This is a genomic window from Streptomyces brasiliensis (assembly GCF_014647875.1).
Lineage (GTDB): Bacteria > Actinomycetota > Actinomycetes > Streptomycetales > Streptomycetaceae > Streptomyces > Streptomyces brasiliensis.
Genome location: NZ_BMQA01000005.1, coordinates 1 through 114,626, shown reverse-complemented (window position 1 = coordinate 114,626; position 114,626 = coordinate 1). Strand labels below are relative to the sequence as shown.

General features: G+C 70.2%; 103 protein-coding genes and 4 pseudogenes (1 of these 107 running past the window's edge). 52 read left to right on the top strand and 55 right to left on the bottom strand.

The annotated features are described in order from the left end of the window. The 4 genes and pseudogenes from IEZ19_RS09935 to IEZ19_RS09920 form a co-directional block, all read right to left on the bottom strand. A protein-coding gene (locus tag IEZ19_RS09935; RefSeq protein ID WP_189310747.1) for a DUF4190 domain-containing protein crosses the window boundary here: on the bottom strand, nt 1-1,180 show its 5' portion. Its footprint begins 59 nt before the window's first position; 1,180 of the gene's 1,239 nt are visible here — the first part of the coding sequence; it begins with the start codon at nt 1,178-1,180; its stop codon lies off the left edge, out of view. Between the two features lie 212 nt (nt 1,181-1,392). Further along, nucleotides 1,393-2,041, bottom strand: a pseudogene (locus IEZ19_RS09930) (IS3 family transposase); the annotation flags it as partial. 276 nt (nt 2,042-2,317) lie between these two features. Next, complete coding sequence (locus IEZ19_RS09925; RefSeq protein WP_189310745.1) at nt 2,318-3,046, bottom strand: SDR family oxidoreductase; 729 nt, start codon at nt 3,044-3,046, stop codon at nt 2,318-2,320. Further along, nucleotides 3,039-3,674 (bottom strand): TetR/AcrR family transcriptional regulator, encoded by a 636-nt coding sequence (locus IEZ19_RS09920; RefSeq protein ID WP_189310744.1) that lies wholly within the window; start codon nt 3,672-3,674, stop codon nt 3,039-3,041. The genes IEZ19_RS09925 and IEZ19_RS09920 overlap by 8 nt, the downstream gene beginning before the upstream one ends. A 212-nt stretch (nt 3,675-3,886) precedes the next feature. On the opposite strand from IEZ19_RS09920, the gene IEZ19_RS09915 reads away from it, so the two are divergent. Genes IEZ19_RS09915 through IEZ19_RS09870 form a run of 10 tightly spaced genes read left to right on the top strand, consistent with a single transcriptional unit; the run spans nt 3,887 to nt 15,264 of the window. After that, a complete protein-coding gene (locus IEZ19_RS09915; protein ID WP_189310743.1) occupies nt 3,887-5,245 on the top strand; it encodes an MFS transporter in 1,359 nt (452 codons plus the stop codon). A gap of 53 nt (nt 5,246-5,298) precedes the next feature. Then, entirely contained in the window at nt 5,299-6,234 is a 936-nt protein-coding gene (locus IEZ19_RS09910) for a 3-carboxyethylcatechol 2,3-dioxygenase (protein WP_189310742.1), read from the top strand. Beyond that, nucleotides 6,231-7,115: an alpha/beta fold hydrolase gene (locus IEZ19_RS09905; RefSeq protein ID WP_189310741.1), complete on the top strand. Its 885-nt coding sequence runs from the start codon at nt 6,231-6,233 to the stop codon at nt 7,113-7,115. The genes IEZ19_RS09910 and IEZ19_RS09905 overlap by 4 nt, the downstream gene beginning before the upstream one ends. A 13-nt stretch (nt 7,116-7,128) precedes the next feature. Next, the gene (locus tag IEZ19_RS09900; protein ID WP_189310740.1) at nt 7,129-7,923 is read left to right on the top strand and encodes a 2-keto-4-pentenoate hydratase; all 795 of its coding nucleotides are present in this window, start codon (nt 7,129-7,131) and stop codon (nt 7,921-7,923) included. Between the two features lie 2 nt (nt 7,924-7,925). Beyond that, nucleotides 7,926-8,390: a nuclear transport factor 2 family protein gene (locus IEZ19_RS09895; protein WP_189310739.1), complete on the top strand. Its 465-nt coding sequence runs from the start codon at nt 7,926-7,928 to the stop codon at nt 8,388-8,390. Then, nucleotides 8,387-9,157 (top strand): HpcH/HpaI aldolase family protein, encoded by a 771-nt coding sequence (locus tag IEZ19_RS09890; RefSeq protein ID WP_189310738.1) that lies wholly within the window; start codon nt 8,387-8,389, stop codon nt 9,155-9,157. The genes IEZ19_RS09895 and IEZ19_RS09890 overlap by 4 nt, the downstream gene beginning before the upstream one ends. Then, on the top strand, nt 9,154-10,767 hold the full coding sequence (mhpA, locus tag IEZ19_RS09885) for a bifunctional 3-(3-hydroxy-phenyl)propionate/3-hydroxycinnamic acid hydroxylase MhpA (protein WP_189310737.1): 1,614 nt from the start codon (nt 9,154-9,156) through the stop codon (nt 10,765-10,767). The genes IEZ19_RS09890 and mhpA overlap by 4 nt, the downstream gene beginning before the upstream one ends. A 44-nt stretch (nt 10,768-10,811) precedes the next feature. Next, nucleotides 10,812-12,800, top strand: a complete 1,989-nt coding sequence (locus tag IEZ19_RS09880) for a flavin-containing monooxygenase (RefSeq protein ID WP_189310736.1) — start codon at nt 10,812-10,814, stop codon at nt 12,798-12,800. Then, nucleotides 12,797-14,431 (top strand): FAD-dependent monooxygenase, encoded by a 1,635-nt coding sequence (locus IEZ19_RS09875; RefSeq protein ID WP_189310735.1) that lies wholly within the window; start codon nt 12,797-12,799, stop codon nt 14,429-14,431. The genes IEZ19_RS09880 and IEZ19_RS09875 overlap by 4 nt, the downstream gene beginning before the upstream one ends. Beyond that, on the top strand, nt 14,428-15,264 hold the full coding sequence (locus IEZ19_RS09870) for a fumarylacetoacetate hydrolase family protein (protein WP_189310734.1): 837 nt from the start codon (nt 14,428-14,430) through the stop codon (nt 15,262-15,264). The genes IEZ19_RS09875 and IEZ19_RS09870 overlap by 4 nt, the downstream gene beginning before the upstream one ends. A gap of 390 nt (nt 15,265-15,654) precedes the next feature. Here IEZ19_RS09870 and IEZ19_RS09865 read toward each other — a convergent pair. Beyond that, a pseudogene (locus tag IEZ19_RS09865) lies at nt 15,655-15,987 on the bottom strand (transposase); the annotation flags it as partial. A 109-nt stretch (nt 15,988-16,096) separates the two neighbouring features. Further along, a complete protein-coding gene (ychF, locus tag IEZ19_RS09860) occupies nt 16,097-17,185 on the bottom strand; it encodes a redox-regulated ATPase YchF (RefSeq protein ID WP_189310733.1) in 1,089 nt (362 codons plus the stop codon). 171 nt (nt 17,186-17,356) lie between these two features. Between ychF and IEZ19_RS09855 the strand changes: the two genes are divergently transcribed. Further along, nucleotides 17,357-17,896: a DUF6542 domain-containing protein gene (locus IEZ19_RS09855; RefSeq protein WP_189310732.1), complete on the top strand. Its 540-nt coding sequence runs from the start codon at nt 17,357-17,359 to the stop codon at nt 17,894-17,896. Here the strand turns inward: IEZ19_RS09855 and ppgK are convergent. Both ppgK and IEZ19_RS09845 read right to left on the bottom strand, forming a co-directional pair. Next, entirely contained in the window at nt 17,893-18,648 is a 756-nt protein-coding gene (gene ppgK, locus IEZ19_RS09850; RefSeq protein WP_189310731.1) for a polyphosphate--glucose phosphotransferase, read from the bottom strand. The genes IEZ19_RS09855 and ppgK overlap by 4 nt on opposite strands. A 52-nt stretch (nt 18,649-18,700) precedes the next feature. Beyond that, nucleotides 18,701-19,708: a 4-hydroxy-3-methylbut-2-enyl diphosphate reductase gene (locus tag IEZ19_RS09845; protein ID WP_189310730.1), complete on the bottom strand. Its 1,008-nt coding sequence runs from the start codon at nt 19,706-19,708 to the stop codon at nt 18,701-18,703. A gap of 218 nt (nt 19,709-19,926) precedes the next feature. Between IEZ19_RS09845 and xseA the strand changes: the two genes are divergently transcribed. From xseA to IEZ19_RS09830, 3 genes are all read left to right on the top strand, one after another. Then, entirely contained in the window at nt 19,927-21,135 is a 1,209-nt protein-coding gene (gene xseA / locus IEZ19_RS09840; protein ID WP_189310729.1) for an exodeoxyribonuclease VII large subunit, read from the top strand. 91 nt (nt 21,136-21,226) lie between these two features. After that, a complete protein-coding gene (locus IEZ19_RS09835; protein WP_189310728.1) occupies nt 21,227-21,478 on the top strand; it encodes an exodeoxyribonuclease VII small subunit in 252 nt (83 codons plus the stop codon). Between the two features lie 134 nt (nt 21,479-21,612). Next, complete coding sequence (locus IEZ19_RS09830) at nt 21,613-22,203, top strand: malonic semialdehyde reductase (protein WP_189310727.1); 591 nt, start codon at nt 21,613-21,615, stop codon at nt 22,201-22,203. An 84-nt stretch (nt 22,204-22,287) separates the two neighbouring features. Here IEZ19_RS09830 and IEZ19_RS09825 read toward each other — a convergent pair whose 3' ends face one another. Continuing rightward, nucleotides 22,288-22,812 (bottom strand): DUF4245 domain-containing protein, encoded by a 525-nt coding sequence (locus IEZ19_RS09825; protein ID WP_189310726.1) that lies wholly within the window; start codon nt 22,810-22,812, stop codon nt 22,288-22,290. 126 nt (nt 22,813-22,938) lie between these two features. On the opposite strand from IEZ19_RS09825, the gene glpX reads away from it, so the two are divergent. Continuing rightward, on the top strand, nt 22,939-23,973 hold the full coding sequence (gene glpX, locus IEZ19_RS09820; protein ID WP_189310725.1) for a class II fructose-bisphosphatase: 1,035 nt from the start codon (nt 22,939-22,941) through the stop codon (nt 23,971-23,973). Nucleotides 23,974-24,051: 78 nt separating this feature from the next. Here the strand turns inward: glpX and IEZ19_RS09815 are convergent, their stop codons facing one another. Then, nucleotides 24,052-24,429 (bottom strand): WhiB family transcriptional regulator, encoded by a 378-nt coding sequence (locus IEZ19_RS09815; RefSeq protein WP_189310724.1) that lies wholly within the window; start codon nt 24,427-24,429, stop codon nt 24,052-24,054. A gap of 162 nt (nt 24,430-24,591) precedes the next feature. Then, nucleotides 24,592-25,293: a DUF1707 SHOCT-like domain-containing protein gene (locus tag IEZ19_RS09810; RefSeq protein WP_189310723.1), complete on the bottom strand. Its 702-nt coding sequence runs from the start codon at nt 25,291-25,293 to the stop codon at nt 24,592-24,594. A gap of 157 nt (nt 25,294-25,450) precedes the next feature. Here IEZ19_RS09810 and IEZ19_RS09805 point away from each other — a divergent pair, with 157 nt between their 5' ends. From IEZ19_RS09805 to IEZ19_RS09785, 5 genes are all read left to right on the top strand, one after another. Beyond that, complete coding sequence (locus IEZ19_RS09805) at nt 25,451-27,130, top strand: fumarate hydratase (RefSeq protein ID WP_189310722.1); 1,680 nt, start codon at nt 25,451-25,453, stop codon at nt 27,128-27,130. A gap of 175 nt (nt 27,131-27,305) precedes the next feature. Beyond that, nucleotides 27,306-28,709, top strand: coding sequence for a class II fumarate hydratase (locus IEZ19_RS09800; RefSeq protein ID WP_189310721.1), 1,404 nt, complete (start codon nt 27,306-27,308; stop codon nt 28,707-28,709). Between the two features lie 82 nt (nt 28,710-28,791). Next, nucleotides 28,792-29,496, top strand: coding sequence for a cytidylyl-2-hydroxypropylphosphonate hydrolase (gene fomD / locus IEZ19_RS09795; protein ID WP_189310720.1), 705 nt, complete (start codon nt 28,792-28,794; stop codon nt 29,494-29,496). Nucleotides 29,497-29,789: 293 nt separating this feature from the next. Then, a complete protein-coding gene (locus IEZ19_RS09790; protein WP_189310719.1) occupies nt 29,790-31,865 on the top strand; it encodes an ATP-binding SpoIIE family protein phosphatase in 2,076 nt (691 codons plus the stop codon). Nucleotides 31,866-31,952: 87 nt separating this feature from the next. Further along, entirely contained in the window at nt 31,953-33,416 is a 1,464-nt protein-coding gene (locus IEZ19_RS09785; RefSeq protein ID WP_189310718.1) for a catalase, read from the top strand. Between the two features lie 102 nt (nt 33,417-33,518). On the opposite strand, the gene IEZ19_RS09780 is transcribed toward IEZ19_RS09785, so the two are convergent. Continuing rightward, nucleotides 33,519-35,819: a transglycosylase domain-containing protein gene (locus tag IEZ19_RS09780; protein WP_189310717.1), complete on the bottom strand. Its 2,301-nt coding sequence runs from the start codon at nt 35,817-35,819 to the stop codon at nt 33,519-33,521. 285 nt (nt 35,820-36,104) lie between these two features. On the opposite strand from IEZ19_RS09780, the gene IEZ19_RS09775 reads away from it, so the two are divergent. From IEZ19_RS09775 to IEZ19_RS09765, 3 genes are read left to right on the top strand one after another with little or no spacing between them, the layout of a single operon-like run. Beyond that, the gene (locus IEZ19_RS09775) at nt 36,105-36,629 is read left to right on the top strand and encodes a PadR family transcriptional regulator (protein WP_189310716.1); all 525 of its coding nucleotides are present in this window, start codon (nt 36,105-36,107) and stop codon (nt 36,627-36,629) included. Next, nucleotides 36,626-37,315 carry an ABC transporter ATP-binding protein gene (locus IEZ19_RS09770; protein WP_189310715.1) on the top strand — a complete coding sequence of 230 codons (690 nt, stop codon included), beginning with the start codon at nt 36,626-36,628 and terminating at the stop codon, nt 37,313-37,315. The genes IEZ19_RS09775 and IEZ19_RS09770 overlap by 4 nt, the downstream gene beginning before the upstream one ends. After that, nucleotides 37,312-39,639 (top strand): ABC transporter permease, encoded by a 2,328-nt coding sequence (locus tag IEZ19_RS09765; RefSeq protein WP_189310714.1) that lies wholly within the window; start codon nt 37,312-37,314, stop codon nt 39,637-39,639. The genes IEZ19_RS09770 and IEZ19_RS09765 overlap by 4 nt, the downstream gene beginning before the upstream one ends. Nucleotides 39,640-39,722: 83 nt before the next feature. Here the strand turns inward: IEZ19_RS09765 and IEZ19_RS50540 are convergent. Then, nucleotides 39,723-39,959: pseudogene (locus IEZ19_RS50540) on the bottom strand (roadblock/LC7 domain-containing protein); the annotation flags it as partial. A gap of 2 nt (nt 39,960-39,961) precedes the next feature. Further along, nucleotides 39,962-40,972 carry a LysR substrate-binding domain-containing protein gene (locus tag IEZ19_RS09760; RefSeq protein WP_189310713.1) on the bottom strand — a complete coding sequence of 337 codons (1,011 nt, stop codon included), beginning with the start codon at nt 40,970-40,972 and terminating at the stop codon, nt 39,962-39,964. A gap of 133 nt (nt 40,973-41,105) precedes the next feature. Between IEZ19_RS09760 and IEZ19_RS09755 the strand changes: the two genes are divergently transcribed. Together IEZ19_RS09755 and IEZ19_RS09750 are read left to right on the top strand one after the other, a co-directional pair. Beyond that, nucleotides 41,106-41,660, top strand: a complete 555-nt coding sequence (locus tag IEZ19_RS09755) for a peroxiredoxin (RefSeq protein WP_189310712.1) — start codon at nt 41,106-41,108, stop codon at nt 41,658-41,660. A 5-nt stretch (nt 41,661-41,665) separates the two neighbouring features. Continuing rightward, nucleotides 41,666-42,205 carry an alkyl hydroperoxide reductase gene (locus tag IEZ19_RS09750; protein WP_189310711.1) on the top strand — a complete coding sequence of 180 codons (540 nt, stop codon included), beginning with the start codon at nt 41,666-41,668 and terminating at the stop codon, nt 42,203-42,205. A gap of 23 nt (nt 42,206-42,228) precedes the next feature. On the opposite strand, the gene IEZ19_RS09745 is transcribed toward IEZ19_RS09750, so the two are convergent. From IEZ19_RS09745 to IEZ19_RS09725, 5 genes are all read right to left on the bottom strand, one after another. Further along, nucleotides 42,229-43,632: an AI-2E family transporter gene (locus IEZ19_RS09745; RefSeq protein WP_189310710.1), complete on the bottom strand. Its 1,404-nt coding sequence runs from the start codon at nt 43,630-43,632 to the stop codon at nt 42,229-42,231. A 145-nt stretch (nt 43,633-43,777) separates the two neighbouring features. Further along, nucleotides 43,778-44,491 (bottom strand): aggregation-promoting factor C-terminal-like domain-containing protein, encoded by a 714-nt coding sequence (locus IEZ19_RS09740; RefSeq protein ID WP_189310709.1) that lies wholly within the window; start codon nt 44,489-44,491, stop codon nt 43,778-43,780. A gap of 419 nt (nt 44,492-44,910) precedes the next feature. Continuing rightward, nucleotides 44,911-46,236, bottom strand: coding sequence for an RNA 5'-3' helicase PhoH2 (gene phoH2, locus IEZ19_RS09735; protein ID WP_189310708.1), 1,326 nt, complete (start codon nt 46,234-46,236; stop codon nt 44,911-44,913). Between the two features lie 346 nt (nt 46,237-46,582). Continuing rightward, nucleotides 46,583-47,356: an isoprenyl transferase gene (locus tag IEZ19_RS09730; RefSeq protein WP_189310707.1), complete on the bottom strand. Its 774-nt coding sequence runs from the start codon at nt 47,354-47,356 to the stop codon at nt 46,583-46,585. Nucleotides 47,357-47,955: 599 nt separating this feature from the next. Then, nucleotides 47,956-48,747 carry a class I SAM-dependent methyltransferase gene (locus tag IEZ19_RS09725; RefSeq protein WP_189310706.1) on the bottom strand — a complete coding sequence of 264 codons (792 nt, stop codon included), beginning with the start codon at nt 48,745-48,747 and terminating at the stop codon, nt 47,956-47,958. A gap of 51 nt (nt 48,748-48,798) precedes the next feature. On the opposite strand from IEZ19_RS09725, the gene IEZ19_RS09720 reads away from it, so the two are divergent. Beyond that, complete coding sequence (locus IEZ19_RS09720) at nt 48,799-49,308, top strand: DinB family protein (protein WP_189310705.1); 510 nt, start codon at nt 48,799-48,801, stop codon at nt 49,306-49,308. On the opposite strand, the gene IEZ19_RS09715 is transcribed toward IEZ19_RS09720, so the two are convergent. Both IEZ19_RS09715 and IEZ19_RS09710 read right to left on the bottom strand, forming a co-directional pair. Next, a complete protein-coding gene (locus tag IEZ19_RS09715; protein ID WP_189310704.1) occupies nt 49,305-49,799 on the bottom strand; it encodes a GNAT family N-acetyltransferase in 495 nt (164 codons plus the stop codon). The genes IEZ19_RS09720 and IEZ19_RS09715 overlap by 4 nt on opposite strands. A gap of 57 nt (nt 49,800-49,856) precedes the next feature. After that, nucleotides 49,857-50,729 carry an LLM class flavin-dependent oxidoreductase gene (locus tag IEZ19_RS09710; protein WP_189310703.1) on the bottom strand — a complete coding sequence of 291 codons (873 nt, stop codon included), beginning with the start codon at nt 50,727-50,729 and terminating at the stop codon, nt 49,857-49,859. Nucleotides 50,730-50,789: 60 nt separating this feature from the next. Here IEZ19_RS09710 and IEZ19_RS09705 point away from each other — a divergent pair, with 60 nt between their 5' ends. Further along, nucleotides 50,790-51,140, top strand: coding sequence for a DUF192 domain-containing protein (locus tag IEZ19_RS09705; RefSeq protein ID WP_189310702.1), 351 nt, complete (start codon nt 50,790-50,792; stop codon nt 51,138-51,140). A gap of 3 nt (nt 51,141-51,143) precedes the next feature. On the opposite strand, the gene IEZ19_RS09700 is transcribed toward IEZ19_RS09705, so the two are convergent. From IEZ19_RS09700 to IEZ19_RS09635, 14 genes are all read right to left on the bottom strand, one after another. After that, on the bottom strand, nt 51,144-51,770 hold the full coding sequence (locus IEZ19_RS09700) for an OmpA family protein (RefSeq protein ID WP_189310701.1): 627 nt from the start codon (nt 51,768-51,770) through the stop codon (nt 51,144-51,146). Between the two features lie 6 nt (nt 51,771-51,776). Further along, nucleotides 51,777-52,358, bottom strand: coding sequence for a hypothetical protein (locus IEZ19_RS09695; RefSeq protein WP_189310700.1), 582 nt, complete (start codon nt 52,356-52,358; stop codon nt 51,777-51,779). A 34-nt stretch (nt 52,359-52,392) separates the two neighbouring features. Then, entirely contained in the window at nt 52,393-52,983 is a 591-nt protein-coding gene (locus tag IEZ19_RS09690; RefSeq protein ID WP_189310949.1) for a pilus assembly protein TadG-related protein, read from the bottom strand. Next, nucleotides 52,980-53,177 carry a Flp family type IVb pilin gene (locus IEZ19_RS09685; RefSeq protein WP_189310699.1) on the bottom strand — a complete coding sequence of 66 codons (198 nt, stop codon included), beginning with the start codon at nt 53,175-53,177 and terminating at the stop codon, nt 52,980-52,982. The genes IEZ19_RS09690 and IEZ19_RS09685 overlap by 4 nt, the downstream gene beginning before the upstream one ends. A 113-nt stretch (nt 53,178-53,290) precedes the next feature. Next, nucleotides 53,291-54,067, bottom strand: coding sequence for a response regulator (locus tag IEZ19_RS09680; RefSeq protein ID WP_189310698.1), 777 nt, complete (start codon nt 54,065-54,067; stop codon nt 53,291-53,293). A 14-nt stretch (nt 54,068-54,081) separates the two neighbouring features. Beyond that, nucleotides 54,082-55,572, bottom strand: coding sequence for a sensor histidine kinase (locus IEZ19_RS09675; protein ID WP_308428942.1), 1,491 nt, complete (start codon nt 55,570-55,572; stop codon nt 54,082-54,084). A 97-nt stretch (nt 55,573-55,669) separates the two neighbouring features. Further along, on the bottom strand, nt 55,670-56,557 hold the full coding sequence (locus tag IEZ19_RS09670; protein WP_189310697.1) for a DUF5936 domain-containing protein: 888 nt from the start codon (nt 56,555-56,557) through the stop codon (nt 55,670-55,672). Between the two features lie 14 nt (nt 56,558-56,571). After that, nucleotides 56,572-57,516, bottom strand: a complete 945-nt coding sequence (locus tag IEZ19_RS09665; protein WP_189310696.1) for a type II secretion system F family protein — start codon at nt 57,514-57,516, stop codon at nt 56,572-56,574. Nucleotides 57,517-57,528: 12 nt separating this feature from the next. Then, nucleotides 57,529-58,866, bottom strand: coding sequence for a TadA family conjugal transfer-associated ATPase (locus tag IEZ19_RS09660; RefSeq protein WP_189310695.1), 1,338 nt, complete (start codon nt 58,864-58,866; stop codon nt 57,529-57,531). Nucleotides 58,867-58,947: 81 nt separating this feature from the next. After that, nucleotides 58,948-59,313 (bottom strand): TadE/TadG family type IV pilus assembly protein, encoded by a 366-nt coding sequence (locus IEZ19_RS09655; protein WP_189310694.1) that lies wholly within the window; start codon nt 59,311-59,313, stop codon nt 58,948-58,950. A gap of 1 nt (nt 59,314) precedes the next feature. Continuing rightward, entirely contained in the window at nt 59,315-59,701 is a 387-nt protein-coding gene (locus IEZ19_RS09650) for a TadE/TadG family type IV pilus assembly protein (protein WP_189310693.1), read from the bottom strand. A 4-nt stretch (nt 59,702-59,705) separates the two neighbouring features. Next, the gene (locus IEZ19_RS09645; protein ID WP_189310692.1) at nt 59,706-60,935 is read right to left on the bottom strand and encodes a CpaE/TadZ family protein; all 1,230 of its coding nucleotides are present in this window, start codon (nt 60,933-60,935) and stop codon (nt 59,706-59,708) included. A 12-nt stretch (nt 60,936-60,947) separates the two neighbouring features. Beyond that, nucleotides 60,948-61,649, bottom strand: a complete 702-nt coding sequence (cpaB, locus tag IEZ19_RS09640; RefSeq protein WP_189310691.1) for a Flp pilus assembly protein CpaB — start codon at nt 61,647-61,649, stop codon at nt 60,948-60,950. A 67-nt stretch (nt 61,650-61,716) separates the two neighbouring features. Next, nucleotides 61,717-62,598 (bottom strand): hypothetical protein, encoded by an 882-nt coding sequence (locus IEZ19_RS09635; RefSeq protein ID WP_189310690.1) that lies wholly within the window; start codon nt 62,596-62,598, stop codon nt 61,717-61,719. Between the two features lie 285 nt (nt 62,599-62,883). On the opposite strand from IEZ19_RS09635, the gene IEZ19_RS09630 reads away from it, so the two are divergent. Continuing rightward, entirely contained in the window at nt 62,884-64,593 is a 1,710-nt protein-coding gene (locus IEZ19_RS09630) for a chitinase (protein ID WP_189310689.1), read from the top strand. A gap of 91 nt (nt 64,594-64,684) precedes the next feature. Here the strand turns inward: IEZ19_RS09630 and IEZ19_RS09625 are convergent, their stop codons facing one another. The 5 genes and pseudogenes from IEZ19_RS09625 to IEZ19_RS09605 all read right to left on the bottom strand — a co-directional run bounded on the left by IEZ19_RS09625 (nt 64,685) and on the right by IEZ19_RS09605 (nt 67,914). Beyond that, nucleotides 64,685-65,188, bottom strand: coding sequence for a hypothetical protein (locus tag IEZ19_RS09625; RefSeq protein ID WP_189310688.1), 504 nt, complete (start codon nt 65,186-65,188; stop codon nt 64,685-64,687). 136 nt (nt 65,189-65,324) lie between these two features. Then, nucleotides 65,325-65,537 (bottom strand): annotated as a pseudogene (locus IEZ19_RS09620) (GntT/GntP/DsdX family permease); the annotation flags it as partial. A gap of 127 nt (nt 65,538-65,664) precedes the next feature. After that, a complete protein-coding gene (locus IEZ19_RS09615; RefSeq protein ID WP_189310687.1) occupies nt 65,665-66,075 on the bottom strand; it encodes a RidA family protein in 411 nt (136 codons plus the stop codon). Nucleotides 66,076-66,091: 16 nt separating this feature from the next. Continuing rightward, complete coding sequence (locus tag IEZ19_RS09610) at nt 66,092-66,850, bottom strand: IclR family transcriptional regulator (protein ID WP_189310686.1); 759 nt, start codon at nt 66,848-66,850, stop codon at nt 66,092-66,094. Then, nucleotides 66,847-67,914 (bottom strand): sugar kinase, encoded by a 1,068-nt coding sequence (locus IEZ19_RS09605; protein WP_189310685.1) that lies wholly within the window; start codon nt 67,912-67,914, stop codon nt 66,847-66,849. The genes IEZ19_RS09610 and IEZ19_RS09605 overlap by 4 nt, the downstream gene beginning before the upstream one ends. Before the next feature lie 134 nt (nt 67,915-68,048). Here IEZ19_RS09605 and IEZ19_RS09600 point away from each other — a divergent pair, with 134 nt between their 5' ends. Together IEZ19_RS09600 and IEZ19_RS09595 are read left to right on the top strand one after the other, a co-directional pair. Beyond that, complete coding sequence (locus IEZ19_RS09600; protein WP_189310684.1) at nt 68,049-69,317, top strand: amino acid deaminase; 1,269 nt, start codon at nt 68,049-68,051, stop codon at nt 69,315-69,317. A gap of 10 nt (nt 69,318-69,327) precedes the next feature. After that, on the top strand, nt 69,328-70,938 hold the full coding sequence (locus IEZ19_RS09595; protein ID WP_189310683.1) for an N-acyl-D-amino-acid deacylase family protein: 1,611 nt from the start codon (nt 69,328-69,330) through the stop codon (nt 70,936-70,938). Between the two features lie 6 nt (nt 70,939-70,944). Here the strand turns inward: IEZ19_RS09595 and IEZ19_RS09590 are convergent, their stop codons facing one another. Together IEZ19_RS09590 and IEZ19_RS09585 are read right to left on the bottom strand one after the other, a co-directional pair. Then, entirely contained in the window at nt 70,945-71,784 is an 840-nt protein-coding gene (locus IEZ19_RS09590; protein ID WP_189310682.1) for a S1 family peptidase, read from the bottom strand. 130 nt (nt 71,785-71,914) lie between these two features. Further along, entirely contained in the window at nt 71,915-72,613 is a 699-nt protein-coding gene (locus tag IEZ19_RS09585; RefSeq protein WP_189310681.1) for a hypothetical protein, read from the bottom strand. A 126-nt stretch (nt 72,614-72,739) separates the two neighbouring features. Between IEZ19_RS09585 and IEZ19_RS09580 the strand changes: the two genes are divergently transcribed. The 6 genes from IEZ19_RS09580 (at nt 72,740) to IEZ19_RS09555 (ending at nt 79,099) form a co-directional block, all read left to right on the top strand. Further along, the gene (locus tag IEZ19_RS09580) at nt 72,740-73,951 is read left to right on the top strand and encodes a pyridoxal phosphate-dependent aminotransferase (protein ID WP_189310680.1); all 1,212 of its coding nucleotides are present in this window, start codon (nt 72,740-72,742) and stop codon (nt 73,949-73,951) included. 89 nt (nt 73,952-74,040) lie between these two features. Continuing rightward, nucleotides 74,041-74,463, top strand: a complete 423-nt coding sequence (locus IEZ19_RS09575) for an SCO4983 family protein (protein ID WP_189310679.1) — start codon at nt 74,041-74,043, stop codon at nt 74,461-74,463. Between the two features lie 186 nt (nt 74,464-74,649). Next, complete coding sequence (locus IEZ19_RS09570; protein ID WP_229840143.1) at nt 74,650-75,723, top strand: substrate-binding domain-containing protein; 1,074 nt, start codon at nt 74,650-74,652, stop codon at nt 75,721-75,723. A gap of 16 nt (nt 75,724-75,739) precedes the next feature. After that, a complete protein-coding gene (locus tag IEZ19_RS09565; RefSeq protein WP_189310677.1) occupies nt 75,740-76,954 on the top strand; it encodes a toxic anion resistance protein in 1,215 nt (404 codons plus the stop codon). Continuing rightward, entirely contained in the window at nt 76,951-78,492 is a 1,542-nt protein-coding gene (locus IEZ19_RS09560; RefSeq protein WP_189310676.1) for a substrate-binding and vWA domain-containing protein, read from the top strand. Before IEZ19_RS09565 ends, IEZ19_RS09560 begins: the two co-directional genes overlap by 4 nt. Continuing rightward, entirely contained in the window at nt 78,479-79,099 is a 621-nt protein-coding gene (locus IEZ19_RS09555; RefSeq protein ID WP_189310675.1) for a hypothetical protein, read from the top strand. The genes IEZ19_RS09560 and IEZ19_RS09555 overlap by 14 nt, the downstream gene beginning before the upstream one ends. A 248-nt stretch (nt 79,100-79,347) precedes the next feature. Here the strand turns inward: IEZ19_RS09555 and IEZ19_RS09550 are convergent, their stop codons facing one another. Then, the gene (locus IEZ19_RS09550; protein WP_189310674.1) at nt 79,348-81,171 is read right to left on the bottom strand and encodes a phosphoenolpyruvate carboxykinase (GTP); all 1,824 of its coding nucleotides are present in this window, start codon (nt 81,169-81,171) and stop codon (nt 79,348-79,350) included. 323 nt (nt 81,172-81,494) lie between these two features. Between IEZ19_RS09550 and trhA the strand changes: the two genes are divergently transcribed. The 4 genes from trhA (at nt 81,495) to IEZ19_RS09530 (ending at nt 85,290) form a co-directional block, all read left to right on the top strand. Further along, entirely contained in the window at nt 81,495-82,208 is a 714-nt protein-coding gene (gene trhA, locus IEZ19_RS09545) for a PAQR family membrane homeostasis protein TrhA (RefSeq protein ID WP_189310673.1), read from the top strand. A 112-nt stretch (nt 82,209-82,320) separates the two neighbouring features. Next, the gene (locus tag IEZ19_RS09540) at nt 82,321-83,886 is read left to right on the top strand and encodes an MFS transporter (RefSeq protein WP_189310672.1); all 1,566 of its coding nucleotides are present in this window, start codon (nt 82,321-82,323) and stop codon (nt 83,884-83,886) included. 5 nt (nt 83,887-83,891) lie between these two features. After that, nucleotides 83,892-84,524 carry a TetR/AcrR family transcriptional regulator gene (locus IEZ19_RS09535; protein WP_444545189.1) on the top strand — a complete coding sequence of 211 codons (633 nt, stop codon included), beginning with the start codon at nt 83,892-83,894 and terminating at the stop codon, nt 84,522-84,524. A 34-nt stretch (nt 84,525-84,558) separates the two neighbouring features. Beyond that, nucleotides 84,559-85,290, top strand: coding sequence for a Mut7-C RNAse domain-containing protein (locus IEZ19_RS09530; protein WP_189310670.1), 732 nt, complete (start codon nt 84,559-84,561; stop codon nt 85,288-85,290). Here IEZ19_RS09530 and IEZ19_RS09525 read toward each other — a convergent pair. The 5 genes from IEZ19_RS09525 to IEZ19_RS09505 form a co-directional block, all read right to left on the bottom strand. Beyond that, nucleotides 85,287-87,692, bottom strand: coding sequence for a galactose oxidase family protein (locus IEZ19_RS09525; RefSeq protein ID WP_189310669.1), 2,406 nt, complete (start codon nt 87,690-87,692; stop codon nt 85,287-85,289). The genes IEZ19_RS09530 and IEZ19_RS09525 overlap by 4 nt on opposite strands. A 9-nt stretch (nt 87,693-87,701) precedes the next feature. Next, on the bottom strand, nt 87,702-89,018 hold the full coding sequence (locus tag IEZ19_RS09520; RefSeq protein WP_229840141.1) for a glycosyltransferase: 1,317 nt from the start codon (nt 89,016-89,018) through the stop codon (nt 87,702-87,704). Next, nucleotides 89,015-90,667 (bottom strand): ArnT family glycosyltransferase, encoded by a 1,653-nt coding sequence (locus IEZ19_RS09515; protein ID WP_189310668.1) that lies wholly within the window; start codon nt 90,665-90,667, stop codon nt 89,015-89,017. The genes IEZ19_RS09520 and IEZ19_RS09515 overlap by 4 nt, the downstream gene beginning before the upstream one ends. After that, nucleotides 90,664-91,932, bottom strand: a complete 1,269-nt coding sequence (locus IEZ19_RS09510) for a glycosyltransferase (protein ID WP_189310667.1) — start codon at nt 91,930-91,932, stop codon at nt 90,664-90,666. Before IEZ19_RS09510 ends, IEZ19_RS09515 begins: the two co-directional genes overlap by 4 nt. Before the next feature lie 207 nt (nt 91,933-92,139). Continuing rightward, complete coding sequence (locus tag IEZ19_RS09505) at nt 92,140-94,170, bottom strand: thioredoxin domain-containing protein (RefSeq protein ID WP_189310666.1); 2,031 nt, start codon at nt 94,168-94,170, stop codon at nt 92,140-92,142. A 142-nt stretch (nt 94,171-94,312) separates the two neighbouring features. Here IEZ19_RS09505 and IEZ19_RS09500 point away from each other — a divergent pair, with 142 nt between their 5' ends. Further along, nucleotides 94,313-95,623 carry a GH25 family lysozyme gene (locus IEZ19_RS09500; protein ID WP_189310665.1) on the top strand — a complete coding sequence of 437 codons (1,311 nt, stop codon included), beginning with the start codon at nt 94,313-94,315 and terminating at the stop codon, nt 95,621-95,623. 135 nt (nt 95,624-95,758) lie between these two features. Then, nucleotides 95,759-98,959, top strand: coding sequence for a tetratricopeptide repeat protein (locus tag IEZ19_RS09495; protein ID WP_189310664.1), 3,201 nt, complete (start codon nt 95,759-95,761; stop codon nt 98,957-98,959). Nucleotides 98,960-99,110: 151 nt separating this feature from the next. Here the strand turns inward: IEZ19_RS09495 and IEZ19_RS09490 are convergent, their stop codons facing one another. Next, nucleotides 99,111-99,350, bottom strand: coding sequence for a hypothetical protein (locus IEZ19_RS09490; RefSeq protein WP_189310663.1), 240 nt, complete (start codon nt 99,348-99,350; stop codon nt 99,111-99,113). Further along, nucleotides 99,343-100,203 carry a mycothiol conjugate amidase Mca gene (mca, locus tag IEZ19_RS09485; RefSeq protein ID WP_189310946.1) on the bottom strand — a complete coding sequence of 287 codons (861 nt, stop codon included), beginning with the start codon at nt 100,201-100,203 and terminating at the stop codon, nt 99,343-99,345. The genes IEZ19_RS09490 and mca overlap by 8 nt, the downstream gene beginning before the upstream one ends. 169 nt (nt 100,204-100,372) lie before the next feature. On the opposite strand from mca, the gene IEZ19_RS09480 reads away from it, so the two are divergent. Then, nucleotides 100,373-100,771, top strand: a complete 399-nt coding sequence (locus IEZ19_RS09480; RefSeq protein ID WP_189310662.1) for a DUF4307 domain-containing protein — start codon at nt 100,373-100,375, stop codon at nt 100,769-100,771. A gap of 168 nt (nt 100,772-100,939) precedes the next feature. Then, nucleotides 100,940-101,440: a transcription elongation factor GreA gene (gene greA / locus IEZ19_RS09475; RefSeq protein ID WP_189310661.1), complete on the top strand. Its 501-nt coding sequence runs from the start codon at nt 100,940-100,942 to the stop codon at nt 101,438-101,440. A 90-nt stretch (nt 101,441-101,530) separates the two neighbouring features. Here greA and IEZ19_RS09470 read toward each other — a convergent pair whose 3' ends face one another. From IEZ19_RS09470 to ilvA, 3 genes are all read right to left on the bottom strand, one after another. Beyond that, nucleotides 101,531-102,388: an ABC transporter permease gene (locus tag IEZ19_RS09470; RefSeq protein ID WP_189310660.1), complete on the bottom strand. Its 858-nt coding sequence runs from the start codon at nt 102,386-102,388 to the stop codon at nt 101,531-101,533. Then, nucleotides 102,385-103,398, bottom strand: a complete 1,014-nt coding sequence (locus IEZ19_RS09465; protein ID WP_189310659.1) for an ATP-binding cassette domain-containing protein — start codon at nt 103,396-103,398, stop codon at nt 102,385-102,387. The genes IEZ19_RS09470 and IEZ19_RS09465 overlap by 4 nt, the downstream gene beginning before the upstream one ends. A 158-nt stretch (nt 103,399-103,556) precedes the next feature. Then, complete coding sequence (gene ilvA / locus IEZ19_RS09460; protein WP_189310658.1) at nt 103,557-104,786, bottom strand: threonine ammonia-lyase; 1,230 nt, start codon at nt 104,784-104,786, stop codon at nt 103,557-103,559. Nucleotides 104,787-104,946: 160 nt separating this feature from the next. Here ilvA and IEZ19_RS09455 point away from each other — a divergent pair, with 160 nt between their 5' ends. The 3 genes from IEZ19_RS09455 to IEZ19_RS09445 all read left to right on the top strand — a co-directional run bounded on the left by IEZ19_RS09455 (nt 104,947) and on the right by IEZ19_RS09445 (nt 106,456). Then, on the top strand, nt 104,947-105,453 hold the full coding sequence (locus tag IEZ19_RS09455) for a MarR family winged helix-turn-helix transcriptional regulator (protein WP_189310945.1): 507 nt from the start codon (nt 104,947-104,949) through the stop codon (nt 105,451-105,453). Between the two features lie 104 nt (nt 105,454-105,557). After that, a complete protein-coding gene (locus IEZ19_RS09450) occupies nt 105,558-106,058 on the top strand; it encodes a sigma factor-like helix-turn-helix DNA-binding protein (protein WP_189310657.1) in 501 nt (166 codons plus the stop codon). A gap of 149 nt (nt 106,059-106,207) precedes the next feature. Beyond that, the gene (locus IEZ19_RS09445; RefSeq protein ID WP_189310656.1) at nt 106,208-106,456 is read left to right on the top strand and encodes a hypothetical protein; all 249 of its coding nucleotides are present in this window, start codon (nt 106,208-106,210) and stop codon (nt 106,454-106,456) included. Between the two features lie 13 nt (nt 106,457-106,469). On the opposite strand, the gene IEZ19_RS09440 is transcribed toward IEZ19_RS09445, so the two are convergent. Then, nucleotides 106,470-107,624 carry a cystathionine gamma-synthase gene (locus tag IEZ19_RS09440; RefSeq protein ID WP_189310655.1) on the bottom strand — a complete coding sequence of 385 codons (1,155 nt, stop codon included), beginning with the start codon at nt 107,622-107,624 and terminating at the stop codon, nt 106,470-106,472. 162 nt (nt 107,625-107,786) lie between these two features. Between IEZ19_RS09440 and IEZ19_RS09435 the strand changes: the two genes are divergently transcribed. Then, complete coding sequence (locus IEZ19_RS09435; RefSeq protein WP_189310654.1) at nt 107,787-108,905, top strand: hypothetical protein; 1,119 nt, start codon at nt 107,787-107,789, stop codon at nt 108,903-108,905. A gap of 589 nt (nt 108,906-109,494) precedes the next feature. Here IEZ19_RS09435 and IEZ19_RS09430 read toward each other — a convergent pair. Next, on the bottom strand, nt 109,495-110,163 hold the full coding sequence (locus tag IEZ19_RS09430) for a nitroreductase (protein WP_189310653.1): 669 nt from the start codon (nt 110,161-110,163) through the stop codon (nt 109,495-109,497). Between the two features lie 406 nt (nt 110,164-110,569). On the opposite strand from IEZ19_RS09430, the gene IEZ19_RS09425 reads away from it, so the two are divergent. The 4 genes from IEZ19_RS09425 (at nt 110,570) to IEZ19_RS09415 (ending at nt 114,458) form a co-directional block, all read left to right on the top strand. Continuing rightward, complete coding sequence (locus IEZ19_RS09425; RefSeq protein ID WP_189310652.1) at nt 110,570-111,238, top strand: hypothetical protein; 669 nt, start codon at nt 110,570-110,572, stop codon at nt 111,236-111,238. Nucleotides 111,239-111,349: 111 nt separating this feature from the next. Beyond that, nucleotides 111,350-111,778, top strand: a complete 429-nt coding sequence (locus IEZ19_RS54145; RefSeq protein WP_444545188.1) for a DUF3885 domain-containing protein — start codon at nt 111,350-111,352, stop codon at nt 111,776-111,778. Between the two features lie 374 nt (nt 111,779-112,152). After that, the gene (locus tag IEZ19_RS09420) at nt 112,153-113,091 is read left to right on the top strand and encodes an ABC transporter ATP-binding protein (RefSeq protein ID WP_189310651.1); all 939 of its coding nucleotides are present in this window, start codon (nt 112,153-112,155) and stop codon (nt 113,089-113,091) included. After that, on the top strand, nt 113,088-114,458 hold the full coding sequence (locus tag IEZ19_RS09415; RefSeq protein ID WP_189310650.1) for an ABC transporter permease: 1,371 nt from the start codon (nt 113,088-113,090) through the stop codon (nt 114,456-114,458). The genes IEZ19_RS09420 and IEZ19_RS09415 overlap by 4 nt, the downstream gene beginning before the upstream one ends. Nucleotides 114,459-114,626: the final 168 nt, after the last annotated feature.

Below are 114,626 nucleotides of genomic sequence, written 5' to 3'. Positions count from 1 at the left end.
GGTCCGGCGGTGTCGTGGCGAGGCCCAGAGCCTTGCGTGCGGTGACCGTTTTCGCGGGGTCGAGGAGATCGAAGCCCTTCTCGTAGTGCGCGTAGAACGTGTCGACGTCCTTGGCCGCGGCGGCCTTCGCCCACTCGGCGCGGGCCGAGCCGAGGACCGGGATCAGGGCCGTGACCGGCTTCTTCGCGTCCGCGGGCCAGTCGTGCGCGCCCAGCATCCCGGACTGCTTCGCGAGGGCCGCAGACACGCGCCCCGCCCAGGCCTTGTGCCCCGGCAGGTCGTCCTCGACGTACTCGGCGTCGGGCGCGCTGTCCATCGCGGTGTTCAGGACGTGCGCGGCCTTCAGATAGGCGACCTGGTCGGCGTCGAGGACGGTCTCGTCGTTGCGCAACGAGCCGGTCAGCCCCGCGCCCTCGTCGGTGTTGCCGAAGACGCAGGTGACCTCGCGGTCGCCGGCGTTCCAGCTCTCGCGGGTGGGGGTGAGGTAGAAGACGTCGACGTCGTCCGGGACGGCCCAGCCGTCCATGGCGTAGCTGTCCTGGAGCCCGTAGCAGCGGGCGTCGGCGGTGTCGGTGACCGGGCCGAGGCCCGGATAGTCGCCGTCGGGGAGCCGGAAGGACGCGAACACCTCGCCGTCGTGCTCGCCGCCGCAGGACACCTTGTCGACGTCGTACGTCTCGCCCTCCAGCGTGCCGCCGGGCGCGTCGAAGCACTCACCCTTGGCCAGTGAGATGCTCGCACCGCCGCGCGCGCCCTCCTTGAACCCCTCCCAGATGTCGGACGCCGCGCCGGTGGCCAGCGCCGACACCCACAGCGCGAGCCCGAGCGCGGACAGCACCGAACCGACGATCGCCAGCGCCCTGCCGCGCTCGCCGCGCTTCCTGATCTGCCTGAGCGCGATCACGCCGAAGACCAGCCCCACACCCGGCAGACAGCACAGGACACCGAGGACGAGCGAGGTGATGGCGAGCCCGTTGACGGGTGCCGGGCGGTTGTACGGGCTGTAGCCCTGCGCCCAGGGCTGGTACTGCGGCTGACCGTACGGGCCCTGCGGGTACGGCTGCTGACCGTACGGCCCCTGCTGGTACGGCTGCTGACCGTACGGGCCCTGCGGGTAGGGGCCCGGCTGGGGGTACTGCCCCTCGGGCTGCTGGGGGCCGGGGGGCGGGGGTATGGACACGGGTGCCGTGCTCCTGGACTCGGGGCCGGTGCGGTGCTGTACCGGCGTACTGGCGTACGACTCGGCATGGTAAGCGCGTAACCGGGGGCGGCGGAACGCGAGTCGTGCGTACGGCGGTCGGTGCATCACCTGGTCGGCCTGGCCGGGCGAGGCTCTTGGTCACACCCGGCGGGACGGCGACAACTGCGGGCATGAAAGTGAAAGGGGGCCAGGGAGTCAACCGACCAGTCCACGATCTTGCGGCTGAACGCGTCCAGGACCGCGGCGCAGTAGACCCACCCTTCCCTGGTGCGGTGTTGCGTGATGTCGGTGACCCACAGCTCGTTGGGGCGCAGCCGATGGAACTTCCGGTTGACCAGGTCATCGGCGGTGACGACGCCATGCAGGCGCTTCACCCGCACCGGTCGGGCAGTCCGTAGATCCCCGCGCCCGTGTCATCAATATCGACACAGTCCTCGAACACACCTGGATTCCCATTCCCAGGGTGAGCTCGGCGTGGACGCGACGGTAGCCGTAGGTGCCGCGTGAGGCGACGTGGACCCCCCGGATCAGCCCGGTCAGCCACTCCAGCCGCAGCTGCCGCGGTGTGGTGGGGGTGCGCTTGTGTTTGTAGTAGTTCTGGCGGGCGACCCCAAGGATCCGGCAGCATCGGTCGACCGGTGCCGAGACCCTGCCAGGCCGTCGGCCGTTGTCGATGTCGATGTCGTCCTGGCGCAACCACTTCGACAACGTGACCGGATGGATGCCAAGGTCAACGGCGGTCTGCTTCTGTTCTTTCCCTGCCCGCACCAGCGCGATGGCGCGGGCACGGAACTCAGCGGGCTCGGGGCATGTCCGGCAGCCTTTCGTGAAGGCCGTCAGTCAGCCACCACAACCGGAACCTGAGAGGTGGGGCAGGTCAAACCTGTCACCCGAACCTGCAGCAGGCCCGAGTGCCCGCACGGCGGAGTCCAGCAGGTCAGGGACGAACAACTCGCCCATATCCGCCGCATCTACAGCATGGACAAGGGGGGTACGGTGCCTGCCCGGGCGGTCGCCTCCCCGCTCTGCACACCGAGCCGCGCACCGCCCCGTCGAAACCCGCCGCCCAGCCCAGACGGCATACAGGTACGGTGGCGGAAAGCCTGCCGATGCGCCTCAGATCGACTTGGTCTCTCCACCGTCAACGCGGATGTTCTGTCCGGTCATATAGGCCGACTCCTCGCCGGCCAGGAAGCGTACGATCCGAGCGGCCTCTGCGGTACTCTGCGCTCGGCGCAGCGGGATGCCGCTCGTCCACTCGGCCGGAACTACGCTGGGGTCGTCCTTGGTCAGCCCGGTGAGTACGTTGTTCATCCGGATGCCCTGCGGGCCGTACTCGTTGGCGTACAGCTTGGTGAAGGAGGCCAGCGCCGCTCGCATCGTCACTGACACGGGGAACATCGGGCCGGGCTCGAAGGCGCCTGCGGTGGAGATGTTCACGATCGCGCCGCCGCCGGAGGCGACCAGGTGGGGCGTCACGAGGCGGGCCATGCGTACGACGTTCAGCAGGTAGAGGTCGGCGCCCTCGGACCATTGCTCATCCGTGATCTCAAGCACCGGGCCGCGTGCCGCGTGACCGCTGCTGTTGACGACCGCGTCGACCCGGCCGTACCGCGACACCGCGAGGTCGACGCACGCCCGAAGGTTCTCGATGCTGGTGTTCGAGCCGTCCAGACCAGCACCACCGAGCGATTCGGCCAGGGCTCGGGCCCGACCCGACGGCGACATCGCGACCACCCGGTAGCCGTTCGCGGCGAACTCCCGCACACACGCGGCGCCGATTCCGGATCCGCCACCGACCACGATCGCGACCTTCTCGGATGCGGACGAGGGGGTCTCAGGCATGCGTGTACTCCTTCAGGCGGGTGGCGACCAGGGACTCGAGCGCGTCGGCAGCCAGCTCGGCATACCGGGGGAAGTCGGTGTCGTCGCCCGCGGCCGCGGCCACGCGGAAGCCGTCGGTGAGCGCGCGCCCCATGACGGCCATGTCGTGCGCCAGCTCTGCCGCGACATCCTCCGGCACCTCCGGGTACGAGGCCCGCAGCCGGGAGGTGACGAACTGGAACATCTCCTTGCGGATGGCGAGGTACCGCTGCCGTGCGAGGTTGTCCTCCAGGCGCCGCTCGAACGCGAAGACGAGGCCGATGCTCCAGAACGCAGCGGCCGGCTCGGCCAGGCTCGCGGAGGCTGCCGCCGACTCGCTGATGCTGTGTCGTAGCAGGTCGCGCATGCCACCGACGGACGCGTTGGCCTGCTTCCAGACCTCGAAGCAGTAGTCGAGCAGCTCGACGAAGAGTTGCTCCTTGTTCTGGAAGTGCCAGTAGACCGATCCGATCGGCAGACCGGACGCGCGTGCGACATCGGCCATGGTGGTGCCCTCGTACCCGGCCTCGACCGCTCGCGAGAGCACGGCCTCGAGAATCGCCCGCTTGGACCCCTCGGAAGCCCGGTGGGCCTTCCGTTTGGCGGCCATCAATCCCCCTCGCTGCTCCGGACTGCAGTTCTACCAAATCTCACATCGACTCTTGACGCCGACCGTGCTCGCCGGTCACTGTAACCCCCAGCCTAGAACCTAGAACCTAGATTCTAGGTTCTCGTGGTGGCCGCGGCCCAGGATGCGGTCCCCCGACTCCGCGGGCGGCAACGACGCCGGTCCGCGCGATCCTCGACGCAGAGAGGCCGCCCATGAAGGTCACCGACCAAGTCGTCCAAGGGAAGATGAGCGGACTGCAGATCCGCGCCGTCGTCGTCACGGTCGCCCTTGTCGTGCTCGATGGCTATGACGTCTCCCTGACCTCGTTCGCCGCCCCGTACCTCGAGCAAGGCTTCGGGGTGTCGAAGGCCCAGCTCGGACTCGTCATGTCCGGAGCCCTGATCGGCATGCTCGTCGGCTCGGTCATCGTCGCGCCACTCGCCGACCGCATCGGCCGACGCAAGATGGGCGTCATCTCCACGGTCACCATCGCCATCGGCATGCTCATCGGCCCGTTCGCCACGCCGGAGACCGGGACCGGCCCCCTCGTCGTCAGTCGCATCATCACCGGCATCGGCCTCGGCTCCCTGGTGGCCGTGGCCGGCGTCATCCTCGCCGAGTACACGGGCAAGCGCGTGTACTCACTGGTCATGGCCGTCTACGCCGCCGCGATCAACATCGGCGGGCTGCTCGGCTCCATGATCGTGGGCCCGATGCTGGGTGCGCACGGCTGGCAGCTGGGCTGGTGGGTCGGATTCGCCCTGAGCGCCATCGCCGCGGCCGCCACCTTCGCCTTCCTCCCCGAATCGCTCGCCTGGCTCTCCGAGGGCCGTCGCACGGACTCACTGCAGCGGCTCAACGCGCTCCTGACGAAGATGCACCGCCCCGCACTCGAAGCGCTCCCGGAGTCGGACTCGACGAGCGTCAAGGCGAAGGGCTCGCTGCGCACCGTGTTCACCGGCCGGACCGGCTTCTTCACGCTGCTGATGATCGTCGGGTACGTCGCGTACATGCTCAGCTTCTACTTCATGACGAACTGGGCGCCGAGCACCGTCGCGGACGCCCATCACAACCCGGCGCTCGCCTCGCAGCTCGTCACCGCCTTCAGCGTCGGCGGCATCCTCGGCAACGTGCTCTTCGGCTACCTCGGCGGCAAGTTCAACGTCCGCTTCCTCACCCCGGTCTTCCTGGTCCTGGCCACCGCCACCCTGTCGCTGTTCGGCATCGCCGGCCCGGGGATGCCGACCGCCTGGTGGACCCTGTTCCTGGCGTCGTTCTTCGTCTGCGCGGGCACCGCCGCCTTCTACGCGATCGTCCCGACGCTGTACCCGACGCTGGCCCGCTCGACCGGTTTCGGTGTCGTCATCGGCGCCGGCCGGTTCGGCGGCATCGCGGCGCCGATCGTCGGCGGCGCGGCCTTCGACGCGGGCATGGGGATGGGGGCGGCCTTCACCGTCTTCGCGTTGCCCATGCTCGTCGCCGGCCTCTGCGTCCTGGCCCTGCACCTGGGCCTGCGCCGCTCCGACGCACCGGATGCCGCTCAGCCCGTGCTCGCCGGTACGTCCGCGTAGCAGCCGTTCACCACTCCGCGAAATCCGCAGCTTTCGAGAAAGAGAGCCACTCCATGCCGCTGGCCGTCGCAGCACTCTCCCATGCGCCGTCCTTCGGCAATGTCGACCCGGGCGGGGAGACATTCGCCGAGATCAATGCCGCCATCGACGAGGTCAGGGGGTTCGTCGCCGAGTACGACCCCGACCTGGTCGTGGTGTTCGGGCCCGACCACTTCAACGGCCAGCTCTACTCCCTGATCACACCGTGGGTGATCGGTGCGGTCGCCGAGGGCATCGGTGACTACGACACCACCGCGGGGCCGCTCCCCGTCGACGGCGACGCCGCCCGGGCCTTCCACGCGGCAGTGCTGGGTGAGGGCATCGACATCGGGCGCAGCGAGCAGATGAAGGTCGACCACGGCGTGGTCCAGCCGCTCGACTTCGTGTTCGGGAAGGGCTTCACTCAGCCGATCGTGCCGGTGTTCGTGAACTCGATCGGCCTGCCGCTCTCCCCCATGCAGCGAGTGCGCCTGATGGGCGAGGCGTTCGGCCGGGCCGCCCAGGCTATGGACAAGAAGGTGCTGTTCCTCGCCTCGGGAGGCATCTCCCACAGCCCGCCGATCCCGCGCTGGGACGGTGCCCCCGGCACCGTGCACGAGCGCCTGGTCTCGTACGCGCCCTCACCCGAGGAGCGGCACGAGCGTGAGCAGATGATCGTCAAGGGCATCCAGGCGATCGCCGACGGCAAGGCGCCGAGCGACCCGCTGAACGAGGAGTGGGACACGCTCGTACTCGATGTGCTCCGCTCCGGCGACCTGAGCCCGGTCGACGGCTGGGAGAACGGCTGGTTCATGGCGGAGGGCGGCTCGGCCGCGCACGAGATGCGCAGCTGGATCGCCGCCTACGCGGCGCTGTCGACCGCCGGCCCCTACCGCTTCGCCGTCGACCACTACTGGGCGGTCGAGAAGTGGGGCGCCGGCTTCGCGATCCAGGCGGCGGTGACCGCATGAGCCAGGCGGGAAAGACGCACTTCGCGACCTTGTGGGAAGAGATCGCGGACCTGGAGCACACGCTGCGGTACGTGGACGCGGGCGGCTACCGCACCCGGGTGCTCGACTTCGCCGGAGCGGGCCCCGAGGCGCAGACGGTCGTGCTCGCCAACGGCACCAGCGGCCACATCGAGGCGTGGACGCAGAACATCCGCGCGTTCGTCGAGGCGGGCTTCCGGGTGGTCGGCTACGACTACCCGGGCCACGGGTACACCTCGCTGTCCGACCATCCCCTGGAGATCCGCGACTACGAGGAGCACCTGCTCGCGCTGCTGGACGCGCTGGCACTTCAGCGCGTGCACCTCGCCGGTGAGTCGCTCGGCGGCTGGCTCGCGCTGAAGCTCGCGCCGAAGCACCCTGACCGGCTGCACACGGTGATCCTGTCCGCACCGGGCGGGCGGATGATCGGCGAACCGCAGCTGGACAGGACGCAGTCGGTGAGCACCCAGGCGGTGAGCGAGCCGACCTTCGACAACGTGAAGAAGCGCCTGCAGGTCGTCATCCACGATCCGGAGAAGATCACCGACGAGCTCGTCCGCGTCCGCCAGGCGATCTATGCCCGCGACGGGTTCAGCATGGCGCACGTGTCCGCCCTGCGGGAGCCGGAGCGGCGCTGGCGCAACCGGGTCACGGACGACGACTTCGCGGCGGTCCCGGTCCCGGCCCTGATGGTCTGGACCGACAACGAGCCGACCGGCGACGAGGCCGAGGGCAAGCGCCTGTGCGGACTGATCCCGGACGGCGAGTACCTGCTGATCCGCGGCGCCGCGCACTGGCCGCAGTGGGAGGGAGCCACGGAGTTCAACGCCGCGGCGGTCGCCTTCCTGAAGAAGCATGCCTGAGGAAAGGACCGGAGTGAGCGTCACCCAGGACACCATCAACCGGATCGCGCGCGAGCTGTTCGAAGCGAAGCGCGACGTGTACACCGTGCCGTACGTGAGCCCCCGGCTCCCCGAGCGCGATCTCGACGCGGCCTACGCGATCTCCGCCGAGTTCGCCGCCCTCCGCGAACGCGAGCTGGGCGTGAAGCGGGTGGGCCGCAAGGTCGGCCTGACCAACCCCCTCGTACAGCAGCGCGTGGGCATCGACGAGCCCGACTACGGCATCATCCACGACGACATGGTGCACGCCTCGGGAACGCACCTTCCGCTGTCCAGGTACAACCACCTGCTGATCGAGGCCGAGGTCGCGTTCGTGCTGAAGAGCGACATCCTCGAGGCCAGCCGCGAGGCCGTCGAGGCCGCGATCGACTACGTGACCCCCGCGTTCGAGGTCGTCGACTTCCGCTACGACGGATCGGTCGGGCAGATCGTCGACACCATCGCCGACAACGCCGGCTGCAGCGGCATCGTCCTCGGCGAGGAGCAGCACCCGTACGGCGAAGTCGACCTGACCAAGGTGGAGATGGTCATCACGGGCGGCGACACCGAGATCACCCGGGGCGTCGGCAGCAACGTGCTCGAGGACCCGGTCAACGCGGTGATCTGGCTGGCCGAGACCGCGATCCGTACGGGCGAGCCGCTGCGTGCCGGCGAGGTGCTGCTGTCCGGGTCCATCGGCTACATCGAGCCGTGGCCCGCCGACGTCGAGTGCGTCGCCACCATCACCGGACTCGGTCGCGTGGTCGCGACTGCGGATTCGAAAGGCTGAACATGAGCGACTACCGTCCCGTCGACGCGACCACTCGCGTCGAGATCGAGCAGCTCATCGCGGAGATGCTCTACCGCCTGGACCACAACCAGGCGGACACCACCTGGGAGCTGTACACCGAGGACGGCGTCTCGGTCGGCCCGATGGGTGACATGGACCGCGAGGCCATGAAGGTCTGGGGTGCCAAGCGCGCCAAGCAGACCGACATCGTCGGCCGGCACTTCATCGGCGGGATCCGCCTCGTATGGGACGGCGAGGAGGTCGAGGGAACGGTTCAGTACCTCACCTTCCGCGACACGAACGAGCCACAGACGCAGCCCGCCTCGGTCGGTGAGTTCCGCGAGCGTTACCGCAGGGTCGACGGCCGGTGGCTGTTCTCCCGCCGCGAGATCGTGCCGGTCTTCGGCGGCCAGGCGGCCGCGGCGCACGCCGCGCGGCTGGCCGGGCGAGAGGGTTCGGCGCAGTGAAGCAGGCAGCTCTCGGCGGCAGGAACCCTGTCCTGTACCACCAGTCGGTCCCCTCGTTCTCGATGCCCGAGTGGGCAGCGGCCGCCGGCTACGACGGGGTGATCCTCGACCTTCAGCATGGCGAGCTGGGGCTCGAGGCGGCATGCGGGATCCTGCGCTCGATTCCGCGGGACAACGCGTACGCGTACGCGCGCGTGGGCTCGCTGGATCCCGCCCCAATCCTGCGGCTGCTCGACAGCGGTGCCCGCGGCATCGTCGCGCCCACCGTCGAGTCCCGGTCCCAGACCGAGGCTCTGGTCGCCGCCACCAAATACCCGCCGGTCGGGAACCGCAGCCTGGGTCCGTCCAGGCCTGCGCTGTACCCGGGTGACTCGTACACCGAGGCCGGCAACCGCGCGGTGTCCGCCATCGCCCAGATCGAGACGAAGGCCGGCGTCGACCGTGCCGAAGAGATCGTCTCGACCCCGGGCCTCGACTCGGTCTACATCGGGCCGGCCGACCTGGCCGTCTCCTACGGTCTGCCCGGACGCGGCGACTGGGAGGACGGCCCCGTGCGCGAGGCGATCGCGCACCTGCGCGAGGTGACGACCGCGCACGGCGTCACCCTTGGCATCTACTCCGGCCAACCGGAGTACGCGGCCGGTCTGTTCGCCGACGGCCTCGTCGACTACGTGGGCCTCGGCATCGATCTCGTCCTGCTGAACCGTGCGTTCGGCGACACCATCGCCGCGCTGGACTCGGCACGATCCACTGGGAGCAACTCATGACCACCGCTTGCGACGTCCTCGTCGTCGGTGCGGGCCCCGTCGGCCTGACCCTGGCCAACCTGCTCGGGCAGCAGGGCATCGACGTCCTGGTCGTCGAGCGGGAGCACGAGCTCATCGACTACCCGCGGGCCGTGGGCATCGACGACGAGGCACTGCGCGCGATGCAGACCGCGGGCCTGGTCGACGAGGTGCTTCCCCACACCATCCCCGACCAGAAGATCTACATGGTCAACGGGGACCGGATGATCCTCTCCGAAGTGAACCCGACGACGCGCGAGTTCGGCTGGCCGCGCCGCAACGGCTTCGTGCAGCCGCTGGTCGACCAGGTGCTGCTCGCCGGCCTGGACCGCTTCCCGAACGCCGCCGTACGCTTCGGCGCCGAGGTCACCGACCTGGCCGAGGACGCGGATGGCGTGGTCGCCACCCTCGCGAACGGCGAGACGGTGCGCGCGCTGTACGTCGTCGCCGCCGAGGGCGGAGCCTCGCCCACCCGCAAGCGCCTGGGCATCTCGTTCGAGGGCGAGACCCGGCCGACCGACGGCATCGTGATCGATGTCGCCAACGACCCGATCGGAACGCCGCACGCCGTCTTCGGCGGGGATCCGGCCCGCAGCTACGCCTCCATCGCGCTGCCCCACGGCATCCGGCGCTGGGAGTTCACGCTCTTCGAAAACGAGACCGAGGCCGACGTCGACAACGACGAGTTCGTCTTCGGCCTGCTGGCACCGCACGTACCGGACCCGTCCAAGCTCGACATCATCCGCCGCCGCGTCTACCGGCACCACGCCCGCATCGCCGGTCGGTTCCGCCACGGGCGGATCTTCCTCGCCGGCGACGCCGCCCATGTCATGCCGGTCGTCGGCGGCCAGGGCTGGAACTCGGGGATCCGCGACGCCTTCAACCTCGGCTGGAAGCTGGCCGCCGTCGTCAAGGGCCTCTCGACCGACGGTCTGCTGGACACGTACGAGACCGAACGGCTGGGCCACGTCACGCAGATGGTGGCCGTCTCCCTCGGGATGGCGAAGGAGATGACCGACCACGATCCGCAGAAGGCCGCCGAGCGCGACCGGATCGCCGCCAACCGCACCCCCGAGGAGCGGGAGGCCCAGAAGCGGCAGGCGTTCAAGCCGCAGCCGCAGTTCGACCAGGGCGTGGTGGTTCACACGCCGCTGCCGACGTTCAAGACGCTGCCCGACCGCGACGTGCCCCGCCTGGCCGGGTCGATCTTCCCCCAGCCGACGGCCACCGATGCCGACGGCGTCGAGATGCTGCTCGACGACGCGACCGGGCAGGGCTGGCGGATCCTCACCTGGAACAACGACCCGACGGCGTTCCTGTCGGACCGGCAGCGCGCCGCGCTCGACCGGCTCGGCGCCCGCCTCGTGCAGGTGGTGCCGAAAGCGCAGTTGCCGTGGGCGCGCAAGCAGGCCACGGCCGGCGTCACCGTCATCGGCGACCTCGGCGGCGAGTCGGGCCTGCAGGCCTGGTTCGACGCGCGCCCGGTCGGCGCCGTCATCGTCCGCCCCGACCATGTGATCGCCGCCGAGTGCCTCGCCCAAGAACTCGACGACGTACTCGGCAAGGTCTTCGAGGCCGCCTGCATCGCGTGATCCCGGCATATCCCCGAGAGAACCCCGAACACGACGGAGGGCTCATGACCGACCCGAGCGAGGTCGCCCAGATCGACGACGTGTACTGGCGCGACGAGTACACGCCCATCACGGAGGACGACGCCTTCCTCGAACGCATCGTCGCAGAGGCCGACCTGCCGTCGCTGCTCACGGCGCTGGCAGCTCTGACCGGAGAGCACACGCTGATCCCGGCGGAGCTGCGCCCCCCGCTTCCTCCCGTCGACACGACCCCGCCTGCGCACGGCGGAATGAGCGGGGCCGCGCAGGCGCATGCGCGTGAACTCGCGCTGTCCGCGCTCAAGCGCGTCCGCGATGAGGGGCTCACCCGGCCCCGCCTGCTGGAGCCCGAGGAAGCACGCACCATTGTCGACTTCATCACGGGCGGGGCAAGTGCCGAGGATGCGGCACTGATGATGCACGAGCTCGACCTGGTCGCGCAGCGTCCGGGAGCACCGGCCTGGCACATCGACGAGGTCGCACCCGACCGCGACTTCGAAGTCGCGGTCATCGGCACCGGGATGAGCGGCATCGCGGCGATGTACCGGCTCAAGCAGGCGGGCGTACCGTTCGTCGCGTTCGAGAAGCACCCCGACGTCGGCGGCACCTGGTTGGCCAACACCTACCCCGGCGTACGTCTCGACACCCCGACCTTCGGCTACAGCTTCTCCTTCGCGCAGCGGGCCGACTGGCCCAACGCGTACGCCGAGGGCGCGGAGATCGAGGCGTACGCCGTCGAGATCGTCGATCGCGCCAAGCTGCGCGAGCACATCGAGTTCAACACCGAGGTCATCTCGATGACCTGGGACGAGACATCGGCCACCTGGGTGGTCGTCGTACGGCGCGACGGCGTCGAGCAGTACCGGCGGTTCCACGCCGTCGTGGCCGCGACCGGGCAGCTGGAGAAGCCGAACATCCCGGAGATCCCCGGACAGGACGACTTCGGCGGCGTGCAGATGCACTCCGCGCGGTGGGACCACGACGTGGACCTGACCGGGAAGCGCGTCGCGGTGGTCGGCACCGGCGCCAGCGCCTACCAAATCGTCCCGGGCATCATCGACCGCGTCGCCCACCTCGAAGTCTTCCAGCGGTCCGGACCGTGGACGGTTCCGGCCCCGAACTACCACGACCCGACACCGCCGGCCCTGGCCTGGCTCAGCGAGCACGTCCCGTACTACGGGCAGTGGTTCCGCTTCCAGGCGTTCTGGGGTGCGCGCACGGGACGGCTGCACACCGTCAAGGTCGATCCGGAGTGGGACCGCACCGACTCCGTATCGGCAACCAACCTGCGGGTGCGTGAGGCACTCACCGCAATCATGCGCGAGCAGTGGGCGGACCGTCCCGACATGCTCGATGTCGTCGTGCCCGCGTATCCCCCCGGCGGCAAGCGCATGCTCCGCGACAACGGCGTGTGGGCGCGCGCACTGCGCCGGGAGCACGCCGAGCTCGTCACCTCCCCGATCGAGCGGTTCACGTCCGACGGCATCGTCACTGTCGACGGCGAGCAGCACCCGGTCGACGCCGTGGTCTACGCGACCGGGTTCAAGGCGTCCGATTACCTAGACCCGATCGTGGTCACCGGGCCGTCCGGGCAGACACTCAAGGAGCACTGGAACGGTGATGCGACGGCCTGGGCCGGTGTCTCCGTGCCCGGCTTCCCGAATCTCTTCCTCATCCAGGGGCCCAACACGAACTACGTGGTGCACGGCCAGTTCCACTTCATGATCGAGTGCGGGGTCGAGTTCACCACCGGGGCGATCCACCAGATACTGCGCCGCGGGGCGGCGTCGCTCGAGGTCAAGCAGGAGACCCTGGACCGCTTCCTCGCGTGGATCGACCAGGGCAATGCCGAGCGTGCATGGGGGCAGCCGCAGGTACGCACCTGGTACAAGAACTCCCGCGGCCGGGTCTCGCAGGTATGGCCGTACAGCCATCTCGAGTACTGGCAGCTGACACGGGGCGCCGACTTCGACACCGACTTCACGCTCCGCCCACGACCGGACGCGACGTCGTGACCGCGCAGCGTGACGTGCTTGTGGTGGGTGCCGGTCCGATCGGGCTCGTCGCCGCTCTCCTGCTCGCCGATGCGGGGGTACGTACGACGCTCGTGGAGAAGGAGACCGAGCCGGGCGACCTGCCTCGCGCGATCAGCCTCCAGGACGAGTCGTTCCGCACCCTTGAGCAGCTCGGTGTGGCCGACGCGCTCAAGGCCGAGTCCCTGCTTGACACCGGCAGTCGCTACTTCGGGCTCGGGGACCGCCTTCTGCTCGAGGCGAGGCCGGTCGCGTCGCGGCTGGGGCATCCCGCCAAGACCCAGTTCGACCAGCCGATCCTGGAGCGGCTGCTGTGGGAGCGAGCAGTCGCGCACGAGGGGCTCGAGTTCCTGCGCGACGCCGAGGCGACCGCGATCACGCAGGACAGCGACGGGATCAGCGTGACCGTGACGATCGGAGAGAAGACGCAGACTCTGACCGCCGACTGGCTGATCGGCGCCGACGGCGGACGCAGCTTCACCCGCCGGGCGGTCGGGATCGATCTGGCCGGTACCACCCAACCGCAGCGGTGGATCGTCGTCGATCTGCACAACGAGCCGCGCGCGCGGGACCCGTTCGCCGAATTCCACGGCGACGGGGAGCGGCCGTACGTGCTCGTGCCCGGCATCAAGGGACGCCTGCGGATCGAGTTCATGCTCTTCGACGACGAGGACCCCGATGAGATGACGACGCCGGAGCGGATCCGCGAGCTGGTCGTGCCGCGCTTCCGGGCCGAGCTGACGCCGGATGACGTGCGCCGCGCGGTCGTGTACATCGCGCACCAGCGTGTCGCACGGACGTACCGTGCGGGGCGCACGTTCCTCGTCGGTGACGCCGCGCACCTGATGCCGCCGTTCGCGGGCCAGGGCCTGAACGCCGGTATCCGCGACGCGACCAACCTCACCTGGAAGCTGATCGAGGCGATCACCGGCGGCGCGACCGAGCGGCTGCTGGACTCGTACGAGGTCGAGCGCCGCACCCACGGAGCCGCGATGGTGACGGTCTCGCGCCGCATCGGCGCAGTCGTCATGGCGACCCACCCGGTGGTCACGCGCGTACGCGACACCGTCGTCCGCACGGTCAGCCTGATCCCCCGCGTACGCGAATTCCTCGCCAACATGCGCTTCATCGCACCACCCGACTACACCGCCGGAGTCGCCGTTGCGGCCCACGGCGTCACCCTCGACACCGTGACCGTCGGCCGCGCCCTGAGCCAACCGGTCGTACGCGACGCCACCGGTGCCGAACGCGGACTCGACGCCCACCTCGGGCGCGGGTGGGCGCTGCTGCAGATCGGAGGTCCGCCCGACGCGGCGGTCGATGCGTACTGGGACGCAATCGGCGCGAACCGGCTGTGCGTCCGCGCACCGGGCGGCGAGCCGATCGACGGCATGGTCACCGAGACCACCGCAGTGCTCACCTCCGGCGCCGGTACCCTTCCGGTCTTCGTCGCCGTACGTCCCGACCGCTACGTCGCGGCGGTATTCGACTCCGCCGGCGAGCAACGTGTCATCGAGCGCCTCCGCGCCTTCATCGGTGATCGCTCCCGACGGACTGATCCGTACTCCGGAGTCCCGCACTCTCGCCCGCCACTGAACAGGAGCACCCGATGAGCAAATTCGTCAGCTACTACCGTGCCGACCACAGCATCGCCTGGGGGCGTCTCGACGCCGAGACCGTCTATGACGCGACCCCGACAGCACCTTCGCTCGCTGAGGCCATCGCAGCTGACGCCCTCGATTCCTTGGCGCACTACACCGATCGCCCAGTGGCGCTCAGTGATGTGCGGCTCGCTCCGGTCATCCCGGAGCCCGGCAAGATTATCTGCATCGGGGTCAACTACCGCACCCACCAGGAAGAGATCGGCAAGGCGGCTCCTCAGGCCCCGGTCGTCTTCGCCCGCTACGCCGACAGCCAGATGGGGCATGGCGAGGACGCCCTCAAGCCGGCGGACTCCGCGCAGTTCGACTACGAGGGCGAGATGGCTCTGGTCATCTCCAAGCCCGCGCATCAGGTCTCCAAGGCCGAGGCCTACGACCACGTCGCCGGCTATGCCGTGTACAACGACTTCTCGGTGCGCGATTGGCAGCGTGCCGCCAGTCAGTGGCTGCCTGGCAAGACCTGGCCGGGGACCGGTGGCTTCGGTCCTTGTCTGGTAACAGCCGACGAGGTCGGCGATGTCACCGAACTTGAGCTTACGACCCGGGTCAACGGTGAGGTACGCCAGCGCGGCAAGGTCGCCGACCTGATCAACGATATTCCGTCGATCATCGAGTACGTCACCGCGTTCACGCCGCTCTCCCCCGGCGACGTCATCGTCACCGGCACGCCGGGCGGTGTCGGACTCTTCATGGAGCCGCCGGGATTCATCGTCGACGGTGACGTCGTCGAAGTCGAAGTCAGCAAACTCGGGACGCTTCGCAACACCGTCCGCGACGTCTCCTGACCGGCGTAGAGCGGCAGCCCCAAGCATCAGAGCGGCTACCAGCAGGTCAAAGGGCGGGGCCGGTCCAGTGCCGTGCGTGTCGGGGTTTTCTCTGATGAATCCGGTGTGAGGCCGTGTTGAATCATGGAGCGGGGTAGTCCCCGTTCCTGGGTGGTGTGCTGTGGCCCCGCCGGGCGGGTGTTGTGGGGTGTGCTCTTCACCACGTGTGATGCTGAGTTGGCGGCGCTCCGGCTGCCGTTCATCCCTTCGCCGCGCCCGTGTTGGTGATGCTCGGTGCGGCATGGTGTCGTTCGGCACACGACCGACGGAATCAATCAGAGAAACGGCCTTGCCGCAGTGCGGAGGCCAGAACTAACGGCGATCGCACGTCGGTCGTGGTCCGGCTGCTGTTCACGCCTCGTCCGCGCGGGTCAGGCAGCGGACTTCGCCGTCGCGCAGTCCGTAGTAGACCAGGGTGAGCAGCTTGCGGGCCGCGGCGGCTTTGGCGAGGTTGCGTGCCTGACTGCCGCGGCGCGCCTCGATGCGGTCCTTGTGGGCGCGCATCGGGGTGTTCTCGGGGGCGTGCTGGATGGCTTCGACGGCCGCCCAGCGCACCAGTTTAGAGCCCTGCTTGGTCAGCCGGCCGCGGGTGACCTTCAGGTCGGACTCGCGGTGGCGCGGAGTGAGTCCGGCCCACGAACACAGGTACTTCGGGGCGGGGAAGCGGGTCACGTCGCCCACGACACCCCAGACAGCCGAGCCATGACCGTTATGTCACAACGTACAGGTTCCCGACAGCCAAAAGCCCACTGACCTGCAGAAATCCAGGTCAGTGGGCCATCCGGATCGGGCACTAGACGTTGAAGCGGAACTCCACCACGTCGCCGTCCTGCATCACGTAGTCCTTGCCCTCCATGCGGGCCTTGCCCTTCGCGCGGGCCTCCGGCACCGAGCCTGTTTCGACCAGGTCCGTGAAGGAGATGACCTCCGCCTTGATGAAGCCCTTCTGGAAGTCCGTGTGGATGACTCCGGCGGCCTCGGGGGCGGTCGCGCCCTTCTTGATCGTCCAGGCGCGGGCCTCCTTGGGGCCGGCCGTGAGGTACGTCTGGAGGCCGAGGGTGTCGAAGCCGACGCGGGCGAGGGTGGCGAGGCCCGGCTCCTCGGCGCCGACCGACTCCAGGAGCTCCATGGCGTCCTCCTCGTCCAGCTCGGCGAGGTCCGCCTCGAGCTTGGCGTTGAGGAAGATCGCCTCGGCGGGGGCGACCAGGGCGCGCTGTTCGTCCTTGAAGGTGTCGTCCGTCAGCTCGTCCTCGTCGACGTTGAAGACGTAGAGGAAAGGCTTCGTGGTGAGCAGGTGGAGGTCGTGCAGGAGCTCCGCGCGCTCGCTGCCCTGGACGATGCCGTGCGTGAAGAGTGTGTCGCCCTTCTCCAGGATCTCCTTCGCCGCCTCGACCGCGGTGACCTTGGGAGCGACGTCCTTCTTGATGCGCGACTCCTTCTGGAGGCGCGGCAGGACCTTCTCGATGGTCTGCAGGTCGGCGAGGATCAGCTCGGTGTTGATCGTCTCGATGTCGTCCTTCGGCGAGACCTTGCCGTCGACGTGCACGACGTTCTCGTCCTTGAAGGCCCGGATGACCTGGCAGATCGCGTCGGACTCGCGGATGTTCGCGAGGAACTTGTTGCCCAGACCCTCGCCCTCGGAGGCGCCGCGCACGATGCCCGCGATGTCGACGAAGTCGACCGTCGCCGGGAGAACGCGCTGCGAGCCGAAGATCTCGGACAGCTTGGTCAGCCGCGCGTCGGGGACGCCCACCACGCCGACATTGGGCTCGATCGTGGCGAACGGGTAGTTGGCCGCCAGCACGTCGTTCTTGGTCAGGGCGTTGAACAGGGTCGACTTGCCGACATTCGGCAGACCGACGATTCCGATCGTGAGCGACACGTTGCGACTTCCCGTATGTGGAGTGGGCCAGGGGGCCAGAGGACCGGCCGATCCACCAGTTTACGGCGTGCCGGGCCCCGCCCGGGCGGCCGCGTCGAACCCTTGCCCAGGCTCCGCCCAACGGCGTGTCTGAAGGCCGATTCGGCACATAAGCCGACCTAAGTTGGTCCAGTGGAGCAACCCAGGACCCGCCCCCCGCACCCCGGACCGCGCCGCGGCACCCCGTCCGCACCCCTGCCTCCGCAGGCGAGACGCCGTCCGGCGGGAGTACGGCCGCCAACAACGGCTCCGGTGGTACGTCTCGTGCCGGCGGAGCGCCGGTTGCCGAACCCCCGGCTCACCGGGCTCGGCGCGGGTCTGTTCTGCGCGGTGGGGATGTCGTTGCTGGGCCTGCTCGACGCACTGCTGTTCGGGGCGTCCCTGACGATGTACGGCGTGCTGTTCGTGCCGGTGTGCGTGCTGACCGCACTGTGGGTGCGCGGGAGCGACCTGATGACCGCACCGATCATCGTGCCGATCGCCTTCGCCGTGGGTCTGCTCCCCGTCGCCGACGCCGGCGGTGGCACCGCCGGCCGGCTGATGGGTCTGGTGACAGCGCTCGCCACACAGGCCGTGTGGCTCTACGGCGGGACACTCGTCGCCGGCGTGATCGTGCTCGTCCGCCGGATCCGGCTCGTGAAGCGCCGTAATCGACGCCTCACCGCCTCCTAGACCGCCCTACCGTCCCCGGACGCGTGCATCGCCGCACCCACGATCCCCGCGTTGTTCTGCAGCTGCGCCGGGACCATCTCGGCTCTGATGCCCTCGATGAGGGGCAGGAACTTGTCCGCCTTGCGGCTGACCCCGCCGCCGATGATGAACAACTCGGGGGAGAACAGCTTCTCGACGTGGGCGAGGTACTTCTGGACGCGACGCGCCCAGTGCTCCCACGACAGGCCGTCGTCCTCCTTGACCTTGCTGGAGGCCCGCTTCTCCGCGTCGTGGCCGCCCAGCTCCAGATGGCCCAGCTCGGTGTTCGGAACGAGGACGCCGTCGACGAAGAGGGCGCTGCCGATGCCCGTGCCGAACGTCAGCAGGATGACCGTGCCCTTGCGGCCGCGGCCCGCGCCGAAACTCATCTCGGCGACGCCGGCCGCGTCCGCGTCGTTGACGACCGTCACCTCGTGTCCGCCGAGCCGCTCCCTGAACAACGCGCGCGCGTCCAGGTCGATCCAGCTCTTGTCCACGTTGGCGGCCGTACGGATGGTGGATCCGCCCGTCACCACGCCCGGGAAGGTGAGGCCGACCTTGCCCGTCCAGCCGAAGTGCTCGACGACCTCCTTCACGCCGTCGGCCACTCCGTCCGGCGTCGCAGGGTGCGGAGTGAGCACTTTGAAGCGCTCCTCCGCGAGGTCTCCCCGCTCCAGGTCCACGGGCGCGCCCTTGATCCCGGATCCGCCGATGTCCACGCCGAAGATCTGCATGGCTCTACGTTACGTCGTACGACTGACAGTCACGCATCGGGCGTACGGACACTCATGCGTCCGACGTACCCGAGCCGCCGCGCTCGGCCGCCAGGGCGGCCGCCTCCTCGCGCAGGTCGCGGCGGAGCTCCTTGGGCAGCGAGAAGGTGATGGACTCCTCGGCCGCCTTGACGATCTCGACGTCGCCGTAGCCACGCTCGGCCAGCCATTCCAGGACCTGCTCGACCAGGACCTCCGGGACGGAGGCGCCGGAGGTGACGCCGACCGTGGTCACGCCCTCCAGCCAGGCCTCGTCGATCTCGGCGGCGAAGTCCACCAGGTACGCCTCGCGGGCGCCGGCGAGCTTGGCGACCTCGACGAGCCGCTTGGAATTGGAGGAGTTGCGGGAGCCGACCACGATGACCAGGTCCGCCTCCTCGCCCATCTGCTTCACGGCGAGCTGGCGGTTCTGCGTGGCGTAGCAGATGTCGTCGCTGGGCGGGGAGATCAGCTGCGGGAACTTGTCCTTGAGCGCGTCGACGGTCTCCATCGTCTCGTCGACGGACAGGGTGGTCTGCGACAGCCAGACGACCTTGGCGGGGTCGCGGACCTCGACCTCGGCGACGTCCGAGGGGCCGTCGACCAGTTGGATGTGGTCGGGGGCCTCGCCGGAGGTGCCGATGACCTCCTCGTGGCCCTCGTGCCCGATCAGGAGGATGTCGTAGTCCTCCTTGGCGAAGCGGACGGCTTCCTTGTGGACCTTGGTGACCAGCGGGCAGGTGGCGTCGATGGTGGCGAGGCGGCCGCGCTCGGCCTCCTCGTGGACCACAGGGGCCACGCCGTGTGCCGAGAACATCACGATGTTGCCCGGCGGCACCTCCTCCGTCCGCTCGACGAAGACGGCGCCCTTCTTCTCCAGGGTCTGCACGACGTACTTGTTGTGGACGATCTCGTGCCGGACATAGATCGGGGCCCCGTACTGCTCGAGGGCCTTCTCGACGGCGATCACGGCGCGGTCCACACCCGCGCAGTAGCCCCGGGGGGCGGCGAGCAGGACGCGGCGGCCAGGCGAAGCGGTCATGGGACCCATCGTAAGGCCGCGTTCGGGGGGCCGAAGATCGCGTCCGCGTGACGATCCCGGGAAGACCGGGGCGCGGGCCGGTACCGGTGCCGGGGGTCTCGCTCACCCGCGCCGGCCGGGTGCAGGTATGCGGCTGCCCGCAGCTGTGCAGACATGCGGCTGGCGGCATCCGCTGCGGGAGAGCGGTGGTGTCGGTGGTTGCCGTTAGTCTCGCCGGCATGGCTGTCAATAACTCGCCCGAGGCTCCACTGCCCGTCGGGGAGGTCTCTCGGCTGATCGGGGGGTGGATCGATCGGCTCGGGGCCGTGTGGGTCGAGGGGCAGATCACTCAGTTGTCGCGGCGGCCGGGTGCGGGGGTCGTGTTCCTGACGTTGCGCGATCCGTCGTACGACATCTCGGTGAGCGTGACCTGCTACCGGCAGGTCTTCGATGCCGTCGCCGACGTCGTCGGTGAGGGCGCGCGCGTCGTCGTGCTCGCGAAGCCCGAGTGGTACGCCCCGCGCGGCCAGCTGTCGCTGCGGGCCGCCGAGATAAGGCCGGTCGGCGTCGGTGAACTGCTCGCCCGGCTCGAGCAGTTGAAGAAGTCGCTGGCGGCGGAGGGGCTGTTCGCGGCCGAGCGGAAGAAGCCCCTGCCGTTCCTGCCCCAGCTCATCGGCCTCGTCTGCGGACGCGCCTCCGCCGCGGAGCGGGACGTGCTGGAGAACGCCCGGCACCGCTGGCCCGCCGTCCGCTTCGAGGTGCGCAACGTGCCCGTGCAGGGCGTGCACGCCGTGCCGCAGGTCGTACAGGCCGTGAAGGAGCTGGACGAGCTGGAAGACGTGGACGTGATCATCGTCGCGCGCGGTGGCGGCAGCGTCGAAGACCTGCTGCCGTTCTCGGACGAGCAGCTCGTCCGCGCGGTCGCCGCCTGCCGTACGCCGGTCGTGTCGGCCATCGGTCACGAGCCCGACAACCCGCTCCTCGACCACGTCGCCGACCTGCGCGCGTCCACGCCGACCGACGCCGCGAAGAAGGTCGTACCGGACGTGGGCGAGGAGTTCGAGCGGGTGCGGATGCTGCGCGACCGGGCGCGGCGGTGCATGGAGGCGATCGTGGAGCGAGAGGAGCGCGGGCTGGCCCATGCGCTGGCCCGGCCTTCGATGGAGGATCCGCACCGGATGCTCGACGAGCGCGCGGATCAGGTCGCGGCGCTGGTCGAGCGGTCGCGGCGCACGCTCGGCCACCTCCTCGACCGCGCCGACTCGGAACTGACGCACACGCACGCGCGCGTGGTCGCCCTGTCCCCCGCGGCGACGCTCGAGCGGGGCTACGCGGTGCTGCAGAAGGCGGACGGGCACGTGGTGCGTGCCCCGGACGAGGTGACGGACGGCGAGACGCTGCGGGCGCGGGTCGCCGAGGGCACATTCACTGTGGTCCGGGTCGAATGAACGATGTGGCCCAGTCAGGTCCGGCCGGGGGTCCGGGGGTTGTCCCCCGGGAAAACACAGCTCGGTACGAGTCGACTCTTAGGGTGAGGGAATGACCGGCAAGGTGCAGGAAGAGGCGCTCTCGTACGAGCAGGCGCGGGACGAGCTGATCGAGGTCGTCCGGCGGCTGGAGGCGGGCGGGACGAGCCTGGAGGAGTCGCTGGCCCTCTGGGAGCGTGGCGAGGAGCTGGCCAAGGTGTGCCGGCGCTGGCTGGAGGGTGCGCGGGCCCGGCTGGACGCGGCCCTCGCCGAGGAGGAGGGCGAGGGGGAAGAAGAGGCAGGTGACGCCGGGGCGTCGCGGTGACCGCTCGTGGCGGGCTGTGAAGCGGGTCACCGCGCTCCGCTTTTAATTGAATATTGAACATCCATGGCGTACGGTCCTCGCTGTCAGCACATCCGGCCCGCCGGGTCCGACACGTACAGCCAGGAAGTTCACGCATGTCTCTCGTTCTTGACCCCACCACCCAGGACCTGCTGTTCCGCGAGGCCCGCACTGCGAACACCTTCACCGACGAGCCGGTGACCGACGAGCAGGTCCAGGCGATCTACGACCTGATCAAGTACGGCCCCACGTCGATGAACCAGTCGCCGCTGCGCGTCACCCTGGTCCGCTCCCCCGAGGCCCGCGAGCGTCTCGTCGAGCTCATGGCCGAGGGCAACCGGCAGAAGACCGCCTCCGCTCCGCTGGTCGCGATCCTCTCCGCGGACAACGAGTTCCACGAGGAGCTGCCGCAGCTCTTCCCGCACTTCCCGCAGGCCAAGGACACGGTCTTCAGCGACCGCGCCGTGCGCGAGAACAGCGCCGCCATGAACGCCGCCCTCCAGGCCGCGTACTTCATCATCGGCGTCCGCGCCGCCGGCCTGGCCGCCGGCCCGATGAGCGGCCTGGACTTCGAGGGCGTCCGCAAGGAGTTCCTGGACGACGACCACACCCCGTTGATGGTCGTCAACATCGGCCGCCCCGGCCCGGACGCCTGGTTCCCGCGCCTCCCGCGTCTGGCGTACGACGAGGTCGTCACCACCGTCTGAGTCACCCGTCGGACACGAGAGGCCCCCGGCAACGACGCCGGGGGCCTCTCGTGCGTCCGGGACTCGGGCGTACGTCGAAGGTGGTCAGGCCGACTTCAGCGCCCCGGCCATCTTCACCAGCTCGCCGAAGGGCGCCGTACCCGCCACCACCGTCGTGGAGCCGGGCGTGTCCTCGAGCACGAGGGCGTCGTAGCGGCCGCCGGTGTACCGGGTCCAGGTGCGGTCGCCGATCTTCTCTGTCGCCTTGGTCGCCTTGGCGCCCTGGCTGGCGTCCTCGATGAAATCGGAGCGCTTCTGAGTCGACTGCTCGATCTGCACGTACTGACCGTCGGGGATCTGGAAGCCCAGGTGCCAGCGGTCGGAGTCGGCGCCGTCGAAGCGGACCGAGGTCGCCTTCCAGGTGCCGGGCAGGCCCTCGGGTGCGGCCACCGGGTACGACGCGGCACGGCGGGCCGTGAGGAGCTCCACGCGGTAGTCCACCCGCTTGATGTCGGGAGCGTGGTCGTCATGCGGGATGAAGAGGTAGACGACGCCCGCCGCGATCCCGATCAGGCCCAGGGAAAGGATCATGTCCCAGACCGTCTTCTGCTTGCCTTTCGAACCTGCCACGCCCCCTATCGTCGCAGGTGCCCGGCCCGCTCATCCGTGGGGGCCCCTGCTCATTCTGCCTGCCTGACGATAGAGTCGGGACGAAACCCTCATCCGGCCGTCGTCGTATCAGAAAGGTGCGCTCCGATGACCGAGCATCATCACTTGCCCTCCGAGCTCGATGTCCCCTCCGAAGCCCCCGACCGCAACCTCGCCCTCGAACTCGTCCGGGTGACCGAAGCCGCCGCGATGGCCGCGGGCCGCTGGGTCGGCCGCGGTGACAAGATCGGCGCCGACGGTGCCGCGGTGCGCGCGATGCGAACCCTCGTCTCCACCGTGTCGATGAACGGCGTGGTCGTCATCGGCGAGGGCGAGAAGGACGAGGCCCCGATGCTCTTCAACGGGGAGCGCGTCGGTGACGGCACCGGCGCCGAGGTCGACATCGCCGTCGACCCGATCGACGGGACCACCCTGACGGCCAAGGGCATGCCGAACGCCATCGCCGTCCTCGCCGCCGCCGAGCGCGGCGCCATGTTCGACCCGTCCGCCGTGTTCTACATGGACAAGCTGGTCACCGGCCCCGAGGCGGCGGACTTCGTCGACATCGACGCACCCGTGTCCGTCAACATCCGCCGGGTCGCCAAGGCCAAGCGGTCCACGCCCGAGGACGTCACCGTCGTCATCCTCGACCGCCCGCGGCACGAGGGCATCATCAAGGAGATCCGGGAGGCCGGCGCGCGCATCAAGCTGATCTCGGACGGCGACGTCGCCGGCTCGATCTACGCGCTGCGCGAGGGCACCGGCGTCGACCTGCTGCTCGGCATCGGCGGCACGCCGGAGGGCATCATCTCGGCCTGCGCCGTGAAGTGCCTGGGCGGCACGATCCAGGGGAAGCTGTGGCCGAAGGACGACGAGGAGCGTGCGCGGGCCGTTGACGCGGGACACGATCTCGATCGTGTGCTCACCACGGAGGATCTGGTCAACGGGGAGAACGTGTTCTTCGTGGCCACCGGGATCACGGACGGGGAGTTGCTCCGGGGAGTCCGGTATCGGTCGGAGACCGCGACCACCGATTCCATCGTGATGCGGTCCCGGTCCGGGACGGTGCGGAGGATCGACTCCGAGCATCGGCTGAGCAAGTTGCGGGCCTACAGCGCGATCGATTTCGACCGCGCGAAGTGAGACAGCGACTCACCCAAAGGTGAATGGGCGCCCCCTTTTGTGCGGAAGGGGGCGCCCCATCACATGTGCCTGGCCTTGTCAGCCCGCCGCCGCTATGCGGTTCGTCACTCGTGCCGCCTTCTTCAGTTCCAGGTCGCGGCGGCGGCGCCTGGCCAGGACCACTCGGCGCTCAGCCGCCGTGAGGCCGCCCCAGACGCCGTACGGCTCCGGCTGGAGCAGGGCGTGCTCGCGGCACTCGACCATCACCGGGCAGCGAGCGCAGACGCGCTTGGCCGCCTCCTCGCGGGACAGCCGGGCCGCCGTCGGCTCCTTGGAGGGCGCGAAGAAGAGGCCGGCCTCGTCGCGGCGGCACACCGCCTCGGTGTGCCAGGGTGCGTCTTGGTCCCTGTCTCGCGCCGGCCCCCGCTGGGCCGGTACGGCAGCTACCTGCAGGGACGAATGCGGCGGTTGCAGCACGGTCTACTCCTGACGACGGCTTCGCGAGCGAGAGACGATGCAGCAAGCCCTACCCGTTGTGCGCGTGCCTATGCACTGCGTTCCGTACCGCGGGCACGCGGCGGCCGGTTCACAACCCGCCGCGTCGGGCGCCACCGCGGGACCCGGCCGGAGTCACGACCGTCAGCGGTCGAGATGTTTGCGCAACGTGCGGTCGACCTTCTGCTGCACGCGGTCGAGGATGTCCTCGACGAGCTTGCGGCGCCGGGGGCGCGCCTCGACATTGCCCAGTACGGCCAACCCGTCGACGTACACGACGGGCGCCTCGGAATCGACCGAATCCAGCGTGTCCACCTCGAAGTTGCCCAGCACGCCGCCGCCGGTGCCGCGCAGCGACACGTTCTCCGGGACGCGGATCTGCACGTCGCCGAAGACGGCGACCGCCTTGATCACGACCTGCTGGTACTCGAAGATCGCCTCGCTCAGGTCGATCTCGACGGTGCCGAACACGGCGTACGCGTGCAGCCGGCGGCCGGCGCGCCAGCGGCCCTTGCGGCTGGCGGTGCTGAACACGGCGACGACGTTGGCGTCCGCCTCCACCGGGATCGCGCCGGGCGTCGGGCGGGGCGGCACCGGGGTGTAGGCCGGGGCCGCGGTGCGCTGGTGGGCCGCGGGCAGGTCCTGGATGAAGACCTCCAGCTCTCCGACCGTCTTGGCGTTCAGCACCCCCTCCACGCGCTCGGCGTGCTCGTCGGCGGTGAGGCGCCCTTCGCCGAGAGCCTCGCGCAGGATGTCGGCGATGCGGTCACGGTCGGCGTCCGAGGCGCGCAGTTCGGACAGGCGCGGCGCCGCCGGCTCGGTCTGGGCGTGCTTCTGAAGGTCCACGGCAGCAGCGTACCGAAACGCGATAGATCGCGACTAGGGGTGGTACCCGGCCGCGTGGCGCGAACTGAGCCTTACCTCACAGGTTCGCCGTCGGGGGCAGGTTCTACGCTGGTGGGCGCTGCCAATGGAGGCAAGCCGCTGTCTGTCGAGTGAGGAAATGGCTGAGATGCCTGAGTTCGCGTATACCGATCTGCTCCCCCAGGGAGAGGACACCACCCCCTACCGGCTGGTGACCTCCGAAGGTGTCTCCACCTTCGAGGCCGACGGGCGGACGTTCCTCAAGGTGGAGCCCGAGGCGCTGCGCAAGCTCGCCGAGGAGGCCGTCCACGACATCCAGCACTATCTGCGGCCCGCCCACCTCGCCCAGCTGCGGCGCATCATCGACGACCCCGAGGCGTCGTCGAACGACAAGTTCGTCGCGCTGGACCTCCTGAAGAACGCGAACATCGCGGCGGCGGGCGTGCTGCCCATGTGCCAGGACACGGGTACGGCGATCGTGATGGGCAAGCGCGGCCAGAACGTGCTCACCTCGGGTGAGGACGAGAAGGCCCTGTCCCACGGCATCTACGACGCCTACACCAAGCTCAACCTCCGCTACTCGCAGATGGCTCCGCTGACCATGTGGGAGGAGAAGAACACCGGCTCCAACCTCCCGGCGCAGATCGAGCTGTACGCGACGGACGGCGGCGCCTACAAGTTCCTCTTCATGGCGAAGGGCGGCGGCTCCGCCAACAAGTCGTTCCTGTACCAGGAGACGAAGGCCGTCCTGAACGAGGCCTCCATGATGAAGTTCCTGGAGGAGAAGATCCGTTCGCTCGGTACGGCCGCCTGCCCGCCGTACCACCTGGCGATCGTGGTCGGCGGCACGTCGGCCGAGTACGCCCTGAAGACCGCGAAGTACGCCTCCGCACACTACCTGGACAACGCGCCCACCGAGGGCTCGCCGCTCGGCCACGGCTTCCGGGACAAGGAGCTGGAGGAGAAGGTCTTCGAGCTGACGCAGAAGATCGGGATCGGCGCGCAGTTCGGCGGCAAGTACTTCTGCCACGACGTCCGCGTGATCCGGCTGCCGCGGCACGGCGCGTCCTGTCCGGTGGCCATCGCGGTGTCCTGCTCCGCCGACCGCCAGGCTGTCGCGAAGATCACCGCCGAGGGCGTCTTCCTGGAGCAGCTGGAGACGGACCCGGCGCGGTTCCTGCCGGAGACGACGGACGAGCACCTGGACGCCTCCGGCGACGACGTGGTCCGCATCGACCTCAACCAGCCGATGGACGACATCCTCGCCGAGCTGACCAGGTACCCGGTGAAGACCCGGCTGTCCCTCACCGGTCCGCTGGTCGTGGCGCGTGACATCGCGCACGCCAAGATCAAGGAGCGGCTGGACGCGGGCGAGGAGATGCCGCAGTACCTCAAGGACCACCCGGTGTACTACGCGGGTCCGGCCAAGACGCCCGAGGGGTACGCGTCCGGTTCCTTCGGTCCGACCACGGCCGGCCGCATGGACTCGTACGTGGAGCAGTTCCAGGCGGCCGGCGGCTCCAAGGTGATGCTCGCCAAGGGCAACCGCAGCAAGCAGGTCACGGACGCGTGCGACACGCACGGCGGCTTCTACCTGGGCTCCATCGGCGGTCCCGCCGCGCGTCTCGCCCAGGACTGCATCAAGAAGGTCGAGGTCGTCGAGTACGAGGAGCTCGGCATGGAGGCGGTCTGGAAGATCGAGGTCGAGGACTTCCCGGCGTTCATCGTGGTGGACGACAAGGGCAACGACTTCTTCCAGGACCCCGCCCCGCAGCCGACGTTCACGACGATTCCGGTACGGGGCCCCGGGCTGGCCTGACCCGGCGAGGACCGGAATGAGGGCCCCGGGCGCTGTCGCCCGGGGCTCCTTCGTGTGCGGGGTCAGTCGGCTGAAATCGAGCGGCGCCCGGAGCGTCGGCCGTCGCCCCCGTCACAGCGAATGGCAGGAATAGCCTCCGTAACGGCCGTGCTGTGGTGGACGGAGGTGATCGGCTGTGGCCGACGGTCAGCAGGAGCAGGCGTTTCGGATCGAGCACGACTCGATGGGTGAGGTGCGGGTTCCCGTGGACGCCAAGTGGCGGGCGCAGACCCAGCGCGCGGTGGAGAACTTTCCCATCTCCGGGCAGCGCATCGAGCGGGCGCACATCGAGGCGCTGGCCCGGATCAAGGCGGCCGCCGCGAAGGTGAACGCCGAGCTGGGAGTGCTCGACAAGGACGTCGCGGAGGCGATCCAGGACGCGGCGGCGGAGGTCGCCGAGGGGGCGTGGGACGCGCACTTCCCCATCGACGTGTTCCAGACGGGGTCCGGGACCTCGTCCAACATGAACACCAACGAGGTGATCGCCACGCTGGCGAGCGAGCGGCTCGGTCGGGATGTACACCCGAACGACCACGTCAACGCCTCGCAGTCGTCCAACGACGTCTTTCCCTCGTCCATTCACATCGCCGCCACCGCGGCCGTCAGCCGTGATCTCGTTCCGGCCCTCGAGCATCTCGCGGAGGCTCTGGAACGCAAGAGCGAGGAGTTCGCCGACGTCGTGAAGTCCGGGCGGACCCACCTCATGGACGCGACGCCCGTGACGCTGGGGCAGGAGTTCGGCGGGTACGCGGCACAGGTGCGGTACGGGGTCGAGCGGCTGCGGGCCTCACTGCCCCGGCTCGCCGAACTGCCGCTCGGTGGCACCGCCGTGGGCACCGGCATCAACACCCCGCCCGGCTTCTCCGCGGCCGTCATCGAGGAGGTCGCGCGGGTCACGGGGCTGCCGCTCACGGAGGCGCGCAACCACTTCGAGGCGCAGGGCGCCCGGGACGGGATCGTCGAGACCAGCGGGCAGTTGCGGACCATCGCCGTCGGGCTGACGAAGATCGCCAACGATCTGCGCTGGATGTCCTCCGGACCGCGCACCGGGCTCTCCGAGATCCAGCTGCCCGACCTCCAGCCGGGTTCCTCGATCATGCCGGGCAAGGTCAACCCGGTCATCCCGGAAGCCGTCCTGATGGTCGGCGCGCAGGTCATCGGCAACGACGTGACCATCGCCACCGCGGGCGCCGCGGGCAACTTCGAGCTCAACGTCATGCTGCCGGTGATCGCCCGCAACGTCCTGGAGTCCGTACGGCTGCTCGCCAACGTGTCCCGGCTGCTCGCCGACCGCACGGTGGACGGCATCACCGCGAACCGCGAACGCGCCCGCGAGTACGCCGAGTCGTCGCCGTCCGTGGTCACACCGCTGAACAAGTACATCGGGTACGAGGAGGCCGCCAAGGTGGCCAAGAAGGCCCTTGCGCAGCGGAAGACGATCCGTCAGGTGGTCCTGGAGGGCGGGTACGTGGAGCGCGGCGACCTCACCGTGGAGCAGCTGGACGAGGCGCTGGACGTCCTGCGTATGACACGCCCCTGACCGATGTGAACGATTCCCGGCGCGGGCGAGAACCGTGACGAGCACAGCAGCGTCGTATGCCTACGGCACCTAATATCTGTGCATGGCCGACGGTGGAGCGATGAGACGCGTGGAACAGCGCCGGGAGGCGATCGGTCCTACGGGCTTCTGGGCGCCCGGGACCCACATCCTGTGGCGGTACCGGCAGAACGCCGGCGAGCGCTTCCACATCGCCCGACCGGTCACGGTCGTCCGCGACGACGCCGACCTGCTCGCCGTATGGCTGGCACCGGGCACCGAGTGCGTGAAACCGGTGCTGGCCGACGGCACGCCGGTGCACGTCGAGCCGCTGGAGTCCCGCTACACCAAGCCGCGCAGCGTGCAGCTCGACCACTGGTTCGGCACCGGCGTGCTGAAGCTGGCCCGGCCGGGCCAGCCGTGGTCGGTGTGGCTGTTCTGGGAGCCGGGCTGGCAGTTCAAGAACTGGTACGTCAACCTTGAGGAGCCGCTGGCCCGTTGGCACGGCGGGGTCGACTCCGAGGACCATTTTCTGGACATCTCCGTGCACCCGGACCGCAGTTGGCACTGGCGCGACGAGGACGAGTTCGCGCAGGCCCAGCGGGACGGTCTGATGGACGCGGCGCTCGCCGGACGTGTCCGGGAGGCGGGCGGCTCGGCGGTGGCGGCGATCCGCGCGTGGGAGCCGCCTTTCTCACAGGATTGGCAGCACTGGCGCCCGGACCCGGCCTGGGCGGTACCGTCGCTGCCGAAGGACTGGGACCGTACGCCCGCGCACGTGTCCTCATGAGACCCTTGATGCGCCCCCGGTCCACAACCGTAGGATCGTCCTCCGCAAGGGCGCAGCCACAACTCCCGGATCCAGTGCCGGGCTTGACCGAACGTCACCGAGGGGCGGCAGGACGTGAGCGAGGGGTACGAGGGCAACACCGGCACGAGCCGCAGACGGTTCCCCGGTGACACAGGAACAGCCTCTGACCACGCGGGAATTCCGTTCCTGGGGTACATATTCCGGGTATCGGGACTCCTGCGGGACGAACTGCGTGCAGGGCACGCAGCCCCGGACGGACGGATGCGACACGCGTGACGGAGCACCCCACCTCCTACGAACGCCCTCAGCCGGGCGCCGACCCCGCGGATCCCCGCGGGGCGCTGTTGCGTACCTCGAAGCCGCTCGGCACCGCTTTACCCGCACAGGCCCGTACCGGCGAGACGCCCGCGCCGGGTAAGAGCGCGCCCAGCGGCAAGGGGAAGGAGCCCCCAGTCAACGGCCCCGAGCACTCCCAGCCGGCCGCCGCCGAGCCCGACACCCATCGCCCGCGCCCCGCTCCCGCGCCGGAGGCGATCCCGCCCCAGCCGGGTGCCGAGCAGGAGCGGACCCAGGGCGCGCCGGAGCGCCGTACCGGACGGGGTCTGCCGCCCGGCCGGCCGATGCCGATGCGGCGGGACGGCGACCGGCTGCGGTTCGTGGGCGCCGCGACCCGGCGGATCGCCCGCGGTATCGACCTCGACGAGATCGTCATGGGCCTGTGCCGGGCCACCGTGCCGACCTTCTCGGACGCGATCCTGGTGTATCTGCGCGACCCGCTGCCGGTCGGCGACGAGCGCCCCACCGGGCCCGTGGTGCTGCGGCTGCGCCGCACCGACCGGATCCCGGAGGATCGTGACACCGAGGGCGGCTTCCTGCCCGTCCCGGCGCCTGAGCCCGACGCGTCGGAGCTGTCGGGGCTGTCCGCGCTGACGGCCGAGCGGTGCGAGGTGCGGCCCGGCGGCGCGCTCAACGAGGTGCTGCGCGGCGTACGGCCGGTGTTCGCGGACGCGCCCGCCGCGCGGGCCGCGCTGCCCGAACTCCTCGGCGAGGGCGGCGAGTCGGTGGTACCCGGCGGTCAGCACGCGATCCTCGCGCCGCTGCGGGGCCGCCGCCGGGTGATCGGCGCCGCGCTGTTCCTGCGCCGCCCCGAGCGCCTGGCCTTCGAGGCGGACGACCTGCTGGTCGCCGCCCAGCTGGCCACGCACAGCGCGCTCGGCATCGACAAGGCGGTGCTCTACGGTCGCGAGGCTTACATCGCCGACGAGCTGCAGCGCACGATGCTCCCCGAGACCCTGCCGCGGCCCACGGGCGTGCGGCTGGCCAGCCGCTACCTCCCCGCGGCCGAGACGGCCCGGGTGGGCGGCGACTGGTACGACGCCATCCCGCTGCCGGGCAGCCGGGTCGCGCTGGTCGTCGGCGACGTCATGGGCCACTCCATGACCTCCGCCGCGATCATGGGCCAGCTGCGCACCACAGCGCAGACCCTGGCCGGGCTCGACCTGCCCCCGCAGGAGGTGCTGCACCACCTCGACGAGCAGGCCCAGCGCCTGGGCACCGACCGCATGGCGACCTGCCTCTACGCCGTCTACGACCCGGTCTCGCACCGCATCACCATCGCCAACGCCGGCCATCCGCCGCCGGTCCTGCTGCACCTGGGCGGCCATGCCGAGGTGCTGCGGGTGCCGGCGGGCGCGCCCATCGGCGTCGGCGGAGTGGACTTCGAGGCCGTCGAGCTGGACGCGCCCGCCGGGGCCACACTGCTCCTCTACACGGACGGCCTGGTCGAGTCCCGGCTGCGGGACGTGTGGACCGGTATAGAGCAGCTGCGCGAGAAGCTCGCCGCGACCGCGCAGCTCACCGGCCCCGATCACCCGCCGCCGCTCGAGGCGCTGTGCGACGAGGTACTCGACATGCTCGGTCCGGGCGACCGGGACGACGACATCGCGCTGCTCGCCGCCCGCTTCGACGGGATCGCGCCGAGCGACGTGGCGTACTGGTTCCTGGAACCGGAGGACGCTGCGCCCGGCCGGGCCCGTCGGCTGGCCCGGCGCGCGCTGTCCCGCTGGGGCCTCGAAGAGCTCAGCGACTCGGTCGAGCTCCTTGTCAGCGAGGTCGTGACGAACGCCGTGCGCTATGCGTCGCGGCCGGTCACGCTGCGTCTGCTGCGGACGGACGTGCTGCGCTGCGAGGTCGGTGACGACGTGCCGCAGCTGCCGCGGCTCAGGCAGGCGCGGGCGACCGACGAGGGCGGGCGCGGTCTGTACCTGGTGAACAAGCTGGCCAGACGGTGGGGCGCGACACGACTGAGCACCGGGAAGGTGGTCTGGTTCGAGCTGAACCGAAGTTAGACCCGGTCCAAATGTTGCCGATGTCCCGGCAGCGGCGTTGACTTGCTGGGGTGAGCGAAACACCCACGTGCACGAGGGAGGACGCTCGTGACGCAGGCACCCCAGCAGGTCCCCTACACGACCAACAACGCCGGGATCCCGGTGGAGAGCGACGAACACTCGCTCACCGTCGGATCCGACGGACCGGTCCTGCTCCAGGACCACTACCTGATCGAGAAGATGGCCCAGTTCAACCGCGAACGGGTCCCCGAGCGGGTGGTCCACGCGAAGGGCTCGGGAGCGTACGGCTTCTTCGAAGTCACCAATGACGTCAGTCAATTCACCAAGGCCGACCTGTTCCAGCCCGGGAAGCGCACGGAGATGCTGGCGCGCTTCTCGACGGTCGCGGGCGAGCAGGGCTCCCCCGACACCTGGCGCGACCCGCGCGGTTTCGCGCTGAAGTTCTACACGGAGTACGGCAACTACGACCTGGTCGGCAACAACACGCCGATCTTCTTCGTCCGCGACGCGCAGAAGTTCCAGGACTTCATCCGCTCGCAGAAGCGCCATCCGGCGACCGGACTGCGAAGCAACGACATGCAGTGGGACTTCTGGACCCTGTCCCCCGAGTCCGCGCACATGGTGACGTGGCTGATGGGCGACCGCGGCATCCCGAAGACGTACCGCAACATGAACGGCTACTCGTCCCACACCTATATGTGGGTCAACGGGGGCGGTGAGAGGTTCTGGGTCAAGTACCACATCAAGACGGACCAGGGCATCGACTTCCTCACCCAGGCCGAGGCGGATGAGCTGGCCGGCACGGACGGCGACGTCCACCGCCGCGACCTGTACGAGTCGATCAAGTCCGGGAACGCGCCGAGCTGGACGATGTACGTGCAGGTCATGCCGTTCGAGGACGCGCCCGACTACCGGTTCAACCCGTTCGACCTGACCAAGGTGTGGCCGCACGGCGACTACCCGCTGATCGAGGTCGGCCGGATGACCCTGGACAGGAATCCGGACAACTACTTCGTCCACATCGAGCAGGCCGCGTTCGAGCCGTCCAACATGGTGCCGGGCATCGGCCCGTCCCCGGACAAGATGCTGCTCGGCCGCCTGTTCTCCTACCCGGACACCCACCGCTACCGGATCGGCCCCAACTACGCCCAGCTCCCGCCGAACCGCGCTCACTCGCCGGTGAACTCGTACGCGAAGGACGGGCCGATGCGGTACGAGGCGGCGAACACGGGTGCCGTGTACGCGCCGAACTCGTACGGCGGTCCGGCGGCGGACGTCGGACGGTTCGGGGACGTCGCCGGGTGGCAGACGGCGGGCGAGATGGTCCGGGAGGCCTACGCCTTGCACGCCGAGGACGACGACTGGGGGCAGCCGGGGACGATGGTCCGCGAGGTCCTCGACGACGCCGCGCGTGATCGGCTGGTGTCCAACGTGAGTGGGCACCTGAAGCAGGGCGTGTCCCGGCCGGTGGTCGATCGCGCGCTGCAGTACTGGCGGAACATCGACAAGGTGTTGGGCGACCGTATCGCCCACGAGATCAACGGGGGTTGAGTTCGGGCAGGTCAGGTCGTGGGCGCGTCCGTTGTGGTTGGTCGCGCCCACGCGGCGGAGCCGCAGGTCGGCACAGCCCGGCGCCCCTTGCGGGGCGCCGGCCTACTGCTCCAGGTTCGGTTCCACCGGGTCCAGGGTTGTCCCGCCCGTCGGTGTCTGCGTGGGCGGTGTCGGGACCCTGGTCGTCGGGGTCTGGGACGGCGGCTCCGTCGTCGGGGTCTGACTCGGGGTTTCCGTCGGGGGCTCGGTCGTGGGTGCCTCCGACGTCGGCGTCTCCGACGGCGCTTGCGAGGTCGGCGGGGCCGATGTCGGGGTCTCCGTCGGCTCCACCGCCGCGCCCTGCGTCGTGTCCAGGTCGAACTTCGTCTTCTCCGTGACACCGAAGGTGTACGCCGCCCAGATCTGCGCCGGCGGGCCGCCACCGTTCACGCGGCCGCCGCCCAGGGCGCCCTGCAGGGAGACGTGCGAGTACTGCTTGATCTTCTCCTTGTCGCAGCCCGTGCCCCCGGCCTTGGCCGCCTCGCCGAACAGGCCCACCGAGGTGACCAGGTCCGGTGTGTAGCCGGTGAACCAGGCCGAACGGTTGCAGTCGGACGTACCGGTCTTGCCCGCCACCTGCTGGCCGTTGCGCAGCGGGTTGTCGGCCACCGACACCTTCGCCGTACCGTCGTCGACCACGCCCGTCAGGACCGATGTCACCGTGTCCGCGGCCGTACGGCTGATCACCTGGTCGCCGATCGGGTCCGGGATCTCGACGCTGCGGTCCTTCTTCTCCGCCGACTTGAGGAGCGACGGCGTGACCTTCTTGCCGTGGTTGTCGAAGGTGGCGTAGATCCCGGCCATCTCCAGCGGGCTCGCGCCCATGGAGCCCAGGGTCTGCGCCGGCACCGCCTGCATGCCCTTGGTGTCCATACCCAGGTCCTTGGCGGTGCCCATGACCTTGTCCATGCCGACGTCGATGCCCATCTGGGCGAAGACGGAGTTGACGGACTTGTTCATGGCCGTCTGGACCGTGATGTCGCCGTAGCTGACGTCGTCCTCGTTGGGCGGGTGGAAGCCGACCTTCCGGCCGTTGTCCACGGCGTCTCGGCCGCTCGTGCCGTCGTAGACGGTGTCGGGGTCGATCGGCTTGCCCTGCTGGGTCTTGGCCTCGGTCTCCATGGCCGCGGCGAGGATCACCGGCTTGAACGTCGAGGCGGGCTGGTAGTCCCGGCGGGTCGCGTTGCTGACGAAGTGCTTGTAGTAGTCCTTGCCGCCGTACAGCGCGACGATCTTTCCCGTCCTGGGATCGACCGAGACGGCACCGGCCTGCACGTTCGCGTCGGCTCTGCGCTGCTTCGGCTCCAGCTTGCTGGTCAGCTCGGTCTTGACCGCGTTCTCCAGCTGCGCCTGCTTCTTCCGGTCGATGTTCAGGGTGATGGTCCAGCCCTGGTCGACCACCGCGGTCTCCGCCTGGGACGCCGTGAGGCCCTCCTGGTCCATCAGCTGCTGCTCGAGCTGCTTGTTGGCGAGGTCGACCAGGTAGCCCTTCTGGCCCTCCAGGCCGGGCGCTCCCTTCGGCGCCAGTGGCACCGGGAACTTCATGGCGCCGCGCTCGGCCTGGGTCAGCCAGCCCTCCTCGACCATGTTGTTCAGGACGTAGTTCCAGCGGTCCTGGACCAGCTTCTTGCCGGTCGCGGAGGCCACGGCCCAGTCGTACTGGCTCGGCGCCTGGAGCAGTGCGGCGAGGTACGCGCCCTGCTCGACCGTGAGGTCCTGCGCGTCGACCCGGTAGTAGGCCTGCGCGGCGGCCTGGATGCCGTAGGCACCGCGGCCGTAGTAGCTGGTGTTGATGTAGCCCGCGAGGATGTCGTCCTTGGACTTCTGGCGGTCCACCTTCAACGAGATGACCAGTTCCTTCAGCTTGCGCGTGACGGTCTGGTCCTGGTTGAGGTAGTAGTTCTTGACGTACTGCTGGGTGATCGTCGAACCACCCTGCTTGCCCTTGCCGGACAGCGTGTTGATCAGGCCGCGCGCGGTGCCCTTGAAGTCGACGCCGGCGTCCTTGTAGAAGGTCTTGTTCTCGGCCGCGACAAAGGTGAGCTGTACCTTTTTCGGCACCCTGGACAGGTCCACGATCTCGCGGTTGACCTCGCCCTTGCGGGCCAGGATCGTACCGTCGCTGTACTTGTAGACGTTGCTCTGGCGCTGGGCGGCCGTGTTGCCCTGGGGGACGTCGACCACCAGGTACAGCACGATGAAGGAGCCGATGCCGAGCAGGCACACGCCGAGGAACGTGCCGAGGATCTTCTTCCAGGTGAAGAGCCTGCGTATGCCGCTCTTGCCGGACCCCGCCGAGCGGTTCCCGGGCGCGGCGCGGTGGCCGCCGCGCTGTCGCGCTCGTCTCTCTTCCGCTCGCCCCATGGGTCGTCGCTCCCGTTTCCGTGTCGAGGTCAGCTCAGAAAGCTAACACCCGTCTATATGACAAACAGGCTGCGATCCGCTCTTTTACGGACGTGACAATCAGCACCCCGCTCCATGGGAACCGACGGTTGAGGTAGGTGAAGGGTTGCTTCCGGGGGATATGCGGCCGGCCGGCTGTCGCAGAACCGTGACAATCGACCCCCACCTGCATCGCCGTACGCCCCGCCGCGATCTACACACCCCGCGTATACATTCCGGGTATACACCGTGTGTAGAGTGCGGGACATGTCCATCGGTCACACCCTTCTGGGGCTCCTGGAGTCCGGTCCGCGACACGGCTACGACCTGAAGCGGGCCTTCGACGAGAAGTTCGGTCACGACCGGCCGCTGCACTACGGCCAGGTCTACTCGACGATGTCCCGCCTGCTGAAGCACGGTCTCGTCGAGGTCGACGGGATCGAGGCCGGCGGCGGGCCCGAGCGCAAGCGGTACGCCATCACCGACGCCGGGATCACCGACGTGGAGCACTGGCTGGCGACGCCGGAGAAGCCGGAGGAATACCTCCAGTCGACCCTCTACACGAAGGTCGTCCTCGCACTGCACACCCACCGCGACGCGGCCGACATCCTCGACACCCAGCGCGCCGAGCACCTGCGCAGCATGCGCGTCCTGACCGACCGCAAGCGCAAGGGCGACCTCGCGGACCAGCTGATCTGCGACCACGCCCTGTTCCACCTCGAGGCCGACCTGCGCTGGCTGGAGCTGACCGCGGCGCGCCTCGACAAGCTCCGTGAGGCGGTGGCCAAGTGAACGCTCCCGCCGGTTCCCTGCTCTCCGCCGACCAGCTGCGCAAGGCGTACGGCCCGACCGTCGCGCTCGACGGCGCCGCGTTCTCCATCCACTCCGGCGAGGTCGTCGCCGTGATGGGCCCCTCCGGGTCCGGCAAGTCGACGCTGCTGCACTGCCTCGCGGGGATCGTGCCGCCCGACTCGGGGTCGATCACGTACGACGGACGTGAGCTCGCCACGATGAGCGACGCCGAGCGCAGTGCGCTAAGGCGCAGCGACTTCGGCTTCGTGTTCCAGTTCGGCCAGCTCGTACCGGAGTTGACCTGCGTGGAGAACGTGGCGCTGCCGCTGCGGCTGAACGGCACCTCCCGCAAGCAGGCCGAGCGGGCCGCCCTCGGCTGGATGGAACGGCTCGAGGTGGACGACCTGAAGGGCAAGCGGCCCGGTGAGGTCTCCGGCGGTCAGGGGCAGCGCGTCGCCGTGGCGCGGGCGCTGGTCACCGAGCCGCGCGTGCTGTTCGCGGACGAGCCGACCGGAGCGCTCGACTCGCTCAACGGCGAGCGCGTGATGGTGCTGCTGACGGACGCGGCCCGCTCCACCAACGCGGCCGTCGTCCTCGTCACGCACGAGGCCCGGGTCGCCGCCTACTCCGACCGTGAGATCGTCGTGCGGGACGGCAGGTCCCGGGACATGGAGCGGGCCGTATGAGGGCACGGCAGTGGGCGCGGGATCTGGCCATGGGGGCCCGGTTCGCCTTCACCGGCGGACGCGAGGGCTGGGTCCGGGTCCTGCTGACGGCCGTCGGCGTTGGCCTCGGGGTGGCCCTGCTCCTGCTGACGACGGCGATCCCCAGCGCCCTGAACGTCCGGCACGAGCGCGAAGAGGCCCGGCTGGACTACACGTACAGCTCCAAGCGGGTGCCGAAGGCCGACGACACCTTCGTCATCGCTGACACCGACACGGTGTTCCGGGACAAGGACGTGCGCGGGCGGCTGGTCGAGCCCGAGGGGCCGCGCGCCCCGCTGCCGCCGGGCCTGGCGACGTACCCGGCGCCGGGCGAGATGGCCGTCTCCCCCGCGCTGAAGGAGCTGCTCGCCTCGGACGGGGCGAAGCTGCTGCGGGAGCGGCTGCCGTACCGGATCTCCGCCACCATCGGGGAGAGCGGGCTGATCGGCTCGCGCGAACTCGCCTACTACGCGGGCGCCGAGGGGCTCGCCGCGAAGATCGACGGCTCGCGAGTGGCCCGGATCGACGCCTACGGCGACCCGAATCCGACGCCCTCGGAGACCGATCCGGTGCTGGTGCTGCTGGTCCTGGTCGTCTTCGTCGTGCTGCTGATGCCGGTCGCCGTGTTCATCGCCGCAGCCGTGCGGTTCGGCGGCGAGCGGCGCGACCGCAGGCTCGCGGCGCTCAGGCTGGTCGGCTCCGACAGCGGGATGACCCGCCGGATCGCCGCGGGCGAGGCGCTCGCGGGCGCGCTGCTCGGTCTGGTCCTCGGTACGGTCTTCTTCCTGATCGGACGGCAGGTCGCGGGCTCCGTGGAGGTCCTCGGCACCAGCGTGTTCCCGAGCTATCTGAACCCCTCTCCGTTGCTGGCCGTGCTCGTCGCCGTCGCGGTCCCGGCCGCCGCGGTGCTGGTCACCCTGTTCGCGCTGCGCGGCGTGGTGATCGAGCCGCTGGGCGTCGTCCGTACGGCACGGCCGGCGCGCCGGCGGCTGTGGTGGCGGCTGCTGCTGCCGCTCGGCGGACTCGTGCTGCTGTACCCGATGATCGGGCAGGGCCGGAACAACGGGAACTTCAACCAGTACCTGGTCACCGGCGGTGTCATCCTCATCCTCGTCGGCATCACCGCGCTGCTGCCGTGGATCGTCGAGGCGGTCGTCGCCCGCCTCGGCTCGGGCGCGGTCGCCTGGCAACTGGCCGTGCGCCGACTGCAGTTGAGCAGCGGCACGGCGGCCCGCATGGTCAACGGCATCGCGGTCGCGGTGGCCGGTGCCATCGCGCTGCAGATGCTGTTCGCCGGCGTGCAGGGCGACTACACCAAGAACTCGACGAACGACCTCACCCGCGCCCAGATGCAGGTCGGGCTCCCGCACGGCTACCCCCTCGCCATGGCCGCCGAGAAGTTCAGGGAGACCAAGGGCGTCGGCAAGGTCATCGCCCTGTCCGGGGACTACATCGGCGACCGGCGCCGCGACCCCGAGCACACCACGCAAGTGACCATCGGCGACTGCACCGCCCTGCGCGAGGTCGCGACCCTGCCCGCCTGCCACGACGGTGACGTGTTCGTGCTACGGGGCGGTGAGTACGACACGGACACCCCGACGCTCGCCACGGCGGGCCGGAAGATGTACTTCGACCCGTCCTACGGCGACTCCCCCGGCGCCGCGACCCCGTGGACCGTACCGGCGCATCTGAAGCAGGCGCAGTCCATCGATGACCCGACCGGGGTCAGGCGCGGCGGCTTCCTGCTGACGCCGAGCGCGCTGCCCGGCACCGCCAAGTCTGTGCGGGGGCAGATCTACCTGAGCCTGGACGAGTCCGTGACGGACGTGCGCGAGTACGTGCGCAACACCTCGGCCGGCATCGACACGACGGTGGACCCCATGGTGTGGGCGGCCACCCAGCAGGCCAGGAAGTTCACCTCCATCCGCACCGGCCTGTTCGTCGGCGCGACGTGCGTCCTCGCGCTGATCGGCGCGAGCCTGCTGGTGTCGCAGCTGGAGCAGTTGCGCGAGCGCAGGAAACTGCTGTCGTCCCTGGTCGCGTTCGGCACGCGGCGCCGCACCCTGGGCCTGTCGGTGCTGTGGCAGACGGCCGTCCCCATCGCCCTCGGGCTGCTGCTCGCCTCGGTGGTGGGCCTGGCCCTGGGCGCGGTGCTGCTGCGGATGACGAGGGTGCCGGTGGTCGTGGACTGGGCGAGCGTGCTCGCGATGACCGGCATCGGTGCGGCGATCGTGCTCGTCGTGACGCTGCTCAGCATGCCGCCGCTGATGCGGCTGATGCGCGCGGACGGGCTGCGCACGGAGTAGCCCCACGTGGGCCCGTCCCCTCCCGCTCCGGGAGGGGACGGGCCCACGTGCCGTGCGGTCACAGGCTGTGCTCCCGCACCGCCCTGGGTCACCCGGTGCAGGCGATCCACGCCCATGCCCTCGTCGCCGAGCACGACATCAGGGCTGTGTCGCCGACGGCGTAGAAGGCGGCGCAGCCGTGGCTGCCGTAGGTCCACCGTCTGCCGCAGCGCCCCGCGCGCCGTGGCCTCGGCGGTGCGGCGCGCCAGGCCCAGGCCCGCGACCGCGAGCGCGGCAAGGCCCTCGTGGACGATCGAGTCCGCGGTGGTGTCGGCCCTCGAACTCAGACGTCGTTGTCGAGCACCCGCACGGGAAGCGGTCGCAGTGCCGCGCGGAGGGCACCCGCGAGTTCCCGGTACTCGGCGCCGCGTGCCGCGCCGGCGCGCATGGCGAGGGCGATACGGCGGCTCGGGGCGGGGTCGGCGAAGTAGCCGGTGAGGAGCTGGTTGCTGCGGGTCGTCTCGACCTTGACGGCGGTGCGCGGGAGCAGCGTGCAGCCGAGGCCACCGGCGACGAGCTGGACCAGGGTCGACAGACCGGCCGCCGTCGTGGTCACCGGGGCGCCCTCCCGTCTGCCACCACCACCCTCAACCGCGGGGCTTCGCCCCGCCCCCTTGATCCCGCGACCCGCCTCCCGGCAGATGTCGAGGGCCTGGTCGCGCAGGCAGTGTCCCTCGTCGAGGAGCAGCAGGTTCAGCTCCTTCAGCGCCTCGCGCGGGATGCCCTCACGGCCGCCGAGCCAGTGGTCGAGCGGGGTGACGAGCACGAAGTCCTCGTCGAAGAGGGGGAGTTCGACGATGCCGGGGATGCCGAGGGGGACGGCGAGCAGCAGCAGGTCGAGCCGTCCGCCGGCCAGCCCGTCCAGGAGGCTCGCGGTCTGCTCCTCGTGCACCTGGAAATCGAGGTCCGGGTACCGGTCGTGGGTGAGCCGCAGCACCGTCGGCAGGAGGTACGGCGCGACGGTCGGGATCACACCGAGCCGCAACGCCCCCGTGAACGGCGCGCGCACGGCCTCGGCCTCCTCCAGGAGCGCGCCGACCTCGTCGAGAACCGCCTTGGCGCGTACGGCGAGACGCTCACCGGCGGGCGAGAGGAGCACTTTGCGCGTCGTACGCTCGAGGAGAGTGACGCCCAGTGTCTCCTCCAGCGCCGAGACGGCACCGGACAGGGCGGGCTGGCTCATCCCGATGGCCGCGGCCGCGTCCCGGAAGTGCAGATGCTCCGCCACGGCGGCGAAGGCGCGCAGCTGGGCGAGGCTCGGCTGCCGCTTCCTGCCGCCATTGCCGATGGCCACCGATAACCTCCTCCGATCAGCTGGACCGAGTGTAGCTATTTCACTGATCAATGCACTCTGTGCCAACATCAACAGCGTCCAACCCATGGGAAACGCCCGCGATCCGGGGGTTTCCTCGCTGCAAGGAGAGCGTGTGCTCACTGTCGGTGACAAGTTCCCCGCGTTCGACCTCACTGCCTGCGTCTCACTGGAGAAGGGCAAGGAGTTCGAGAAGATCAACCACAAGACCTACGAAGGCAAGTGGAAGGTGATCTTCGCCTGGCCCAAGGACTTCACCTTCGTGTGCCCCACCGAGATCGCGGCCTTCGGCAAGCTGAACGACGAGTTCGCCGACCGTGACGCCCAGGTCCTCGGCTTCTCCGGCGACTCCGAGTTCGTGCACCACGCCTGGCGCAAGGACCACGACGACCTGCGCGAGCTGCCCTTCCCGATGATGGCCGACTCGAAGCACGAGCTGATGCGCGACCTCGGCATCGAGGACGAGGACGGCTTCGCCAAGCGCGCGGTCTTCGTCGTGGACCAGAACAACGAGATCCAGTTCTCGATGGTGACGGCCGGTTCGGTCGGCCGTAACCCGAAGGAGGTCCTGCGGGTCCTCGACGCCCTCCAGACGGACGAGCTGTGCCCGTGCAACTGGACCAAGGGCGACGAGACCCTGGACCCGGTCGCCCTGCTGGCCGGTGAGTGACCGACATGTCGCTCGACTCCCTCAAGTCCCGGGTCCCGGACTACGCCAAGGACCTGAAGCTCAACCTGGGCTCGGTCATCGGCAACTCCGACCTGCCCGCGCAGCAGCTGTGGGGCACGGTGCTGGCGACCGCCATCGCCTCGCGCTCCCCCATCGTCCTGCGTGAGCTGGCGCCGGAGGCGAAGGCGAACCTCAGCGCCGAGGCGTACACGGCCGCCAAGTCGGCCGCCGCGATCATGGCGATGAACAACGTCTTCTACCGCACCCGGCACCTGCTGTCCGACCACGAGTACGGCACCCTGCGCGCCGGCCTGCGGATGAACGTCATCGGCAACCCCGGTGTCGAGAAGGTCGACTTCGAGCTGTGGTCGTTCGCCGTCTCCGCCATCAACGGCTGCGGCATGTGCCTCGACTCGCACGAGCAGGTGCTGCGCAAGGCGGGCGTCGACCGTGAGGTGATCCAGGAGGCGTTCAAGATCGCCTCGGTGATCCAGGCGGTCGGTTCCACCGTGGAGGCCGAGGCTGTGCTGGCCGACGCCGAGTAGACGCCGCCGTTCTTGGGCCCCGTTCAGGTTTGCTGGACGGGGTCCTCGGTGTTGGTGGAGCCGTCACCGGGGGCTGCGGACTCCCCTTCGGCCTGAACGGCCTCCTCCTCGAACTCCCCCAGACGGGCTGATTCATCCGGAGCCTGGCTGGGAAGTGCCGTATCGGAGCCGGGAACCTCGCCCTGCGAGTACGCCCGCAGATAGCCCACCACCGTGTTCGTCACCGCCACCAGCGGTACCGCCACCACCGCGCCGCCGATGCCGGCCACCATGCCGCCGGCCGCCACGGACAGCACCACCGCGAGCGGATGCACGCGGACGGCGCGGCCGAGGATGAACGGCTGCAGGACGTGGCCCTCGATCTGCTGCACCGCGAGCACGACCACCAGGGTCATCACCGCGGTGAACACGCCCTGTGTGACCAGCGCGACGACCACCGCCAGCGCACCGGAGGCGACCGCGCCGACGAGCGGGATGAACGAGAACAGGAAGATGAACACGGCCAGCGGGACGGCCATGGGGACGTCCAGGAAATAGATGCCCAGGCCGATGAAGGTGGCGTCGATCAGGGCCACCAGGACCGTGCCGCGGACGTAGGCCGTCAGGGTGCGCCAGGCGCGCGGGCCGGCGCCGGCCACGCCCGGGCGGGCCGCCGCGGGCACCAGCTTCAGCGACCACTGCCAGATGCGCTCGCCGTCGTACAGCAGGAACAGCGTCGAGAAGAACACCAGCAGGATGCCGGTCAGGGCCTCGACGATGACCTGGACGCCCTCGAGTCCGGTGGACGTGATCTGGTCGGCGTTGGCGCCGATCGCCTCGCGGAGGTTCTTGGCGATCTGGTTGATCTGCTTGTCGGTGACGTGGAAGGGGCTCTTCAGCAGCCAGTTGCGCAGATCGTCGATGCCGCTCTGGATCTGGTTGGAGAGGGTGTCGATGTTCTCCATGACCTGCCAGGTCACGAACCACCCGATCAGCCCCATCACCACGAAGCCGAGGATCGCCGTCAGCGTGGTGGCCGGGCCGCGCGGCACGCCGTAGCGCCTCAGGCGGGCGACCGCCGGCTGCAGCAGCGCGGTGATCAGCAGCGCGATGACGAAGGCGAACACGACCAGTTGGACGGCGCTGATGACGCGCATCAGCACCCAGACCGTGCCCGCGAGCACGAGCAGCCGCCAGCCCGCCTCCGCCGCGACCCGCACGCCCCACGGCACGGCCTGTGCCGGGTCGGGACGCGGACCGGGTCGGGGACCGCTCTGCTGCGGCGACGGCTCGGGACCGGTGGGCGCCGGGACGACGGCACGGCCGGCGGGAACGGGCTCCGGCTCGGAGTGCTCCTTCTCCACCTCGGCCCTGCGCTCGTCCAGCCGCTCGCCCATCTCGGTCAGTCCGGCGCCCAGCCGGCCGAGCCACCCTGGCACTCGTGACATGATCCGTCCTCTTCCCCCGTGTCCCCGGGTGCTCCCCACCACTCCCCCCTGGAGTCGTCCGTCCGACCGTACAGGGCAACAGCCCCTTCCCGTAGGACGGGAAGGGGCTGTTCGGGGTTGAGAGCGGAAGGAACTTCCGTGTGTCTCAGTACCAGTGGTTCGCCTGCCAGAAGGACCAGGCCTGGCACGGGCTGCCGTAGCGGCTGTCCATGTAGTTGAGGCCCCACTTGATCTGGGTGGCCGGGTTGGTCTGCCAGTCGGCGCCCACGGACGACATCTTGGAGCCGGGGAGGGCCTGGAAGAGACCGTAGGCGCCGGAAGAGGCGTTGACGGCCTGGTAGTTCCAGCTGGACTCGTGGTCCACGATGTTGCTGAAGCACTGGAACTGGTCGCTCGCGACCATCTGACGCGCCATCGCCTGGATCTGCGCGACCGAGTACGAACTCTGGACGGGGAAGCTGGAGGCGCTGGCGCTCTTGCTGCGGCTGGCGGCCGCTTTGGCCTCCTCGCGCTCCTTGGCCAGCTTGACCGCCTTCTCGGCGGCCTCCTTCTCGGCGGCCTCCTTCTTGGCGACGGCCGTCTCGGCGGCAGCCTTGCGGGCGGCCTCCTCGGCGTCCTTCTTGGCGCTCGCGTCGGCCTGGATGGCCTGCGCGTCAGCCTGCTGCGTCAGGGATGCGGTCTGGACCTGGGCCTGCTGGCCCGCGGGAATGTCCGCAAGAAGCGTCGTCGCGTCTGCTGCCGTCGCCTCGGCGTCGTTGCCCTGCGCGGTGCTGCCCGAGGCAACGCCGACGACGCTTCCGACAGCGGTGACCGCGGTGGCCGAGACCACTGCGAATCCCCGGACCGAAATCCGGCTCACACGGTTTCCTTCCAGCATCGCCCGCTTCGGTGACCCTGGCGGACGCAATCGTGCCCCTGGCTCTGGCCTCCCAACTGCGGGGTCACGGGAGGCGCGGGCCCGGTGGGCAACCCTCGCGAGGAGAGCGCCGCGTGGTGCGCGGGCGGCATACGACGTCAGCTATGGAGTTTGGCTGTGATGCTTCTGTTGTGCCGTACCGCTGGGGGTACAGGTGTGTCGTATGCGGGGCCTGACAGGAGTGAGACTCTGCCGTAACCGGACGGCGCGAGGCAATCCTGAGTTGCGTGTGAAAGCTCACATCCCGTTTGGCCCAGCGATTTTCATGAAGGTCCCACACGCCAAGGCGCCGCCCGGCTAGGCTCACGCCTTTGCCGGACGGCGCCAACCAGCGAGTAACCGACTCAAGTTGAGCACTCGGGTCAGATGTGTCCGTCCTCCAGCATTTCGGTCACAAGTGCGGCGATCTGGGACCTCTCGGACCGCGTCAGGGTGACGTGGGCGAAGAGCGGATGCCCCTTCAGCTTCTCCACGACGGCGACGACACCGTCATAGCGACCGACACGCAGATTGTCCCGCTGGGCCACGTCGTGGGTCAGAACCACCCGTGAATTCGCGCCGATCCGGGACAGAACGGTCAGCAGGACGTTCCGTTCCAGCGACTGCGCCTCGTCCACGATCACGAACGCGTCGTGCAGCGAGCGGCCGCGGATGTGGGTCAGCGGCAGCACCTCGAGCATCCCGCGCGCGGTGACCTCCTCGATGACCTCGCGGCTGGTGACCGCCGACAGCGTGTCGAACACCGCCTGCGCCCACGGGCTCATCTTCTCGGCCTCGGTGCCCGGCAGATAGCCCAGCTCCTGCCCGCCCACCGCGTACAGCGGGCGGAAGACCATCACCTTCTGGTGCTGACGGCGCTCCAGGACCGCCTCCAGACCCGCGCACAGCGCCAGCGCCGACTTGCCGGTGCCGGCCCGGCCGCCCATCGAGACGATGCCCACGTCCGGGTCGAGCAGCAGATCGAGCGCGATGCGCTGCTCGGCGCTGCGGCCCTTGATGCCGAACGCCTCCCGGTCGCCGCGCACCAGACGGACGTTGCCCTCCGCCGTCACCCGGCCCAGCGCCTTGCCCCGTTCCGACTGGATCGTCAGACCCGTGTGCACAGGGAGGTCGGACACCTCCGGCACGAACGCGTGACCCGCCTCGAAGAGGACGTCCACCTGCTCGCCGGACAGAGTCAGTTCGGACATTCCGGTCCAGCCGGAGGAGTCCGTGATGGCGAGTTCGGCCCGGTACTCCTCCGCGAGGAGGCCCACGGACGACGCCTTGATCCTGAGCGGGAGGTCCTTCGACACGACGGTGACGTCGTACCCCTCGGCCTGCAGGTTGCGGGCCACCGCGAGGATGCGGGAGTCGTTGTCCCCCAGGCGGTAGCCGGTGGGCAGCACGCTGGGGTCCGAGTGGTTGAGCTCGACACGGACGGTTCCACCGAGTTCCCCGATCGGGATGGGGGCGTCGAGACGGCCGTACTTCACCCGGTAGTCGTCGAGCAGGCGCAGGGCCTGCCGTGCGAAGTAACCGAGTTCGGGATGGTGCCGCTTGGCCTCCAGTTCCGTGACCACCACGATGGGGAGCACGACCTCGTGCTCGTCGAAGCGGGTCAGGGCGTTCGGGTCGGCCAGCAGGACGCTGGTGTCGAGAACATAGGTGCGCCGGTCGGGCTTACGACGCTTTGTGCTGGTCACCACGGAAGGACGTACCCCCTCGGATGAGGTCGGGGAGCGACGAGAGTTAGCTGGACCGGTCGTCGGCCGCGATGCACGCGCGCGGGCCGAGAACCGGCCCTCCGCGGCTGCTTCCGTGCAGTGACCGCACAGTCGGGCTGGTGCAAAGGGCCTCCCGGGCGGACGGCCCCGTGCCGCCCGCTGAGATCCGACACCCGTGGTTCGGGCATCGACCTGCTTGGCTTATGCCCTCGAACTTACGAGGCCATGCAAATGCATGGGACGGCGCACTGATGAACTCCTTGTTACTCCCACCCCAACCGGGGTGCACGGGACGCTTACCGTACGGTGCGTGCCCGGGAGGGCGGCGTCAGCCGCCGTACCGCCGGTGACGTGCGGCGTAGTCGCGCAGGGCGCGCAGGAAGTCGACCTTGCGGAAGGCAGGCCAGAAGACTTCACAGAAGTAGTACTCGGAGTGTGCCGTCTGCCACAGCATGAATCCGGACAACCGCTGCTCGCCGCTGGTGCGGATCACGAGATCGGGGTCGGGCTGGTCGCCGGTGTAGAGGTGGCGGCCGATCATGTCGACGTCGACGGACTCGGCGAGGTCCTCCATGGAGACACCCTTTTCCCGGGCGTCCAGGACCATCGAGCGGACGGCGTCGGCGATCTCCTGGCGGCCGCCGTAGCCGATGGCGACGTTGACGAGTATTCCGTCGACGTGCGCGGTGGCCTCCTCGGCCTCCTTGAGCGCCGTCTGCATCGGAGAGGGCAGCAGATCGGGGGTGCCGACGTGGTGCAGGCGCCAGCGGCCGTCGGCAGCGAGGGTGCGGACAACGTCCTCGATGATGCCGAGGAGGGGGACGAGTTCCTCCTTGGCGCGGTCGAAGTTGTCCGTGGACAGCAGCCAGAGGGTGACGACCTGGACATCCGTCTCACTGCACCAGCCGAGGAACTCCTCGATCTTGTCGGCACCGGCGCGGTGCCCGTGCACGGTGCTGGAGCCCGCGGCCTTCGCCCAACGGCGATTGCCGTCCATGATGATGCCGATGTGCTTGGGCACCTGAGCGTGGTCCAGGTGGCCTTCCACCCGGCGCGCGTACAGCCTGACCAGAAGGCCGCGCAGCTTGTCGCGCAGGTTCACGTGAATGTCAGCCCCTCCATGCGGTGGCGGTCGCCTACGGGCCGAAGGTTACCCCCCGGGAGCTGTTGCGTGGGTGCGGGTCGGGGCGCCCGTGGATCGGGGTGGCTCGTCCTGTGCGCGTGTGCGGGTCGTGGAGTTTCTCGCCCGGTTCCCCGCGGCCCCTGTGGGGCGCATTGCCCTGACCGGGATCGGAGAAGCCGGGCGGCATGAAAAAACGGGCCGGTCCGTGGGGGGGAGACGGACCGGCCCGAGGGGGGGTTTCCACCATAACCCTTCGTAAGTGAATCTGCGTGCATCGGCGTGCCACAACTACTCTCCGGAGTCGGATGACGACGTCGCGACAAGGGCGGAAAACCTTGTTCAGGCGGGTGCGGGGGATTTCGGGGCCGCCCGGAGCGCCCGGTACGCCGTCCCTCCGACGGGCTATCCCGGCGGGTCGCGGCGGCTTGACCGGCGCACGGAGGCATGCGGCACCGCGCAGCCCCCTCCACCGCGCGGTGCCGCCCGCGCAGCTTTGCTCACGCGAATTACCTTGGTCTGAACTTACGCGAGGCGCCTGCTGGATGCGAGTCGTTCGCGATAACGATGTGGAAACCGTGTCAGCCGTGCGGCTTGCGTGCGTCGAGAAGGTGACGGGTGCTGTGGGCGACGAACGGGCCCTCGGTCTCCATCCGCTTGTGCAGGGCGCGCAGTTGGGGCTCGTACTCCTCGACCGTGAAGCCGGGGACCAGCCAGATCACCTTGCGCAGGAAGTGCACGACCGCGGCGATGTCGTGGAACTCCATCCGCAGCCGCTCCGCCCGGAGGCCGGCGATCTCCAGCCCGGCCGCCTCGGCGTCGGCCCGCTCGCGGTCGGGGTGGCGGGCGGTGCGCGCCTCCTGCGGGAGGGGCCCGAGGAAGTACTCGACGAGCTCGAAGACGCTGCCCGGTCCGACGTGCTGGGCGAAGTACGTGCCGCCCGGTCGCAGCACACGGGCGACCTCGGCCCAGTGCGGCTGGACGGGGTGGCGGCTGAGGACCAGGTCGAAGGCCTCGTCCGCGAAGGGCAGCGGCCCGTCGTCCGCCGCGGCGACGACCACGACGCCGTGCGGCCGCAGCAGGGCGGTGGCCTTGGCGACGTTCGGCGGCCAGCCCTCGGTGGCGGCGAGCAGGCCGGGCCGGGCGGTGGCCGCCGTACGGAGGGACATGTCGAGGACCTCGCCGCCTCCGGTCTGGATGTCGAGTGCGGCATCGGCGCGGGCCAGGCGGCCACCCGCCGAGCGGGCGTAGCCCCAGGAGGGCCGCGCCTCGGTGGCCCGCCCCTCGAACCAGGAGAAGTCCCAGCCCTCGGTGGGCACGGCGGCGCCCTCGGCGACGAGTTCCTCGAACGTGCTGCCGGTTCGCTGGTCCATGCGCAGAGCATGGCAGGGCGTTGTCGGTGCGCGCTGCTAATTTCCCGCTGCATGACGGCTTACAGCGCAGGTGAGAAGGAAACGCTGCACGCGAGTCTCGACCGGCACCGGGACACCGTGCTGTGGAAACTCGAGGGGCTGGACGACGCGCAGCTGAGGCGGCCGATGACGCCGTCCGGCACGAATCTGCTGGGCCTGGTGAAGCACCTGGCGTCGGTGGAGTACGGCTGGTTCGTGTCGTCGTTCGGCGGGCAGGCCGAGCCGCTGTGGTTCGACCCGTACGCGGGCGAGGACATCATCATCGGCCCCGGGGAGACGACGGAACAGATCATCGCCTTCTACGGCCGTGCGCGCGCCGCCGCCGACCGTACGATCACCGGCCGGCCCCTGGACGCCCTGGGCCGCCCGGACTGGCGGGACAGTTCCGTGTCGCTGCGCTGGGTGCTGGTCCACATGATCGAGGAGACGGCTCGGCACGCCGGTCACATGGACATCGTGCGGGAGCTGATCGACGGGGCGACGGGGGACCGGCCGCCGGTTCCGGAGAGACACGGAGACTAGTCCCCAGCGGCGGGGCGCAGCATGAACACCACGTACACGTCGTCTCCGTCCCGGTCCGTGCCGGCCTCTTCGAAGCCGTGTCTCTTCAGAAGGCGGACGGAGGCCGTGTTGCCGGAGTGGGGGTCGGCGTAGAGGGGGCGGGTGCGCTCACGCTGGAGGAACAGGGCGAGGGCACGGGTGCCGATGCCGCGTGCCCAGTACGGGCGGCCCAGCCAGTACCCGAGGTACCGGCGCTCGCCCTGCCACCAGGACCCGATGTTCCCGGCGGTCCCGCCGTCCACGGTGACCGTCTGCACCAGGTTGCCGGGGTCGCCGAGGACTCTCTCCCGCCAGTGCTCGAAGAAGGCGTCCCGCGGCCGGGGGGTGAACCGCGACCGCCGGACGGCCTCCGGATCGTGCTCGTAGGCCAGGAAGACCTCGAGGTCGGCGTCGGTGACATCGCGCAGCCGTACGACGTCGGCAGGGATCTGTGCTCCGTGTGTCTCCGTCATGGTGCAGGAGTCTGGCAGGGAGGACTGACAGTGCCTCCTGACCGGCGCAGACCGGTGCTACGGCACCAGGGGCCGGACCTCCTGTGCCGCGAAGCGGAGGAATCCCTCGGGGTCAGGCTCGTCGGCCGTCGGCTGGAGGACCACCGAGTCCGCGCCGGCGTCGGCGAGGCGTTGGACGGCCTTGGCGATGGCTCCGGCGTCCCCGGCGGCGCCGAGGTCCGGGACGGACTCCACTCCCTCGGCAGCGAGTTCGGCCCGCAGGCGCGGGGCGGCGTCGGGCCCGGTGGCGGTGAGCAGGTAGACGACGACCTGGTGCGACCCGCTGCGCCCCGCCGTGTCACGCCCCTCGTCGATGAGCCGCCGCGCCCTGCGGACGCCGTCCGCTGACGTGGACGCGGTGAGGATCGTGCCGTCGGCGGCCTCACCGGACAGCCGCAGCGTCCGGGGCCCGGTGGCGCCGGCGAACACCGCCACAGGCTCCTGCGGCGGCCAGTCGAGTGCCACGCCGTCGAGCTTGACGTACCGGCCGTCCACGGTGAGCCGCTCTCCGCTCAACAGGGCGCGCAGGGCGTCGAGATGCTCCCGGAGCAGGGTCAGCGGGGACTCGGCGCGTGCGCCGACCTGTCCCATCCAGTCCTGCACCCCGTGCCCGACACCGACCATCACCCGGCCCGGGAACAGCCGGTGCAGCGTCGCGGTCTCCATGGCCGTGACGGCGACGTTCCGCAGCGGCACGGGCAGCAGGCCGACGCCGATGCGCACGCGCTCGGTCCAGGCGAGCGCGGCGGAGGCGGCCGAGATCCCGCCCTCCAGGAAACAGTCCTCCCACAGCCACAGCTCCTCGAGCCCGGTGTCGTCCGCGAGTCGGGCGAGGGTCCGGAGCCGCTCGGGAGGGAGTTGGGGACGGAATACGACGCCGAGGTGAGTCATGGAGCCTTCCTGGTAAAGGTGATGAGGACGGGAGTACCGGTGCGGTGAGGGGGGGTGGGCATGGCGCGTTGGCGGGACGGGCGAGGGACGCTCACGGTGGGCACGGTGACGGTCCCCCTGGAGTTCGCGGTCTCCTATCGTGCCCGTACGAAGGGGTTGTTGGGCCGTGATGGCATCGAGGGAGCCATGCTCCTCTCCCCCGCCGGCTCCGTACACACCTTCGGCATGCGCATACCCATCGACGTCGCGTACCTCGACCGCCGGCTCACCGTCGTCGCCGTCCGCACGATGCAACCGGGCCGCCTGGGCCTCCCGCGCCTGCGCTCACGGCACGTGCTGGAGGCGGAGGCCGGTGCCCTGGCGGGGTGGGGCGTGGAGGTGGGGGTTCGGGTGTCGGTCGAGGTGGGGTGATCCTCAGCCGTCCGAGCGGGGGAACGAGACCTCCACGCGGCGGTTCTTCTTGCGGCCGGCCTCCGTCGAGTTGTCCGCGATCGGGTACTGCTCGCCGTAGCCCCGTACCTCGAAGGTGATGTCGGGGGAGTTCAGGTCCGCGTCCAGGACGGCCTGTACGGCGTTGGCGCGCCTGCGGGACAGGACGTCGCCGTGGGCTGACGTGCCGAGGTTGTCCGTGAAGCCGAAGACGCGTACCTGGGTGGCGTTCTGCTTTCCGATCTCCTCGGCGATCGCGTCGATCCGGGCCTTCGCCTCGGCGCTCAGCTTCGCGCTGTCCTTGCCGAACAGCACCTCCGCCTGGAGCGCGAACTTCACGTCCGCGTTGGTGTCCTCACGGCGCTCGTCCCCGCTCTGGTCCTCGACGACCGACTTGATGTCCAGCACCTTGGGCTGGGCGAGGGTGGCGCCCTCGGGGAGTTTCAGATCGGGGTCGGTGGGGTCGATGTCCACCGGGGCGGAGGGGGAGGCTTCGGTGCCCGGGGGAACGCTGGGGGTGCTGTCGTCGGCTTGGGCGGCCGGGGTGCCTTGGAGGGTGGTTGCCAGGAGGAGGGTGGCCGTGGTGAGGGTGAGGCGGAGTGTCGTCTTCACGGGGCCTCACCCGGAGATCTTGATCGGGGCGGCCGCGAACGTCGGCAGCTGGAAGTCCACTTCGGCCGTGCCCGACGGCGGTGCCGGGAACTGCATGAACACCGGCAGGCTGTCGCCGGCCTTCAGCGTCGAGAAGCCGGTGGTGGTGAGGGGACGGCCTTCGGTGTCACGCAAGACGTAGTAGCGCTTCTTGCCCTGGGGATCGACCAGGGTGGCACCGCCCAGCGACCTGCCGTTGCGTACGATCTCCGTCTCGTTGCCGCTCAGGGCGGACGGGACGACGACACTGTGGTCCCCGTCGTTGTTCAGCGTGGCGTTCACGGTGACGAAGCCACCGGAGTCACGTTGTGCGGAGGTGATCTGGAGGAGCAGGCCGTCCGAGCCTTTGAGTTCGGCCAGGGGCGTGTCGGACTGTCCCTCCTGCGCGCTCGGGTCGGACCCGTCCGCCTTGGAGGCCGACGCCGAGGCGTCCGGCTTCTTGTCGTCACCGCCACCGCCGCCGCAGCCGGCCACCCCGAGGGCCAGACCGGTCGCCACTGTCAGGGCGACCAACCCCCTGCGGGCCTTCGCAGTGAACCGAATGCTCATCGCTCCGCTTCCTTCATCACTCGTCGTTCCCATGTCACTCGGCCAGGTGGACATCGAAGAGATCCTCGGGCCCCGGGAGATCGGTGAGATCGTCCGGGGCCAGCTGCCAGTCCCGGTCCTTGCAGGTGAGCTCGGGCAGGGTGTCGCCTCCGGCGCCCTCACCGGGGAGTTCGAACGTGCAGAGGGGCTCGATCACGGCCTTCGCCGACGCCGTCGACCTCACATTCTCCGTGCCGGGGACGATCGAGTCCCCGACGGACTTGTTGGTCGTGACGTCGACGGTGTACTCCAGCACCCCCGGGTCGCAGCCGTTCAGCCGCGCGTCGTTCCGGGCAGCGAGTTGGCCCGCGCGCCAGCAGGAGTTGTCGGCCCCGATGCCGTCGAAGATGTCCCGCCACTTGGTCGGGTCGAGCACGTCCCGCACCCATGCGTCGGCCAGTTGGTCACGGGACTTCTGCGCCGCCGCGAGTGCGGCCGCGTCGGCAGCCGTCTGTGCGCCGTTCCGGTTCACCGCGGCCTGGCCGACCGCAAGGTAGGCGAACGCGAGAAAGAGCAGACCCGCCACCACCGTGATGTAAACGGGGAAGGCCTGCCCTGCGTCGCGGTACGTACGGCGGAGTGTCAGCCGCCGGTGACCTCCGCGATCTTCGCCGTGATGGCGTCGTAGATGGACTGACCGATGCTCGTACCCGTGATCGCCAGCACGATGGCCACGACCACCGCGATGATGCCGAGGTACTCCACTGCGGTCTGTCCCCTGTCGTTGCGGACAACGCGGGCCTGCAGGTACGCGACTGTGGTGTGGAACCAGTTGCTCATGCTGTTCGCCTCCAGGTTCGCTTCCGATCAGCAAACCGTACGGCGCACAGCCCCATGTCCCAGAGGGCCCGAGGACCCATTCCCGGGCCCACCCCCTCCCCCGCGCCGCCATCTCACGCCACCCCCAGCCACTTCGCCGTGGCCTGTGAGCGGGTCGTCGTGTGGAGCTTGGCGAAGATGTGGTTGATGTGGTTCTTGACCGTCTTCTCGCTGATGAAGCACGCGGCGGCGATCTGCTGGTTGTTCATCCCGGACGCAATGAGGTCCATGATCTCCGCCTCCCTCGTGCTGAGTTGGAACCGTGACCTCAACGACCGTCCCACATCGAATTGCATTCGCGAAAGGTGCTGTGGAGAAACAGCACCGGTACCAGTGGGCAGTTCGGATACACCGTGTGCAGTTGCGTGCATTCGCGATCGCGCCAGCTCCATCAGTGCGCCCGCCGCCGTCGGCGTGAAGTGCGGGCGGCCCTCCTTGATGTCCCGTACGGCCGTGACCAGTTGCTCGACCGTGAACTCGCCGTGGACCAGATAGCCGTCCGCCCCGAGCCGGACCGTCTCGTGCACGACCTCCGGCTCGTGGCTGTAGGTGAGCATCATGACCGGGGCCAGCCGTACCAGATGCGGGAGCGCCGAGATGCCGTCGACCCCGGGCATACGGACGTCGAGGAGGATCACGTCGGGACGGAGGGCGGCCGCCGCGTCGTACGCCTCGCGGCCGTCCGCCGCCTCCGCCACCACCGTGATGTCCTCGCGGCCGGAGAGGAGGGCCGTGAGGCCTGCGCGGACCACCGGGTTGTCGTCGGCGACCACGATCCTGAGCGGGGTCGAGGGGGTGGACGGTGGGACATGCCCGAAGGGGTTCGGTGAGGTCGCGGGGGTCGGGGGCATGGGGGTGCCTCCTCTCATGCTTCGTGGGGGGTGCCGGGCGGGTGCGGGCGATGGGGGGTCAGTGCCTCCAGGGGCAGTTCCAGCAGTACGGCCGTACCCGCGCCGTCAGCGCCCTTTCCGATGGTGAGGCGCGCGCCCACCGACGCGGCGCGCTCGGTCATGCCGACCAGGCCGAAGTGGCCCGTGCGGCGGAGGTGTTCGAGGGTGGTGCCCGGGGGCAGGCCCTCGCCGTCGTCGGTGACGCTGAGGCGGAGCAGGTCGCCGTGGCCTCCCGCCCGTACGTCCACGCGGGTGGCGGCCGCGTGGCGGTGAGCGTTCTCCATCGCCTCCGCGGTGATGGAGAGGAGTTGACGGGCCACCGCCGGCGGGAGGGGCGGGAGCGGGGCGTCGCCCGTGGCGTGGTAGGCGGCGGGCAGGCCCGTGCGGGCGCTGAAGTCCTTCGTGCGGACCGCCAGTTCGGGGGCGATGTCCGTGCCGCGTGTCGGATCGCTCTCCTGACGCAGGTCGGTGAGGAGGTCGCGGGCCTCGGTCGCCGCTCTGCGGGCCGAGCGGGCGACCAGGTCCGCCTGCCGTTCGATCAGGGCCGGGTCCAGGTCGGCGCCCGCGGCTGCCGACGCCGCCAGACCGTCGGCGGCCATCGCGACGCCGTACAGGGTCTTGGCCACGGAGTCGTGCATCTCCCGTGCCAGACGGGCGCGTTCGGCGTTCACCGCCTCGGTGACGGCCAGCCGGGCCTGGACCGTCGTCAGGGCGCGGGTGGCAGCGCCGAAGCGGAGCATCAGGTTGCGCAGCGTCGAGCCCATGGCGCCGGCGATGACGCACAGACCGGGCAGCAGGAGGGACTCGGCCAGATCGTCGCCGGTGGTCTTCTTCAGGGTGGTGTGGACGACGAGCAGGATCAGGGACTGGAGCGAGGCGAAGAACGCCGCTCCGCGCCAGCTGTAGACGAGGCCGGCGAGGAGGGGCGTGCAGACGCTGACGTAGGCGAGGGTGGTGTCCGGTCCCGCCGAAACCAGCAGGAGCGAGCCGATGAGGGTGTCCGCGGCCAGAAGGCTGGGGTGGCGCAGGAGGAGGGGGCCGAAGCGTTCCCAGTCGCGGAACAGGACGTACGACACCATGAAGGTGACCACGACGGCCACGCCGACCAGGCGTACGCCGAGACCGGGGGCGGCGTTGACCAGGGCGGCGGGCGCGGCGAGGGCGATCATGGCCAGCCGGAACCCGAAGACTTGCCGGCACATGGCTTGAAGTGCCCGGATCTGAATCTTCTCGGGGTCGGGAACGGGGGGCGGTGCGGAAGGGGAGGAGGATGAGACGGCGGTCGACGCCCCGGGTACGGCACCTCCACCGACGGCGACCGCCGGCTCGGCAGCGCCCTCCGGCTCGACGGCCGCGGGCAGCTCGCCGGCGATCTCCGGCTCCAGGACGACCGACGACTCCGCACCGCCCGTCTGCTCGCCGGCGTCCGAAGGCTCGGCACGCCCCCACGAACCACGCCCCCGCATTCCGCGCCACCCCATCCGGTGCCACCGCATCCCACACCACCGCACGCCCGCCCGAGCCCCAGCCGTACTCACCCGCATCACCCCCTCCCCACCCCGCCTACTTCCCCGTGATGGACCCGAAGTCCACCCCGGAGCCGAGCAGCAGGCCCGCGCCCAGCAACAGCATCGTGGCCGGGACCATGAACGTAGTGATCATCAAGGTGGCCTTGGGGACCGCGCGCGCGGCCTTGCGGCGGGCGTTCTGGGCGTCCGTGCGGCGCATGTCCTTGGCCAGGGCGACCAGGGTGTCGACGATCGGCGCGCCCAGTTCCTCGCCCTGTTGCAGCGCCGTCACGAACATCGCGACCTGCTCGGAGTCGTTGCGGCGGCGCAGTTCCGCGAAGGCCTGGCGGCGGCTCATGCCGAGGTCCATCTGGCGGAGCGTGATGCGGAGTTCGTCGGCCCACGGCCCCTCGTAGCGCGACGCGACCCGGTCCAGCGCCTGCCGGAAGCCCAGGCCGGCGCTCACCACCACCGCCAGGACGTCCAGGAAGTCGGGCAGGGTCCGTTCGATCACGTCCTTTCGGATCCGGATCGCCGACCAGAGCCCGACCTCCGTCCAGAACGCGCCGAAGGCCAGGAGGAGGACGGCCACGAACCACTGGCCCCGGAGGAGGAAGACCAGGAAGCCCACCGCGCCCAGCGCGCCGTACACCGCACGGCGGGCCGCGTAGCGGTCGATGGTCAGGCCGCCGGGGTTGCCCGCGAGGTCGATCCTGCGGCGGTACTTGGCGACCTGTTTGGGGCCCATCAGGCGCAGGACGGCAGGGGCGTAACGCATACCCATGCGGTCGATCAGGGAGTGCGCGGCGCCGGTGCGCGTGGCGCCGATCTCCAGGGCCAGCGCCAGGTCGTCAGGGAGTTTCGCGTCCGCCCGGTACATGCGGATCCCGGCGAACGCGCCCCAGACGGCCAGTGCCATGAGCAGTGCCAGAAGGAGTTCCATGCCCGTGCAGCCCCTCAGACGTCGATCCGGCTCATGCGGCGGATGAGGACGAAGCCCACGGCGTACAGCACGAACGCGATCACCACGCAGGCCTGGCCGACCGGTGAGCCGGTCATACGGTCCAGGGCGCCGTCCTTCACCCCGTTCATCAGGAACAGCGCGCCGACGCCGAGGACGGGGACGGCGTACGACGTCATCGTCACCTGGGACAGCTGTGTGCGGATCTCGCGCCGGGTCTCCTTGCGTTCCTCCAGCGTCTCGGTGAGGTTGCGCAGGGCGCTCACCACCTGGCCACCCGCCCGGTTGGAGAGGATCAGGGTCGTGACGAGTACGACCAGTTCGCGGGAGGGGAGGCGGGCGGCGAGTTCACCCAGCGCGTCGTCCATCGACAGACCCAGGGACAACTGGTCGGCCACCTTGGCCAGTTCCTCGCCCGCAGGCGCCTCCAGCTCGTCCGCCGCCATGCCGATCGCGGTGCGCAGGGCGAGGCCGGCCTGGGTGGCGTTGGCCAGGATGCGGGCCAGTTCGGGGAGTTGGTTGATGAAGCGCTCGATGCGTTTCTGGCGTTGCCAGTTGAGGAACTGCCAGGCCGCCCAGATGCCCAGCAGGCCGGCGATCGGGCCGAAGAAGGGAGCCAGGGCGGCCTGGCCGATCAGCCAGAGGGCCACGACCGTCGTGAGCATGTAGACGAAGAACTCGCCCGGGGTGACGTCCAGGCCGGTCGCGGCGAGCCGCAGTTCCAGGCGGCGGCCCGGCCGGGTGCCGCGCAGCCGTCGGTCCAGGTTGCGGAAGCGGCGCCGGCGGCCGGTGACGGACACCTGACCGGCGTACGACAACCGCTCGACGAGTTCCGCCCGCTGGGCCCGGCCGGCCGCGTAGGTGTGCACGCCGGCGACGGCCAGGACGCAGGTCAGCAGGGTGCCGCCGGTGGTGAGGGTGACGAGGGTGTGGAGTTCCATAGCGTGACCTACCTACCTGGCTTCTCGGGTGGCGAGCTGGTCCGCGTACTGGGCGACGCCGAAGGCCTGGGGCAGGGGCTGGCTCGCCATGTAGAGGCGGTCGGCGGTGCGGCGCGGGAGGGGGTGGTAGCCGAAGGTGCCGTGGACGCGGCCGTCGGCGGTCATGGGCTCGGCGTGGAAGCGGGCCACGGTCGCCAGCCGGTACGGCTCACCGCCGTGGCTGTCGAGCAGGGCGATCTCGGTGATGCGGCGGGCGCCGTCGGCGAAGCGGGTGAGCTGGACGATGACGTCCACGGCGCTGTTGATCTGGTCGTGCAGCGCGACGAAGGGCACCTCGACGTCGGACATCGAGGCCAGGGTCTGGAGACGGGTCAGCGCGTCCTCCGCGCTGTTCGCGTGGACCGTCGCGAGGGAGCCGTCGTGGCCCGTCGACATCGCCTGGAGCATGTCCAGGGACTCGCCGCCGCGGACCTCGCCGACCACGATGCGGTCGGGGCGCATGCGCAGGGAGTTGCGCACCAGGTCGCGGATGGTGACCTGGCCCTTGCCCTCGACGTTCGGCGGGCGGGACTCCAGGCGGACCACGTGCGACTGCTGGAGCTGGAGTTCGGCGGAGTCCTCGATGGTGATGATGCGCTCGTGGGCCGGGATGAGTCCGGACAGGGCGTTCAGCAAGGTCGTCTTCCCGGTGCCCGTGGCGCCGGAGACGATGATGTTGAACTTCGCCTGCACCAGGCCGGCCAGCAGGAGCACCATGTGCTCGTCGAGCGAACCGAAGCCGATGAGTTCCTGGAGGGTGAAGGAGCGCGGGAAGCGGCGGATGGTGAGGATGGGGCCGGTCAGGGAGAGCGGCGGGATGATGACGTTGACGCGTTCGCCGGAGGGGAGGCGGGCGTCGACCATCGGGTTCGACTCGTCCACGCGGCGGTTGACGGTCGACACGATCCGCTCGATCGTCTGCATCAGCTGGTCCTGCGACGCGAAGCGGACGGGCAGTTGCTCGACCCGGCCGGAGCGCTCCACGAAGATCGCGTCCGCGCCGTTGACCATGATCTCGGTGATGGACGCGTCCTCGAGCAAGGGTTCCAGGATGCCCAGCCCCAGTGCCTCGTCGACCACCCGGCGGATCAGCTGCGCGCGCTCGACCGTCGACAGGACCGGTCCCTCGCGGCTGATGAGGTGTCCGAGCACCCGCTCGAGCCGTGCCCGGCGTTCGGCGGGCGCCAGCGAGCTCATCTCCGCGAGGTCGATCTCCTCCAGGAGCTTGGCCCGGTAGGAGGCGACCAGATGGCCGTCCTCGCCCCGGCTGCCGTGCTCCTCGGGGGAGTTGATGCGTGCCCGCAGGCTCATGTCTCGCGTCCTCCTCGGTCGGTGGTCCAGCGGCGACGGTCAGTTGTCCAGCGGCATCGGCCGGTGGTCGAGCGGCATCGGTCAGTGGTCCAGCGGCATCGTGGCGGTCTTGCGGGCGTCCCCGAAGTCCCAGCCGGGGACGACCGACGGGATGTGGACGGTGGCGGTGACGGTGACCTCCTCGCCGCCGAACGCCGCCGGGCAGCTGGTGCCGTCGGCCAGCCAGCCGCTGACGGCCGCCCGGCATCCCGCCCCGGCGCTCTGCTGGAGCGAGGCGGCCCGCGCGCCCGCCCTGGCCGCCGTACCGGCCTGCTGGCCGGTGTAGGCGATCAGCCCGAGCTGCACCCCGGCCAGCGCGACGAGGACCAGGATCGGGACGAACCCGAGGTATTCGAGGGCGACTTGTCCGGAATCACGACGGTCGCGGCGTCGGCGGTCGTACGGCATCTCAGTCCTTCGCCTCCTCGACCGCGCCCGCGTGGCCGTGCACGGTGAACGGGAAGGCGATCGTGCCGGGGAAGAGGACGGGGACCTTGAGGGTCACCTCGGCCGTCACATAGCCCGTTCCGCCGCAGGTCACCGTCGCGTCCCCCCTCCATGCCCCCGACAGGTGCCTCATCCCGGCCTGCTCGCAGGCGCCCTGCCGTTGCCCGGGCGGTACGGCGGTGCCCGCGCGTACGGCCTCGTCCGCAGCGTTCCCCGCGAGCGTGTAGGTGTACCCCACGAGCACGCACTGCCACAGCAGCACCAGCGTGAGCAGGATGAGCGGGGTCATGCCGAGGAACTCGACGCTGACCTGTCCCGCGTCGCCCTCCGGCCGTCTCAGGGGTTGCATCCGCTCACTCCTTCCGCCGCCGCAGGCCTCTCCCGCCGCGTCCGGCGCGGTGGTTCCCCTCCTGGGCACGCACCAGGCCGAGTTCGCCGGCGAGCGCCCACAGGGCCTGTCTGACCGTGCTGCGGTGGTCCAGCTCATGAACACGTCCGGCGTCCACGACGCCCTGGAGTTCCTTGAAGTTGGCGGGGATCGCCGTACCGGCCAGGGCGGTGCCGGTGATGCGCTGGATCAGCTGGGGCTGGATCTCGGTGCCGCGGGTGTGGCGGTTGACGACGACGGTGGTCTCCTCGGCCTTGCGGATCTGCAGCCGGTCCCACATGCGCACCGTGCGTTTGGCGCCGCGTACGGCGACCACGTCCGGGGTGGTCAGCAGCAGTGCGGTGTCGGCCGTCTCGACGGCGGTGGCGCCGGCGCCGCTGAGCTGGGCGCCGCAGTCGACCACGACGACCTCGTAGCGCGAGCGCAGGGCGCCGAGGATCTGCCGGGCGGCGCGGTCGGTGACCTCCTCGCCGCGTTCGCCCTCGCCGGGGGCGAGCAGCAGGGCGAGCCCGGTGTCGTGGCGGAAGACCGCGTCGGCGAGGACCCGCGGGGAGAGGTCGGTGATGGCGGCGAGGTCGACGACGGAGCGGCGGAACTGGATGTCCAGGTAGGAGGCGACGTCGCCGGTCTGCAGGTCCAGGTCGACCAGGGCGGTGCTGCGGCCGGACGCCTGGGCGGCGAGGGCGAGCTGGATGGCGGCGAGGGTGGCGCCGACACCGCCCTTGGCGCCGCTGACGGTGACGACGGTGCCGCCGGCCCCGCCGAACAGGTCGGCGCCGTGGCCGAGATGGCGCCGTACGCCCTTGGACCACTGGGCCACGGCCTGGACGCGGCCGGCGAGTTCGTCGTAGCCGAGCGGCAGGCCGACCAGGCCGCGGGCGCCGGAGTCCATGGCCGCGGCGAACAGGCCGGGGCTGGTGTCGGTGGTGACGAGGACGACGCCGACGGCCGGGAAGCGCAGGGCGACCTCGCGGATCAGCTCGAGCGCCGGTACCGGGCCGATCCGTTCGTGGACGACGAGGACCTCGGGCAGTTCGTCGACGGACTCGGCGGCCAGACGGGCGAGGGTGTCGATCAGCTGCGTGGAGTCGGTCACCGGGGGCACGGGCTCGGCGTCCGGCAGCTGGCTCAGCAGGCTGATGAGGGAGCGGGCCGCGTCCGCGTCACCGACGGCGGGGAGGATCCTGGTGGGCATGCGGGCCGCCTCTCACTTGTCCGTCGCGAGTTCGTACGTGCGGTCCTTGTCCGGGACGGTGGTCTGGCTGCCGGGTGCCACCAGCGCGAGCCGGACGCGCTGGGCGAACGACTCGGCGTACGTGATGCGCTGGGCGTCGATGGTGGACAGCGCGAAGGTGATCGGGACGGCGTCGGTGGGCCGCTGGTTCCTGTCGTCGGGCTCCAGGGAGGTGAGCTTGCCGACGTCGAGGACCCGGGCGTTGGTCACGATGATCTTCGACTGGTCGGGGGCGCTTTGCTGTTTGCCCTCGAAGGTGGCGTAGACGTTGACCCGCGAGCCCGGGGTGATCTTGCCGGCGACCCCGGTGGCCGCGTCGATCATGATCGCGACCTCCTGCTCGCCCGGCTTGAGCGCGGGCTGGTCGACGACCATGTCGGTCTGCAGCAGGGAGCCCTTGCGCAGGGTGGTCACGGCGATCTTGCCCTCGATGCCGCGCAGGCTGGTGACCGCGGTGGCCGACAGCCAGCGCCTGGGCATCTCGATCTTCTCGAACTGGTCGGTGTCCAGGGGGGTGTACGGCGCCACGTTCGAGCGGAGCCGGTACGCGGTGGTCTCGGGGCCGACCTTGGACTTCACGTCGTCGATGACGGAGAGCACGCCGGCGAACGCGCCGAGCGCGCAGACGACCGCCAGGATCAGGAGTATCACGCCGCGGCGCTGACGGGAGTTCATGAACCGTGCAACCTCATTGGGGGAATCGGTCGAGCGGAAGTGGTCCGGGAGCGGTGCTGGGGGCGGGTCAGGCGGGCGTCCGTCGTTCCAGGGCTCGTGGGGCGGGCGGCTCGGGGGCGGGCGGGGTCGCGGAGCAGAAGACGCAGCGGTCGCCGATGACGTCGATGCCGCACCAGTGACAGACGGTCTGCCGTACGGAGGTGACCAGTTGGTAGAGGACCGAGAGGTCGGCGAGATGGGCGCAGAACTCGACGATCCGGCCCGTACCCCACCAGAGCGCGGACTCGGCGGGCAGTGGGGCCTCGCGCAGCCCGCGCACGTTCCAGGACTTGGCGAGCGTGCCGGTCCACTCGGACTGCAGCTGCCCCTTGGCGACGAGCATCCAGGTGCCGAACTCGGGCCCGGTCAGGGCGGCCTCCGGGCCGACGCGCACGAGCTGGGGTCCGGGGTGGGCGATCACCGCGAACTGGCTGCCGGGCACCCAGGACTTGGCGTGCGCCTTGAGCGAGACGGGGACGCGGTCCAGCTTGGCGACCGAGGCGAGGACGGCACCGGCATGGATGTAGTGGGTGAGCAGCCGGCCCGCGGAGGCGAGCACACCCGGACCGATGTCGCAGGAGGCGAGCTGTCTGAGCTGGCGGGCCAGGACGGCGACGCCGAGGGGTGGCAGGTCGGGCCGGAACAGGGCGATGCGGTCGCTCTCCAGGAGCGAGCGGAGCGTGTGCAGCCGCCGTGTCACGGCCGCCGGGACGGCCGTTGAACTGACGACGATCACATGGCCGTACTGCTCGATGAGCGCGTGGAGTTCGGCCAGGGCATGCTCGAGCGGCCGCTTGTCGAGGTCCCGCAGGACGACGGCGGGCATGGTCCGTTCGTCCTGCGTCGGCAGCGCCATGTCGGCACTGGTCACGGCGATGGCAGTGGGCACGCGCAGCTCCCCGCTCTTCACATCCGTGGGCCCACTGGCGTTACTCCAGTGCGCCGGGACGACTTCACTGCGTGACTACCTCAGCACTGTAACCACGCCTCTGTGACCGGAGAACAGCGTTTGTGTGGCCGGCCTGGATACGTCTTCGCACAACACCTGCCAAATCGGGGCAGGTTGAGCTTCCTGTGGACACCGATTTTGGTCTGGACCTCTTGACAGGCTTGTTGGTCTGGACCAATTTGGACGCAGCGGTGGCCACCGTCCTCACCCCCTCTCCCCCCGCCGACTCCCCCACCGGAGGCCCCAGTGGACCGCGCACCAGGCACGCCCAGACGCAGACGACGGATCCGCACCTGGTCCGTGACCGCCACCATCGCCCTGTCGGTCGCGGGACTCACCGGCACCCCCGCGTCCGCGGCGGACGTCAACAACGTGAAGAACGCCGGCTTCGAGTCGGGCCTGAGCAACTGGACCTGCTCCGCGAACAGCGGGACGACGGTCTCCTCCCCGGTGCACACGGGCGCCGGCGCGCTGAAGGGCACGCCGGCCGGGCAGGACAACGCCCAGTGCACCCAGACAGTCGCGGTCAAGCCCAACTCGGCCTATTCGCTGAGCGCGTGGGTGCAGGGCGCCTACACCTACCTGGGCGTGACGGGCACGGGCACGACCGACGTCTCGACCTGGAACCCCGACGCGACGGGCTGGAAGCAGCTGAACACCAGCTTCACCACGGGCGGCTCCACGACCTCGGTCACCGTGTACACGCACGGCTGGTACGGCCAGCCGGCGTACTACGCCGACGACATCTCGGTGTACGGCCCCGACGGCGGCGGAGGCGGCGACCCGGCCCCGACCGTGCCGGGCGCGCCGAGCGGACTGGCCGTCTCCGGTACGACGTCGTCGTCGGTGTCCCTCGCCTGGAACGCGGTCTCGGGCGCGACGGGCTACAACGTGTACCGCGCCGGCACGAAGGTGACGGCGGTGACCGGAACGTCGGCCACGATCACCGGACTTGCCGCGTCGACGTCGTACTCCTTCCAGGTCACGGCGACCAACTCGGCCGGTGAGTCGCCGAAGTCGGCGGCGGTGACCGGGACGACGGCGCCGACCGGCGGAGGAGGCGGCGGCTCCGTGCCGAAGCACGCGGTGACCGGCTACTGGCAGAACTTCGACAACGGCGCCACGGTGCAGAAGATCTCCGACGTCCCGTCCGGGTACGACATCATCGCGGTGGCCTTCGCCGACGCGACGACCACGCCGGGCGCGGTGACCTTCAACCTCGACTCGGCCGGGCTCGGCGGGTACACCGTCGACCAGTTCAAGGCGGACATCAGGGCGAAGCAGGCGGCCGGCAAGAAGGTCGTCGTCTCGGTCGGCGGCCAGAACGGCACGGTGTCGATCAACAACTCCACGTCGGCGGCGAACTTCGCCGGCTCCGTCTACTCACTGATGCAGACGTACGGCTTCGACGGCGTCGACATCGACCTGGAGAACGGGCTCGACGCGACGTACATGCCGCAGGCGCTGCGCTCGCTGTCGGCAAAGGCGGGCCCGTCGCTGGTCCTGACGATGGCACCGCAGACGATCGACATGCAGTCCACGTCGAACTCCTACTTCCAGACGGCGCTGAACGTGAAGGACATCCTCACGGTCGTCAACATGCAGTACTACAACAGCGGTTCGATGCTCGGCTGCGACGGCAAGGTGTACTCGCAGGGCTCGGTCGACTTCCTCACGGCCCTGGCCTGCATCCAGCTGGAGGGCGGCCTGTCGCCGTCCCAGGTGGGTCTCGGCCTGCCGGCGTCGACGAGCGGAGCGGGCAGCGGCCATGTCTCCCCGACGGTGGTCAACAACGCCCTGGACTGCCTGGCGAAGGGCACGAACTGCGGCTCCTTCAAGCCGTCGAAGACCTACCCGGACCTGCGGGACGCGATGACGTGGTCCACGAACTGGGACGCGAAGTCGGGCAACGCCTGGTCGAACGTGGTGGCCCCACACGTGCACGCTCTGCCGTGACACCGGTGGACACCCCCTGAACCCCACCCACCCCTGCCCGCGGAGACGCGGGTGGGGGTGGGGGTGTTCGAGGGCTTTCGGCGAGGCGGGGCTAGTCCTCGAAGTAGGCGTCCAGGACCTCGTCCAGCCGGGACTCCCACTCCTTGAAGAGGCTCCTGGACGACGCCTCGATCTCGATGGGATACCAACGGCGGTCCGGGGTGTGCACCGTGACGGTGAACCGCTTGCCGAAGCGCGGTGCCTCCGTCTCGACCGCGCCGATCTCGTCCCAGCGGAACTCGCACGTCTCCTCGTCGAGGCTGAGGCGTACGCCCCGGCCGTCGGCGACGATCTTCGCGCGCCGGTCGGAGGCCTCGAAGACGGGCCCCTCCGGGGCCGTCTCCTCGGCGGTGTCCTCGGTGCTCTCCCCGGTGCCCGTCCCGGCGGCGGACCCTGCCGACGCCTCGGCACCGGACGCGGACGCCTCGTCCGGCGTCGCGTCCGCCGGCTCGGTGTCCTCGGCGGCGGACGCGGGTGAGGTGAGCCCGGGGATGAAGGCCGGGTCGAATCCGGCGCCCTCCAGGGGCTTGCTGCTCGATCCTATGCGCTGCTCCACGGCGGAAAGTATGGACGACGTTCCTGTGCCGGAACCAGCGGGACCGCCCTTCACCCCGGTTCACCCCCCTTTCGCTACACAAACAGGCTCAGCACCGCTGCCACCACGAAGCCCGCCACCGACAGCACGGACTCCAGGTGACCGAGAGGCCGGAGAGCAGGCCGACGGCTATGGAGACGGCGAGCAGGGCGACGAAGGGCTGCAGCCGCGCCTTGATGATCAGGAACAGCAGCAGGGCTATGCCGACGGCGGCGACGGTGAGCAGTCCGGCGGTGCCGTCGACGAGGAGGAGCAGGCCTCCGGTGTGGGGTGGGGAGGCCGGGGCGGCGGCGGCGAGCGGATGGGACATAGGCGGTCCTCTACGTGATGGCATGAAACTTTCGGGCAGGGGGGATCGCGGCACGGCGCCCCTGGGGGCGTGGGGCGCCGTGCCGTGAGGACGTACGGCTTGCGGGAGGTGCGGGAGAGCCGGCGTCTCAGCCGAGTACGGCCAGCGCGTCGATCTCGATGAGGAGTCCCGCGGGCAGTCCGACGTAGACCGTCGTGCGCGCGGCGGGCGGCTGGGTGAGGGCCTGCTCCTCGAAGTAGGAGTTGTAGAGGGCGTTCATCTCGGCGAAGTGGTCGACGTCGGTCAGATAGACGCGGATCATCATCACGTCGTCCCAGCTCGCGCCGCCCTCCTCCAGGATCGCCTTGACGTTGGCGAGGGTCTGGAGGGTCTGCTCGCGCAGGGTGGGGCCGGCCGGCGTCGGGGGCTTGCCCTCCTCCGCGGGGAGGAACCCGACCTGCCCGGCGACCTGGAGGATGTTCCCCTTCTTCACACCGTGCGAGAACTTGGCGGGCGGCGTGGTGTGGGTCTTCGGCGTGAGTGCGATCTTCTCGGTCATGCGGGAGTGTCCTTCACTAGGTGGACTTCACTGGGGTTCTGCCGGAGTACTCGCCGCTGACGGCGTCCGCCGTACGGCGCACCTGCGGGAGCAGGGTGAGGAGTTCGTCGGCGGTGACGACGACGTTGGGCGCGGAGACCGACATGGCGGCCACGACGCGTCCGTCGGCGCCGCGGACCGGTGCGGCCACGCAGTTGATGGACTCCTCGTGGCCGCCGAGGTCGGAGGCCCAGCCCTGTTCGCGCACCTTCTCCAACTCCCGCAGGAAAGCGGCGGCGTCGGGGGTGGAACGGGCCGTGTACATGGGGTACTCGAGCTTGTCCGCGAGGGTGCGGCGCTCGGGTTCGGGCAGGTCGGCCAGGAGCAGTTTGGCGACGGCGGCGACGGTGATGGCGACGGGCTTGCCGATCCGCGAGTACATGCGCACCGGGTAGCGGCTCTCCACCTTGTCGATGTAGAGCACCTCGTTCTCCTCGTACACGGCGAGGTGGACGGTGTGGCCGGTCTGCTCGTTGAGGCGGACGAGGTGGGGGTGGGCGATCTCGCGGATGTCGAGGTTCTCCATCGCCTCCTGGGCGAGGGCGAAGAGGCGGGCGCCGAGGCGGTAGCGCTGGTCGGACTGGCGGTAGACCAGGCCGTGCTCGTGCAGGGTGCGCAGGAGGCGGAGGGCGGTTGACTTGTGGACGCCGAGGCGGTCGGCGACCTGGCCGAGGTCGGCGGGACCCTCGGCGAGCAGCGGCAGGATGCTGAGCGCGCGGTCGACGGTCTGACTCATGGGGTGCGTACCTCCTCCGGGGCCTGCACGGCTTGCGTCCAGCCGGGGCCGAGTCGAAGTCTTCCCCACGCGTCGTCGTCCAGGGCGACCAGCCGGTCGGCGTGGTCGCGGGTCGGGGGCGGCGCGAGGTCACCGGGGGCGGTGAGGACGGCGGCGGCGGCGAGGTGACCGTGGCGCAGGCGGTCGCGGACGGGAAGGTTGCGCAGGGTGGCGGAGAGGAACCCGGCGGCGAACGCGTCGCCCGCGCCGACGGCGGCCACGACATCGACGCTGAGCGCACGGACGAAGGTCGCCGTGCCGGTGGCGTCCTCCAGTCCCCTGGTGTTCTTGTCGAACACGGTGGCCCCGCCCCGGCCCTGCTTGACGACCACGATCCCGGGCTCGGGCAACGCCTCCAGGATGGCCCGGGCACCGTGCAGCCCCCACGCCTCGCGTGCCTCGTCCGCCCCGACGAACACGATGTCGGCTCCCCGGGCCAACTCCAGCAGCACCTGGGCCTCATCAGCGTCCCGCCACAGCCCCGGCCGGTAGTTCACGTCGAAGGAGACCAACGGCCGCCCGGCCCGGGGCGCGGTCAGCTCCCGTACGAGCCCCAGGCAGCCCTCCGACAGTGCCGCCGTGATCCCCGACAGGTGCAGCACCCGTCCCGCGCGCACCGCCTCCAGATCCACCGTGTCGGGGGCCATCGCGGAGGCCGCCGAACCCGTCCGGTAGTACGCCACCTCGTGGGCCTCGGTCGCCCGGTCTCCCGCCGTGCGGAAGTACACGCCCGTCGGGCGGTCCGGATCGCGCCGTACCGACGCGACATCGACGCCGTACGAACCCACCGTCTCCACCAGATGGTCGCCGAAGGCATCCGCGCCGACCCCGCTCACCCAGCGCACCCTGTGCCCGGCCGTCGCCAGCGCGCACGCCACGTTGGACTCGGCTCCGCCGATCCCGCGTTCGAAGTGGCTCACGTCGGCGAGGCGGCCCGGGTCTGTCGGGACGAACGTGACCATGGACTCGCCGAGCGCGACGACGTCCACGACGTCGGGGGCGTTGCGCGATCCGGTGTCGGTCACGATCGTCGTAACTCCTTGGCCTGGTGCCGGGGCGGCGGCTCCGTTGACCCCGCGTGGCCGAGATGTTAGACAGCAGTGCGCGATATACGCAACGGCTGTTGCATAGCATGCAACACGCCTGACCAGGAGGTTCCATGCGTCGCACCGAAGCGCTCAGCCGGCTCGCCGAGGACCGCGTCGACCATCGCTTCAAGGGCCTTCCCCCGGACGCCGACGGTCTCACCGTCGGTGAATTGGCCGGTCAGCGGCGCAACCTCTTCACCGGTGGCTTCACCACACCCGTGCTCGCACTGTCCGCCGAGCGCCTCGAACACAACCTGAAGCTCATGGAGACGTACGCGACCCGGCACGGCCTCGCCTTCGCGCCGCACGGCAAGACCTCCATGGCCCCGCAGCTCTTCCAGCGGCAGATCGAGCACGGCGCCTGGGGGATCACGCTCGCGGTGCCGCACCAGGTGCGTGTGGCGCGGGCGTTCGGGTTCGAGCGGATCTTCCTCGCCAACGAGCTCGTAGACGCCTCCGCCCTGCGGTGGATCTCCGGCGAACTCACCGCCGACCCGGACTTCTCCTTCGTCTGTTACGTCGACTCCGTGCGCGGTGTGCAGCTGATGGAGGCCGCACTGCGGGGCGCCGAGCGCCCCGTGGACGTCGTCGTCGAGCTCGCCGCCGGTGAAGGCGCCCGTACCGGGGTGCGGACCGAGGCCGAGTGCGCGGCCGTGGCGGACGCGGTGGCCGCGGTGCCGGCACTGCGGCTCGTCGGGGTCGCCGGCTATGAGGGCGAGGTGCCGCAGGCCGACCCTGAGCGGGTGCACGCCTGGCTGCGGCGGCTCGTCGCGCTCGCCGTCGAGTTCGACAAGGCCGGGCGGTTCCCGGACGTCGAGGAGATCGTCGTCAGCGCGGGCGGCAGCGCCTGGTTCGACGCGGTGGCCGACGTGTTCGCCGAGATCCCCGAACTCTCCCGTCCCGTCCTGAAGTTGCTGCGCTCGGGCGCCTACGTCTCGCACGACGACGGGCACTACCGCGAGGCGACCCCCTTCAACCGCGTCCCCGCGGAGGGCGCGCTGGAGCCGGCCTTCCGGCTGTGGGCGCAGATCGTCTCCCGCCCCTCCCCCGGGCAGGCCTTCGCCAACGCGGGCAAGCGGGACGCGGCGTACGACCTCGATCTGCCGTTCGCCCAGGTGCTGCGCCGGGACGGGGCCGAGCGTCCGGCGGCCGGGATCGAGGTGACCAAGCTGTCCGACCAGCACGCCTGGCTGCGCACCGCCGCGGAGGCGGACGTGGAGGTGGGCGACTGGATCGGCCTGGGTCTGTCCCACCCGTGCACGTCGTTCGACAAGTGGCAGCTGATCCCGCTGGCCGAGGCGGACGGGACCGTCGTCGACTACATCCGTACGTTCTTCTAGGAGGCATGCCGTGGAGGACCTCGTCATCCGGGACGCCGATGTGGTCGACGGCACGGGCGCGCCCGCGTACCGCGCCGATGTGGTGGTCGACGGCGGTCGGATCGTGTCGATCGTGCAGGAGGCCGCCGCCGCTGGGTGCCAACGCCCGACGGCGACACGCGAGTTGGATGCCGAGGGGCTGGTCCTCGCGCCCGGCTTCATCGACATGCACGCCCACAGCGACCTCGCCCTGCTGCGCGACCCGGACCACAGCGCCAAGGCCGCGCAGGGGGTGACCCTCGAAGTCGTGGGCCAGGACGGGATGTCGTACGCGCCGGTCGACGACCGCACGCTCGCCGAGGTCCGCCGGGCGATCACCGGCTGGAACGGATACGGCAACGACATCGACTTCGACTGGCGTTCGGTGGGCGAGTACCTGGACCGCCTGGACCGGGGCATCGCGGTCAACGCCGCCTATCTGATCCCGCAGGGCACGGTCCGCGCGCTCGCCGTCGGCTGGGAGGACCGCCCGGCCACGCCCGGGGAGCTGGACCGGATGCGGCAGTCGGTCGCGGAGGGGCTGGAGCAGGGGGCCGTCGGGCTGTCGTCCGGGCTCACCTACACGCCCGGTATGTACGCCTCGGACGCCGAACTCACCGAGCTGTGCCGGGTGGTGGCCCGCTACGGCGGCTACTACTGCCCGCACCACCGCTCGTACGGTGCGGGCGCCCTGGAGGCGTACGCGGAGATGGTCGAGCTGACCCGCGAGGCCGGGTGTGCGCTTCATCTCGCCCACGCCACCATGAACTTCGGCGTGAACAGGGGACGCGCCCCCGAACTCCTGGCCCTCCTGGACGACGCGCTGGCCACGGGCGCCGACATCAGCCTCGACACGTACCCCTACACCCCCGGCAGCACGACTCTGGCCGCACTGCTGCCGAGTTGGGCGAGCGAAGGCGGACCGGAGGCGATCCTGGCCCGGCTCACCGACGAGGCGACGGCCGGGCGGATCCGGCACGACCTGGAGGTCGTCGGCGCGGACGGCTGCCACGGCGTGCCCGTCGAGTGGGACACCATCGAGATCTCCGGTGTGAGCGAGCCGTCCCTCGGCGATCACGTCGGTCGTACGGTCCAGGAGTCGGCGGACCTGCGCGGCGAGGCACCCTGGACGACCGCCCGCCGGCTGCTGGTCGAGGACCGGCTGGGCTCGACGATCCTCCAGCACGTCGGACACGAGGAGAACGTCCGGGCGATCATGCGGCACTCCGCGCACACCGGCGGTTCGGACGGCATCCTGCAGGGCGCCAAGCCGCATCCGCGGGCGTACGGCACCTTCCCGCACTATCTCGGCCACTACGTACGGGAGTCGGGCGTGCTGTCCCTGGAGGAGTGCGTCGCTCATCTCACCTCGCGGCCCGCGGCCCGGCTGCGTCTGCCGGACCGCGGGATCGTGCGTGAGGGTCACCGCTCCGACCTGGTCCTGTTCGACCCGGCGACGGTCGCGGCGGGGTCCACGTTCGAGCAGCCGCGCGCGCTGCCCTCCGGCATCCCCCATGTCCTTGTCGACGGCCGCTTCGTGATCGAGGACGGGCGCCGGACGGACGTCCTGGCGGGGCGTGCGGTGCGCCGCACCCCGGTGTGAGGGGGACTACGGCTTGGGCAGGGTGCAGCCGCTCAGGGAGAGGTCCAGGCGGTTGCCGGTGGTGAAGCAGCCGGGGATGCCGTATGTCTCCTCGGCGTAGTTGATGCCCTGGCGGACGGTCACGGCACCGCTCTCGTCGACCTCGCAGGGGTTGTTCACCGTGCAGCGCTGCCCTTCCTCGTTGCCGGTGTTGTTGACGGCGACGACCTTGCCGGTGGCGTTGTCGATCACCGGGGAGCCAGAGGTGCCGCCGATGGTCTGGCAGGCGGAGGTGTAGCGGACCGAGTCCTTCCAGGTCCAGTCGCCCTCCTTGAGGCGGTGGACGAACCCGTCGATGCTGCAGGCGTAGGTCCGCTTCCAGTAGCCGGAGACGACCGTGATGGCGGTGCCCGCGGCCGGGTGCGTGTCCTGGAGGGTCAGGGCGCCGATCCCGTACGAGTTCTTGATGGCCGCGTATGTGGTGGTGGTGCGGTAGATCGTGACGTCCGTGTCCGTCATGGTCGAGTAGACGACCTGGTTGGCCCGCAGCGTGGCCACCTTCGTACCGGCGGAGTTCAGCAGGCCGAAGGTACGGCTGGACGACTGGCCGGTGATGACCTCGCCGGGCTCCGGGAAGCCGGTCTCCAGGCAGTGGCCGTTCGTCATGACGAGTGCCGGGTCGGTGTCCGCGGAGGCCGGGAGGCGGACGACGGAGCCGGAGCAGTTGCTGAGCGAGACGGTACCGGCGAAGGTCACCGCCTGGATCACCGGCGCCGCCTTCTCGGGGGCGGGGGCGGCGATCGCGGGTGCCGCCCCCGCCCCGGTGATCACCAGGGCGGCGAGCGCAGCAAGGAGAGGCTTGTTCATGTGGGGGTCCCCTCTGCAGACGTGAGCGACCGGAGATCTTCCGGCCGCCCGTCTTGTCATGCACATTCTGATGTGCGAGAGGGGTGGCGGCAAGAAGCCGTCCACGGTTCACGCGGACGCAACTCACTGCTCAGTCGGCCCACTTGGGATGCTTTCCGTTACCCCTTCCGTGCCCCGGCCGAACCACAGGACCGCTCGACCGGGCGGCGGCGGTGGCCTCCGACGAAGGGCCGGCCGTGGCCCCACCGGTGGCACGGGCGGTCGGCGTGCCGCGCGCCGCCGTGGACGCACCCGCCGGCGCCGCGGACCGCACGCTCGCGGAGGCGGCCGGAGCCGCGCTCGACGGCGAGCCGGTGGCCGAGGGAGCGGCCGGCGACTCCTCACGGCCGGGTGTCCCGGAGTCCCGGACGCCCGGTCCGGTGCGCTCCGCCCGGCCGTGCTGGTCGCCGGACGAGACGCCGGAGAAGGCGAACCCGGCGATCACGGCGGCCAGGGAGGCGACCCCCGCGGCGCCGGCGGCCATCACCGTCCGGCGCCGCCGCGAGGCGGCCCGGCCCTGCCGCGCCAGGCGCGCGGCGGCCCGGCTCTGCGACGGCACACCGGCGGGCGCGTCCTCGTACGAGTGGGCCGACGGGTCGGCCGGCTGCGGGCCGGCCGGGATCGTGGGGAGTTCGCGCGTCTCGTCGTAGGCGTTCTGCCAGCCGTGCGCGGCCGCGGGGTCGGCGTACTCGTCGTACGCGGGGGCCGGTGCGGCCTGCGGGTGGTAGACGTGCGGCGCCCCCGGGGTCTCGCCGTACGCCCCGCCGTCGCGCTGAGCGTTCGTGGGCATGGCGGCGAATTCTAGGTACGGAGGGAGCACCCGGGACAGCTACCGGCGATAACGGCCCAAAACACACCGTCTCACGTGGTGGAAAACACGACCCAAGGTGCGTTAACGGGCCGTAAGCTCACGGACATGCAGGTGATCCAGTCGACGAAGCTCGCCAACGTCTGTTACGAGATCCGGGGCCCGGTGCTCGAGGAGGCGATGCGGCTCGAGGCGGCCGGTCACCGCATCCTCAAGCTGAACACGGGCAACCCGGCAGCGTTCGGCTTCGAGTGCCCGCCCGAGATCCTCGAGGACGTCCTGCGCAATGTGTCCTCCGCGCACGGCTACGGCGACGCGAAGGGCCTGCTGGCGGCGCGCCGGGCGGTCGTCATGCACAACCAGACGATCGGCATCGAGACGGACGTCGAGCACGTCTTCATCGGCAACGGCGTCTCCGAACTGATCGTGATGGCGATGCAGGGCCTGCTGGACGACGGCGACGAGGTTCTCGTCCCGGCGCCGGACTACCCGCTGTGGACGGCCGCGGTCTCCCTGTCCGGCGGTACGGCGGTGCACTACCGCTGCGACGAGCAGTCCGACTGGATGCCCGACCTCGCCGACATCGAGCGCAAGGTCACCGACCGCACGAAGGCGCTCGTCATCATCAACCCGAACAACCCGACGGGCGCGGTCTACGACGAGGCGGTGCTCAAGGGGCTCACCGACATCGCCCGCCGGCACAACCTGCTGGTCTGCTCGGACGAGATCTACGACAAGATCCTCTACGACGACGCCACCCACACCCCGACCGCCAAGGTCGCCCCGGACCTGCTGACCCTCACCTTCAACGGCATGTCGAAGGCGTACCGGGTGGCGGGCTACCGGGTGGGCTGGATGTCGATCTCCGGCCCGCGCGCGCACGCCGACTCCTACATCGAGGGCCTCACGATCCTGGCGAACATGCGGCTGTGCGCGAACATGCCGGGCCAGCACGGGGTCGTGGCCGCGCTGAGCGGACGTCAGTCGATCAACGAACTGGTGCTGCCGGGCGGGCGACTGAAGGAGCAGATGGACGTCGCGTACGACCTCCTGACCCAGATCCCCGGGGTGACGTGCGTACGGCCGAAGGGGGCGCTGTACCTCTTCCCCCGCCTGGACCCGCAGGTCTTCAAGATCAGGGACGACCGGCAGATGGTCCTGGACCTGCTGCGCCAGGAGAAGATCATGGTCGTCCACGGCACCGGCTTCAACTGGCCGGAGCCGGACCACTTCCGGGTGGTGACGCTGCCGACGGCCGGGGACCTGAGGGACGCGGTCACACGAATCGGGTCGTTCCTGGACGGATACGGCCAACCGTAGCCGCGGGACCCCGTTCCGTGACCGAGTCAACTTTAGACAGAATCTAAGCTAGGATGGCTTCCTGTCAGAGCACAGGAGGGCCATCTCCCATGTACGAACCGATCCGCACCAAGTCGGTCCACAGCACGATGGCCGGCACCACCTCCGACTTTCCCCACCGGTCGCGCGAGGAGGAGCTGGACATCCAGCTCGCGGGACACCTCGCGGCGCTGCTCGCCGTGACCGACGAGCTGCGTGCGCTGGAGCCGTCGTCCGATCTGGACGCGGCGGCGGCGCGGCTCACCGAGCAGGTGACCCGGCTGCGGGAAGGCCGTGCGCCGGTCCGCGCGTCCGGCACGGCGAGCGTGCCGCACACCGCGGCCCTGCACCGGCGGGCCCATGCGCTGGCCGGGCGCGCCCTCGTCGTCGCGGCGTCCCGCGCCGACACGGCGGCGGCGATCCTGTCGGCCGAACGCATGGACGCACACGCCGCCGCGCTGGCCGAGCGGAAGGAACTCAGTCCGGCCCACTAGCCCCTGCGGGGGTTCCCCGATCGGCCCCGGTCCGCGCGCACCCGCAGCGACGCGCGGACCGGGTTGCCATGCCCGGGGTGCGGCAAGCGGAGTGGTTGATTCCCGTTGCATAACGGGATCGGTCCGACACCCTCCGTTCACTTTGCTCGGCCGGGAATGTTGGGTTCCGGGAGCACTCTCCACCGCGTGAGACGTATCGCAGGCATCGTCCTCGCGGTGTTGCTGATCGGCGGAGTGGTGGCTGCCGTCGTCGCAGGCCGGCAAGACGGGGACAAGGGCACGGCAACGAAGACCGTGCGCGCGGTGATCGGTTCGGAGAAGGCCGACTTCTTCGCCGATCCGGACGTGGTGAAGGCCCTCGCCGCCAAGGGCTACACCGTGAAGACCGAGACCTCCGGGTCCTGGGCGATGGAGGGGCTCGACCTCAAGGGGTTCGACCTCGCGTTCCCCTCCAGCCAGGCACCCGCGGACGCGATCGCCGCCAAATACCACGTGCGGCAGCCGCTCCCGAGGCCCTTCTACTCCCCGCTCGTCGTGGTCGCCCACCGCAGCGCCGCCCAGGTGCTGGCGGCGAACGGACTGACCACGGTGGACCAGCACCGGGGCGTGCTCAAGATGAGCGCGTACCTCGACGCGGCCCGGCACGACCGGACCTGGCAGCAGCTCAAGGGGAGCGGCAAGTACGGGGAGTTGGCCGGCACGGTCTACATCGCCAGCACCGACCCCGAGACCTCCAACTCGGGCGCCCTGTACCTCGCCGCCGCCTCCTACGTGGCGCAGGGCGGCAAGGTGGTGGCGAGCAACGCCGACGTGGACCGCACCGCCCCGCTGATGCGCAAGCTGATCAGTGTCCAGGGCGCCCAGCAGTCCAGCTCGGACGCGCCCTTCCGGGACTTCGTCAGCGGTGCCGGAAATCCGCTGGTCCTGGTGTACGAGTCCCAGGTCGCCTCGCTGCTCATCGGCAAGCAGGACCCCGGAGACCTGACCGTCCTCTACCCGGACAACACCGCCACCAGCGACCACACCGTCGTACCGCTCACCCAGACCGGCCGCGACCTCGGTGAGCTCCTGTCCACGGACCCGGCGTTGCGCCGGCTGGCCGTGCGGCACGGGTTCCGGCCGCAGGGCGACGCGGCCGAGTTCACGGCGGCGACCGCGCCCTACACCTCGTACCTCAACCAGACGCTGACCGGTGTCCGGCAGGCACCCGTGCCCACCTCCGCGGTGCTGCACGAGATGGCGCGCCGGGCGCGTGGATGACGGGGGGACAGCACGAATGACCAGTTACAACATCAGTCAGAACACCAGTGGGCACACGCTGAGCGGGGACGACGTGTTCACGCTGACGCCGCCCGAGGCCGTCGCACCCGTGCCGAAGGAGAAGGCGGGCGGTCTCGTGCCGGTCGACGACAGCGTGCGCACGGACATGGCGCGCAAGGCCTCCGAGTACGTCCAGGGGCTTGCCGCCCTCGACGCCCGCTCTCCCGAGTTCGCGGGCAAGGTCGGCGAGATCACGGCCCTCGGGGCCGGCGAGATGCGGACCGCGTCCCAGCAGTCCAACCGGATGCTGGAGCGCACGGTGCGCAGCCTGCCGAGCAAGGGCGGGGACGCGCAGGCCAAGGTCGCCGGATCGCTCGTCGAACTGCGGCGGGTGGTCGAGGACCTGGACCCGCGCGATCTGCCCGCGGGCAAGGGGCGCAAGTTCCTGTCCAAGCTGCCGGGCGGCAACAAGCTGCGCGACCACGTGGCCAAGTACGCCTCCGCGCAGGGCACGTTGAACAAGATCGTGGGTTCACTGCGCGGCGGTCAGGACGAACTGCGGCGCGACAACGCGGCGCTGCAGACCGAGCGGGTGCGTCTGTGGGAGACCATGGGCAAGCTCCAGGAGTACGTCGTGCTGACCGAGGCGCTGGACAAGGCGGTCGAGCAGCACGTGGCCGGGGTGGAGGCGGGCGATCCGCAGCAGGCCGACAGTCTGCGCGCGGACGTGCTCTTCCCGGTCCGGCAGAAGCACCAGGACCTGCTCACCCAGCTCGCGGTGTGCGCGCAGGGCTACCTCGCCATGGACGTCGTACGCCGCAACAACGACGAGCTGATCAAGGGCGTCGACCGGGCGGCCACGACGACCGTCTCGGCGCTGCGCATCTCGGTGATGCTGGCCTCCGCGCTCGACAACCAGAAGAAGGTCATCGAGCAGGTCAACGCCCTGCGCGGGACGACCGAGGAGCTGATCCGCGGCAACGCGGAGATGCTCGCCACGCAGAGCGGGGAGATCCAGCGCATCGCCGCCGACCCGGCCGTGGGCGCCGAGACGCTGCGCACCGCCTTCCAGCAGATCTACCGGACGCTGGACGCGATCGACACGTACAAGGTGCAGGCGACCGAGGCGATGGCAGCGACCGTCGAGAACCTCACCGCCGAACTCCAGAACGCCAGCGCCTACTTGGAGCGCAGCCGCTCGCGCGGCGCCCTGGACGGAGGCCTGGCGTGAGACGACGCCTCGCCGTCCTCGCGGCGACCGCCGCCCTGCTGACCGCCTGCACCTCCACCCAGGACCACGGCGACAAGCCGGAGGCCACCGCGCCCGTGCCCGGCACCCTGCGCGTCCTCGCCTCCAGCGAGCTGAGCGACATGACGCCCGTCCTGGACCAGGTCCGGAAGGACACCGGCATCACGGTCAAGCCCACCTACATGGGCACCCTCGACGCCGTCGACCTGGTGGCGAAGGGCGGGGCCGACCAGGCGTACGACGCCCTGTGGCTGTCGTCGAACGACTATCTGCGGCTGCGCCCGGACGCCGCGAAGAAGATCGTGTCCGAGACGCCGGTGATGTCGAGCCCGGTCGCCATCGGCGTCAGGACGGACGCGGTCGCCCGGCTGCACTGGAAGCCCGAGGACGTCACCTGGTCCCGGATCGAGCAGGCCGTCCAGGACGGCGAGCTGACGTACGGCATGACCGATCCGGCGCGCTCCAACTCCGGTTTCTCCACGCTGGTCTCGGTGGCCTCCGCGCTGTCCGGCGCCCAGTCCGCGCTCACCGACGCGGACGTGACGAAGGCGACGCCGAGACTGAAGGAGTTCTTCAAGGGGCAGAAACTGACCTCCGGTTCCTCGGGCTGGCTGGCGCAGGCGTACGTGCGGCGCGGCAACGTCGACGCGCTACTCAACTACGAGTCCGTCCTCAAGCAGATCGACGGCCTCACCGTGATCCGCCCCAAGGACGGCGTGGTCACCGCCGACTACCCGGTCTCCACCCTCGCCGCCAGCAGCGCCGGCACCCGCGAGCAGGTGCGCAGGCTGACCGAGGCGCTGCGCTCCGACGCCGTGCAGAAGCTGATCACCGAGCGCACCTACCGCCGCCCGGTCGTCCCGTCGGTGCGGCCCGCGGCCGGCCTGGACACCGGCCGGCGGCGTGAACTCCCGTTCCCCGGCAGCCGTTCGGTCGCCGACGGGCTGCTCGACTCGTACGAGAACAAGCTGCGTCGGCCCTCGCGCACGGTGTACGTCCTCGACACCTCGGGCTCGATGCGGGGCGACCGCCTCGACCGGCTGAAGAAGGCGCTCATCGGGCTGACCGGGGACTTCCGGCAGCGCGAGGAGGTCACGCTGATGCCGTTCGGCTCGGATGTGAAGAGCGTCCGCACCCACGTCGTCAGCCCGGCCGACCCGCAGAGCGGCCTCACCGCGATCCGCAAGGACACCGATGCGCTCACGGCGGACGGGGACACCGCCATCTACACGTCGCTGGAGAAGGCGTACGAGCATCTGGGCGGCGGCAAGGACACGTTCACGTCGATCGTGCTGATGACGGACGGCGAGAACACCACGGGCGCGAAGGCCGGGGACTTCGACGCGTTCTACCGAGGACTCGCCCCGGCCGAGCGGGAGACCCCGGTGTTCCCCATCCTCTTCGGCGACTCCGACCGGGCCGAGCTCGCGCACATCGCCGACCTGACCGGCGGCCGCCTCTTCGACGCCCGGCAGGGCTCGCTCGACGGCGCCTTCGAGGAGATCCGTGGCTACCAGTAAGGTCCTGGGCTATCTGGAGTCCCGCAAGAACCTGACGGGCGCCGCCTGCGGACTGGCCGGCCTGGCGCTGACCTTCGTGGGAGTCGCGGGCCCGTACTGGCCCGTCGTTGTGGCGGGGCTGTACGGCGCGGGCGCGCTGATCGCCCCGCCGGAACGCCCGCCGCTGCCCGACTTCCCCGATCCTTCCGCCCAACTGGACGCCGTACGGGACGACTTCGGGAAACTGGGCGGCTACCTCGCCGACGTCGAGCTGCCGCCTGCCGCCGCGGGCCGGCTCACCGAGCTGACCGACCTGCTGGCCGCCCTGCTCGACCCCGGCTGGGGCGCCGAGCTGCTCGCCCAGGACCCGGAGGGTGTGCACACGCTCTCCCGGGTCGTGCGGCAGGACCTGCCGGAGGCGGTCGACACCTTCGTCCGGACCCGCTGGTGGACCCGGCTCACTCCGGGCCAGGAGCCCCCGGAGCGCCATCTGGAGCGCCAGTTGGGCCTGCTGCGGGACGAGGCCGAGCGGCTGGCGGCGGACCTGCGGGAGACCGAGGCCCGGCGCCAGGAAACCCACACCCGCTATCTGGAGGAGCGGGGCGGGAGCGGCGGGATCAGCGCGTGACGTGGACCGTCACCGAGGTCCTGGACGCCTCGTGCAGGTACCGAGCTTGTCGGTCCGTGAAGATCCGTGATCAAGGGGGCGCGGGCGAGGGTCTGCCGCCGGCCGTTTCCGTCGGGGCGGACGGGGTGGACGGCGACAGACCCACAGCCCCGCACGCCGTTGTGCGGGGCCTCGCCGGTGTGCACCGCGGCCGGCCGTGACGATCGCTGGTCAGGGCAGTCGACCGGCCGCGGAGTCCTGCGGGGGCGTCAGCCCAGGCGCTGGACGAGGGCCCGGTACTCGTCCCACAGCTCCTTGGGCGTGTGGTCGCCGAAGGTGTTGAGGTGTTCGGGGACCAGGGCGGCCTCCTCGCGCCAGATCTCCTTGTCGACCGTGAGCAGGAGGTCGAGGTCGGAGTCGGAGAGTTCGAGGCCGTTGGTGTCGAGGGCCGCCCGCGTCGGCAGGACACCGATCGGCGTCTCGACGCCCTCGGCCTTGCCCTCCAGGCGCTCCACGATCCACTTCAGGACGCGGCTGTTCTCGCCGAACCCGGGCCAGACGAACTTGCCGTCGTCGTTCTTGCGGAACCAGTTGACGTAGTAGATCTTCGGCAGCTGGGACCGGTCCTTGTCCTTGGCCACGTCGATCCAGTGCGCCATGTAGTCGCCCATGTTGTAGCCGCAGAACGGCAGCATCGCGAAGGGGTCGCGGCGCAGCTCGCCGACCTTGCCCTCGGCTGCGGCGGTCTTCTCGGAGGCCACGTTGGCGCCGAGGAACACACCGTGGTTCCAGTCGAAGGACTCCGTCACCAGCGGTACGGCGGTGGCGCGGCGACCGCCGAAGAGGATCGCCGAGATCGGAACGCCCTTGGGGTCCTCCCACTCGGGCGCGATGATCGGGCACTGCGCGGCGGGCACGGTGAAGCGGGCGTTGGGGTGGGCGGCCGGGGTCTCGGACTCCGGCGTCCAGTCGTTGCCGCGCCAGTCGGTGAGGTGGGCCGGGGTCTCCTCCGTCATGCCCTCCCACCAGATGTCGCCGTCGTCGGTGAGGGCGACGTTGGTGAAGACGGCGTTGCCCCACAGCGTCTTCATCGCGTTGGCGTTGGTGTGCTCACCGGTGCCGGGCGCGACGCCGAAGAAGCCGGCTTCGGGGTTGATGGCGTACAGCCGGCCGTCCGCGCCGAAGCGCATCCACGCGATGTCGTCGCCGATCGTCTCCACCGTCCAGCCGGAGACCGTGGGCTCGAGCATGGCGAGGTTCGTCTTGCCGCAGGCGCTCGGGAAGGCGGCGGCGACGTACTTGGACTCACCGGTGGGCGGGGTGAGCTTGAGGATCAGCATGTGTTCGGCGAGCCAGCCCTCGTCGCGCGCCATCACGGAGGCTATGCGCAGGGCGTAGCACTTCTTGCCGAGCAGGGCGTTGCCGCCGTAGCCGGAGCCGTAGGACCAGATCTCGCGCGTCTCGGGGAAGTGCGAGATGTACTTGGTCGTGTTGCACGGCCACGGCACGTCCGCCTCGCCCTCCGCGAGCGGGGCGCCGACCGAGTGCACGGCCTTCACGAAGAAGCCGTCGGAGCCCAGCTCGTCCAGGACTGCCTGGCCCATGCGCGTCATCGTGCGCATCGAGGCGGCGACGTAGGCGGAGTCGGTGATCTCGACGCCGATCGCGGAGAGCTTCGAGCCGAGCGGGCCCATGCAGAACGGGACGACGTACATGGTCCGGCCGCGCATCGAGCCCCGGAAGACGCCCTTGTCGCCCGTGAAGACCTCGCGCATCTCGGCGGGGGCCATCCAGTGGTTGGTGGGGCCCGCGTCCTCCTCCTTCTCCGAGCAGATGAAGGTGCGGTCCTCGACGCGCGCGACGTCGGTCGGGTCGGAGGCCGCGTAGAAGGAGTGGGGGCGCTTGACCGGATCGAGTTTCTTGAAGGTGCCCTTGGCGACGAGCTCCTCGCACAGGCGCTCGTACTCGACCTCGGATCCGTCGCACCAGACCACGTTGTCCGGCTGCGTCAGTTCGGCGATCTCTTTGACCCAGGAGATCAGTTCCTGGTGCTGGGTGGGAACGACGGGGGGAGCCGCGATGTCGCGCGCCACGGTTGCTCCTAAGTGAGGGATTTTGTCCTGTTATGCACTTCGTTGCCCCGTGGGGGCTGCGGCCCGGACGCTGTTGTGCGCTCATCCGGTGCCGCCCGCACTCATCTGATCATCCGATTCCGTCGCCCATATGTCCAGAGGACCTCACAGGTGAGCGGCGTGAGGAAGCCCACGATCACGGCCCCTGTCTGCGCTTCTTTGCGTGCACACAGCGTTCGCCTGAAGGTCTTTTTGCCGTCGCCGCATGAGAGGATGGCCGCGGTCGAGGGCCCGTCCAGCCGCATTCATCCGCAACTTACGGTTCCGTAGGTACGATGCCGGACATGACTGCGTCCGCCCCCGACGCGCCCACGGAGCCGCCGGCCGCCGCCCGCGAATCCGTCGCGCACTCCCTGTCGCACCATGTCAAGCCCAAGCTCCGCGGCTGGCTGCATCTCGGCATGTTCCCGGCCGTCCTCGTCGCGGGCCTGGTCCTCACCGCCCTGGCCGACTCACCCCGGGGCCGGATCGCCTGCGGGATCTACGTCCTGACCGCCTGCCTGCTCTTCGGCGTGAGCGCCCTCTACCACCGGGGCAACTGGAGCCCGCGGATGGACGGCGTCCTGCGCCGCCTCGACCACGCCAACATCTTCCTGATCATCGCGGGCACCTACACCCCGCTGACGATGCTGCTCCTGCCCGGCGCGAAGGGGCAGTGGCTGCTGTGGGGCATCTGGGCCGCCGCGGCCGCGGGCATCGTCTTCCGCGTCTTCTGGGTCGGCGCCCCGCGCTGGCTCTACACCCCCTGCTACATCGCGATGGGCTGGGCGGCCGTCTTCTTCCTGCCGGACTTCATGCGCACCGGCGGCATCGCGGTCCTGGTCCTGGTGATCGTGGGCGGTCTCCTCTACAGCGCGGGTGGCGTGATCTACGGCATCAAGCGACCCAACCCGTCACCGCGCTGGTTCGGCTTCCACGAGGTGTTCCACTCCTTCACCCTGGCCGCCTTCGTCGTCCACTACGTCGGCATCTCTCTGGTGGCGTACCAGCACGCGTAACCGGTCCGACCAGCTCCTTTCCGGCCACGGCGCCCCAGCCGTGGCCGTTTTTCATGCCCTGACAGCGTATCCCCATTGACGGACGCCATCTTTTGCGGGTTACTTTCATTTCATGGTTACTGTCAATCAAGCTCAGGGTGCGCACCCTGACCGGCGCCGGTGGTGGGCCCTCGGGGCCCTGGTCGCGAGCATGCTCACGCTCGGTTTCGACTTGACGATCCTCAACGTGGCGCTGCCGACCATGGCCGGTGATCTCGGCGCCACCACGGGCGAACAGCAGTGGATGGCGGACGCGTACGTCGTCGTCTTCGCCGCGCTGATGCTGCCCGCGGGTCTCATCGGCGACCGGTTCGGCCGGCGCCGGATGCTGATCGCCGGGCTCACGCTCTTCCTCGCCGGTTCGCTGGTGGGCGCGCTGGCGGGAGACGTCAACTGGGTCGTCGCGGCGCGGGCGTTCATGGGCGTGGGGGGCGCACTGGTCACCCCTCTCGCGCTCTCCGTGCTGCCCTCGCTCTTCGGACCCGACGAGCGCACCAAGGCCGTCGGCATCATCTCCGCCGCCTCCGCGCTCGGCCTGCCGCTCGGCCCGATCATCGGCGGCTGGCTGCTGAACCACTTCTGGTGGGGCTCGGTCTTCCTGGTCAACGTCCCGATGGCCGCGATCGGCATCGCCGCCTGCGTGTTCCTGCTCCCGGAGACCAGCGACCCCGCCTCCCCCAAGGTCGACGTCCTGTCCGCGGCGCTCACCGCGGCCGGGCTCGGCGCCCTCGTCTACGCGATCATCGAGGCCCCCGACCGCGGCTGGGGCGACGCGCTCGTCCTGGCCATGTTCGGCGCGGCCGTGGTGCTGCTCGCCACCCTGGTGCTGCGCGAACGCCAGGCCGCACACCCCATGCTCGACATGACACTGCTCGCCCACCGCGGCTTCCTGTTCAACACACTCGCCGCGACCCTGGTGATGTTCGTACTGTCCGGCCTGCTGTTCCTGCTGCCCCCGTATCTCCAGGCCGTCCTCGGCCATGACGCCCTGGGCACCGGGGTACGGCTGCTGCCGATGATGGGCGGGCTGCTGGTCGCCGCCCGGGCCGGGCAGCCGGTCGTCGCGCGGTTCGGACCGCGGGCCGTGGTGAGCATGGGCCTGGTGGTGCTCGCCTTCGCCGCGCTGCTCGGCAGCCGTACGACGGTGGACTCCGGCTACGGCTTCACCGCGCTGTGGCTCTCCATCGCAGGCGTCGGCTTCGGTTTCTCCGTCGTGCCCGCGATGGACGGCGCCCTCGCCGCCCTGCCCCGCGACCGGGCCGGCAGCGGGTCGGGGCTGCTGATGACGCTGCGCCAGGTCGGCGCCGCGATCGGCATCGCCCTGCTGGGCAGCCTCCTCGCCGGCGTCTTCCGCGACCGCCTCGACGTAACGGGGCTGCCCACGCGGGCCGCCGACACCGCCGGGGACTCCGTGGTCGCCGCGCACCTGATCGGCGACAAGCTGGGCTCGGCGCACCTGGTGGCCTCCGCGAACAGCGCGTACGTCCACGGCATGGGCGTCACCCTGCTGGTGTGCGGTGTCACCGCCCTGGTCGCCGCGCTGCTGGCGGCGGCCTTCCTGCCGAGCGGGGCGCCCGAGCGGCCCGCGGACGGCGACGCCCCCGACGTGGTCTCACCCGTGGCGGATGCCCGACAATGAACCCCATGACGGCCGCACGCTCCCCCCTCTCCCCCACCGACGGCCCCCGGCTGGGCCTGCGGGAACGCAAGAAGATCAAGACCCGCGAGGCGATCCGCACCGCGACGTACGAGCTGATCAGGGAGCAGGGGTACGACGCCACGACGATCGAGCAGATCGCCGAGCGGGCGGAGGTGTCGCCGTCGACCGTCTTCCGGTATTTCCCCACCAAGGAGGACATCGTCCTCACGGACGAGTACGACCCGCTGATGCTCGAGGAGCTGCGCACACGGCCCGCCGACGAGCCGTGGATGGACTCGCTGCGCCACATCATGCGCAGGGCCCTCGCGGCGAGCCAGGAGGAGGACCCCGAGGTGCTCCGCCTGCGGACGCACCTCGGGGTCCAGGTCCCCGCAGTCCGCTCCCGGATGTTCGAGAGCATGTCGGAGACCGGGCGGCTGCTCCGCGGGGCCATCGCCGAGCGCACCGGCCTGGACCCGGACGGCCTCGAGGTGCGCGTCTACGCGATGTCCCTCATCGGCGGCCTGATGGAGGTCTCCCTGTACTGGGCAGAGAACGACTTCCAGGGCGAGCTGAGCGATCTCGTGGACCGGGCCCTGGACGTCCTGGGGCAGGGCCTGCCCACCGAAAATCCCTGAGCCCCGGCGGCTCTTCCCGTGCCATCCTGGCCGGGTGAACGGTCCCGAGATCCATGTGCGGTTCGCACCCGACCTGGCCCTCTTCGTCCCGAACGGGCGGCGCCGGGGCGCCACCGCGCTCGCCACCGACGGCGTCTCCACGCTCGGCCATGTCGTCGAGTCCGTCGGTGTCCCGCTGACCGAGGTCGGATCGCTGTGGGTCGACGGCCGCGAGGTGCCGACGTCGTACGTCCCCGTCGCGGGCGACTCGGTGGAGGTCCGCTCCGTCGAGCGCCCCCAACGGGTGCCCGGCGCACCCCTGCGGTTCCTGCTCGACGTCCACCTCGGCACGCTCGCCCGCAGGCTGCGGCTGCTCGGGGTGGACACGGCGTACGAGTCGACGGACATCGGCGACCCGGCCCTCGCCGCCCGCTCGGCCGCCGAGAAGCGGGTCATGCTCAGCCGCGACCGCGGCCTGCTGCGCCGCCGCGAACTGTGGGCGGGCGGCTATGTCTACAGCACCAGCCCCGACGACCAACTCCGCGACGTCCTCGACCGGTTCACCCCCGAGCTGCGTCCCTGGACCCGCTGCACCGCGTGCAACGGAGTGCTGAAGGACGCCACCAAGGACGAGGTGGCCGACCAGCTCAAGGGCGGCACGCAGCGGTCGTACGACGTCTTCGCGCAGTGCACCGCGTGCGGCCGCGCGTACTGGAAGGGCGCGCACCACGAGCAGCTGGAGGCCATCGTGGTACGCGCCCTGGCGGAGTTCGCGACCAAGAACTAACGCTTCGCCACATCGCCCTTTCCACAGGCGATTCCGTCCTTGTCCGGGTCCAGGCGCAGTGGGTCGTCCGTGCCGTTGACCTCGAGCCGGCCGTAGTCGTTCTGCGCGAGCCAGGTGCAGCGGGCCGCCGTCGTCTTCTTCACCTGGGACGGGAAGACGGTCGGCACGCACACGTTGGCCGAGCCGTAGTGACGGTCGCAGCCGGAGATCGTGGTGCTCACCTTCTGCGACGTCTTCTTCCTGCCGGGCTCGGAGACCTTGCCCTCCGGGGAGTTCGCGAAGGAATGGACGTGGGCCGAGGCGTCGGCGGCGCTCAGCGCGGCCGGGCCCTGGAGGTGCACCCACTTCGCCACCGACGGAACCCCGTTGGAGTCGACCGCGAAGAGCATGTACCAGCCGGGCGGGGCCAGGTTGGGGTTGCTCGTCACGTTGAGGTCGACGTTGTTGCCGTCGACGGTCAGCGGCAGGTCGACGAAGCGCTGGTTCGGGTCGGAGGAGTGGGTGACCGCGGCCGGGCGGATCAGCTCGGCCTTGGCGATGGGCCGGTCGACCGTGATCCGCTGCGTGTCGCCGTAGGTCCACTCGCTGTCGATGACCGAGGTGATCGCCGGCCGGGTGCCCTTGTAGAGGTAGGGCGGGGTGTAGATCGACACGTTGTGGTTCCAGGTGCCGTTGCCCGGGTTGTCGCCGGTCGACATCACCCGGCCGTCGGGCAGCAGGAACGAGGACGAGTGGTAGCCGCGGGCCTCGGGGTCGGCGGCCACCGGGTCGAAGGTGCCGGCCTGCGGGTCGTAGATCGACGACTCGTACACCGGGTTGGCGCGGTTGTGGAGCGCGCCGCCCGTCTCCAGGACCGTGCCGTCGGGCAACAGCACGGCGGAGACGTACATCTTGCCCTGGTTGCCGGTCTCCGGCTGGGGGCCGTTGCCCAGGTCGACGGTGCCCTGCGGGAGCGGGGGCCCGGCGACGTACGAGGGGTCGGCGTCCTTGAGGTCGATGACGTCGGTCAGCCGGTTCGCGTCCGGGTTGGAGTCGATGTTGCCGCCGCCGATCGTGAGGACCCGCTGGTCCTGCGCCGGGGGCAGCAGCACGCTGGCCGACTGGTCCCGCTCGTCCTTGTTCTGCAAGCCCGGGATCTGCGTGATCGTGTTGGCGCCGTAGTCGTAGATCGCGCTGCCGGTGCCCGGGATGTTGTTGCCGAAGACATGGCTGCCCGAGTAGAAGAGGCGGCCGTCCTGCATCAGGATCATCGACGGGTACAGCCCCCAGTACGACCAGGTCTGGTTGACCTGCCACAGCGGAAGCCACTGCTGCTGCGCGTCCGACCACAGCTCGGCGGTGACCGAACCGGTCGAGTCCTCGCGCAGCCCGCCGAAGGAGATGACGTCACCGTTGCCCAGCTCGGTCGCCGAGGGGTACCAGTGGCCGTCGTTGAGGTCGTTGGTCTTGCTGTACGTCTCGGTGGCCGGGTCGAAGATGTACGAGTCCTTGAAGCCCTCGTAGCCGTGCGAGCCGTCCGCCGAGGGATAGGCCAGGTTGCCGCTCATCACCAGCACCCGTCCGTCCTGGAGCTGGACGTGCCCGGCGCAGAACATGTCCTTCGGCGTGGGGATCACCTTGTAGGTGCCCTTCGCCGGGTCGTAGACGGCGCTGGTGAACGTCCCGGTGGCGAACTGCTCCTCGCTGTTGCCGGACCCGGCGATCAGCAGCACCTTGCCGTTGTTGAGGACGACGGAGTGCATGGAGCGGACCGGGTTCTGCGTCGGCAGCACCGACCAACTGCCGTTCGCGCACTGATCGTTCGTGCCGGTGCACTGGGCGGGTGGAAGCGTGTCCGGGACCTGCTCCATGCTGTAGTCGTCGGTGGTAGCCGACCCGGTGCCGTACACCGAGACGCCCCAGGTTATGCGGTCGGTGCCGGCCGGGACCTCCGGCGTACGGACGCTCGCCCGGGTCCAACTCGCCGCCATGTCCAGGGTCTTGAGATCGGTCCAGTACTGCCAGCCCGCCGTCGCGTCGTGCCGGAACAGGGTGACCGACGTGTCCGGCGTGGTCGACTTGTACCAGAGCGACAGGTCGTACTGCTTGCCCGCCGACACCACCGGCGCGCACTCCGCCGACTCGGTGATCAGTGCCTTGCGGTCACCGTCGACCCGGCGGGTGAGCGTGACCTTCATGGCCCTGGTGCCGGAGTGGGCGTCGGCCGTCGTCTCGAAGCCGAAGTCGTTGTCGCCCCAGCCGGACTTCTCCCAGCAGTACGGCATGTCGTCCGGTCCCGCCGTCTCGAAGCTCGCGTTCTTGATGAGATTGGCGGCCTCCGCGGACTGGGGTGAGGTGAGGAGCAGACCGGCGGTCAGGGCCCCCACCCCGGCCAGCGCGGTTCTTCTGCGGTACTTGGTCACACGGCTCTCCTAGCTGCAGTGCGAACGCTGCTTCATCGGGCGGCGGCACGGGAGGTACACCAGCGCCTCGGTCGCCACGAAGCGCAGGACGAACGTCGTCACCAGCGCGAGCGCGGTGGACGACAGGGCGCCCATCCCGAACCGGCCGACGAGCAGGGCGATCAGCGGGATACGCAGCACCAGGTCGGCGTTGGCCAGCAGCGTGAACCGGCCCGCGCGGTCCCACCAGCGGCGGTGCATGCGCCGGTCGCGGAACAGCAGGTGCTCGATGAGCAGGAAGTTCCAGGCGACGCCGAGCTGGTTGGCGAGGATCTCGGCGGGGACGTAGTGCGTACCGAGCGCGGTCAGCGCCCACAGGCCGACCAGGTTCGGCACGAAGCCCGACGCGCCGATCAGACCGAAGGCGACCATCCGGGCGACGGGCGAGGAGGTGCGCAGGCCGACCAGATGGCGCAGGAAGCGGAAACCCTCCTTCGCGGTCGACTTGGACTCCCCGGCGAACCGGTCCTGGAAGACGAACGGCACCTCGGCGACCCGGCGGGGCCTGCTCCGTACGGCGAGTTCGAGGAGGATCTTGTAGCCGAGCGGCTTCAGCACCTCCGCCGTGACCGCGCTGCGCCGGATCGCGAAGAAGCCGCTCATCGGATCGCTGATGCCGTGCAGCCGGCGCGGGAACAGGGACTTGGTCAGCCAGGTCGCGCCGCGCGAGACGGCCACGCGGTAGCTGCCGGCGAGCCCGGCGCGGCTGCCGCCCTTGATGTACCGGGAGGCGACCACGAGCCCGGCCTTCGCCCGCTCACCCGTGGCGACCAGCTCCGGTACCAGGGACGGCGGATGCTGGCAGTCGCCGTCCATGACGACGATCCACTCGGAACCCGCCGCCTTCATCCCCTCGACGACCGCCCCGCCGAGCCCGCCCACCGGCTCCTCGCGGTGCAGCACGGCCACGGGGAACGGGCAGTCCTGCGCCGCCTGCCGGATCACCTCGGGCGTGTCATCGGTGGAGTCGTCCACGAAGACGACCTCGCAGGGCAGCCGGGACGGCACCGACTCCGTGATCCGGTGCAGCAGTTGGCGGATGTTCGCGGACTCGTTGAAGGTGGGCACGACAACGGTGACGGCGCCGGGCTCAGGCACTGCGTTCAATGGCTCGCTTCGCCTCCGGGGCGCTCCAGCCGGTGCCGAGGCGGCGATCGTGCTCAGCCCTTCGGGCCTCCGCGCGTTCGCCACCTCGACACCGGCGCGCCCCTCCGGCACACCCGCGTTGGCGGCCCGGACGACCGGATCGCGCAGCTCGTCCGGGACGGCGTACTCGTGGCTGCTCATCGCCGGCCTCCCGCGGTGGCTGTCTCGATGTGCCGGATCTCGATGCGGTCGTCCCCGGCGCCGAAGGTCGCCACCGGTGTCGAGTGCTGGATCGCTGCCCGGACATTGGGCAGGTCGCGCGCGTCGCGCCGTACCGTCGGCGAGGCGACGACGTAGTCGAGGTCCTTCCAGCCGTGCGGCATGGTCTTCGTGACCGCGGGGTCGAGGTCGGCCTTGTAGAACCAGATGGCGCCGAGTCCGGGCCGGTACCCGGCGTGCACGAGGTCCAGCCAGAGGGCGTCGTCGACGAGGACACGGGTGTCCTGCGGGTCGTCGACCTCGGTGCTGAGCCACGTCGAGGCCTGCCGATAGGGCTTGTTGGCGTCGACGGTGACGGCGGTGCGGTCACCGTCGTACCAGTGCGGGACGACATAGGCGCCCGCGGCGACGGCGAGCACCGCGGCAAGTGCGTACCGGCCGCCCGTGACATACCGCCGCTCGCTCGCCGCCCGCCGCCTGCGCAGCACGAGGTGGGCGACAGAGGCGGCGCCCCCGGCGAGGACCAGGGCCAGGAAGGGCAGGGCGCCGATCACGTACATGGCGGGCAGATAGCCGTTCGGCCGCATCGCGACCGCGGCCAGGACCGCCACGGTCAGGGCGGGCCCGGCGAGCGCGCGGGCGGTGACCGACCAGCGCCAGGTGGCCAGGAGCAGGAGCGCCCCGGCGAGGCCGCCGAGGGGCAGGACACGGTCGTAGTAGAGCCACGAGTGAAGCACGCCGTACGACCCGGACGAGGTGTCGAGGATGAAGCCCGAACCGGGCCGGGACATCTGGTACGTGATCCCGTCCCACAGCGACACATGGCCGCTGCCCGGCAGCAACTCGCCCTTGAGCAGGGCGAACAGGGGGTACGAGAAGCCGATCAGGGCACAGGCGGTGACCGCGCCGGTGAGCGCGAACTTACGGGTGTCGCGGTGACTGTGCCGCCACATGGTGACGAACAGGGCGGGCAGGACGACGAGCATCGTCTCCTTGGTGAGCACGCCCGCCGCGGCGGCGAGTCCCGCGCCGAAGTGGTGCCACAGATGCCGGCTTGGCGACGCCGCGAGGCAGAACGCGAGCAGGAGCCACATCACGGAGATGTTGTCGAGGAAGATCTCGCGCTGCAGGACGACGGAGAGCGGCGAAAGACCGAACAGAACCATGCCAAGGCCGGCGGCCCAGCGGGGCAGGGACAGCCGGCGGCCGAGGACGTACACCAGGACGGCGCTGACGCCGCTGACCACGAGCATCGCGAAGCGCATCGTGCCCACGGTCATCGCACCGGGGTCGATCGCCGACGGGATCCAGGTCAGCAGGGCTATCTGGATCCAGCCGAGCGGCGGGTGGTCGTACCAGTAGGTGTAGTGGGCCAGGCCCCTGCCGTCCTGGACGGCCCAGGCCTGGGCGAGATAGGTGCCCTCGTCGTCGCTGAGGGACGGGTAGTCGGAGATGTTCCAGCCCTGCACGACCAGGATCACCGCGAGCAGGACGCCGCACAGCAGGAGGTCGGGCCGGGAGGAGCGGAGGCGTACCGGCGGGGTGGTCCGGCCCGTCGCACGCGTTTCAGGGACAGGTGTGTCCTGCGCGGGGACCTTCGGAGCGGTCACCGCGGGGAGGGTGGAGGTCACGCGGGAACGTCCTCTCGGATCGGCTCGGCCGCGGTGAGGTGCGCGCCGACGTGAGTGGTCAACTCCCAGTCGTTCCGGCCGCGTTGCTCACGCCATACGGCACGCACGGCGGCCCCCGCGAGGAGGACCTGGTAGAAGGGGCCGCCCACGATGAGCTTCACGTAGTGGACCAGGCGGACGCGCAGGCCGTACTGCTTGCCGAAGTCGTGCAGCCCGACCACCTCGAAGACGAAGGTGACGGCGGCCGTGACGAGCGGCAGGAAGGTGAGGAACGCGACCCCGACGGGGACGTCGAGGAAGAGCGCGATGGCCGCGTTGAGCGGGATGATCACACCGGAGAAGGCCTGCAGGAACGGCGTCATCAGGGTGTAGCGGGCGAGCAACCGCTGCCCGTAGCCCGGGAGTTGTCGCCAGTCCTTCTTCCGGTAGACCTGGAGGAAGCCCTGGTTCCAGCGGGTGCGCTGCTTCAGGAGCGACATGAGACTGCCGGGCGTCTCCTCGCGGGTGACCATGTCGGAGTCGTAGGCGACGACGACCTTCTTGCCGACGCTGGACAGGCGCACCCCCAGGTCGCAGTCCTCGGCGAGGCAGTGCGGGTCCCAGCCGTCGGCCTCCCGCAGCACACCGGTCCGGACGAACACGGTGTTGCCGCCGAGCGGGATGAACCCCTTCTGCGCGTGCAGATGCAGCCGGGAGCGGAACCAGAAGAAGTACTCCAGGCAGTTGCGCAGGCTGTACCAGCTGGAGTGGAAGTTGATGAGCTGGACGCCGCCCTGGACCACATCGGCGCCGGTGGTCCGGAAGGCGTGGTCGACGTGGGCGAGCAGCTCGGGGTGGACCTGGTCCTCGGCGTCGAAGACCCCGACGACGTCGCCGCGGCAGTGCGGCAGCGCCGTGTTCATGGCCTTCGGCTTGTTCTTCTTCTCGTGGGTGTCGACGACCACACGGACGCGCGGGTCGCGCCCGGCGGCGCGCTCGGCCACCGCCGTGGTCTCGGGGTCGTCGTGCCCGACGATCACGATGATCTCGAAGTCGGTGTGCGTGGACTCGAGGAGCCGCTGGATGGTGTGGTCGAGCACGGCCTGTTCATGGCGCGCCGGCAGCAGCAGCGAGAAGGACACGTGCTCGTCCCCGTCGGGTCTGCTGAAGCGGGTGGAGGCCAGCACCTCGGGCGTGCGCCACGCGTGCATCTGCCACCACAGGGTGAAGGCCGCCATCCAGAACAGGGCCAGCGAAACGGCAGCGATGAAGACAGACGTCAGCAAAAGATCCCCCCCAGATCCCCAGATGCCCCCCCTGACGCGACAGTGAGTCACCACTGCCGCGGCACTGTGGAGAGACTAGGGGGAAATCGTGAAGCCGGGGCGCTCTTCCGATAAATAACGTGTTTCGTAACGGCGGTGCGGGTAGCGGGATCCATCCGAACGGCTGCCTGATTCCGGCAGTCCGCGCAACGTGCTCCGCCGGACGTTTCAGCCGCTCAGCGCCGTGCGCAGCCGCTCCGGGTCGGTCGTCGGGGCATCGCAGGTGAAGTTACGGCAGACATAAGCGGTCGGTTCACCGTCGACGAGCGGCCGGTCGGCCAGCAGAGGGAACTCGTCACTGTCCGTGGTCCCGACGGCGACGACCGCACCGGGGGCAGCGCCCAGAAGTGCCGTACGGTGCAGGATCCTTGTCGCCTTGTCAGTCGGATCGGGCCCGACCACGGCCACCTCGCGGGGCCCGTCGAGCAGGGCCTCCGCGACGGCGAGTCCCCACCCGACGAACCGCGGAGCGCGCGGCCCGAGCACCTTCACCACGCCCAACGCCCTTTCCGCGGCGGTGCGATGAGGCTCGGACCCGGTGTGGGCGGCATAGCTCAGCAGGGCGCCCGCAGCGGCGGTCCAGCCGGACGGGACGGCGTTGTCGGTGGGGTCCTGCGGCCGGCGGATGAGCCGCTCGGCGTCGGCGGCCGTGTCGTACAGCGCGCCGGACTCGGGGTCCGTGAAGCGAGCCAGCACATGATCGAGGAGCAGCCCGGCGAACTCCAGCCAGACACCCTCGCCGGTGACGGACGCGAGCGCGAGGAATCCCTCGGCGACATCGCCGTAGTCCTCCAGCACCCCGGCGTTGGCACCGGCATGGCCGTCCCGGCTGGTCCGGGCCAGCCGCGCGTGGTCGTCGAGATGCAGCCGTACGAGGAGATCGGCTGCGCCGACCGCGGCCTCGACCAGGTCGGGCCGGTCGAAGTAGGCACCGGTCTCGGCGAGCGCGGCGATCGCGAGCCCGTTCCAGGCGGCGACGACCTTGTCGTCCCGGCCGGGCGCGGGACGCGACGAACGGGCCTCGAGCAGTCGCCGCTTGACGGAAGCGACCTTCTCGGCATCGAAGACACCTTCATCCTGGGGCAGTTGGAGAACGGACTGCCCGTGCTCGAAGGTCCCCTCCTCGGTCACCCCGAAGTGATGCGCCGCGAGGTGGGCATCTTCGCCGAGGACGTCACGAAGCTGCTCGAGCGTCCACACGTAGTACGCGCCCTCGACATGCGCACCGCTCCCGTCGTCACTGTCGGCGTCCAGCGCGGAGGCGAACCCGCCCTCGGTGGTGCGCAGTTCACGCACCATGAAGTCGGCGGTCTCCAGCGCCACCCGGCGCGCCAGATCCGAGCCGGTGGCGCGCCAGAGATGGGCGTAGACGCGGCACAGCAGCGCATTGTCGTAGAGCATCTTCTCGAAGTGCGGCACGACCCAGTCGCGGTCGACCGAGTACCGGGCGAAGCCGCCGCCGAGCTGGTCGTAGATCCCGCCGCGGGCCATGCGCTCGCAGGTGTCCCGCGCCATCTGCAGCGCACCCTCGGACCCCGTGCGCGCATGGTGCCTGAGCAGGAACTCGATGACCATCGACGGCGGGAACTTCGGCGCCCCGCCGAATCCGCCGCGCTGCGGGTCGTACTCCCGGGTGAGCCCGAGCAGCGCCTGCGCGAGTTCTTCCTCGCCAGGCACCTGGGCGGTCTCGTAGCCGATCTCCCGCCCGGCGAGATCCCGCACGATCTTCCCGGCGACCTCGGTCACCTCGTCGCGCCGCTCGCTCCAGGCCTGCCGCACCCCATCGAGCACCTGCCGGAAGGAGGGCATGCCGTGCCGGGCCGCGGGCGGGAAGTAGGTCCCGAAGTAGAAGGGCTCGGCGTCGGGAGTGAGAAACACGGTCATGGGCCAGCCGCCCTGCCCGGTGGCGGCCTGCACGGCCTCCATGTAGACGGCGTCGACATCGGGCCGTTCCTCTCGGTCGACCTTGACGCTGACGAAGTGCTCGTTGAGGTAGCGGGCGGTGGCCGGGTCCTCGAACGACTCGTGAGCCATGACATGGCACCAGTGGCAGCTCGAATACCCGACGCTCAGCAGAACCGGCCTGCCCGACCTCCGCGCCTCCTCGAACGCCGCGTCCGACCACGGCCACCAGTCGACGGGGTTGTCGGCGTGCTGGAGCAGATAGGGGGACGTCTCGTGCGCGAGTCGGTTCGGCATACCCCCATCCTTGCGCACCGACCGATACGTTGCCCTGGGCGCAGCGCGCTGTTCACATCCAGACTGTTGCGGGCATGACAAGTCAGCTCGTACGGTTTACGCGCGTTGACCCTTCTCCCACCCCACCCGGAGAGGAACACCCATGCACGCTCGCAGCGCTTCCCGCTTCAGACCCGGTATCGGACGCGCCCGCGCGCTCACCACCGCCGCCGGCCTGCTCACCGTCCTGCTGGCCCTGCTGCTCCTCCAGCCCGCCGCCGCCTTCGCCCGGACCGAGCCGGAACCGGTCACAGGCGAGCAGGGGACGCCGGTGCGCATGACCCACCCCGACGAGGACCACGCCGGCTCCGGGCTGCAGCGCCTCGGCCTGGCGTCGCCGAAGGCCGAGACGTTCTCCGCCGCCGTCAGCACCGGGCCCGCCGGGCTCGACGTGAGCGGGTATCAGGGGAGCGTGGACTGGACGGCCGTCAGGAACAACGGCGCCGCCTTCGCGTACGTCAAGGCCACCGAAGGGACGACTTACACCAGTCCTTCCTTCTCACAGCAGTACGGCGGCGCGTACAACGCCGGACTGATCCGCGGCGCCTACCACTTCGCGCTGCCCGGCAACTCCAGCGGCGTCGCGCAGGCCGACTGGTTCGTCGGCCACGGCGGCGGCTGGAGCGCAGACGGCAAGACGCTGCCGCCCGCGCTGGACATCGAGTACAACCCGTACGGGGCCACCTGCTACGGGCTGAGCCAGAGCGCGATGGTGTCCTGGATCCGGGCCTTCAGCGACGAGGTGCGCGCCAAGACCGGCCGCTACCCCACGATCTACACCACCACGGACTGGTGGACCACCTGCACCGGCAACAACAGCAGCTTCGGCGCGACCAACCCGCTGTGGATCGCCCGCTACTCCAGCAGCCCCGGCACGCTGCCGGCCGGCTGGTCGAGCCAGACCATCTGGCAGTACGCCGACTCCGGTGTCTTCCCCGGCGACCAGGACACCTTCAACGGCACCCTCAGCGACCTCCAGGCCTTCGCGCGCGGCAGCTACACGCCGCCGCCGACCGCCAGTTGGCCCACCGTGCAGCAGGGCGCCACGGGTGAGCGCGTCAAGACCGTGCAGTACCTGCTCGGCGCGCACGGCGCCGCGCTGACCGTGGACGGTGCCTTCGGGCCCGCGACCTACAGCGCGGTGCGCTCCTTCCAGTCCGCGAGCGGCCTCTCCGTGGACGGTGTCGTCGGCCCCCAGACGTGGCAGGCCCTCATCGTCACCGTGCGTCAGGGGTCCAGCGGACAGGCTGTCAAGGCGGTGCAGGGCCAGCTGAACGCGCACGGGTTCGCGCTCACCGTGGACGGTGTCTTCGGGCCCGCGACGGACAGTGCGGTGCGCTCGTTCCAGTCCTCCCACGGCCTCACCGTCGACGGCATCGTCGGCGCCAACACGTGGCGGGCGCTGGTCGCCTGACCCGTCACCGAAGAGGCCTGCGCGGGGGTCCGGGTGTCCGAACCCCCGCGTTCGGTGATCGCCGCCCCCTCGCGCTCACGCCGTCCGCGAAGGACACTCGTACACAACGGAGTTGCCGCAGGAGGGGGACGGGACATGCGGGACACCCACCGGGTGGAGGCCGAGCGGCTGGTGGTGCGGGCCGTCGAGGAGGAGGTACGGCGCTCCGGTGGGCGCGTCGACGGGCAGGTGCTGCTGACGCGGGCCCGCGGCTCCCTCGACGCCCTGGCGCAGACCGCCGCCGAGGAGTACGACGCCTACACGCACGCACTCGACGAGACGGAGGCCGGACGGCTGACGTTCGCGCAGCGGTATGCGAAGGACGGGGCCGGAACTCCTCTATTGGTGGCGGGCGTCGCCGCCGTGGCCGCGGCCGTCGCCGACCTCTCCCTGGGCACCGGCGCGAGCACGGCGCTCGGTGCGGGCGTCACCGTCGGCGTGGTCGGAGCCGCCGCCACCGTCGTGAAGGTGGCCGGCGTCCATCTTCCCGCCGCCCATCACCGCGCCGGCGCGGCCGGTCAGCCCGGCGGCCCCGAGCAGCTGCGGCTGCAGTGGCTGACGGCGCTGGAGGTGCGCGGCATCCGCCCGTTCCTGGACCAGCAGCGGGTGCTCAGCGCCTCCACGGGTGCGAAGAAGACCGGCCCGCAGCTGCGCGGCTCGGACAAGAGCGCGGCGGCCCGCAGGCGCACGGTGCTGGAGCAGTCGTTCGGCCAACTCCCCGAGCCCGACGGCCCGTTCGCGGGGCGGCGGCAGGAGATGGCTCGTATCCGGCAGTGGGCTCAGGCCGCCCGCGCGACGACGGAGACCCGACCGAGCGTCGTCGTCCTGTACGGGGCGCCCGGCTCCGGCCGTACGACCCTCGCCGTCCGCGCGGCGCACGACCTCAGGGACCACTTCCGCGGCGCTGTCGTCGTCGACCTGCGGGGCGACAGCAAGGAGGAGCCGCCGCTGCCCACCCGCGACGCCCTCCTGCACCTGCTCAACCGGCTCGGCGCGCCCCGCGAGCAACTCCTGTTCCGCGAGCGGTCCTCCCCCGACCAGCAGGTCAAACGGCTCGGCGAGCTGTACCACCAGCATCTGACCGGCCTGCCCGTGACGATCGTGCTGGACGACGCCTCGGACCCCGAGCAGATCCGCACCCTCCTGCCCGAACGCTCCGACAGCCTGGTCCTGGTCACCGCCCACAGGCAACTCGACCTGCCCGCGGACCTGCCGGCCTGGGTGCACCAGCTGCCGGTCGAGCCCCTGGACGCGGCGGGCGCGGAGGAACTGCTGGGCGCCGCGGCGCAGGACAACTCGGGTCCGTACGACGCCGAATCCGCCGACCGGATCCGGGAGTTGTGCGGCGGGCTGCCGCTGGCGCTGCGCGTGGCGGGCTCGGCCCTCGGCCCACGCTCACCGCGCCGGCTGGCGACGGACCTGAGCGCGTACGGCCCGGTGGAGCCGGCCGAGCGCGTGCTGTGGCTGAGCTACACCGACCAGTCGGAGCCCGCCCGCCGGCTGCTGCGCCGGCTCGCGCTGGCCGGCCGTGCCTCCCTGGGCGCCGCGGCGGCCGCGGCGCTGCTGGCCACGGACGAGACGGAGGCCGCGCGTCAGCTGACCGCCCTCGCACGGTCCGGCCTGATCGACCATGTCCGCGGCAGCCGCTACCGGCTGCACGACCTGGTCCGCGCCTTCGCCCAGGCCCGGCTCCTGGACGAGGAGGAACCGGCCGAGCGCACGGCGGCGCAGGAGCGCCTGATCGTGAACTACGGGGAGCTGGCCGACTCGGTGCTGCGCCTGGTCGACGGCAACATGTCGACGCGCTCGGACCGTTTCGGCCCACACGGTTTCACCTCTCTCGACGAGGCGCTGCGCTGGCTGGACGACGAGTCCAGCTTCATCACGGCGGCCCTGCGGCAGGCGGAGGGCGTGAACCAGGGAGCGGTGCTGAATCTGCTCGGCGCGCTGTGCGACTACTGCCTGCTGCGCGGCGACCTCTACCGCCTGGGTGAGATCAGTGAGCTGGCGCAGGCCGTGGACCAGGGCCTCATGGTCCGCTCGGTGCAGTGGCGCACCGGGATCGCGGCCCGTCAGCTGGGCGAGCTGGACAAGGCCAGGTCGACACTGGCCTCCGTCGTCGACCTGTATCTGGAGGCCCATCAGGACGCGGGCGCCGCGCGTGCCCTGTGCTCGCTGGGCATCACGCTGCACCACCAGGGCAACCTCACGGAGGCCGCGGCCAAGCTGCAGGAGGCGCTGGACCTCCAGGCGGCGCCCGAGCTGGAGACGGACAGGGCCTGGACCATGCACGCGCTGGCCGCCGTCCAGCGCGACCGCGCCCGCCTCTCCGAGGCGCTGGACCTGCTCGAGCGGTCCCTGGTCCTGCACCGCGAGGGCGGCTCGGTGCACGGCGAGGCCTGGGCGCACTACCAGCTCGGCCAGCTGGCCCTGCGCATGGGCGACGTCCCGCGCGCCGAGACCGAGCTGAACGCCGCCCTGGAGCGCTACGGCCGCACCCGCGACGCCCGCGGCGAGGCGTGGGCGCTGACCCAGCTGGCCCGGGCCCGGCTGGTGGACGGCGACGCGTCCCCGGCGGTGGACGGCCTGCGCAAGGCGGCGGCCCGGCACCACGACAACGAGGACGCGCGCGGCGAGGCCTGGGCGTTCTACTACCTCGGCCAGGCGCTGGAAGAAACCGGCAACCTGGACCAGGCGGTCCGTGAGCTGGAACGCGCGCGGACGATGTTCTCCCGGATGCGCGACGTGTACGGCCTGGCCTGTGCCCGGCACCACTCGGCCCGCGTCACCCGCGACCAGCGGGCCGCCCAGACGGGCTCGCTCAGGAACTCGGGTTTCGCCCGCCAACTCCTCGTCGACGCCCGCGCGGACTTCCAGCGCATCGGCGTCGCCCACGGCGAGGCGTGGTCCTGCCTGGAACTGGCGGTGGTGGACGCGGGCAACACCCGGACCCAGCAGGCGCTGGCCCTGTGCGACGAGGCGATCGGCCTCTTCACGGCGTACGGCGACCGCCGCGGCGAGGACTGGGCCCGCTTCCTCCGCTGCACTCTCCTGCCCTACGCCGCCCCCGGCGGAGTGGAGGTGGGCACGGCGGTGGCCCAGGAGGACCTGGCCCAACTGTCCCGGGACCCTCACCCGACCCGCGACGAGAAGCTGGCCGAGTACGTGACGGCGTACCAGCTGCTCCTGGAACGCGGCGTCAACCTCGAAGCAGGCTGGCAGGCCTGGCGCCTGGGCATGGTGCCCAGCCGCCACGCCCGCGAGGTGATGGGGGTGGCGGTGGGAGCGGGGCGGTGACCGGGTGAGGACTGCCGGGCGGGTACTGACCAGCCGTGCGCTGATCGGGCCCGTACCGGCCGGCGGGCGCTGATCGGCGGGTGCGTGCCCCGCCGCCGGTCCCGGTGGTCGGCCGGTCTCGGCCCTGCCAGACCCCTGGGCCGACCGGAACTCAGTCCCGTCCCGCCCCGGAATTGCCCGTGGTCCCCGGCTCCGCCTCGGTGTCCGGCGCCTCCTTGAAGGCGACCTTCTGCATGTGCTTGTTCATGGACTTCATCAGGCCCCAGACCGCCAGGGCCATCACCGCGAAGACGATGAAGCCGAGGACGCCGGGGGTGACCTTGTTCTCGTCGACCTCCTTGGCGAGGGGGACGAGGTTTGTCAGTGCCAGACTCGCGCTCATGTCAGGCATTGTCGCGGATGCCCGCAAAGAGGTCGTCCTCGGGGAGGGAGGTATCGACGAGTGACTTCGCCAGCTCGTACTCCTCCGTGGGCCAGACCTCCTTCTGCAGCTCCAGCGGCACCCGGAACCAGCCGCCGTCGGGGTCGATCTGCGTGGCGTGCGCGATCAGTGCCTTGTCGCGGATCTCGAAGAAGTCGGCGCACGGAACGTGCGTGGTGATCGTGCGCTCCGTGCGCTGCATCTCGTCCCAGCGCTTGAGCCACTCCCCGTACGGCGACTCCAGACCGCGGTCCAGCATCGCCTTGTGCAGCGCCTCGGTGCGGGGACGGTTGAAGCCCTGGTTGTAGTAGAGCTTGAGCGGCTGGTAGGCCGGGCCGAACTCCGACTCCGGGTACTTCTCGGTGTCCGCCGCGCCCTCGAACGCCACCATCGAGATCTTGTGGGTCATGATGTGGTCGGGGTGCGGGTACCCGCCGTTCTCGTCGTACGTGGTGATCGCCTGGGGACGGAACGAGCGGATCTGCCTCACCAGCTCGCCGGCCGCCTTGTCGACGTCCTCGAGCGCGAAACAGCCCTCGGGCAGCGGCGGCAGCGGGTCGCCCTCGGGCAGACCCGAGTCGACGAAGCCGAGCCACTCCTGCTTGACGCCGAGGATCTCGCGGGCCTCGTCCATCTCCTTCTTGCGTACCTCGTGGATGTGCTCCTCGACGTACTTGTCGCCCTGCAGCTTGGGATTGAGGATGGAGCCGCGCTCCCCGCCCGTGCAGGTCACGACCAGCACGTCCACCCCCTCGGACACGTACTTCGCCATGGTGGCCGCACCCTTGCTCGACTCGTCGTCGGGGTGCGCGTGAACGGCCATCAGTCGCAGCTGGTCAGTCAAGACTCGATCCTCAGTAAGTCGGTGCCCCCGCGTCTTGGGGTGCGATCGGCGGCTTCTATAGTGACCGAATCGGGGGGCGAATAATTCCGGGGTCGGATCCTGGGGCCCCATTCGGGACATTCGTCCCGCTCCTGCCGAGAGGACGATCATGAGTACGGCGAGCACGCGGCTGCCCGAGGGCCGCTACGGCCGCTCCTCGGACGAGCGCGCGGACCGCAAGCTCAGGGTCGCCGCGGCCGTGCTCGGCGCTGCCCTGCTCGCCCTGGTCGGCTACTTCGCCTACCACTACGTCGCGCAGACCGAGATCAGCGCGCAGGTGATCACCTTCGAGTCCTCGGACGACGCTGTCAAGGTGCACCTCGAGGTCCACAAGGACGCCGGTGCCGACGGCTACTGCTCCGTCCGCTCCCAGGCTGCGGACGGCACCGAGGTCGGTCGCGCGGACTTCCGCTTCACCGGTTCCGCCACCCGTATCGACAAGGTCGTCACGCTCCGTACGACGGCTCGCGGGACCACAGCCGAGCTTCTCGGCTGTCACGCAGGCTGACACGACCCTCGATCCGTCGGCGCTGACCTGCGATGACGTAATTCTGATGGCTTATGTCCTCCCCCTTTGCCCATTGAATTGTTAGGCTCGTGGTTTCGCCCATCCGTGAAGGAACATTCTTCTGGGTAGGGCGATGCTTTGTATTCCCAGTACCTACGAGGAGCACCTGTGACCCAGACCAGCGAGAACGTCACCTGGCTGACCCAGGAGGCGTACAACCAGCTCAAGGCCGAGCTGGAGTACCTGTCTGGTCCCGCGCGTACGGAGATCGCCGCCAAGATCGCGGCCGCGCGCGAGGAGGGCGACCTGCGCGAGAACGGCGGGTATCACGCGGCCAAGGAGGAGCAAGGCAAGCAGGAGCTCCGTGTGCGCCAGCTGACCCAGCTCCTGGAGAACGCCAAGGTCGGCGAGGCGCCGACGTCGGCGGACGGTGCCGTGGCGCCTGGCATGGTCGTGACGATCGCCTTCGACGGCGACGAGGACGACACGCTGACGTTCCTGCTCGCCTCGCGCGAGTACGCGAGCGCCGACATCGAGACGTACTCGCCGCAGTCCCCGCTCGGCTCCGGCGTGATCGGCCACAAGGTCGGCGAGGACGCCGAGTACGAGCTGCCGAACGGCAAGAAGGCTTCGGTGAAGATCCTCAAGGCCGAGCCGTACTCCGGCTGATCCCGGACTCCGGATCCCCGGCGAGCCCCCGGTGTCCGCCTGACACCGGGGGCATCGTCATGTCTTGGCCGGGGCCGGTGCAGTGCCCCGTCAGGCCGTGGCCGAGCGGTACTTGCGGACCGCCAGGGTGCGGAATATGACGGTGATCAGGACCGAGTAGATCAGCGAGGCCAGCACCGAGTGCTGCATGGGCCAGGCCTGCGACGGTGACTGCCCCGGGTTGGCGAACAGGACGCGGGCGGCCTGCACGGTGGCGCTGAACGGGTTCCACTCCGCGATGTGCCGCAGCCACGGGGTCATGTGGCTGGTGTCCACGAACGCGTTGGAGATGAAGGTCACCGGGAAGAGCCAGATCAGTCCGCCGGAGGTGGCCGCCTCGGGTGTGCGCACGGACAGGCCGATCAGGGCGCCGATCCAGGTGAACGCGTAACCGAGCAGGAGCAGCAGCCCGAAGGCGCCGAGCACCTTGAAGACGTTGGTGTCCCCGTCCGACCCGACGCGCCAGCCGACCAGCACGGCGACGACCGCGAGGACCAGCAGGGTCAGCGCCGTCTGGACCAGGTCGGCGAGGGTGCGCCCGGTCAGTACCGCGCCGCGCGCCATGGGCAGGGAGCGGAAGCGGTCGATGAGGCCCTTGTGCATGTCGTCGGCGATGCCTGCGCCGGAGCTGGCGGTGGCGAACGTGACGGTCTGCGCGAAGATGCCGGCCATCAGGAAGTTCTTGTAGGCGGCGGCACTGGTGCTGGCGCCGATCTGCATGGAGCCGCCGAACACATAGGTGAACAGCACCACGAACATGATTGGCTGGATGAGCCCGAAGATGACCATCTCCGGGATCCGGGTCATGCGAATCAGGTTTCTCTTGGCGACGATCAGCGAGTCTCGGACGAGCTGGCTGACGGGGTTGGCGGGGGCCGCGACCCGCACGGCGTCGGTGACGGCGCTCACTTCACGGTCTCCTTGCGGCTGTCGGTGCGGTTGTCCTCGCGGCCCTGCTCGCCGTTGTCCTCTTCCTTGGCCTCGGCCACGTGTCCCGTCAGGGACAGGAAGACGTCGTCGAGGGTGGGGCGGCGCAGGCCGATGTCGTCTATCTCGATGCCCCGGGTGTCCAGCTCGCGGATCACCTCGGCAAGCAGCTTGGCGCCGCCGGTGACGGGCACGGTGAGCTTGCGGGTGTGCTCCTCGACCGTGGTCTCGCCCTTGCCGAAGGCGCGCAGCACCTCCACGGCGGTCGGGATGTGCTCGCGCTCGTGGACGACGACCTCGACGCGCTCGCCGCCGGTGCGGGCCTTGAGCTGGTCGGAGGTGCCCTTGGCGATGACGCGGCCCTGGTCGACGACCGCGATCTCGTGGGCGAGGTGGTCGGCCTCCTCGAGGTACTGGGTGGTGAGCAGCAGTGTCGTACCGCCGGAGACCAGCTGTTTGATGACCTCCCACAGCTGCTGGCGGTTGCGCGGGTCGAGGCCGGTCGTCGGCTCGTCCATGAACATCACGGGCGGCGAGACCACGAGGGCTGCCGCGAGGTCGAGCCGGCGGCGCATGCCTCCGGAGTAGGTCTTGGTGGGACGGTCGGCGGCCTCGGTGAGGTGGAACTGCTCCAGCAGTGCCTCGGCACGGGTCTTGGCGGCCTTCGCCTTCATCTGGTAGAGCTGGCCCACCATCTGCAGGTTCTCGCGGCCGGTGAGGTATTCGTCGACTGCCGCGAACTGGCCGGACAGGCCGATGGAGCGGCGGACGGTGTCGGGATGCCTGAGGACGTCCACGCCCGCGACCACGGCCTTGCCACTGTCGGGCCGCAGCAGGGTCGTCAGACAGCGGACGGTCGTCGTCTTGCCGGCGCCGTTGGGGCCGAGCAGGCCGAGGACCGTGCCCTCGGGGACATCGAGGTCGACGCCGTCCAGTGCCCTTACGTCACCGAAGGTCTTGACCAGGCCTTCGGCATAGATGGCGCCTGGCATATGAGTCTCCACGTCGTCGGGATGTGCGTTGTCGGGGATGTGCGCTCCGCCACGACACACCATAACGCGATGTATCGCGTCTCTCAACGGATTTTCCCGGGTCTACTCGAACGAGTGACGAAGAGGTCCTTGACCTGGGATGACGGTGCCGTGGCGCCTCAGTCGACGACCGTGTAGCCCGCCTCGCGCAGGGCCTGGCCGACCTCGGTACAGTGCACCGGACCCTTCGTCTCCAGGTGCAGCTCCACCTCCGCCTCCGTGAGCCCGAGCCGTGGATCGGTTCGTACGTGGCTCACATCGAGGACGTTAGCGTCGACCACTGACAACACCCCCAGCAGCGCCGCGAGGGCGCCCGGCCGGTCCGTCAGACGCAGCCGAACGGCCAGGTAGCGGCCCTGCGCGGCCATGCCGTGCCGCAGGACCCGCTGGAGCAGCACCGGGTCGACGTTGCCGCCGGACAGCACGGCGACGACGGGTCCCGGCAGGGAGCGGGGTTCGCTCAGCAGTGCCGCGACGGGGCTCGCGCCGGCCGGTTCGACGACCAGCTTGGCCCGCTCCAGGCACAGCAGCAGCGCGGCGGACAGCTCGTCCTCGGTGACCGTGCGGACCTCGTCCACCAACTCGCGGACGATCCGGAACGGTACGTCGCCGGGCCGCCCCACCTTGATGCCGTCGGCCATCGTCGCCGGGTTCTCGATCGACACCGGGCGGCCGGCCGCGAGCGAGGGCGGGTACGCGGCGGAGCCCGCCGCCTGCACCCCGACGATCCGCACGTCAGGACGCAGCGCCTTCACTGCGACCGCGATACCGGCCGCGAGCCCACCGCCGCCCATGCCGACGACGATCGTGCCGACCTCCGGGCACTGCTCAAGGATCTCCAGGCCGACCGTGCCCTGGCCCGCGATGATGTCCGGGTGGTCGAAGGGATGGATGAACACGGCGCCGGTCTTCTCGGCGTACTCCTGCGCGGCGGCCAGCGTCTCGTCGACCACCTGACCGTGCAGGCGCACCTCGGCGCCGTACTCCCGGGTGGCGCTGATCTTCGGCAGCGGGGCGCCCTTCGGCATGAACACGGTGGAGCGCACGCCGAGCAGCGACGAGGCCAGGGCGACACCCTGCGCGTGGTTGCCGGCGCTCGCGGCCACGACACCGGCGGCGCGCTCCTCGGGCAGCAGTCCGGCGATTCGCACGTACGCGCCGCGCAGCTTGAACGAACCCGTCCGCTGGAGGTTCTCGCACTTGAGGTGCACCGGCGCGCCGATCAGCTGCGACAGGTGCCGGCTGCCCTCCATCGCCGTTGCCCGTGCCACACCCGTGAGCATCTTCTGGGCGCCGCGCACGTCATCGAGGGTGACGGGCCACAAGGCGTCGGTCGTGCTGTAGCTCATGACTCAAGTCTCGCAGTTCACAGTCGTGCGCAGCTGGTGTGACCAACCTGCGCGACCGGTTTGCGCAGCGCCGGTACGACCCGCCGTCCGGCCGCGTACCCTTTCCCCATCCTTGCACTCTTCATGAAGTGAGCCTCCGGCCATGCCCACAACACCTGAAATGTCGATGGACATGACGACCGTCGGTGACACCGGTCTCCTCGACACGATGCAGCACGAGGTGGCGGTGTTCGCCCGCCGTGCAGAACAGACCCGGCTCGGCGGCGTCGGCCAGGTGCGCAACTCCATGGACCGCGCCGCGTACCTGCTGCTCAACCGCCTCGACAAGGAGGGCCCCATGGGCGTCAAGGCGCTCGCCGCGAGCATGGGGATCGACTCGTCGACCGTGACCCGGCAGGTGGCTCCGCTCGTCGACACCGGGCTCGTGAAGCGCACCTCGCACCCGGAGGACGGGCGTGCGGTGGTGCTGCAGCTGTCCCCGCGCGGGCTGTCCCGGCTGGCGGAAGTGCGCTTGTCGAGGCGTCAGTTGATGGCCGAGCTGACACAGGACTGGGCGCCGGAGGAGCGCGAGACGTTCTGCACGCTCCTCACGCGCTTCAACACGGCCCTCTCCGCCCGTATGGCCGTCCCCGGGATGCCTGCGCCGGAGACTCCGCCGGCCTCCTGAGTCCGGAGTCTTGACCCCGGGCCGCCGCTGGCCTCATATGAGACCGGGCCTTGCCGTACGCGGTTCCGAATCCCGCGACGGAGGGCCCTCAGGCGGGAGGCGCGGTGCGAGAGCGGCGGGCGTCGCAAGCTGCCCGCCGGGCCCGGGAGTTCGAGGCGTTCGTCGCGGGCGCGGCAGGGCGGCTGCTGCATGCCGCGACCCTGCTCACCGCCGAGGCGCCGGGCGACAACCCGCGCGCGCGGCGCCTCCTGACGCTGTCACTCGCGCACACGTACGCGTGCTGGGACCGACTGCGCGGCGAGGACCCCTACGACCGCGCCCGCCAGCACCTCGCGACCCGCTTCGCCCGTGCGGCCTGGCACCAGTACGGCGGCCTCGGCCGCGCCCGCCCGCACCCCACGAGCCCCCTGGCCGCCCTCACACCCCAGGAACGCCTGATCGTCGTCCTGCGGCTGTACGAGGGCGTGGCCGAGGAACAAGCCGCAGCGCTGCTCGGCCTCCCCGCGGACCGGGTACACACCATCTGCGACCGCGCGACGGCCACGCTGCTGCATCCGCCGCAGGGGCGAGCGGCGACCTCGGCCATGGGGGTGGCGCCGTCTTGAGGGGCGGGGGCCGTGGGAGGGCGGAAGCCCGTGGGGCCGGGAAAGTCCATGGAAGAGCAGAGGCCCGCGGGGCGGCGCGAGCTCATCGGTGAGCGTCCGCCCTCACGGCGGCGGACGCCCGTCGGACGCATGGGAAAGGGGAGGTCCCGATGAACCGGCCCGAGCGTGAGGCTGCTGTGCGGCGGATCATGGAGCAGGTGCCGGCGCCGGTACCGCCCGAGTTGTACGCGGAGATCGTGCGTCGGGGTGGGCGCACGCTGCGTCGGCGGGCCGCGGCCCGCCGGCTGCTGTGGCTGCTGCTCGCTGCCGCGTGCGTGGCCTTCGCCGTCTGGGCGCTGACGGCACGGCCCTGGGTGGAGCCGCCGTCGCAGACGACTCCACCGCTGACCGGCTGGTGACCGGCGTCGCCCGCTAGCCCAGGGCCTGCTGCAGGTCCTCGAGGAGGTCGTCGACGTTCTCGATGCCTACGGAGAGGCGGACGAGGTCGGCGGGAACCTCCAGCGCCGAACCGGCCGCGGACGCGTGGGTCATACGGCCCGGGTGCTCGATGAGCGACTCGACACCGCCCAGGGACTCGCCGAGCGTGAACACCTTGGCGCGGTTGCACACCTCGACGGCCGCCTCCTCGCCGCCCTCGACCTGGAAGGACACCATGCCGCCGAACGCCTTCATCTGCTTGGCGGCGATCTCGTGACCGGGGTGCTCGGGCAGCCCCGGGTACAGGACACGCGTCACGCGCGCGTGACGGCTGAGCATGTCGGCGATCTTCGTGGCGTTCTCGCTGTGCCGGTCCATGCGCACCGCCAGCGTCTTCGTGCCGCGCAGCACCAGCCAGGAGTCGAAGGGGCCGGCGACGGCACCCATCGCGTTCTGGTGGTACGCCAGCTCCTCCCCCAGCGTCTGGTCCGATGTGATCAGCGCACCGCCGACCACGTCCGAGTGACCGCCCATGTACTTGGTGAGCGAGTGCACGACGACGTCCGCGCCGAGCGCCAGCGGCTGCTGGAGGTAAGGCGTGGCGAAGGTGTTGTCGACGACGAGGCGGGCGCCCGCGTCGTGGGCGATCTGAGCGACGGCGGCGATGTCGGTGATGCCGAGCAGCGGGTTGGAGGGGGTCTCCACCCAGACGGCCTTGGTCTTCGGGGTGAAGGCGGCTCGTACGGCCGCCGGATCGCTGGTGTCGGCGACGGACCACTCCACGCCCCACCGGGTGACGACCTTCGCGAAGAGCCGGAACGTACCGCCGTAGGCGTCGTTCGGGATGACCACGTGATCGCCGGGGCTGAGCAGTGTGCGCAGCAATGTGTCCTCGGCCGCCAGCCCGGACGCGAACGCCAGGCCACGACGGCCGCCCTCGAGGGCGGCGAGGTTCTCCTCCAGGGCGGTCCTGGTCGGGTTGGCGCTCCGGCTGTACTCGTAGCCGCCGCGCAGGCCGCCGACGCCGTCCTGTTTGTAGGTCGAGACCTGGTAGATCGGCGGGACGACCGCGCCGGTGAGGGGATCCGCGGTGTTGCCCGCGTGGATCGCGAGGGTCTCGAAGTGCTGACTGATGTGCCTGTCGCTCATGTGCACCGAGCGTAGTGCGCCCGCCGCGCTGCCGCCGGACGACGGGTCGGGAGCGGCCGGAGGCGTGAGTTTTCCCCAGGCGGGTGGCGGCCGCGGATAGGTTTTCCACAGGCGGGCGGGACGGGTTGGCCAATTGCCGGCGGCGTCTGGTTCGCTTGAGGCATGGAGATTCTCTGGGTCCTGATGGCGCTGCTCATACTGAGCTTCGTGCTGCTTCCGGTGCTGCGGCGCAGGCGTGGACTGATCGAGCGGGTGACGCCCGACCACCCGGACGCAGCGGACCCGGCGAACTACGGCTTCGTCCGCGAGGAGGAGCTGGACATCCGCATGCCCGGCCCCGACCAGGACCTCCTCGACGTCCTGGAACTGGTCCAGCGCACGGGGGACTACCGCGCGGCGCAGCAGCTGCTGGCCGGCACCGAGGCGGAGGGCGAGCTGCGCTGGCAGCGCGTGCAGGCGTTCGCGGGTGCCGCAGCGCTGGAACTGCAGCAACGGCCGGGCGGGATCAGCGAGATACCGGGCGGGCAGTGGCTGCGGGTGTGGCGCGCCGAGCAGCCCAAGGACGCGGGCGGCGCGGCGGTGCACGCGGAGTTCCTGGTGCAGCAGGCGTGGCGTACGTCGACGCCGGGCACGGACGACTTCCGGATCATCATGGAGGAGGCCAGGGACACCTGCGGGCAGGCGGCGCTGCTGGCTCCCGGCGACCCGGTGCCGTACATCGTCGAGCTGTCGGTGGCGCGCGGACTGGCGTATCCGCACCCGGAGTTCGAGAAGCTGTGGGCGAAGGTCCTGGACCGGGCCCCCACCCACATGGGCGCCCATCTCGCGGCCCTGCACTACTGGTGCGAGAAGTGGCACGGTTCGCGCGAGCTGGCGTACTCCTTCGCGGAGTCGGCCGCGGCCCGGGCGCCGGAGGGCTCCCTGCTGGCGGCGATGCCCCTCTTCGCGGTGTTCGAGCATCTGCCCGAGGTGAACCTGGTCAGCGGCTTCTACCAGAGCGAGGTCGTCACGAAGGCGATGCACGGCGCGCTCCACGCGGTGCACTCGGCCCGCCCCGACGACCCGATGCTGGCGCACGTCCGCCACCTTCTGGTCTTCTTCCTGGTCCGCGCGGAGCGCTGGTCGGAAGCCATGAACCAGCTGATACACGTCGACGGGCACGTGGGCGCGCTCCCCTGGACGCTGTCCGGCGACCCGGCCGCCGAGTTCGCCGTCTACCGCGCGCTGGCGGTGGCGGGCTACGAGGCGAACGGGGGCAGCCCGGCGACACTCCTCAGCTGACCGCACAGGGCCGGGACGTGCGGCTCCTCTCTGCTGAAACCTCACGGGAAGACCGGGAAGAGTGGGCCGCCGCGTTCTGGCTGCAGCTGCAGGAGGTTCCGTTCGCACCTGTCGGAGACGCGGCCGGCGAACCGGACACCACCGAGGGCTGGAGTCCGGCCCCGGCCCAGGGGTACACCACCGACCGTGTCATGGCCCGGATCGCCCTGCACGCACTGACGTGCACGACAAGGTTCTCGCGGTCGACGTGATCACACCCTTGCAGCTCGCCGAGCACAACCCGAACGCGGTCAGCGGCGATCCCTACGGCGGTGCCGCGGAGCTGGATCAGGACTTCTGATGGCCTGTGTCGGCCACGTCCGGGCGGCACACGACCCCGGTCCGCGGGTTGTGGCACACCGACGCCTCGACCCGTCGGGGCGCGGGCCTGGGCGGTGGTTCGGGACACATCGCCGCCGCCTTGGCCAGTCGCCCACGGCTCACACGCGTGCGCCACTTGCTCGGCACCCGCCCGGGTACGCCCGGTTGACGGCCCGTTGGAGACGACTGGGGACTTCCTGCCCGAGCGCCCGTCCCGGAGCCGACGGGGTCAGCAGGCGTCGACGAACGTGACCGTCTCGTCGAGGGGGGCCCGGCCCGTGCGGGCGTGATCCACCGTGCCGTCCTCGAACCCGATCGACATGCCGCAGAAGAGGACGAGTTCGTCCGGGGGTGAGAGGACCTCCTCGACGGTCCTGCGAAACTTCGCCCATGCCATCTGCGGGCAGCTGTGCAGCCCTTCGGCACGCAGCAACAGCATGACGGTCTGCAGAAACATCCCGACGTCGGACCACTGGGCCGGGCACATGTCGCGGTCGATGTAGCAGAACAGGGCGGCGGGCGCGCCGAAGCAGTCCCAGTTCGCGGAAGCGGCCCGCTGGCGTGCCTCCAGATCCTCGCGGGGGATGCCTAGTGCGCCGTAACGCTGCGCGCCGAAGGCGGATCGGCGCTCGCGGTACGGAGACTTCAGCGCGGGCGGGTACTGCTCGTACTCCGGCTCGTCCCAGGGGTCACCCGCGGCCAGACGCTGACAGGCGCGCTCCTTGATCTTCGCCAGGGGTCCGCCGGTCACCACATAGACGTGCCACGGCTGGATGTTCGATCCGGACGGCGCCCAGGCCGCTGCGGACAACACGCGCTCCAGCGTCTCCCTCGGGACGTGGCGGTCGGTGAATCCACGCACCGCACGTCGGCTCGTGACTGCCTCGTAGACGTCCATGATCGCCTGCCTCCTCAGCCCCCCAACGCCTCCGTTTTAGTTTCACTCAAGATAGTATCACTCAATACCATCTCCCACTTAACTATCGCCGCCCATGAACCCTCAGCCCCTGGCCCCCCGCCTCGGGCCCCCCGCCCCGGGGAAATCCATGGCCGCGCTGCTGCACATCGACTCATCCGTGATCACCGACGAGGCGCCCTCGTCCCGTTCGATCACGGCCGCCTTCCGCAAGACCGGGAGGAACAGCACCCGAGGCGACGACCGATCTGGCGTGGTCCGGGAGCGGCACCCATTTGGTGCGACCGCCTCGGCATGCGCTTCCAGGCGTACGAGCCTGAACGCGGAACTACAGCTTCGTTGGGCAAGCTGACGCGGAGCGCCCGGAAACGTGGATCATGGGGAGGCGATGAAGTGGACCAGGAAGGCGGCGCCGGTGGAGCAGCCAGGGCATGAACCGGAGCTCTCTGCCTACCAACGGGCTCTGCGGGACCGGCTTCTCGCGGCCCCCGTTGTGCCCGCGCCCGAGCCCTGGCAGCCCGTCTTCGAGTACAAGTACGGCGTCCCTGTCGGCGGACTTCTCGGAATCGGCTTCGCGCCGCATCCCGACAGCGGCCACGACCTGGTGATGGTCGTCTCGCACGACGGTCACGGCCTCTTCGAGGCCGTCACGGGGGAGAAGATCGCCCGGAACCGCGACCCCGACCCCGAGGGCAGCACTCCCGACGCCGTTGCTGATCTGTCGTGCCCCGGGTTGGGCCCCCTCGCCGGAAGCAGAGTGCGCATCGCCGGGCTCTTCGGGGGCGGACTTCACACCACCGCCGCGGACGGCTGGACTCTGGAGGCCGTCGCTCCGGCCTGGCCCAACGAGCGTGTCCTGCTGTCCCGTGACGGCGGGCTGCCCCACTCAGGTCCGTACGGGGAGCAGTGGTGGCACATCTTCCACTCCGACCACGCCGAGCTCCGAGCCGCCGGCTTCTCACCGTCCGGCCGGACCCTCGCCGTTGCGACGAGCAGCGACCTGTCCCTGTGGACACGCAGGACGGACCACAGCCACGGTGGCAGCGCTGAGACCTGACCGAGCCGGACTGAACCTGTCGCGAGCCGCTTCCAGAACAGGTCAGTCCGAGTCCGGTCCAGCGCGGCAGTGATCAGATTGGTGGCGCTGGAGTAGCGGCGGGAGGCAGGGGTGCGCGCCGTCGCCGACGAGGCGCTCGTCGAGGTGCTCATCACCGACACGGAACTTCGGCGCATCCGCCATCTTTACGACGGCGGCACAGAGATCATCCTCGCTACGCCCGCCGAGCGGGACGAGCTCGGCGACCGGCACGCGAGCCGAGGCCCCCATCACCCAACCGGGCTTCGACCAGCCGTAATTGTTGCCGCCTCACTCGTCAGGATGCCCACCGGGCAGCACCTCGACGAAACCCGGCGAACCGCCGCGGACCGGGTGCGAGTACCCCGGGGACGGACAGGCTCCCGGTATGCACGTCCGAGTAGGGAGCGCCCGGAAGCCAGTCAGGAGCTTGTCGGCTCTCGCGCGCATGGCGGGCAACCCGTTTACCGCACCCGGCCGTTGACGGTCTACCGCCTTCCGGCCCACCAGCACGTCGAGTAGCCCACCACCGGCCGACCAGCCCCTCCCCGTGGCCGCTTCGAGCCGGCCCCACCGGTCACACTGGGTGATCTTCCCGCGAGATGGAACTGACTCTTCGTCAGCATTACCTTCGACGCAGGCTGTTCAGACAGGCGGGTGAATCCCGTCAGCCACACCCGTTCCACTGCAAAGTTCACTACCGCAATCAACCCATCAGCTCGTCTACCTTCGACCAAGCAATCGCAAAAGCCCCTGGTCGAAACAGCCCCACGCCGCCCCAGCCCGCAGCATCGCGAATGCCAAGTCGTTTCATGTTCCATCAACATTCAACTCGCGCTCCCTGTGAGTGCCGTGTGAACTCCCTAGGGTCCTTGAGGCTTTGAAGGAAGGGACCCATGGACAAACTCCTCGCAATCCGGGCTCGCGGCATCACTAAAAGTTTCGGCGACGTCGTCGCGCTCGGCGACATCGACCTGGATGTGACGCAGGGGCAGATCCACGGCCTGGTCGGACCGAACGGCGCCGGGAAGACGACCTTGCTCGGCCTCCTGCTGGGGCTGGCGGTTGCCGACAGCGGTCGCCTCGAGGTGCTGGGGACGCCGGTCGGACGGGCGCTCGACGCTCCCGACGGTGTCGCCGGCTTCGTGGACGGTCCCGCTCTTTACCCGTCGCTCACCGCACGGCAGAACCTCGCCGCGCTGGCCGCACTCCGCGGCCACGACGCGGGGACGGCGGACATCGACGACGTACTCGCCGATGTCGGTCTCACCGCCGTCGCCGACGACCGTACCCGCGGCTTCTCCCTCGGCATGCGGCAGCGGCTCGGTCTCGCCGCGGCCCTGCTGACCAAGCCTCGGCTGCTCGTGCTCGACGAACCGTCCAACGGGCTCGATCCGGCGGGCAAGAAGCACGTGCACGGCGTCCTCAGCCGGCTCACGGCCGACGGCACCGCCGTCGTGCTCTCCAGCCACAACATGGACGACCTCGAGGCGCTGTGCTCCGAGGTGACCATCATCGCCACCGGGCGGGTCGTCTTCTCCGGTCCGCTGAGCAAGCTGGCCACCGACAACCGCGAACTCGACTACCGGCTGGTCACCTCCGACTCGCAGGCCGCCCGCAGGGTGGCCGACGACGCGCCGGGGGTCCTGGTCGTCGACGACGTCGTACGGCAGGACACCGAACTCCTCGTCGTACGCGCCCTGGTGCCCGCCCTCGACGACCTCGTGGTGCGGCTGGTGCAGGAGGGCGTCGCGCTGCGCGAGCTCACTCCCCTGGTGTCACCGCTCGAAGCCGCGTTTCTCGCCCTCACCGAGCAGCAGGAGGCCGGCCGATGACCGCGACCCTCGTCGAAAGCCGGGAACAGGAGCAGGTGACCAAGGGCCGTCGTGTGCCCGTCACTCGCGCCTGTCGCTTCGAGCTGGTCAAGCTCGTCTCCCAGTGGCGGATCCGTCTACTGGTCCTCGCCTGCTGGATCGTTCCTGCACTCTTCGTTGCCGGCGTGAGCCAGCAGAGCACACTCCCCGTCGACACCCTCTTCGGCCGCTGGATGCACGCCACCGGCTGGGCCGGGCCGCTGGTGATGCTCGGTTTCGCGGGGACCTGGGCGCTCCCGCTGCTGACTTCGCTGGTGGCCGGTGACGTGTTCGCCTCCGAGGACCGGCTCGGCACCTGGCGTCATCTGCTCGTGGCGGTCCGCTCGCCTCGGCGGATCTTCGTGGCGAAGGTGGTGGCCAGTCTCACCGTCCTGCTGGTGCTCGTGGCCGGGCTTGCCGTCTCCAGCACGGTCGGCGGGCTCCTGGCGGTCGGCAACCAGCCGCTGGTCGGCCTGGACGGTCACCTTCTGGCACCGTCGGACGCGGCCGGCCAGGTCCTGCTCTCCTGGGTCTGCGCCCTCGCCCCGACCCTGGCGCTCGCCGCGCTCGGCTTCCTCGGATCGGTGACGCTGGGCCGCTCGCCGATCGGGCTGCTGGTGCCCATACTCGTCTCCCTCGCGATGGCGGTCGCGCAGATGCTGCCGCTCCCCGTGGCCGTGCGCGTCGCCCTGCCCAGCTACGCCTACATCTCCTGGAACGGCCTCTTCACCAGCCCCCAGCAGCTCGCCCCGCTCCTGACCGGCGTCGTCGTCAGCCTCGTGTGGGCCGTGGTCGCGACGGCACTGGCCTATGTGCTGTTCGTGCGGCGGGACTTCACCAATCTGACCCATGACGGTTCGGGCCGCCGCGCGATCACCGTCGGCGTCCTGCCGCTCGTCGGGGTGGCCGCCGTGTCGTTCGCCGTCGTCGCCGCGACGACCTCGACGACGGGCTCCGGGATCGAGCAGGACAAGGTGCAGCGCTCGCTCGCCACCGCGTTCGCGCACCTGTACCGCATGCAGACCGACGAACTCCACCGACCCGCCGTCACCGAGGACCAGTTGAAGGTCACGGCGACGTGCAGCAAGGGCCATGTCCAGGACCACGCAGAGGGGCCAGGCAACGACTGGCGCTGCGTCGTCTCCTGGCATCTCCCCGGCGTCCAGACCACAGGTCAGGCCATCTACCAACTGGACGTCACCTCAGACGGGCGGTTCGTCGCCGACGGCGACGGACCGAAGGAAGTGAACGGCTACTTCCTGGTGCGCACCCCCAACGGGGACGCACCGAACCCGATGTGGCAGTTCGACGGCAACGTCGAACTGCTCGACACCACCTCGAAGGGATAAGTCTCCATGCAGGTAATTCGCCAGCGCCAGGCCAGCCAGAAGGGCCAGTTCGAGGTCCTCGGCAGACGAGTCGGGCGCCGGTCGCTCATGGTGACGGCGGGCATCGCCGTCGCCCTCGGCGTCACCGGTACGGCGGTCGCCTCGACGGCACAGTTCGGCACCGAGCAG

Coding starts and splice junctions, on each gene's coding strand:
- IEZ19_RS09925 (WP_189310745.1), bottom strand. CDS start 3,046: ATGCCTGAGACCCCCTCGTCCGCATCCGAGAAGGTCGCGATCGTGGTC.
- IEZ19_RS09915 (WP_189310743.1), top strand. CDS start 3,887: ATGAAGGTCACCGACCAAGTCGTCCAAGGGAAGATGAGCGGACTGCAG.
- IEZ19_RS09895 (WP_189310739.1), top strand. CDS start 7,926: ATGAGCGACTACCGTCCCGTCGACGCGACCACTCGCGTCGAGATCGAG.
- IEZ19_RS09610 (WP_189310686.1), bottom strand. CDS start 66,850: ATGAGTCAGACCGTCGACCGCGCGCTCAGCATCCTGCCGCTGCTCGCC.
- IEZ19_RS09845 (WP_189310730.1), bottom strand. CDS start 19,708: ATGACCGCTTCGCCTGGCCGCCGCGTCCTGCTCGCCGCCCCCCGGGGC.
- IEZ19_RS09585 (WP_189310681.1), bottom strand. CDS start 72,613: ATGCCCACGAACGCTCAGCGCGACGGCGGGGCGTACGGCGAGACCCCG.
- IEZ19_RS09660 (WP_189310695.1), bottom strand. CDS start 58,866: ATGAGCCTGCGGGCACGCATCAACTCCCCCGAGGAGCACGGCAGCCGG.
- IEZ19_RS09420 (WP_189310651.1), top strand. CDS start 112,153: ATGGACAAACTCCTCGCAATCCGGGCTCGCGGCATCACTAAAAGTTTC.
- IEZ19_RS09435 (WP_189310654.1), top strand. CDS start 107,787: ATGGAGATTCTCTGGGTCCTGATGGCGCTGCTCATACTGAGCTTCGTG.
- IEZ19_RS09705 (WP_189310702.1), top strand. CDS start 50,790: ATGGCGCGTTGGCGGGACGGGCGAGGGACGCTCACGGTGGGCACGGTG.
- IEZ19_RS09835 (WP_189310728.1), top strand. CDS start 21,227: ATGACCGGCAAGGTGCAGGAAGAGGCGCTCTCGTACGAGCAGGCGCGG.
- ilvA (WP_189310658.1), bottom strand. CDS start 104,786: ATGAGCTACAGCACGACCGACGCCTTGTGGCCCGTCACCCTCGATGAC.
- mhpA (WP_189310737.1), top strand. CDS start 9,154: ATGACCACCGCTTGCGACGTCCTCGTCGTCGGTGCGGGCCCCGTCGGC.
- IEZ19_RS09540 (WP_189310672.1), top strand. CDS start 82,321: ATGGTTACTGTCAATCAAGCTCAGGGTGCGCACCCTGACCGGCGCCGG.
- IEZ19_RS09500 (WP_189310665.1), top strand. CDS start 94,313: ATGCACGCTCGCAGCGCTTCCCGCTTCAGACCCGGTATCGGACGCGCC.
- ppgK (WP_189310731.1), bottom strand. CDS start 18,648: ATGCAGATCTTCGGCGTGGACATCGGCGGATCCGGGATCAAGGGCGCG.
- IEZ19_RS09670 (WP_189310697.1), bottom strand. CDS start 56,557: ATGGAACTCCTTCTGGCACTGCTCATGGCACTGGCCGTCTGGGGCGCG.
- IEZ19_RS09775 (WP_189310716.1), top strand. CDS start 36,105: ATGTCCATCGGTCACACCCTTCTGGGGCTCCTGGAGTCCGGTCCGCGA.
- IEZ19_RS09535 (WP_444545189.1), top strand. CDS start 83,892: ATGACGGCCGCACGCTCCCCCCTCTCCCCCACCGACGGCCCCCGGCTG.
- IEZ19_RS09710 (WP_189310703.1), bottom strand. CDS start 50,729: ATGACTCACCTCGGCGTCGTATTCCGTCCCCAACTCCCTCCCGAGCGG.
- IEZ19_RS09440 (WP_189310655.1), bottom strand. CDS start 107,624: ATGAGCGACAGGCACATCAGTCAGCACTTCGAGACCCTCGCGATCCAC.
- IEZ19_RS09680 (WP_189310698.1), bottom strand. CDS start 54,067: ATGCCCCCGACCCCCGCGACCTCACCGAACCCCTTCGGGCATGTCCCA.
- IEZ19_RS09725 (WP_189310706.1), bottom strand. CDS start 48,747: ATGGACCAGCGAACCGGCAGCACGTTCGAGGAACTCGTCGCCGAGGGC.
- IEZ19_RS09565 (WP_189310677.1), top strand. CDS start 75,740: ATGACCAGTTACAACATCAGTCAGAACACCAGTGGGCACACGCTGAGC.
- IEZ19_RS09415 (WP_189310650.1), top strand. CDS start 113,088: ATGACCGCGACCCTCGTCGAAAGCCGGGAACAGGAGCAGGTGACCAAG.
- IEZ19_RS09615 (WP_189310687.1), bottom strand. CDS start 66,075: ATGACCGAGAAGATCGCACTCACGCCGAAGACCCACACCACGCCGCCC.
- cpaB (WP_189310691.1), bottom strand. CDS start 61,649: ATGAACTCCCGTCAGCGCCGCGGCGTGATACTCCTGATCCTGGCGGTC.
- IEZ19_RS09465 (WP_189310659.1), bottom strand. CDS start 103,398: ATGCCAGGCGCCATCTATGCCGAAGGCCTGGTCAAGACCTTCGGTGAC.
- IEZ19_RS09870 (WP_189310734.1), top strand. CDS start 14,428: ATGAGCAAATTCGTCAGCTACTACCGTGCCGACCACAGCATCGCCTGG.
- IEZ19_RS09580 (WP_189310680.1), top strand. CDS start 72,740: ATGCAGGTGATCCAGTCGACGAAGCTCGCCAACGTCTGTTACGAGATC.
- fomD (WP_189310720.1), top strand. CDS start 28,792: ATGGCCGACGGTGGAGCGATGAGACGCGTGGAACAGCGCCGGGAGGCG.
- IEZ19_RS09765 (WP_189310714.1), top strand. CDS start 37,312: ATGAGGGCACGGCAGTGGGCGCGGGATCTGGCCATGGGGGCCCGGTTC.
- IEZ19_RS09685 (WP_189310699.1), bottom strand. CDS start 53,177: ATGAGCAACTGGTTCCACACCACAGTCGCGTACCTGCAGGCCCGCGTT.
- IEZ19_RS09880 (WP_189310736.1), top strand. CDS start 10,812: ATGACCGACCCGAGCGAGGTCGCCCAGATCGACGACGTGTACTGGCGC.
- IEZ19_RS09600 (WP_189310684.1), top strand. CDS start 68,049: ATGCGTCGCACCGAAGCGCTCAGCCGGCTCGCCGAGGACCGCGTCGAC.
- IEZ19_RS09675 (WP_308428942.1), bottom strand. CDS start 55,572: ATGCGGGGGCGTGGTTCGTGGGGGCGTGCCGAGCCTTCGGACGCCGGC.
- IEZ19_RS09520 (WP_229840141.1), bottom strand. CDS start 89,018: ATGAGCAGCCACGAGTACGCCGTCCCGGACGAGCTGCGCGATCCGGTC.
- IEZ19_RS09455 (WP_189310945.1), top strand. CDS start 104,947: ATGTCGATGGACATGACGACCGTCGGTGACACCGGTCTCCTCGACACG.
- IEZ19_RS09720 (WP_189310705.1), top strand. CDS start 48,799: ATGACGGCTTACAGCGCAGGTGAGAAGGAAACGCTGCACGCGAGTCTC.
- IEZ19_RS09920 (WP_189310744.1), bottom strand. CDS start 3,674: ATGGCCGCCAAACGGAAGGCCCACCGGGCTTCCGAGGGGTCCAAGCGG.
- IEZ19_RS09665 (WP_189310696.1), bottom strand. CDS start 57,516: ATGGAACTCCACACCCTCGTCACCCTCACCACCGGCGGCACCCTGCTG.
- IEZ19_RS09430 (WP_189310653.1), bottom strand. CDS start 110,163: ATGGACGTCTACGAGGCAGTCACGAGCCGACGTGCGGTGCGTGGATTC.
- IEZ19_RS09805 (WP_189310722.1), top strand. CDS start 25,451: ATGGCTGAGATGCCTGAGTTCGCGTATACCGATCTGCTCCCCCAGGGA.
- IEZ19_RS09590 (WP_189310682.1), bottom strand. CDS start 71,784: ATGAACAAGCCTCTCCTTGCTGCGCTCGCCGCCCTGGTGATCACCGGG.
- IEZ19_RS09715 (WP_189310704.1), bottom strand. CDS start 49,799: ATGACGGAGACACACGGAGCACAGATCCCTGCCGACGTCGTACGGCTG.
- IEZ19_RS09830 (WP_189310727.1), top strand. CDS start 21,613: ATGTCTCTCGTTCTTGACCCCACCACCCAGGACCTGCTGTTCCGCGAG.
- IEZ19_RS09490 (WP_189310663.1), bottom strand. CDS start 99,350: ATGCCTGACATGAGCGCGAGTCTGGCACTGACAAACCTCGTCCCCCTC.
- IEZ19_RS09745 (WP_189310710.1), bottom strand. CDS start 43,632: ATGTCACGAGTGCCAGGGTGGCTCGGCCGGCTGGGCGCCGGACTGACC.
- IEZ19_RS09910 (WP_189310742.1), top strand. CDS start 5,299: ATGCCGCTGGCCGTCGCAGCACTCTCCCATGCGCCGTCCTTCGGCAAT.
- IEZ19_RS09645 (WP_189310692.1), bottom strand. CDS start 60,935: ATGCCCACCAGGATCCTCCCCGCCGTCGGTGACGCGGACGCGGCCCGC.
- IEZ19_RS09655 (WP_189310694.1), bottom strand. CDS start 59,313: ATGCCGTACGACCGCCGACGCCGCGACCGTCGTGATTCCGGACAAGTC.
- IEZ19_RS09425 (WP_189310652.1), top strand. CDS start 110,570: ATGAAGTGGACCAGGAAGGCGGCGCCGGTGGAGCAGCCAGGGCATGAA.
- IEZ19_RS09445 (WP_189310656.1), top strand. CDS start 106,208: ATGAACCGGCCCGAGCGTGAGGCTGCTGTGCGGCGGATCATGGAGCAG.
- IEZ19_RS09650 (WP_189310693.1), bottom strand. CDS start 59,701: ATGCAACCCCTGAGACGGCCGGAGGGCGACGCGGGACAGGTCAGCGTC.
- IEZ19_RS09480 (WP_189310662.1), top strand. CDS start 100,373: ATGAGTACGGCGAGCACGCGGCTGCCCGAGGGCCGCTACGGCCGCTCC.
- trhA (WP_189310673.1), top strand. CDS start 81,495: ATGACTGCGTCCGCCCCCGACGCGCCCACGGAGCCGCCGGCCGCCGCC.
- IEZ19_RS09495 (WP_189310664.1), top strand. CDS start 95,759: ATGCGGGACACCCACCGGGTGGAGGCCGAGCGGCTGGTGGTGCGGGCC.
- IEZ19_RS09695 (WP_189310700.1), bottom strand. CDS start 52,358: ATGAGCATTCGGTTCACTGCGAAGGCCCGCAGGGGGTTGGTCGCCCTG.
- IEZ19_RS09780 (WP_189310717.1), bottom strand. CDS start 35,819: ATGGGGCGAGCGGAAGAGAGACGAGCGCGACAGCGCGGCGGCCACCGC.
- IEZ19_RS09905 (WP_189310741.1), top strand. CDS start 6,231: ATGAGCCAGGCGGGAAAGACGCACTTCGCGACCTTGTGGGAAGAGATC.
- xseA (WP_189310729.1), top strand. CDS start 19,927: ATGGCTGTCAATAACTCGCCCGAGGCTCCACTGCCCGTCGGGGAGGTC.
- glpX (WP_189310725.1), top strand. CDS start 22,939: ATGACCGAGCATCATCACTTGCCCTCCGAGCTCGATGTCCCCTCCGAA.
- IEZ19_RS09750 (WP_189310711.1), top strand. CDS start 41,666: ATGTCGCTCGACTCCCTCAAGTCCCGGGTCCCGGACTACGCCAAGGAC.
- IEZ19_RS09575 (WP_189310679.1), top strand. CDS start 74,041: ATGTACGAACCGATCCGCACCAAGTCGGTCCACAGCACGATGGCCGGC.
- IEZ19_RS09505 (WP_189310666.1), bottom strand. CDS start 94,170: ATGCCGAACCGACTCGCGCACGAGACGTCCCCCTATCTGCTCCAGCAC.
- mca (WP_189310946.1), bottom strand. CDS start 100,203: ATGGCCGTTCACGCGCACCCCGACGACGAGTCGAGCAAGGGTGCGGCC.